The organism is Aeromonas sp. 11P (genome assembly GCF_051920165.1).
Taxonomy (GTDB): Bacteria; Pseudomonadota; Gammaproteobacteria; order Enterobacterales; family Aeromonadaceae; genus Aeromonas; species Aeromonas veronii.
In genome coordinates, this window is the sequence record NZ_JBQBDJ010000004.1 from 4,747,258 (window position 1) to 4,832,097 (window position 84,840).

Genomic DNA, 84,840 nt, shown 5'->3' on the forward strand with positions numbered 1-84,840 from the left:
TCGCCGAAGAGCTGGCCCTGCCACCGGTGAAGATCCACTGCTCCATTCTGGCTGAGGACGCCATCAAGGCCGCCATCGCCGATTACAAGCAGAAGAAAGGTCTCTAAGCGCCGGAGAGCAGTATGGCTATTACCATGACAGATGCCGCCGCGGCACGGGTTTCCTCTTTTCTGGCTAACCGGGGCAAGGGCATTGGCCTGCGCCTCGGCGTCAAAACCACCGGCTGTTCCGGTCTGGCCTACGTGCTTGAGTTCGTTGATGAACTGACCGATGAGGATCAGGTGTTCGAGCAGCAAGGCGTCAAGATCATTGTTGATGCCAAGAGCCTGATCCATCTGGATGGCACCGAGCTGGATTTCGTCAAGGAGGGCCTCAACGAGGGCTTCCAGTTCAACAATCCCAACGCCAAAGGCGAGTGTGGTTGCGGCGAAAGCTTCAGTGTCTGAGTTGTTTGACGTCAATGATCCTTCGTCTGTGGTTGAGCGGGTTGTCCATGACCCATTCAACCACATCTCATTTGCCAGGGGCGAGTGAGGTTGTGGCGAACGTTTCCAAGAGGTTTGCATGAATCATTTCGAGCTGTTTGGGCTGGTTGAAGGCTTCGAGCTCGATACCCGTCAGTTGGCTGATACCTACCGCCAGCTGCAAACCCAATTCCATCCTGATCGTTTTGCCACCGCCCCCGAACGGGAGCAGCTGGCTGCGGTGCAACGTGCCGCCCAGATCAACGAAGCATTCACCACCCTTAAGGCGCCGCTGCGCCGTGCAGAATATCTGCTCTCCCTGCGTGGCACTGATATCCGTGGTGAACAGCAGACTCTGCAAGATACCGCGTTTCTGATGCAGCAGCTGGAGTGGCGCGAGCGTCTGGCCGATCTGAAAGATGACGCCGACCCTGAGCGCGCCATCAAGGATTTTCGCAGCGAGATCAGGCATGATCACCAGATGTTGATGCAGCAGCTGACCGAGTCTCTTGCCGCCGGCAGAGATCTCGTTGCCGCTGATTACGTTCGCAAACTCAAGTTTGTCGACAAGCTCCTCGAAGAGCTGGAACGATTCGAAGACTCGCTTCTCGAGTCTTGATCCTTTAACGCTGGAAGTTTCATTACCCATGGCATTACTGCAAATCGCCGAACCCGGCCAGAGCGCTGTTCCTCATCAGCACAAACGTGCCGTCGGCATCGATCTCGGCACCACCAACTCTCTCGTCGCTGCGGTTCGCAGTGGTCACGCCGATACCCTTTGCGATGAGCAAGGGCGCGACCTGCTTCCGTCAGTGGTGCACTATCAAAGCGACACCATTCGGGTCGGAATTGATGCCAAGCGCGAAGCGGCACTCGATCCTCACAACACCATCGTCTCGGTCAAACGGATGATGGGCAAGGCGCTGGCCGATATCGATACCCGCCAGCAGCCTTACCAGTTTGTTGCCGCCGACAATGGCATGCCGCAACTGCAAACCCGTCAGGGGCTGGTCAATCCGGTGCAGGTATCGGCCGAAATTCTCAAAAAGCTGGCCGAGCGTGGCGCCCAGACACTCGGGGGCGATCTCGATGGCGTGGTTATTACCGTGCCCGCCTATTTCGATGATGCCCAGCGTCAGGGGACCAAGGATGCGGCTCGTCTGGCCGGTCTGCACGTGCTGCGGCTGCTCAACGAGCCGACCGCGGCCGCGATTGCCTATGGCCTTGACTCCGGTCAGGAAGGGGTGATCGCGGTTTACGATCTGGGGGGCGGCACCTTCGATATCTCCATCCTGCGTCTGCATCGCGGTGTGTTTGAAGTGATGGCGACCGGCGGCGATTCCGCCCTCGGCGGTGATGATTTTGATCACCTGCTGGCGGACTGGATCAAGGAGCAAGCGGGCCTCTCCGGCGAGCTGGATGCCCATCTGCAGCGCGAGCTGCTGGATGTGGCCGCTGCCGTCAAACACGGCCTGACCGATGCCGAGCATGTGGCGTGCACCTTTGCTGGCTGGCAGGGTTCAGTGAGCCGTAGCCAGTTTGATGAGCTCATCACCCCGCTGGTGAAACGGACCTTGCTGGCTTGTCGCCGCGCCCTGCGCGATGCCGGTCTCGAGCAGGTGGAAGTGCTGGAAGTGGTGATGGTCGGTGGCTCCACCCGGGTGCCGCTGGTGCGTGAACTGGTGGGTGAGTTCTTCCAGCGTACGCCGCTGACCAGCATCGATCCGGACAAGGTGGTCGCCATTGGCGCCGCCATCCAGGCCGATATTCTGGTGGGCAACAAGCCCGATGCCGAGATGCTGCTGCTGGACGTTATCCCCTTGTCGCTGGGTCTGGAGACCATGGGGGGCCTCGCCGAGAAGGTGATCCCGCGTAATACTACCATCCCGGTTGCCCGCGCCCAGGAGTTCACCACCTTCAAGGATGGTCAGACCGCCATGGCCATTCACGTGGTACAGGGTGAACGCGAGTTGGTGGCCGATTGCCGCTCCCTGGCCCGCTTTACCCTGACCGGTATTCCGCCGATGGCAGCCGGCGCCGCCCATATTCGCGTCACCTTCCAGGTGGATGCGGATGGTCTGCTCTCGGTCAGCGCCATGGAGAAATCCTCCGGCGTGCAGGCCGAGATCCAGGTCAAGCCCTCTTACGGGCTGGCGGAGCAGGATATCCTCAACATGCTGAGTGCCTCCATTGAGAATGCCCAGCAGGATATGGATGCCCGCATGCTGGCCGAGCAGCAGGTTGAAGCCGACCGGGTGGTCGAGAGTCTCAATGCGGCGCTGGCCGCCGATGGCGATGCCCTGCTCAATACTGCCGAGCGTGCCGAGATTGATGCCGCCATCGCCCATCTGCTGACCATGCGCAACAGCGGCGCAACCCATCAAATCAAAGAAGCCATTGAGGTGGCAGATGCTGTCAGTGGCGAGTTTGCAGCCCGCCGGATGGACGCCTCCATCCGCAAGGTGCTGACCGGACAAAACGTCAACAAGGTGTAATATGCCAAAACTGATCATTCTTCCTCATCCCGTACTCTGTCCGGATGGCGCCGCCCTCGAGGGGCAAAGCGGCGAGACCATTCTGGATGTGGCGCTGCGCAACGGTATCGAAATCGAGCACGCCTGCGAGAAATCCTGTGCCTGCACTACCTGCCACTGCGTGGTGCGCGAGGGCTTTGACTCGCTCGAGCCAAGCGATGAGCTGGAAGACGACATGCTGGACAAGGCGTGGGGGCTGGAGCCGGAATCCCGTCTCAGTTGCCAAGCAAAATTGGCGGACGAGGATCTGGTGGTGGAACTGCCCAAGTACACCCTGAACCTTGCCTCTGAACGCCATTAATTACACATGAGTGAATTGCACGTGCAGCATCCTGTGGTGCTTCAGTGATATGGTGGAAGGCCGTGACCCTCGGGGGCACGGCCTTTTTTGTATTCGTTATTCTCTCTTTGCCAATAAGCTCTTTCCTATAAAGAGTGCTTATACATAGTGCCAGTAAAAAGGAAGCAAACACGATGGCTGACATGATGAAGGTAGCGTTATCCACCCAGGCTGCGGCTGCCTATTGGGGCGAGGGCGCCCAGCTCAGTTTCAATGGCGACGAGGCACTGATCCATCTTGGTGCCGCCGGTCAGGAGAAGGATGTTCTGCGCACCGTTCAGCGCGCCGCCCGTCGCCTCGAATCGAGCGGGATCAAGCGGCTGACGCTGGTCGGTGAAGGCTGGGATCTGGAGCGTCGCTACGCGTTCGCCCAGGGGTTCTACGCCGCCAAGGGAGCGCGTGAACTGGATTTTGGCCAGCAGAGCGACGCGGATGCCCGCGAACTGGATGCGCTGCTCAAGGCGGCTCGCTGGGTACGTGACATCACCAATGGCTGTCCGGAAGAGATCTACCCCATGAGTCTGGCGGAATCGGCCCTGTTGCTCATTCGTGGTCTGGCCGGGGATCAGGTTACTGCCCGCATCACCGCCGGTGAAGCGCTGCGCGAGTCCGGCCATATCGGGATCTGGTCGGTTGGCCGTGGCAGCGAGCGCGAGCCTGTGCTGCTGGAGCTCGACTACAACCCGACCGGTGATCGCAATGCACCCGTGGTGGCGGCGCTGGTGGGCAAGGGGATCACTTTTGATTCCGGTGGCTACTCCATGAAGTCCTCTGACAACATGCTGCCGATGAAGTCCGATATGGGCGGCGCGGCCATGGTGACCGGCGCGCTGGCGCTGGCTATCAGCCGCGGTCTGAACCAGCGGGTGAAGCTCATTCTCTGCTGCGCCGAGAACCTGATCTCCGGCCACGCCTTCAAGCTGGGCGACATCCTCACCTACAAGAACGGCATCTCGGTCGAGATCCAGAACACCGATGCGGAAGGGCGTCTGGTGCTGGCCGATGGCCTGATGGCGGCCTCCGACAGCGGTGCGGCTTATATCCTTGACGCAGCCACCCTGACTGGCGCCGCCAAGATGGCGCTGGGGCGCGACTACAATGCGGTGTTTGCCCTCGATGAGACCGAACAGCAGCGCGCGCTGGCCGCCGCCAAGGTGGAAAACGAACAGGCGTGGGCGTTGCCGCTGGAGCCCTGGCATGCCAGCCAGCTCACCTCGGCTTTTGCAGATCTGGGCAACGTTGCCTCAGCCGAAGGCACGGCCGGTGCCACTACGGCTGCTGCGTTCCTTTCCCGCTTCGTACGCGATGAGGGCAAAGGCTGGGTGCACCTGGATCTGGCGGCCTCCTATCAGAAATCGGGCAACGATCTCTGGGCAACTGGCGCCAAGGGCCACGGTCTGCGCACCATCGCACGCTGGCTGCAGGAGGTGACCGCATGAATGTCTGGTTAAGTCGTGAATTTGCACCGGCCGAGTGGGGGGAGGGGGCGCTGCTCTCTCACCGTGCCGACGGCATGGTGATCCATCTGGTGACGGCCAATCCGCTGCTCGATATCCAGCAGGCGGCCCGTCGCCTCTGCCAGCAGGGGATCCAGAAAGTGACCCTGGCTGGTCATTGGGAGCGTGAACAGCAGTGGGCTTTTGCCCAAGGGCTGCAAACCCCCAAGGCGGAGGTGCAACTGCAGTGGGCCATGTCCTCGGAAGAGGACAGAGAGGAGCTGGAAGCGCGTTGGCTCTGTGGCCGCTGGGTGCGCGAGATGACCAATGCTACCCCGGAGCAGTTGGGCCCGCTGGAGCTGGCGGTGGAAGCGGCCTCCTTTATTACCGAGCTGGCACCGGACAAGGTGAGTCATCGCATTTTGAAAGGCGAAGCGCTGCAACAGGCGGGCTGGGTCGGCCTCTATCAGGTAGGCCGCGGCAGCGAGCGCGAACCGGTACTGCTGGAGCTCGACTTCAACCCGGGGCGTGACCCCAAGGCGCCGGTAGCGGCAGCGCTGGTGGGCAAAGGGATCACCTTTGACTCCGGCGGCTACTCCATGAAGAGCTCCGAGGGGATGCTCACCATGAAGTGCGACATGGGGGGCGCGGCGATTGTCACCGGTGCGCTGGCGCTTGCCATGCTGCGCGGGCTCGACAAGCGGGTGAAGCTGATCCTCTGCTGCGCCGAGAACCTGGTCTCCGGCCACGCCTACAAGCTGGGCGACATCCTCACTTACAAGAACGGCACCACGGTCGAGATTGTGAATACCGACGCCGAGGGGCGGCTGGTACTGGCCGACGGTTTGCAACTGGCGAGCGAGTCCGGCGCACCGCTGATCATCGATGCCGCAACTCTGACTGGGGCTGCCGTGATGGCGCTGGGTGGGCGCTACAATGCCCTGTTTGGCCTCGATAAAGGACTGGTAAGCCGGGCCATGACCTATGCCGACGCCGAGCATGAGCCTGCCTGGCCGCTGCCGCTGGAGCCCTGGCACCGCCAGCAGTGTCCCTCCCATTACGCCGACACGGCCAACAGCCGTCCGGTGAAGGGGGGCGGGCCGGGTGGCGCCTCCAACGCGGCGGGTTTTCTCTCCCGTTTCGTTGCCAACGAAGGGATGGGGTGGCTGCATATCGATCTGGCAGCTTGCTTCAGTGACAATGGCGATGCCCTCTGGGCGCCGGGGGCCAATACCCTGGGGATGCGCACCATAGCGCGGGCCTTGCTGGCGGAAGCCAAATAGGCGAGACAAGGCACCTTCGGGTGCCTTTTTCATGCTGTTCGAATTGTGAACAAAAGATGGGGTTTTGGCGGCTTAAGGTAACTATCGTGCGCAAGCGCACATATTTTCCGGCTCTGCTCGGTCAAGATGAGTGTGGATGTTGATTGCAAGGGAGTGATGTTTAATAAAAAGTTGCTTGTTTGTGTGTTTTTCCGGTTTTTGTTTACGTATAATCGCCAGCGAACATGGATTCTAACAATAAAACTCTGTAGTTAAGGAAAGATATCAATGGCCATCGAACGTACCTTCTCTATCGTTAAACCGGATGCTGTCAGCAAGAACCTGATCGGTGCCATCTATAGCCGTTTCGAAAGCGCAGGCTTGAAAGTGGTGGCATCCAAAATGCTGCACATGAGCAGTGAACAGGCTGCCGGTTTCTATGCCGAGCATCAGGGCAAGCCTTTTTATGACAATCTGGTCAGCTTCATGACCTCTGGCCCTGTCATGGTGCAGGTGCTGGAAGGGGAAGACGCCATCCGTCGCAATCGCGAGATCATGGGGGCTACCAACCCGAAAGAGGCGCTGGCTGGTACCTTGCGTGCCTGTTATGCCGAGAGCATCGATCGCAACGCAGTGCATGGCTCCGATGCACCGGCATCCGCTGCCCGCGAAATTGCCTACTTCTTCTCTGACAACGAGATCTGCCCGCGCGGCTGATTTTTGTGGATGATGACCCAAGGGAGCCTCGGCTCCCTTTGTTGTTTTCGCCGTTTACGCAATATCCCTCTATTCTCCAGGTGGAAAGCCAGACCCATTATTTGTACAATGCCGCCCCCTGACGTCGTCAGCCAATAATTGATGAAGTGTTTGAACTGAGGCCATTGATGAGCGAAACAAAAATCAACCTGCTGGATCTTGATCGGGATGCCATGCGTGCCTTTTTCGTCGAACTGGGCGAGAAGCCATTCCGGGCAGATCAGGTCATGAAGTGGATTTATCACTTTGGGTGTGATGATTTCGATCAGATGACCAACGTTAACAAGGTGCTCAAAGAGCGCCTCAAGGCGATCGCCGAGATCAAGGCGCCCGAGATCAGTCGCGAGCAGCGCTCTGCCGATGGCACCATCAAGTGGGCTCTGCAGGTGGGCGATCAGGAGGTAGAGACCGTCTACATCCCGGAAGATGACCGCGCGACCCTCTGCGTCTCCTCTCAAGTTGGCTGTGCGCTGGAGTGCAAGTTCTGCTCCACGGCTCAACAAGGCTTCAACCGCAATCTGAAAGTCTCCGAGATCATCGGTCAGGTGTGGCGTGCTGCCCGTGTGGTCGGTGGCAAGCGTCCCATCACCAACGTGGTGATGATGGGGATGGGCGAGCCGCTGCTCAACCTCGCCAACGTGGTGCCCGCCATGCGTCTGATGATGGATGACTACGGCTTTGGCATCTCCAAGCGCCGGGTGACCATCTCCACCTCTGGCGTGGTACCTGCGCTGGACAAGCTGGGCGACCAGATCGACGTGGCGCTGGCTATCTCCCTGCACGCCCCGAACGACAAGCTGCGTTCAGAGATCATGCCGATCAACGACAAATACAACATCGAGGAGTTCCTCGCCGGTGTCCGTCGTTACCTGGCCAAATCCAATGCCAACGGTGGCCGGGTGACCGTCGAATATGTGCTGCTCGATCATATCAATGACGATATGCAGCATGCGCACGAGCTGGCCAAGGTGCTCAAGGACACGCCGAGCAAGATCAACCTGATCCCGTTCAACCCCTTCCCGGGCAACCCTTACGGCAAGCCGAGCAACAGCCGTATCGATCGCTTCTCCAAGGTGCTGATGGAGTACGGTTTCACCGTGATTGTCCGCAAGACCCGTGGTGATGACATTGATGCCGCCTGTGGTCAGCTGGTGGGTGATGTGATTGACCGTACCAAGCGAACTATCAAAAATCGGATGCAACAGGATGGGATTTCCGTCAAAATGGTTTAAATGCTAAGCCATTGTATAGACAGGGAATGGATACACGTACATTGATCGTAGTGGCAGCGCTCTGCGCGCTGCCAGGCTGTGTGACCGAGACCACTTACGCTGGCCAGAACTCGACCCAGCGTGAAGTGGGTCCTGACCTCAAGGCGGCTGCCCAAACCCGCCTCGACCTGGGTATCCAGTACCTGCGTCAGGGCAACGCCGAGCAGGCCAAGTTCAATCTTGACCGCGCACTCCAGTATGACCCCTCCAACCCCCAGATCCAGATCGGTTTTGCCTACTTTTACCAGAAGGTAGGGGATTTCAAGGCAGCCGAGACCAATTACAAGAACGCCCTTGCCATGGATCCGTCCAATGCTGACGCAATGAACAACTATGGTGCCTTCCTCTGTGATCGCGGCAGGTATGCCGAGGCAGATCAGGCGTTCAACCAGGCGGTTATTCAGCCAGGCTACGTAAAAATTGCCGATACCTATGAAAATGCGGCACTTTGTGCGCTGCAAAATCGCAGAAATGATAAAGCAGGCGAGTACTATCGCCTGGCCTTGGGGTATAATCCCCGCAATCCAGGGTTATTGCTGGACTTGGCCGAGCTTTCCATGAAAGATGGCAAGCTGCCTGATGTGCAGTCCTACCTCGCCCGTTTTGCCGATGTGTCAGACGAGAACGAGGAGAGTCTCTGGTTGAGACTGCGACTGGCACAGGCGATGGACAAGCCGGCATTACTTCACCAATTCGGGACTGAGCTGGTAAGGCAATATCCCACTTCGCAACAAGCCAAGCGTTATTTAGCCAATGACTATTGAACAGCAACACGATTTCCAAGACGACTCCCAGGCAGTAGGCCCAGGCCAATTGCTGCGCAACGCCCGTGAACAGCTAGGCTGGACACGAGAACAGGTTGCGTCCCGCATTCACCTTCGTCTGACCCTGATCGCCGCTATCGAATCGGATACCTACGACAAGCACACGTCCCATACCTTTATTCGGGGCTATTTGCGTACCTATGCCAAGCTGGTCGGGATCCCCGATGAGACCATTCTGGCTGCTTACGACAAGCTGGGTCTGACTCCTCCCGACAATATCGACATGCAGAGCTTCTCCCGTCGCTCCCGCCAGCAAGCCAACGACAGTCGGCTCAAGGTGGTGACCTGGCTGGTGATCCTGGTGTTGATTGCGCTCTCGGTCGCCTGGTGGTGGCAGAGTACTTCACGCCGCTCCGCCGGTGATGAAGCGCTGGCAGCCACCGAGATGAGTGCAACCAGTTCGACCCCGGCTGAACCTGCTATCACGTCGCCCGATGCGATCAACACAGCTCCGGTGGAAGGCGCTGCCATTGCACCGGCCGCCACGGACGTGGCTGTCCCTGCGGTGGTCTCCGATGCGACTGCTACCCTGGCGCCTGCTTCTGCGGCTGTTGCCCCGACCGATGTCAGCGCGGCTGTCGGCACTGCGACCGATGCTGCGGTATCCGGCGCCAATGGCACCGAATCTGAAGAGGCTGTCGTTGATCCGGCGACTGCGCCGCAACTGAAGATGAGCTTCACCGCCGATTGCTGGCTGGATGTGAAGGATGCCAACGGCAAGACCCTGTTCAGTGGTCTGAAGAAGGCCAACGACGAGCTGGTGCTGGAAGGCGCCGAGCCCCTGAAGTTCATCATTGGCGCGCCCATGGCCGTCAAGCTTGACTACAAGGGGCAGTCGTTTGATATGAGCCGTTACAACAACGGTCGTACAGCTCGCTTCTCGCTGCCTCAGGAGTAATCTGTTTCCCATGTCTTCTCACGAATCACCCATCATTCGTCGTAAATCCAGACAGATCATGGTTGGTAATGTACCGGTTGGGGGCGATGCCCCCATTACCGTGCAGACCATGACCAACACCAAGACCACAGATGTCGCCGCCACCATCGAGCAGATCCAGCGGATCGAGCGGGTCGGTGCCGATATCGTCCGTGTCTCCGTGCCCACCATGGAAGCGGCGGAAGCCTTCCGGCTGATCAAACAGCAGACCCGCATTCCCATCGTCGCCGATATCCACTTCGACTATCGCATCGCCCTGAAAGTGGCCGAGTACGGTGCCGACTGCCTGCGTATCAACCCGGGCAACATCGGCAACGAGCAGCGGGTGCGCTCGGTGGTCGATTGCGCGCGCGACCTCAATATCCCGATCCGTATCGGGGTCAATGGCGGGTCGCTGGAGAAAGATATCCAGGAGAAGTACGGCGAGCCGACCCCCGAAGCGCTGGTAGAGTCCGCCATGCGTCACGTGGACTATCTCGATCGCCTCGATTTCCAGGATTTCAAGGTGAGCGTCAAGGCCTCCGATGTGTTCCTGGCGGTCGGTGCCTATCGCCTGCTGGCCAAACAGATTGAGCAGCCGCTCCATCTGGGCATCACCGAAGCGGGCGGTTTCCGTGCCGGCGCGGTGAAGTCTGCCATTGGTCTGGGCATGCTGCTCACCGACGGCATCGGCGATACCCTGCGTATCTCGCTGGCGGCGGATCCGGTGGAGGAGGTAAAGGTCGGTTTCGATATCCTCAAATCCCTGCGCATTCGCTCCCGTGGCATCAACTTTATCGCTTGCCCATCCTGCTCACGGCAGGAGTTCGATGTGATCGCTACCGTCAATGCGCTGGAAGAGCGGCTCGAAGACATCATCACCCCGATGGATGTTTCCATCATCGGCTGTGTGGTGAATGGCCCGGGCGAAGCGCTGGTCTCCGACCTTGGCCTGGCGGGTGCCGCCAACAAGAGTGCCTTCTATGAAGGGGGCCAGCGGGTCGATCGGCTCGACAACAAGGATCTCATTCCAACTCTGGAGCGCCGCATTCGCGCCCGCGCCGCCATGCTGGATCCCGCCAACCGGATCCCGATGGACAAGGAGTGAGCGAAACAGGGCCACATTGGGTGGCCCTTTTTCCAGGTGACTGATTTTAAATCCCGCATCCGGATTCCCTGATTTTACCTTGGGGGGGAAAATCCCTATAATGCGGCCAAATTTTACCTCTTTTTCTCGAGTATCAACGTGGCAAAACAGATCCAAGCTATTCGCGGTATGAATGATTGCCTGCCGGAGCAGAGCCCGGTATGGCAGAAGGTTGAACAGATCCTGCGCCAGGTCGTTGCAAGCTATGGCTACAGCGAAGTGCGCATGCCGATTGTCGAGCAGACTCATCTGTTCAAGCGCGCCATCGGTGAAGTGACCGACGTGGTCGAAAAAGAGATGTACACCTTTGAAGACCGTAACGGCGACAGCCTGAGCCTGCGTCCGGAAGGGACCGCCAGCTGCGTCCGTGCCGGTATCGAACACGGTCTGCTCTACAACCAGGAACGCCGGATGTGGTACATGGGCCCCATGTTCCGTCACGAGCGTCCCCAGAAGGGCCGTTATCGCCAGTTCCACCAATTCGGTGTCGAGTTGTTTGGCATCAACGGGCCGGACATCGACGCTGAGCTGATCATGCTGACCCACCGTCTGTGGCGTCTGTTTGGCATCAGCGAGCATGTCACCCTGCAGCTCAACACCCTGGGTCAGAGCGCCGAGCGTGCCGCTTACCGCGATGCGCTGGTGGCCTATCTGGAGCAGTACAAGGAGCAACTGGACGAAGAGAGCCAGCGCCGCATGTACAGCAACCCGCTGCGGGTGCTTGACTCCAAGGATGAAAAGGTGCAGGCCATTTTGGCGGGTGCCCCGCGTCTGTTCGACCATCTGGGCGAAGAGAGCCTGGCCCACTTCGAGGGGCTCAAGCGCCTGCTCGAGTCTGCCGGTATCAAATACGAAGTGAACGAGCGTCTGGTGCGTGGTCTTGACTACTACAACCTGACCGTGTTCGAGTGGGTCACCAGCAGTCTGGGTGCCCAAGGCACCGTCTGTGCCGGTGGCCGCTACGATGGTCTGGTAGAGCAGCTGGGCGGTCAACCGACCCCGGCCGTGGGCTTTGCCATGGGCATGGAGCGTCTGGTGCTGATGCTGGAGACTCTTGAGCTCAACGCCGATATCCGCCCGGCAGTGGATGTCTATCTGGCGATGGTGGGCGAGGGGACCGAACAGGCTGGCTTCCAGCTGGCCGAGCGTCTGCGCGATGCCCTGCCGGACCTGCGCCTCATGAGCCACTGCGGTGGTGGCAACTTCAAGAAACAACTCAAACGTGCCGACAAGAGCGGCGCGGCAATCGCCCTGATCCTTGGTGAGACCGAGGTGCAAAACGGGGAGATCACTATCAAATATCTGCGTGGTCAGGCCGAGCAACAGACCGTCAAGGTTGACGCCGCCATTGCCCTGCTGGCAGCCAAAGGAGAGTAAGCTGTGGAAGTCTATACCACCGAAGAACAACAGGTTGAGGTTATCAAGGAGTGGTGGAAAGAGAACGGAACCTCGGTGATTGCCGGGACCGTGATCGGTCTGGTCGGTCTGTTCGGCTGGCGCTATTACAACCAGCACCAGCAAGAGACCATGGAGGCCTCCTCCCACTCTTACAACCAGGTGATTGAGCAGCTTGCCAAGGGCGATGCCGCCGGTTTCGAGCAGGCACAGCAGTTTGTTACCGCCAACAAGGGTGACTCCTACGGTGAACTGGCCGCTTTGCAACTGGCTGCCGCTGCCGTCAAGGCGGGCAAGCTGGATCTGGCTGCCGAGCAGCTGGAGCTGGTGGCGACCACGGGTGACGAGAGCATTCGTCCCATCGCGGCGCTGCGTCTGGCCCGTGTGCTGAATGATCAGGGCAAGGCAGATGAAGCGCTGGCCAAGCTGGCGACCATCCAGAATGACGCCTTCAAGGCGCAGGTAGCCGAAGCCCGTGGCGATGTGCTGCAAAAGCAGGGCAAGACCGAAGAGGCTCGTGATGCCTATCAGGCGGCGGCGGATGCCGGCGGCCTGCAGGGTAGCGCCGAGCTCAAGCTGAAAATGGACGATCTGGCCCTGCCGGCCGTTGCGACTGGTGAGGCACCGGATGCGTAATCTATTCAAGATGGTGGCGCTGGGGGCTGCGGTCTCCTTCGCTCTGCAGGGTTGCTCCCTGTTCAGTTCCGAAGAGGATCTCAACCCGATGGCGCCGCTGCCCAAGGTTGAATCTGCCTTCACTGCCGACACCGCATGGTCATCTACTGTGGGTGATGGCATCGGTGACTTCTACTCCCAGCTCAAGCCGGTGGTGGAAGAGGATCGCATCTACGCGGCGGCCCGCGACGGCGATGTCAGCGCTTTTGACCGTGCCAGTGGCGATCGCCTCTGGACCGTCGATCTGGCCGACCTGCCGGTCAACGCCGACAAGCGCAGCGCCCGCCTCTCCGGTGGTCTGGTCTCCCGTTACGGCAAGCTCTTCCTCGGCTCCGAGAACGGGGTGGTCTACGCCCTGAACGAAGAGAACGGTGAAGTGCTCTGGCAGACCAATGTGCCCGGCGAAGTGGTGGCAAGCCCTGCGGTGGAAGATGGCCGCGTGGTGGTGTTGACCACCTCCGGTCGCCTGATCGCCCTCGACACTGATGAAGGCAAGATGCAGTGGTCGCTCTCCGAAGAGCAGCCGCCGCTGACCCTGCGCAGTGCCGGTGCACCGGTGATCACCAACGGCGCCGTGATTTACGGTCGTGCCGATGGCAAGGTGGGCATCGCCCTGCTGAGCAATGGCCAGCCTGTGCGCCAGTCCAAGGTGGCTGATCCGCGCGGTGCCACCGAGCTGGACCGCATGGTTGACGTCGATGCCAGCCCGCTGATTGCCGGTGATGAGCTCTATGCCATCGCCTACAACGGTCAGTTGATGGCGCGCAAACTGATGACCGGCGATGAAGTGTGGAAGCGTAAGTATTCCGGCTATCGCGATCTGGCGATGACCGGTAATGCCATCGTGCTGACCGATAGCCGCAGCCATCTGTTTGCCATCGACCGTCGCAACGGTCTGGAGCTGTGGTCCAACACCCAGCTGGAAAATCGTACCGTCACTGCACCTGTCATCTTCGGTGACTATGTGGTGGTGGGTGATGTGGAAGGATACCTGTATTGGCTTGATCGTACCGACGGTACCATCAAGGCGATGCAGCAGCTCGATAGCAGTGGTCTCTATGCCGCCCCGCTGGTGGATGGCGAGACCCTGTATGTGCAGAGCCGTGACGGCAAGTTGTACGCCCTCAAGCGTCCTTGATCGTCCGATAATGTGAATATCCGGCTCCTGGTCTTCGGACCCGGAGCCTTTGTCGTCTTGAGAATGAGGCTTTTATGACTCCTGTAGTAGCCCTGGTGGGCCGCCCCAACGTGGGGAAATCCACCCTGTTTAACCGCTTGACCCGTACTCGGGATGCCCTGGTTGCCGATTTTCCCGGTCTGACCCGGGACCGTAAATACGGTCAGGCGAAGTTGGGCGAGCTGGAATTTATCGTGGTCGATACCGGTGGTATCGATGGCACCGAAGAGGGGATCGAGCTGAAGATGGCCGAGCAATCCCTGCTGGCCATCGAAGAAGCAGACGTCGTGCTGTTCATGGTGGATGCCCGTGCCGGTCTGACCGCGGCGGATCAAGCCATCGCCGAGCACCTGCGCAAGGCCCACAAGAAGGTATTTCTGGTGGCCAACAAGACCGACGGTATCGACGGTGATTCCGCGGTCTCCGAGTTCTACGGTCTGGCGCTGGGCGAGGTCTACCAGATCGCGGCCGCTCACGGTCGTGGCGTGCTGAGCCTGCTGGAACTGGCCCTGGCTCCCCATCTGGAGACCCTGGTCGACTCCGCTACCGATGAAGATGCGCAGGATGAGGAAGAGGAGGACTTCGACGAAGAAGCCCTGCTGCGCATGGTGGCTGCCGGTGAACTCGATACCAAAGAGGACACCAAGGAGACCCCGTTCGCCGACCTGCCCATCAAGTTCGCCATCGTTGGCCGCCCCAACGTCGGTAAATCTACCCTGACCAACCGTATGCTGGGTGAAGATCGGGTCATCGTCTATGACATGCCCGGCACCACCCGTGACTCCGTTTACATTCCGATGGAGCGTGACGAGCAGAAGTATGTGGTCATCGACACCGCCGGTGTACGTCGTCGTGGCAAGGTGCACGAGACGGTGGAGAAGTTCTCCGTTATCAAGACCTTGAAAGCCATCGAAGATGCCAACGTTTGCCTGCTGGTGATCGACGCCCAGGAGACCATCACCGATCAGGACTTGAGCATCCTTGGCTATGTGCTCCACGCCGGTCGCTCCGTGGTGTTGGTGGTGAACAAGTGGGATGGTCTGGATCAGAAGGTGAAAGAGGATGTGAAGAACGAGCTGGATCGTCGCTTGGGCTTCATCGACTTCGCTCGTGTCCACTTCATCTCCGCCCTGCACGGCAGCGGTGTCGGCCATCTGTTTGAATCCATTCAGGAGGCTTACCAGTCCGCCACCCGTCGTACCAGCACGGCCATGCTGACCCGCATCATGCAGATGGCGCAGGAAGATCACCAGCCGCCGATGGTCAACGGTCGCCGCGTCAAGCTCAAGTATGCTCACGCCGGTGGCTACAACCCGCCGCGCATCGTGATCCACGGCAACCAGCTGAACGACTTGCCGGACTCCTACAAGCGGTATCTGATCAACTATTTCCGCAAGTCCCTCAAGATCATGGGCTCGCCGATCCGGGTCGAGTTCCAGGAGTCGGTCAACCCGTTTGAAGGCAAGAAGAACACCATGACCCTGAGTCAGGAACGTCAGCGCAAACGCCTGCTGAAAATGAAGAAGAAATAAGTCCTTGCGGCTGCCCTCACCGGCAGCCGCTTTGTTATCCTCGCCATGTTAAGGTGAGGAATAAGGGGAGGGGGATCTGCCATGGAACAAGACCATGGCAGATCTACTTTTCGAGGAGTTGATTATGGAAGTCCTGCTTTGTCCATCATGCCAGGCTGAACTGGATACCCGCAGCAAGGAGCAAACCTGTGGCCAGTGCCAGGCCCCTGTTCGCGTCACGGCCATCTGCCCCACCTGCCAGCAGGAGCTGGAACGTCTCAAGGCGTGCGGCGCGGTGGATTACTTCTGCAACCACTGCAACTCGCTGATCTCCAAGCGGTCGGTACAGTTCAAGGCGGCGCTGGTGTAAGACAGTATTCAGGTGAGAAAGCAGATAAAAAACCCGGCGAATGCCGGGTTTATGCTGTGTGCTCTGCAATAAGCAGGGTATAGGATCGATTTCTGCGCCACAGGTTGCGCTTGATGTCATTAAGCTTGAGTTTGCGTCTGGGGCTCCAGCTGCACTTCGCTTTTCTGACCAGACTGATTTTTCTACGTTTTTGCATCTTGGTCTCCTCCCAACTCAGTTGGCCATCCCGGCCTTGGGTCATTGATGGAGCCCATCCGAAATTGCTGTTATTTAATCTCTCAACATAATGAAAACAATGCGATTTCGGATAGGCTCCGATGTGAATCGATGGTAACAGAGAAGTTTGCGTGAAAACAGCCGAATAGTGGCTGGTTAGCGCATGGTGATCTGATTGACCACTTCGGCGATGGCGGTGGGGCGCTCGGCCAGCTCGGGCTCGCTGTCGTTGTCGAGACTCTCCCGCTGATGTGCCTTCTGCTGCTCGTTGTCGAGCCAGAGCAGACTCTGGTAATACTGGCGCACGTTGTTGACATAGTTGCGCGCCTCGCTGCCACGGGCATAGCCGTAACGTACCTTGCGGTGCCAGCGCGCTTGCTGTAGCAGCGGCAGCACCTCTTTCACGTCGCTCCAGGCGTCAGGATTCTTGCCGAGCTCTTTGGTCAGGCGGCGGGCGTCCATCATGTGGCCGTAACCTATGTTGTAGGCGGTGAGGGCAAACCACACCTTCTCGTCATCGGGCACCGAATCCGGCACCTTCTCCATCATCTGTTGCAGATAGAGGGAGCCACCTTTGATGCTCTCTTCCGGATGAAGCCGGTCGTTGACTCCCATCGCCTTGGCGGTGGGCTCGGTCAGCATCATCATGCCGCGCACGCCGGTGTAAGAGCGGGCCTGCGGGTCCCAGTGGGACTCCTGATAGCTGATGGCGGCGAGCAGACGCCAGTCGATATTCTTGGCGTGAGTCTGGAACAGCGGCTGGTACTTGGGCAGCAGGCTCTTGGCGCGCTTGAGGAAGGTACGGGTATCGACAAAGTCGAAGTTCTGCACGTGGCCGAAGTACTTCTCGTCCAGCTTGGCGATAGCACCATCCATAAAGCGCTGACCGAAGAAGTCGATCACGCTGGCATAGAGGCTGTCATCGGGCAGCTTGCTCATGGCCCAGGCAACGGTCTGCTTCTGGGCCAGGGTCAGCCCCTCGGTGAGCTCCGGGTAGTAGCGCTGGGTACGGGCCAGCACGGTATCCTGCACCACCGTGTAGTCAATCTTGCCATCCACCACCTGCTTGAGCAGCTCCTCCACATCGGCGTTGTCGCTAGTGCTCCAGGTTAGTTTCGGATTCTCTTTGCTCATCTCTTTGAGCAGATCTTCACCGGTGGAGCCGGCGGCCACCACCAGCTTGCCCTTGATATCGTTCAATGAGGCCGGCTTGGGTTTGCCGTTGCGGTAGACCAGTTTGGGAGAGACCTGGTAGAAGCCCGGGCCGAAGCGAAACAGCTCGCGCCGTTCGGGGGTGACCATGATGGCGGCAGCCGCCAGATCGAGTTTGCCCTTTTTCAGCAGGGTGACCAGTTGGTCGGTAGTGTCGACCGGGATGATGGTGAGTTTCACCCCCAACCAGTCGGCATAATTTTGCGCCAGCTCGTAATCGAACCCCTGGGCGAGGTCGTCACGTTGGTAATAGGAGGTGGGACCATAGATGGTGCCAACCCGGATCTCGCCTCGCTGGCGGATCTGCTCCAGCTGGCTGGAGGGGCTATAGAAGTCGCAGCCAACCAGCGTCAGCGTCAACAACAGCCCGATAAACAGTCGAAAAATGCAGCGCAAGTAGGTGAGTACCTTTGTTGAAAAAATCGGCATTTGTCAAAAAAGAGGCACCTTTATACCAGAGAGTGTGCGCAGAGTCACACTGCACGAAGTGAGAAAAACGTTTGTCCGCTGTGAGCCAGATCCCTATAATACGCGCGTCTCAATTCCCCCCCACTTTAAAACTTGGTGAGAAAGGTCATATGGATATCTTGCGTGGTGCCCCAGCACTGTCTGATTTTCGTGTCCAAAAACTGCTGCAACGCTTCGCACAGATGAGAAATGAGAGTGGAGTAGAGAGCGGAGTAGAGATAGAGGATGTCTATGCCGAGTATGTGCACTTTGCCGAGCTGACAAGCCCCCTCTCTCCCCCCGAGCGAGCGACCTTGGGCCAGCTCTTGCGCTACGGCCCGAGCATCCCCGAACACACCCCCAGCGGTCAGCTGTTTCTTGTTACCCCCCGCCCCGGCACTATCTCCCCCTGGTCTTCCAAAGCAACCGACATCGCCCACAACTGCGGCCTGAAACAGGTCAAGCGGCTGGAGCGTGGTATTGCCTATTACCTGACCATCAAGGGGCAGGGTGAGCTGAATGCCGCCCAGCGCAGCGCCATTGCCGCCGTGCTCCATGATCGGATGATGGAAGTGGTGTTTGCCGAGATGAGCGAAGCTGCCGCCCTGTTTGCTCACCACGAGCCGCGCCCCTTCACCCAGGTGGATGTGCTGGGCGGTGGTCGCGCAGCCCTGGCCGAAGCCAACGTGGCGCTCGGTCTGGCGCTGGCCGACGACGAAATCGACTATCTGGTGGAGAACTTCACCAAGTTGGGTCGCAACCCCAACGACATCGAGCTCTACATGTTCGCCCAGGCGAACTCCGAGCACTGCCGTCACAAGATCTTCAATGCCGACTGGACCATCGATGGCGAGCAGCAGCCCAAGTCGCTGTTCAAGATGATCAAGAACACCTTCGAGCAGACGCCGGATCATGTCCTCTCTGCCTATAAAGACAACGCCGCCGTGATGGAAGGGAGCCAGGGTGGCCGCTTCTTCCCGAGCCCGGCCAACGGCGAATACCAGTATCACCAGGAACAGGTTGACATCCTGATGAAGGTGGAGACCCACAACCACCCGACCGCGATCTCCCCGTTCCCGGGCGCAGCCACCGGCTCCGGCGGCGAAATCCGCGACGAGGGAGCCACCGGTCGCGGTGCCAAGCCCAAGGCGGGTCTGGTCGGTTTCTCCGTCTCCAACCTGCGCATTCCCGGCTTCGAGCAGCCCTGGGAGCAGGATTTCGGCAAGCCGAGCCGTATCGTCAGCGCCTTCGACATCATGCAGGAGGGGCCGCTCGGCGGTGCCGCGTTTAACAACGAGTTCGGCCGTCCGGCCATTCTCGGCTACTTCCGTACCTTCGAAGAGGAGGTGCCGAGCCACAACGGCGTCGAGGTGCGTGGCTACCACAAACCCATCATGCTGGCTGGCGGCATCGGCAACATCCGCACCGAACATGTCCAGAAAGGGGAGATCCCGGTCGGCGCGGCGCTGATCGTGCTGGGCGGCCCGGCGATGAACATTGGTCTGGGCGGCGGTGCCGCATCCTCCATGGCCTCCGGCCAGTCGGCCGAAGATCTCGACTTTGCCTCGGTGCAGCGTGACAACCCCGAGATGGAGCGCCGTTGCCAGGAGGTGATCGATCGCTGCTGGCAGCTGGGTGACGACAACCCCATCGTCTTTATCCATGACGTGGGGGCGGGCGGTCTCTCCAACGCCATGCCGGAGCTGGTCAACGACGGTGAGCGCGGTGGTCGTTTCGATTTGCGCGCCATCCAGAGCGACGAGCCGGGCATGAGCCCGCTGGAGATCTGGTGCAACGAATCCCAGGAGCGTTACGTACTGGCGGTAGCGCAGGACAAGCTGCCGTTGTTCAAGGCGCTGTGCGAGCGTGAGCGCGCACCCTATGCAGTCATCGGCACCGCGACCGAAGAGAAGCATCTGACCCTCTCTGACAGCCACTTTGACAACCAGCCCATCGATCTGCCGCTGGACGTGCTGCTCGGCAAGGCCCCCAAGATGCACCGCGACGTGGTGACTCTGCCTGCACAAGGCAAAGCGCTCCAGCTCGATGGCATCACTTTGAGTGACGCAGCCGAGCGGGTTCTGCGTCTGCCGACCGTGGCGGAGAAGTCCTTCCTTATCACCATCGGCGATCGCAGCGTGACTGGCTTGGTCAATCGCGATCAGATGGTTGGCCCCTGGCAGATCCCGGTGGCCGATTGCGCCGTCACCGCTGCCACCTACGACAGCTATCACGGCGAAGCCATGTCCATGGGCGAGCGTACCCCGGTGGCGCTGCTCTCCCACGCCGCCTCCGCTCGCATGGCGGTGGCGGAAGCGCTTACCAACCTGGCGCCGGCCCACATCGGGTCGCTGAAGCGGGTCAAGCTCTCCGCCAACTGGATGGCCGCTGCCGGTCACCCGGGGGAAGATGCCGGTCTCTATGAGGCGGTCAAAGCGGTGGGCGAGGAGCTCTGCCCGGCCCTTGGCATCACCATTCCTGTGGGCAAGGACTCCATGTCCATGAAGACCCGCTGGCAGCAGGATGGCAAGGAGCACAGCGTCACCTCGCCGCTCTCCCTGCTCATCTCCGCTTTTGCCCGGGTCGAGGATGTGCGCAACACCGTCACGCCACAGCTGCGTACCGATCTCGGTGAAACCGACCTTATCCTCGTCGACCTTGGCAATGGCAAGCAGCGCCTCGGCGCCTCGGCACTGGCGCAGGTCTATCGCCAGCTGGGTGACAAGGCGCCGGATCTCGACAATCCGGTCCAGCTCAAGGGCTTCTTCAACGCCATTCAGGCGCTGGTGGCCGATCGCAAACTGATCGCCTATCACGACCGCTCTGACGGCGGCCTGTTCGTCACCCTGACCGAGATGGCGTTTGCCGGTCACTGCGGCCTCGACATCCAGCTCGATCGTATCGGCGGCGAGCTGCTGCCGGCGCTGTTCAACGAAGAGCTGGGCGCCGTCATTCAGGTGCGTCGTGAAGATAAAGAGGCGGTGATGACCCTGCTGGCCGGGCACGGTCTTGCAGCCTGCTCCCATGTGCTCGGTACCGTGCGAGAAGGGGATCTCATTACCCTGCAGCGGGGCGGTCAGGAGGTCTATCGTGCCAGCCGTACCGCACTTCGCACCATCTGGGGCGAGACCAGCTGGCAGATGCAGCGCCTGCGCGACAATCCGGCGTGCGCCGACAGTGAGCACGCGGCCCGTCAGGACGCCACCGATCCGGGTCTGCATGCCAAGCTGACTTACAACCCGTCCGAGGATGTGGCGGCACCTTACATTGCCCGCGGGGTCTCCCCCCGTCTGGCGGTGCTGCGCGAGCAGGGAGTCAACTCCCATGTGGAGATGGCGGCGGCGTTCGATCGTGCCGGTTTCGCGGCGGTCGATGTCCATATGAGCGATATTCTCTCCGGTCGCATCAAGCTGGAGGAGTTCCAGACCCTGGTGGCCTGTGGCGGCTTCTCCTACGGTGACGTGTTGGGTGCCGGTGAAGGCTGGGCCAAGTCCATCCTGTTCAATGACAACGCCCGCGAGCAGTTCCAGCGCTTCTTCGAGCGCGGCGATACCCTCTCTCTGGGTGTCTGCAACGGTTGCCAGATGATGTCCAACCTGCGAGACCTCATCCCGGGTGCCGATCTCTGGCCGCGCTTTGTGCGCAACCGCTCCGAGCGCTTCGAGGCCCGCTTCAGTCTGGTGCAGGTACAGGAGTCACCGTCGGCCTTCTTCGCCGGCATGGCAGGCTCCGTGATGCCCATTGCCGTCTCCCACGGGGAAGGGCGTGTCGAGGTGCGCGATGCTGCTCACCTGAGCGCACTGCAGCAGAGCGGTCTGGTAGGGCTGCGCTTTGTCGACAACCGTGGCAGCGTGACCGAGCAGTACCCTGCCAACCCGAATGGCTCGCCGGATGGTATCACTGCCGTGACTACCACCGATGGCCGAGCCACCATCATGATGCCGCACCCGGAGCGGGTGTTCCGCACCGTGGCCAACTCCTGGCACCCCGACAACTGGGGCGAGGACGGCGCCTGGATGCGGATGTTCCGCAACGCCCGGGTTCGTCTGGGTTAATAGAGAGAGCACCAGCGCATAAAAACAGAAACCGGCCAATTGGCCGGTTTTTTTATGGTTCAACTGAGTGAGTCAGACAGGCGAGATGCCCAGTCAACCAATGGCTTCGTCGCCCAGTACGTTGATGAGGGGAGAATCGATTCAAGCCCTGTAAATGGTTTAAGGGGAAGGGCTCGATAAAAAAACCGGCAGCCAAGGCTGCCGGTTTTGCGGGTAATGGTGAGGGGGAACGTCTGTGAAGGTTACTGCAATACCACGTGCTGGAACCCTTGTACCAGGCTGATGACCGGCTGGGGATAGAGCCCCAGCAACACCACTAGGGCGGCAGAGAGCAGCACTACCACGCCACCGGAAGAGAGTGCCCAGTCGGCACTGGCATCCCGCTGCTGCATGCCCGGTTCGCGCAGATAGAGGGTCACCATCACCTTGAGGTAGTAGTAGAGACCCAGAGCGCTGCCGAGCACGATGGCACCGGAGAGCCACCAGAGCTGCGCCTCGACGGTCACACCGATGAGGTAGAACTTGCCGATAAAGCCGAGCGTCATCGGAATACCGGCCAGAGATAGCATCATCACCGTCAGCACGGCTGTCAGGTAAGGGCGCTTCCAGAACAGGCCGCGATAGCTGTGCAGGGAGTCAGCATCTTTGCCGCGATAGGGGCTCGACATCATGCTCACCACGCCAAAGGCACCCAGACTGGTGAAGAGATACATCAGCAGGTAGACCCCGGCTGCTTCCACCGGCATCTGGCCGATGCGGCTCGCCACGATCACCGCCAGCAGGTAACCGAAGTGGGAGATGGAGGAGTAACCCAGCATCCGTTTGACGTTGGTCTGCACCAGTGCCAGCAGGTTGCCGACCAGGATGGAGATGACCGCCATGGCAGCCAGCAGCCAGTGGATCATGGGATCGCTTGCCGCCGGTACCGCCAGATAGAAGCGCAGCAGCACGGCAAAGACCGCCACCTTGCTGACGGTGGCGAGGAAGGTGGCGACCGGTGCCGGGGCACCTTCATAGACATCCGGGGTCCAGAGGTGGAAGGGGGCCAAGGAGAGTTTAAAGGCAAAGCCGACCAGCATTAACCCCAAACCGCCCATCAGCAGTGGGTGGTGAGCCGGGCTCTCGGCCAGGGTCTGCCCCAGGGCGGCAAAGCTCAGGCTGCCTGCCTGGGCATAGAGCAGCGCCATGCCAAACAACAGGAAGGCGGTGGCGGCGGCAGAGAGCACCATGTATTTCACCGCGGCTTCCAGCGAGTGGCGCTCGCGGTAGGCGTAACCCACCAGACCGAACATTGGCAGGGTCAGCATCTCGATCCCGATAAAGAGAGAGGCGAGGTGACGGGAGCAGGCCAGCACCAGACCACCAGCGGTGGCGATCAGCAGCAGCAGGAAGAACTCCTCCCGGTTGTCCGGGTAGGCTTTCAGCCACGACTGGCCGAAGGTGCAGGTGGCTAGGGCGCCTATCACTACCAGTCCCATGTAGAAGACGGCGTAACTGTCCACTTGCAGCAGCGGGGTGACCCCCTGGTCCCCCTGCGCCATCACGATGGGCAGCGAGAAGAGCGCCAGGTTGAGGCCAACAATGGTCACGGTAAAGGCGGTAGTGACACAGCGGCGCCAGGCGATGGCCAGCATCAGGGCCGCCATGGCCCCGGTGGTCAACAGCAGGGGAAGCAGTGCCAGCAGTTGGGAAGCGGAGAAAGTCATTGCAGGGCTCCAGCAGTCGGCAGCAGATACCAGTGCAGCACATTGATGAGGCTGCTGCTGGCGGTATCAATCACGGGTTGGGGATAGAGGCCAAGCAGAACCAGCAAGCACGCGATCACCATCATCATGGTCAGCTCGCGGCGATCCAGTCCCTTGAGCACGCTCTCATCCTTGGTAGGGCCAAAGCAGGCGCGCTGCAACATGATGAGGGAGTAGACCGAGGCCAGTACCAGACCGAAGGTGGCGACCGCCGTGATGACCGGGGCAACCTGGAAGCTGCCGACCAGGATCAGGAACTCGCCGACAAAGTTGCCAGTGCCCGGCATGCCGAGCGACGCCACCGAGAAGAAGAGCATCACGCCGGGCAGATAGCGCAGGCGCCCCCACAGGCCGCCCATCAGGCGCAGATCCCGAGTGTGCAACCGCTCGTAGAGCTGACCGCAGAGGATAAAGAGGCCGGCAGCGGAGAGACCGTGGGCGATCATCTGCACCACGGCGCCCTGCAGGGCCACTTCGCTACCCGAGTAGATGGCGATCATCACAAAGCCCATGTGGGAGATGCTGGTGTAGGCCACCAGCCGTTTGATGTCGGTCTGGGCAAAGGCCACGATGGCACCGTAGACGATCCCGATCAGGCCAAGCACCATGGCGTAGGGAGCAAATTCGGCGGACGCTTCGGGGAAGAGCGGCAAGGCAAAGCGCAGCAGACCGTAGGCGGCGGTTTTGAGCAAAATACCGGCGAGATCCACCGAACCTGCGGTCGGCGCCTGACTGTGGGCATCCGGCAGCCAGCCGTGCAGCGGTACCAGCGGCATCTTGACCGCGAAGGCGATAAAGAATCCCAGCATCAGCAGCCACTGAACGCCCTTGCTCATCGGTGTATTGAGCAGCTCCAGATAGTTGAAGGTGAAGACTCCGGTGGCATGCTGGTGGGTCAGCACCAGCCCGATGATAGCCACCAGCATGATAAGGCCACTCACCTGGGTGTAGATAAAGAACTTGGTCGCGGCGTTGATCCGTGATTTGCCGTCAGTGACCGAGTGGCCCCAGAGCGCAATCAGGAAGTACATGGGAACCAGCATCATCTCCCAGAAGAAGAAGAAGAGGAACAGATCCAGCGCCATAAAGACCCCGAGCACGCCGCCCAGGATCCAGAGCAGGTTGAGGTGGAAGAAGCCGATGCGCTGCACGATCTCTTTCCACGAACAGAGAATGGCCAGCACCCCGATAAAGCAGGTGAGGATCACCATCAAGAGCGACAGGCCATCCACAGCCAGATGCAAAGAGATGCCGAAGCGGGGGATCCACGGCAGGCGCCACTCGGCGGCCCAGGCGGATGCAGCACCGGAGACGCCCGCGCTGTCGAGGCCCGTGGTGGCAAGGGAGAAGTCTCCACTTAGCCAGATGGCACAGGAGAGCAGCAGGCTGGCGCTCATGGAGAGCAGGGCTACCCAGCGGACAAACGGCCCGCCGAGACGCTCCATCTGCCAGCAGAGTAAGCCGCCGATAAAAGGAATTAGCAAGATCCAGAGTAAGGTCACGGTATCAGCTCTCGTTCAAGTTCATATGAGATTGCGCTCCCTGTTCCATCAGGGAAAGCAAACAGCCTGGCTGTATGATTGTCCGGTTGTTCATCGCGTTACCCCAGCAGCAACAGCGCCAGCACCAGCACGGCGCCGATCCCCATGGAGGCGGCATACCAGCGCAACTTGCCGGTCACGGTCCAGGCCAGCAGCTGGTTGCCACGCAGGGCAAGCCAGGCGGGCAGGCCCATCATCCAGTCCAGCGGATCCTGCCCGACCAGACGGGTTGCCAGCAGATAGGGTTTGACCCACAGCTGGTCGTAGAGCCAGTCAAAGCCCCAGGCATTGAACCAGAGGGTGCTGAGCAGGCGACCCGGCGCACTGTTGGCAATGGAGGTGGCCAGACGGCGCTCACCAAGGAACAGAAACGCGGCCAGCGCAATGCCGGCAATGGCGATGATGCCGGAGGCTACCTCCAGCGCATGGCGACCCTCTTCTATATGGTCCCCCGGGCCTGCGGGTAGTACACCTGCCAGTGGCGGGGTGATCAGCGCGCCTATGCCGGTGGAGAGCACCAGCAATACCAGCAGCGGCAGATGGTGAGCCAGACCGTGGCCCGCATGGGCTTTGGTCTGCTCTTTGCCATGGAAGGCGATAAAGATCAGCCGAAAGGTATAAAGCGAGGTGAGGAATGCCCCTACCAGACCTGCCCACAGCAGCGCGCTTTGGCCAGAGGCTTCTACTTGCCACAGGATGGCGTCCTTACTGTAGAAACCGGAAGTGACCAGCGGCAACGCCGCCAGCGCCGAGCCCCCCACCAGGAAGCAGGCATAGACCAGCGGCAAACTCTTGCGCAGGCCACCCATCTTGAAGATGTTCTGCTCATGGTGGCAGGCAACGATAACGGCACCGGCGGAGAGGAACAGCAGCGCCTTGAAGAAGGCGTGGGTCATCAGGTGGAAGATTGCCCCTTCCCATGCGCCGACACCGAGAGCCAGAAACATGTAGCCAATCTGGCTCATGGTGGAGTAGGCGAGGATCCGCTTGATATCGGTCTGAACCAGCGCGGCAAAGCCTGCCAGCACCAGGGTGATGGCGCCAACCAGCCCGACCAGATGGAGGATCTCTGGCGCCAGCAGGAACAGGCCGTGGGTACGGGCAATCAGGTAGACACCGGCGGTCACCATGGTGGCGGCATGGATCAGCGCTGAGACAGGGGTCGGGCCTGCCATCGCATCCGCCAGCCAGGTTTGCAGCGGCAGCTGTGCCGATTTGCCGACCGCGCCGCCCAGGAGCATCAGGCAGGCCAGCGACAGGGCAGGGGAGCCCTCGGCAAACATGATGGGCGCGCGCACCAGCAGCTCGTGGATATTGAGGGTGCCCAGTTCCCGATAGAGGATAAACAGGCCGATGGCGAGGAAGACATCACCCACCCGGGTCACGATAAAGGCCTTGAGGGCCGCCGCGCCGTTGTTGCGATCCTTGTAGTAGAAGCCGATCAGCAGGTAGCTGCACAGCCCCACCCCTTCCCAGCCGAGGTAGACAAACAGCAGGTCATCGGCCAGCACCAGAAATAGCATGCTGGCGATAAAGAGGTTGGTGTAGGTGAAGAAGCGGGAGTAGCCCTCTTCCCCGCGCATATACCAGGAGGCGAACAGGTGGATGAAGAAACCCACCCCGGTCACAACTCCCAGCATGGTCAGCGACAGGCCATCCAGTGCCAGTGAGAAGCTCGGGGTAAAGTTGCCCACCGCCATCCACTGCCACAGGCGCTGGACATAGACGCCCCCCTCGGGCGGGTTGCCCACAAAGTCGATGCCCACCCACAGGGTAGTGAGGGCCGACAGGCCAATGGAACCCACCCCGATCAGCGCCGAGGTACGCTCGCCAAACCGGCCGAGGGAGAAGGCCAGCACCAGCCATCCCAGCAGCGGAAATAGAAAAGTCAGATATAAGAGGCTCATCCGCGCATCTCGCTCACAGTGTCCACGTTCAGGGTGTGGTAACGACGATAGAGCAGCAGTAACAGGGCGAGGCCGATACTGGCCTCCGCTGCCGCCAGAGAAATCACCAGGATATACATGATCTGGCCATCGGCCTGGGCCCAGCGGCTACCTGCCACCACAAACGCCAGTGCCGAGGCATTCATCATGATCTCGATACTCATCAGGATGTAGAGCAGGTTGCGGCGGATCAGCAGACCGCACAAGCCGATGCAGAAGAGCACCGCGGCCAGCAAAAGCCCGTGCTCCATAGGGATTCCATTCATTGCTGACCTCCTTCTTGTGCAGTGCGGGATGCGGAGCGCGGGACGGAGAGCACTTCACCGCTCTTGTCTTCCCGACCCAGGTGATAGGCGGTCACTAGACCCGCCAGCAGCAGGATGGAGGCGAGCTCCACGGCCAGTACATAGGGGCCAAAGAGTTCGATACCGACCTGCTTGGCGGTCACCTCGGTCACTCCGATCAGGCCCCCGGTCACCCCGAGAATGCCGTGGCCCAAAAAGCCCAGCAGGATCAGCGAGAGCAGGGCAGGGCCTACCCAGGTCATGGGGGTGAGCCAGTTCTTCTCCTGCGCCTGCGCTGAACCCAGGTTCAGCATCATCACCACGAACACGAACAGCACCATGATGGCGCCGGCGTAGACGATCACCTGCAGGGCGCCCGCAAAGGCGGCGCCCAGGCAGAAGAAGATCATGGCCACGGCGATGAGGGAGATGATGAGATTGAGCAGCGCATGCATGGGATTGCTGGTGCTGATCACCCGCAGCGTGCTGTAAATGGCCACCAGGGCCGAGGCATAAAATGCCAGTTCCATGATTGACTCCTCAGGGCAGCAGGCTCTTGACATCGATGGGTTTGGCTTCGTTTTCGGCATCCCCTTTCGGTTTGCCGTCGATGGCCATCCCGCTCATGCGATAGAAGTTGTAGTCCGGGTATTTGCCGGGCCCGCTGATCAGCAGATCCTCCTTCTCGTACACCAGATCCTGGCGGCGATACTCACCCATCTCGAAATCCGGCGTCAGCTGGATGGCGGTGGTGGGGCAAGCCTCTTCACACAGGCCGCAGAAGATGCAGCGAGAGAAGTTGATGCGAAAGAATTCCGGATACCAGCGACCATCTTCCCGCTCGGATTTTTGCAGCGAGATGCAGCCGACCGGGCAGGCGACCGCACAGAGGTTGCAGGCCACGCAGCGCTCGTCCCCGTCGGGGTCGCGGGTCAGCACGATGCGACCGCGGTAGCGGGGAGCGGCATAGACTGCCTGTTCCGGATAGTTGAGGGTTTCACGGGGCCGCCAGGCATGGGAGAAGACCATGGCCAGGCTGCGTAACTGGGTGCCGACACCCTGAATAATGCTAACAATTTTCATAATGAGTGCCTCACTGCGTACTTATCAGTACAACTGCCGCGGTGATCAGCATATTGATCAGGGTCAGCGGCAAGCAGACTTTCCAGCCAAACGACATCACCTGGTCAAAGCGCGGGCGAGGCAGGGAGGCCCGCAGCAGGATGAAGAACACCATGAAACAGGCGGTCTTCAGGGCAAACCAGATGAAGGGAGGCAGCCAGGGGCCGTGCCAGCCACCGAAGAAGAGGGTCACGATGAGCGAGGAGATCAGCACGATGCCGATATACTCGCCCACGAAGAAGAGACCCCACTTCATCCCCGCATACTCGATGTGATAGCCGTCGGCGAGCTCCTGCTCGGCTTCCGGCTGGTCAAACGGGTGACGGTGGGTGACGGCGACACCGGCAAACAGGAAGGTGACAAAGCCCAGGATCTGAGGCACCACGTTCCACAAGTCTGCCTGTGCCTCGACGATATCCCGCAGGTTGAAGCTGCCTGTCTGGATCACGATCCCCATCAAGGAGAGCCCGAGAAATACCTCGTAGGAGAGGGTCTGGGCCGAGGCGCGCAAGCTGCCAAGCAGGGAGTATTTGTTGTTGCTCGACCAACCGGCGAATAGCACCGCATAGACCGCCAGCCCCGCGATGGCCAGGATGTAGAGCAGTCCCACATTGAGGTCCGCCACGCCCCAGGTGGGGGTGATGGGCACCACCGCAAACGCCAGAATAAAGGCGGTGAAGGCGATGATTGGGGCCAGGATAAAGATCCGCCGATCGGCGAACGGCGGGATCCAGTCCTCCTTGAAGAACATCTTGATCATGTCGGCGGCCAGCTGGAGCAGACCAAACGGCCCCACCCGGTTGGGGCCGTAGCGATCCTGCCACAGGGCCAGCAGACGGCGCTCGATGAAGCTCATGAAGGCGCCCGCCCCTACGATCCCCACCAGCACGATCAGTGCCTTGCCTACCTCCAGCAACAGATCGATCAGCGACTCGCTCATGCGATCACCTCCTGCAGGTTAGTGATTGAGGCTTGTTGCAGGGCCGTCGGCAGGCCGTTCACCCCAAGGGGGAGCCCCACCAGACCGGTGCTCAGCTGTTCGCTCAGGCGCAGGCGCAGTTGCCAGTGGCTACCGCCCCAGGAGAAGGAGACCTGACTGCCCCCGTGGAGGGCAAGACGCTCTGCATCAAGGGGATTGAGCACCAGCTCGGGTTCGTTCATCCGGGCCTGAATAACCGGGCTGCGAGCGGAGAGCTCCTCGCCGCCAAACAGCTGGGCATAATTGACCACTTGCAGCGTCTCTGTGGCCTTGAAGGGGGCGGGGATGGTGGTGAACCAGCCGAGCGGCTCCTTGCCTTCGGCCTGCGGGTCTGTTACTTCCAGCAGACGGCGACCCGGATCGCCAGCACGCAGTTTGCCACCCACTTCATCCTGGAACTTGTTCCAGGCGGAGGGAGAGTTCCAGCCCGGCGCCCAGGCGAACGGTACTTGCGGCAGCGGCTGACGGGCTCCGGCATACCCTTCCATGGAGAAGTTGAAGGGGGAGTCGGGATCTTGCGCTACCCGTGGCTCGCTGACGTTCTGATCCGCCAGCATGGAGGTGCGGCCGCTGTAGCGGTGCGGCTCACGGGCCAGCCGCATGCCACGGATCCGCAAGCCTGCGTTGGGCGCAGCTTCCAGCATGGTAGCCAGCAGCGGATGGCTGGTGGCGCAGTCATGGTTGACCTGGTCGAAGTTCTGCCAGCGCAGCGGCTTGCGTTCGATCGCCCCCTGCAGCGCCGCCAGCCAGCGCCACCCTTCACGCACCTGAATATCGGCGTTGTAGAAGGCGGGCGCATAGACCTGGAAGAAGCGTTGGGCGCGCCCTTCCATGTTCACCAGGGTGCCATCGGCCTCGGCAAAACTGGCCGCTGGCAGCACCAGATCTGCCTTGTTGGCGGTCGGGGTCGCCTGATGGTCGATGACCAGCAGGTGCTGCAGCCGTGCCAGAGCAGCATCCACCCGGTTGCGCGGCGCGCGGCGGTAGAGATCGTTCTCCAGGGTGACCAGCGCCAACCCCTCTTCTGACTCGATACGCGCAAGGGCGGCTTCGAGTGGCTTGTCTGACAAGGTTTGGGCGCCCAGCATGGCCAGACCCAGCGAGTTGGCCTCCTGGCCAACCAGCGCGATGTTGGCTTCCAGACCTCGGCCTTTCAGGGCGCGGGCAATGTTGCTGGCCGCCTCAAGCAGCGCCACATCGCGGGCAGTGGAGCCTGCAATGATGAGCGGCTTCTTGGCGTTGCCGAGCAGCTCGGCCCAGCGAGTCGCTTGTGCCTGCTGCTCGGGGCCGAGATCGGCCACGGCCGGTGCACTCGGGTCGAGCAGGTGGGCGATGGCAAAGCCAAGGCGCGCCTGATCGGCATAGGGGGCGTGCAGCTTGTCGGCCGCCACATCGTCAAGACGGGTGGTGTCGAGACTGGTGATGAGCAGCGGGTAGCGCTCGTTCTGACCCAGGGTCTGAACGGCGGCGACTTGCCACAGATCGACCTTCATCTTGCGGGCCAGCTCGCGAGCCTTGCCCTTGACCGACTGACGCAGCGCCAGCGCGATACGGGCGGCGCTCATGGTGACATCCTCGCCGAGCAGCAGAATGGCGTCGGCCTCTTCCATGTCCCGCAGGCTCGGGGTCGGCACGCCGCCCTGTTGCAGGATCTGCAGGATCTTCTGCTGGCATTCCCACTCGGCCTGCTCGACGCCAGCGTAGAAGTTGTCTGCCCCCACCAGCTCGCGCAGGGCAAAGTTGCTCTCCAGCGAGGCGCGGGGCGAGCCGATGCCGATGAGGCCACGGGCCGTGCGCAGGGCATCGGCGGCGCGGTTGAGGGCGCCATCGACCGTGATGGTCAGCTGGTCGTTGCCATCTTTGAGCTGCGGTTGGCGCGGGCGGTCCGCCAGATTGACGTAGCCATAGCCAAAGCGGCCACGGTCACAGAGGAAGTAGTGGTTGACGCTGCCGTGGAAGCGGTTTTCGATGCGGCGCAGCTCGCCATAACGCTCGCCCGGACTGATGTTGCAGCCCACGGAGCATTGCTGGCAGATGCTGGGGGCAAATTGCATGTCCCACTTGCGGTTGTAACGTTCGGAGTGGGTCTTGTCGGTGAAGACGCCGGTGGGGCAGACCTCCACCAGGTTGCCGGAAAATTCACTCTCCAGGGTGCCATCCTCGACCCGCCCGAAATAGACGTTGTCGTGGGCACCATAGACCCCGAGATCCTCGCCACCGGCATAATCCTTGTAGTAACGGACGCAGCGGTAGCAGGCGATGCAGCGGTTCATCTCGTGACCGATGAAGGGGCCCAGCTCCTGATTCTGGTGGGTGCGTTTGGTGAAGCGGTAGCGACGGCTGTTGTGGCCGGTCATCACCGTCATGTCCTGCAGGTGGCAGGCGCCGCCCTCTTCACACACCGGGCAGTCGTGAGGGTGGTTGGTCATCAACCACTCCACCACGCTCTTGCGAAATTCTTTAGCCTCTTCATCCTCGATGGCGATGTAGCTGCCATCGGTGGCCGGGGTCATGCAAGACATGACCAGACGACCGCGTTTGTCATCGGCATTCTGATACTGTTTGACCGCACACTGGCGGCAGGCGCCAACGCTACCCAGCGCCGGATGCCAGCAGAAATAGGGGACGTCCAGACCCAGCGACAGACAGGCTTGCAGCAGGTTATCTGCTCCGTCTACCTCGTACTCTTTGCCGTCTACATAAATGGTTGCCATACAACTTCCCTGAAACCTGTTTTGTGAAATCTGTGGTGTCGTTACCAGCGCTCGCCCAGCAGATTGGGCTGGATCCCTTTGACCGGCTTGCGGTTATCACCGCTGCCTTTGATCCCGGCCTCGAATTCGGAGCGGAAATATTTGATGGCGCTGGCGAGCGGCTCGACGGCGCCCGGTGCGTGGGCGCAGAAGGTCTTGCCCGGGCCAAGGAAACCGCAGAGTTGTTCCAGAGTCGCCAGATCGCCGGATTGCCCTTCGCCACGTTCCAGTGCCCGCAGCAGCTTGACGCTCCAGGGCAGGCCATCGCGACAGGGCGTGCACCAGCCACACGACTCGCGGGCGAAGAACTCCTCCATGTTGCGCAGCAGGGAGACCATGCTGATGGAGTCATCCACCGCCATGGCAAGACCAGTCCCCATCCGGGTGCCCACCTTGCCGATACCGGCGGTATACATCTGGGCATCGAGGTGCTCCGGCAGCAAGAAACCGGTTCCCGCGCCGCCCGGTTGCCAGGCTTTCAGGCGATAGCCGCTCTTCATGCCGCCGGCATAGTTTTCAAACAGCTCGCGGGCGGTAATGCCAAACGGCAGCTCCCAGACCCCGGGGTTGTTCACCTTGCCGGAGAAGCCCATCAGCTTGGTGCCGTGATCTTCCGAGCCCGGCAGGGCCAGCCCGTGATACCAGGCCACCCCGTTGCCAATAATGGCGGGGACGTTGCAGAGGGTTTCGACGTTGTTGACGCAGGTGGGTTTGCCCCAGACACCTGAGACTGCGGGGAAGGGGGGTTTGGCACGCGGGTTGGCACGGCGCCCTTCCAGCGAGTTGATAAGGGCCGTCTCTTCGCCACAGATGTAGCGACCGGCGCCAGTGTGAACAAACAGCTCGAAGTCAAAACCCGAGCCCAGAATGTTCTTGCCAAGCAAACCGGCGGCTTTTGCCTCTTCCACCGCACGACGCAGGTGGATGGCGGCATCAACGTATTCGCCGCGCAGGAAGATATAGCCACGATAGGCCTTGAGCGCCCGGGCCGAGATGATCATCCCTTCGATCAGCAGATGGGGCAGTTGCTCCATTAGCAGGCGATCTTTCCAGGTGTTGGGCTCCATCTCGTCGGCGTTGCAGAGCAGGTAGCGGATGTTCATGCTCTCGTCTTTGGGCATCAGCCCCCACTTCACACCTGTGGGGAAGCCCGCGCCGCCACGCCCCTTGAGACCGGCATCCTTGACGGTACTGACAATCTCGTCCGGGCTCATCTGGCCGAGCGCCTTGCGCACCGCTTCATAGCCCTGTTTGGCCTGATACTCCTCCAGCCACACCGGCTGGCCGTCATCCCGCAGCCGCCAGGTAAGCGGGTGGGTCTCGGCCGCACGCGGGGTGCGGTTGGCTGTGCCAAGAGAGGCGAGGATCTTGTTCTGCGGCAGGCTCATGGGTAAGCCTCCAGGGTTTTTAGCAAGGTCACCGGATCGAGGCCGCCATAGGTGTCGTCATCGATCATGATCGCTGGCCCCTTGTCGCAGTTGCCAAGGCAGCAGACCGGCAGCAGGGTGAAGCGGCCATCCGGGGTGGTTTGACCGGGGCCGAGGTTCATCACCTCCTTGAGACCGGCCAGCAGATCTTCATGGCCATTGATGTAGCAGACCATGCTGTCGCAGACGCGGATGATGTGACGCCCCACCGGCTGGCGGAAGATCTGGCTATAGAAGGTGGCGACCCCCTCCACGTCGCTGGCAGGAATGCCGAGCTCGGCCGCGATGGCATGAATGGCGCCGTCGGGGACCCAGCCTCTGGCCTGCTGCACGATCTTGAGCGCTTCGATGCTGGCGGCGCGGGGATCTTCGTAGTGGTGTTTCTCGTGTTCGATGGCATCGCGTTCAGCCTGGCTCAGAACGAAGTCGTCCTGTTTGCTGCTGCATGCCCCTTGCCCCTGTGGGGTCTGATTATTGTGACACTGACATTGCTGGCTCATGACTTGACCTTTGGTGGCTTGTCCTTTTACTGCTCGTCCGGTGATCCGAATTCCCGGCCATGGCCGGGAGGCAGGATCACTTAACGGTCCACATCCGACATAACGAAATCGATACTGCCCAGATAGACGATGAGGTCCGACACCATGCTGCCCTTGATCACCGAGGGGATCTGCTGCAGGTGAGCAAAGCTCGGGGTGCGGATCCGGGTCCGGTAGCTCATGGTGGAGCCGTCGCTGGTCAGGTAGTAACTGTTGATCCCCTTGGTCGCCTCAATCATCTGGAACGACTCGGCAGCGGGCATCACCGGACCCCACGACACTTGCAGGAAGTGGTTGATCAGGGTCTCGATGTGCTGCAGGGTGCGCTCTTTCGGTGGTGGCGTGGTGAGGGGGTGATCCGCCTTGAAGGGGCCCTCCGGCATGTTCTTCATGCACTGCTCGATGATCGACATGCTCTGGCGGATCTCCTCGATCCGCACGGTGGCTCTGTCGTAGGCATCGCCATTGCTGCCGACTGGCACCTCAAAGTCGAACTGGTCATAGCCCGAATAGGGGCGCCACTTGCGCACGTCGAAGTTGAGGCCGGTGGCGCGCAATCCGGCCCCCGTGGTGCCCCAGGACAACGCCTGCTCGGTGGTGTAGGAAGAGACGCCTATGGTGCGACCGCGCAGAATGCTGTTGCGCATCGCCGCTTTTTCGTAATCCATCAAGCGCTTGGGCAACCAGCTCAACAGGTTGTCCTGCACCAGCCGCTGCCATCCCTTCGGCAAGTCGTGGGCCACACCGCCGATACGGAACCAGGCCGGATGCATGCGGGCACCGGTGATCGCTTCGATGATGGTGTAGATCTTCTGCCGGTCGGTGAAGGTGAAGAAGACCGGCGTCATGGCCCCCACGTCCTGAATATAGGTCCCGAGGAACAAGAGGTGACTCTGAATGCGGAACAGCTCCGCCATCATCACCCGGATCATGTCGACCCGCTGCGGCACTTTGATGCCGGCCAGCTTCTCGACCGCCAGCACATAGGGGAGGTTGTTCATCACCCCGCCCAGATACTCGACCCGGTCGGTATAGGGGATGTAGCTGTGCCAGGACTGGCGCTCGCCCATCTTCTCGGCACCACGATGGTGGTAGCCGATGTCGGGCACGCAGTTGCGGATCTCCTCGCCATCGAGCTGCAACACCAACCGGAAGGCGCCGTGAGCAGAGGGGTGGTTGGGGCCGAGGTTCAAGAACATGTAGTCCTCATTCTCGTTGCCGCGGGCCAGCCCCCACTCTTCCGGTTTGAACAGCAGGTTCTCCTGCTCCATGTCCTGTTTGGCGGCATCGAGCATGAAGGGATCGAATTCGGTGGCGCGCGCCGGGTAATCCTTGCGCAGCGGGTGACCCTGCCAACTCTTGGGCATCATGATCCGGGTCAGATGGGGGTGGCCATCGAAGGTGATGCCCATCAGATCCCACACTTCCCGCTCGTACCAGTTGGCATTGGGGAAGTGGTTGGTGATGGTGGGCAGATGCAGGTCACTCTCGGCCAGCGCCACTTTCAACATCACATCGGCGTTACGGTCGATTGAGATGAGGTGATAGAAGACGGTGAAATCGCTCTGGGGCAGACCGTCGCGATGGCTGCGCAGCCGCTCGTCAGTCGCACTCAGATCAAAGAGCATCACGAACGGGGAGGGCACCTTGCGCAAAAAGCCCATCACATCCTGCAGCAGTTCGCGGGGGATCCAGACCACCGGCACGCCGGTGCGCGTGGTCTGCACGGTGAAGTGCTCGGCCCCGAAGTGGGCAAACAGTTCGCCAATGACTTTGGCATCCTTGTGGTCGCTGGGCTGCCACTGGGCCATGGCGTAATTGCTGGGAAAATCACGAGTCAGTTTCATGGTCAGATCTCATCCGGCGTGCGCAGGTTGGTCACATTGATCCGTTCGCCGCGCTTGCGCTCTTTTTCGGCCTGCATCTGGGGACGGTAGATTCCCTGATCGCCCACTACCCAGGAGAGGGGGCGGCGCTCTTTGCCGATGGAGTCCTGCAGCAGCATCAGGGCTTGCAAAAAGGCTTCGGGACGGGGCGGGCAACCCGGAATGTAGACGTCGACCGGCAGGAACTTGTCCACCCCCTGCACCACGGAATAGATGTCATACATGCCCCCGGAGTTGGCACAGGCCCCCATGGAGATCACCCACTTGGGTTCGAGCAACTGTTCATACAGGCGCTGGATGACTGGCGCCATCTTGATGAAGGGTGTCCCTGCAATCACCATGAAATCGGCCTGACGGGGCGAGGCACGGATAACTTCGGCGCCGAAGCGGGCCACATCGTGGGGGGAGGTGAAGGCGGTACACATCTCCACGTAGCAGCAGGAGATGCCGAAGTTGTAAGGCCAGAGGGAGTTTTTGCGGCCCCAGTTGACTGTGTCTTGCAGCACCTCCTCGAGGCGGCCCATCATGATGCCGCGCGTCGCTTCTTGCGCCAGTGGGTCATCGACGGTCTGGCGCTGCTCCTGGGGGTAGCGCTCAACGGGTGCATCCGGGTCAATCCGGGTCAGGGTGTACTTCATGGTGCAACCTCAAGGAAAGGGTCTGTGGTTCAATCACTGTTTTTGTTGTTCAACTGCGGTTTGCGCGGTGACCAGTCCAGTGCGCCGATGCGCCAGAGGTAGATCAGGCCGATAAGCAGCAGTCCGATGAAAATGGTGGCTTCAATAAAGCCGACCCAGCCGCTCTCCCGCACGGAGACAGACCAGGCAAACAGGTAGAGCGCCTCGACGTCGAAGATGACGAAGAACATGGCGACCAGATAGAACTTGGCGGAAAAACGCAGGCGGGCACTGCCGACCGAGTCGACACCGGATTCAAATGGCTTGTTCTTGGTGCGGCCGTAGGCGCGACCTCCCAGCAGGGCGGCGAGACCTATCATCACCAGACAGATGGTGATGGCACCGATGACATAAATGGCAAAAGCCCAATGTTGAGCAGAAATATCAGCAAACATAGAGGTTTTTCCTAACCAAATTAATCAAGCGACTTAACAATAATGTTACGCATTATGACACTTTCGCACTGATTTACATGTCATTTTTACGGGTTAATTATTAATCGGTTAACCGGTAATTAAATTTTGTTAAGAAGCGCACTTTTTTGTTGGTTATGGCGGGCGGCAAAGGCTTGGAAAGCGCAGAACGCTGCTCCTCGCCATCACCTGAAAGGGGTAAATGTCCCGTGCGAAGCCGGATCAGGCCGGTATCGCGGGCAGGGGGCACAGGCGGGAGAAGAGCGTGATGGCGGGTGAGGTAGGGGGGGGCGGCAAGAGCAATAAAAAGAGAGGCTTTCAAGCCTCTCCTGTCATCGCGTTCCGGTTTCGAGCGTGGGGCGGTCAGGGTTTATTGGCGACCAGCAAGACCTGATCCGGGTAGGCGCCAATGGCGCGAAGACCGATATCTCCCGAGGTGATGTCCAGATACGCCCGCTGACCATTGGCGGAGGTTACCGTGCTGCTCATCAGATAGACATAACCCTCATTGACCTCTTTACCGCCCCCCGCCATGGCGCGCGGAAAAATGGCTTCATTGAGAGAGGGCTTGTAGCAGGCATGCTCGACCAGGGTCGCCAGCTCCTTGATGTCGGGCAGACGCCACTGGCTGATACCACCGAAGTGATAGAGAGCATGGCGGCTATCACTGCGGATCCGCTCCGCCACTTGCAGCCCCTGCTGCCAGTAGTAAACGGTCGGTTCCCCCAGGCAACTGCTGCCACTCCATGTCTGTCCCAGTTTGCAGCGCATCCAGGTGAGGCCGGTGTGTTGATCCGTGACGGTGCCGTTGCCATGGTCAAGAAAACGGGCAGAGGGGGCGGTGCGATCCATGGTGTCATCACAAATGGCTGCACCGTGGGCCAGGGGGGCCAGCAGTGCCAGCATGGCGAATGAAAAGCGATAAAGGCTCATGATATTCCTCGGATTATTGGGGAGTGGCGACCAGTCGTACCTGCATCAGCTCGATATAGGTATCTTGCTGCACCCGCGCGGGATAGGTGGTGCCCGCATCTTCTCCCAAGAGCAGGACTGTGCGTTTGCTGATGGGGCCACCGGAGAAGCGCTGGGCGGTGTTGCTGGTGGCGCTCCAGTAGTAGCCATGGTAGGTGTCATCTTCCGAGGAGGCGATATCCGGGAAGTAACGGGTATCCACGATGATGCGCTGACCCAGCGGGTCCTTGGCCAGGCTACCGTAGTGCATCAGTGACATCAGCTCACCCATGGTGGGCAGCCGCCACTGGCTGATGCCGCAGCGCTGCTCGCCATTGAGCCACTGCTGATACGCGCGGGTGGTCAGCATGGTGGTCAGCGCCTGTGCTCGGGCGAGGGCCGCCAGATCTCCTTCGTCGGTGAGCTGTTCGATCCTCTTATGAATATGCTGGTAGGCCTCTTGCTGCTCGCCTGCGGTCGCCTTGAACTGCTCATCCTCATAGGCAAAGGGCCTGCTTTTCCAGGCCGGGCTCAAGGGATCGTCCGATTTGACCTCCCACACCAGACCGGTATTGAGATCCTTGACGCACTGCCAGCTCGGCGCGTTGTCGGGGAGAACCTGACCGCGATCATCGAGTTTACGATAGGCAAGTTGGGGACGAGTGTGATTCCAGCTGGCATCTTGTCCCGGATAGTCGGCGGGTTCCTGTTCCAGCAGCGGGTCATTGCCATCGCTGAAGGTGGTGACGCCGGTGACGGTCAGCAGGTTGCGTGGCTGCTGCTGCACCAGCAGGGTCAGCAGTTCGCTTTGGGTCTCTTCAGCAAACTGGCCGTTGCGCTGCCACTCCTGAGCCAATTGCGCCAGCATCAGGCTGATGGCGCGATAGCTGGTGGTGAGCAACTGGGTCTCCTTGGCGGTGATGAGGCGTGTGCGGGCCTGTTGCTGCAAGCTGATCGCCACCTGTTGCAGCGCCTGATCAAACTGGCCGAGACCTGCGAGGGCCGCGAGATCGCCGCCCGGTTGCAGCGGGGCGAGATCGGCCAGCAACTGTGTCAGTGCGCGATCGGCGGCCACCCCTTCGGCAATGCGGCTCTGCAACAGGGTGCTGAGCAGGGTCGGTTGTAGCCGTTGTGGATCCCCTTTGGCGGCCGGATGTGCCAGCAGCAGGCCTCCGCTTCTCGGTACGAACAGCAGGGGCGAGTTGACGATGTTGGCCGAACGGCTGACCAGGGCCACAACGCCTTCGCCGCTGACGGCAGGATCGGCAGGATCACATTGCCAGTTCTGATCCAGATCGGCGCACAGGGTACCGGCAGTCGGCAGGGCGACATCGACCCGGTAGTCCGGGATCGCCAGTGGTGCGTTATCTTCCCCGCCGCCACAGGCGCTGAGCAGGGCTGAGAGGGTTGCAATAACCAGTACGGATGGTTTCACTTCACATTCCTTGATTCGGTCACAGGTTCACGGGGGCGGTAACCCCCGTGGTGTAGGATTCAACGACGCGGGGTGCTCCGGCGCCAGAGGCGGGGCCACAGGGCCAGCAACAGCAACAGGGGGGAAGTCGTGCCGCCACCCCCTTCATCCTGCTCAAGGGGGATGATGCCGGTGTTGGGCAGGGCTTCATCCTTGTCGCAGCGGGCGCCGACTTGCTGGGCTACGTGCCAGCTGCGCAACTGACCGGTGTCACCGGCGCTGGTGTCGTTGATCTCCAGCAGCCAGCGGCCAGCGAGCGGTTCGCCGTGCAGCTTATCGAGTGATTCGAACGGTACCAGTTCACGGGGGAACTCCCCCTTGAGCCGGGTATGGCTGGCGTAGCCCTTGTTCCACAGACTGATCCGGGTGCCGTAAGGGGAGGTGAGCCAGATCTCCAGCTGCTCCAGTTTGCTGTGTTCCAGATCGAGGGCGACCACGAATCCGCTGTCGATGCGGGCCTTGCTCTCGGGTAGGGTGAGGGTGAAGCGGGACAGGCCGTGCCGCTCATCGCTCACCGCATCCTTGATCTGGCCACCCTGGCCGATGGCCCGTTGCCAGAGCAGTTCACCGATCGGCAGTTGCAGGTCAAGGCGGGTCTGGCGCTCGGTGGGGCTGGGTAGGGTGAGCTGGAACTGCAGCGGCAAGGTGACCGCCTCGCCACAGGTCAGGTTGCTCGCCGCTTCCAGCGGCAGGGTCCAGCGGGCGGTGCCATCGGCGTTGAGCTCTCCCTGCCAGTGACCGTCACCCATGAGCCCCTTGGTCGGGAGCAGGCTGGCGTCAGCCACGGTCAGGGGGCGGCCGCTCTGGTTGGTCAATTCGATGGCGAGGCTCTTTTTCTCCCCGGGCAGCAGGTAGCTGTCATCGGCAAGGCGGGCCGCGATGGGAGTGGGCAGCAGGGCGTGGTGGCGGAAGGCCTGCTCCAGCAGCTTGCCATAGCTGCGGTCCGGGTAGAGGCGGTTGGCGGTATCCACGGTGACGCGCGCCAGCTGTGGCATCCGCACCTGCGGGCCGAGGCCGAAGTGGGATTCGATCAGCAAGGTATCGAACTCGTCACGGGCTACCTCGCCATACTGTTCAACAGCCTGGCGCAGCGCGGTGAAGAGCGGGGTGCCCCACAGTTGGTCGCCGTTGCTGCCGTTGATAGTGAGGTGAGCCGGATAGAGGAAGCCCGGGTGATAGCGCGCCCGCAGATCGTCGAGCTGACGGGGCGTCCGGCCGCTGATCCTGGCATCCCAGTTGAAGACCATGAAAGGCTCGAACTGGCGAGCCTCTGGGCTACGCTGGCGCCAGCTGGCGGCCAGATAGTCGCTAAAGCCCTCGCCGATGGCGCCCCAGTCACCCTCGTCTCCCATGTCGGGCAGGATATGGTGCTGCACCGCATGGCCAAACTCGTGCCAGATCACCATGGGATCTTCCGCATCGGGTACCCCGATCCGGCCAATCTCCAACCGGCGCAGGAAGGGGTCATAGAGAGAGTTGTCCTGCTCCCCGGCATCGGTATCGATGGCCAGGGGGCCGCCCATCAGTGCCGGGTAGCCCAGGGATTCCACATGGCGCTGGGCCAGATCCAGATGGTAGTAGCCATTGATATCGAGGAAGGCGGGTTGCTGGTGATCCAGCTGGAAGCCATCGACATCAGGGCTGCTAAAGGGAACGGTTTCCGGCGCCGTGCCATCAACGACCCGGGCGCGAGGGCCGCTCAGCAGGTAGGTGTCATCCACCTTTTGTACCCTGAGCGGGACGGTGCGATAGGCCCCGTTGTCCAGTACCAGATCATGGCGCCAGAGCAGGTTGCCATCTTGCAGCTGGGTGCGTGGATCGAGGGCAAAGATGCGGGCCTGCACCGTGGCCTCTTCCCCTGCCAGCGGGACCGCTTCGGCACGGGTATTGGCCTCTTGCAGCGTGCGCCCCAGCAGGGCGTTGCCATCGCAGGTGACAAACAGTTGCCAGTGGCTGCTCTTGCTGTTGCCCGGCTGGCTTTCCACCGCCAGCAGACGCCAGGCGGGGGTCAGGGTGTCGCCATCCTGCCAGTACCAGGGCTGGGCCTCGTCACTGCTGGCGAATTGCCACACAGCGCCATCCAGCGTGGCGGTATAGGCATCCACCCCGGCGCGGCTTGCCTCATCACATGGCGTCGCCTGTGCCTGCATCAGTCGGGTATTGTGATAAAGGCGCCACGGACGACCCTGCTCATCGAGACTGACGGCGGCCATCAGGCCGGCGATCGGTGCGCCATTGAGTTGCTGGCGATAGTGCAGATAGTGGCCCAGCTTGCCTTGGCGCTGATAGGCCGGGGCATCACTCAGGGTGACGCCGAGCTGCTGTTCGAGCCAGAGGCGGGGATCGGTCGGGGCGTCCTGTTCGACAAACGCAGTTCGGCGGCCTGAGTGGCAAAGCCAGCCAGCCCCAGCAAGAGGGCGGGCAACAGGGGTTTCATAGTGGTACTCCCAATCAGTGGCAGGGTCATTGATTGATCCCCGCCAGATGCAACAAGAAGGCAAATTCACGAGCCCGATCGCCACCACCGGCGCGGTGGCCTCCCTCCAGTTCGGTCAGCAGCAGGTAGGGGCCGGAGCCCGTACTGTGCTCCCGCAGGCGAGCCAGCCACTTGACCGGCTCCCAGTAGGGCACCTGGCTGTCGTGCAGGGCGGTAGTGACCAGCAGGGGCGGGTAGGGGGCGCGGTGCAGGTTGTCGTAGGGGCTGATGCGGCGCATCGCCTGATACTCTGCAGGCCTGGCCGGGTTGCCCCACTCCTGATACTCCTGACGGGTCAGGGGGAGGGCAGGATCGCTCATGGTGCCGAGCATATCGACGAAGGGGACCTGCAACACGGCGCCGCTAAAGAGTGTCGGTTGCTGGTTGAGGGCCGCAGCAACCAGCGTGCCCCCCGCGCTGCCCCCCATGGCAAACAGGGGCAGGGGAGCGGCGTCGAGCGACCAGTGGCGCAGGGCGTTACCGGCGGCGATAAAGTCGCTGATGCCGTTCTGCTTGTGGATGCCCCGTCCGTCGCGGGTCCACTGCTCCCCCAGCATGCCGCCGCCGCGCACATGGGCGATGGCGTAGACAAAGCCCCGATCCAGCAGGCTCAGCAGCTCTTTCTGGTAGTAGGGACGCATCGGCGTGCCATAGGCGCCATAGCCATAGAGCAGTACGGCGCGGGGGGCCAGATCCTTGCGCCACACCAGCGAGACGGGCACCCGGGCGCCATCGGCAGAAGTGATCCAGCGCCGCTCGCTCTGATAGGGCACTGCTTTATTGCCAGCGGTGTGCTGGTCGTTGATCCACTGGCCGCTGTTTAAATCCAGCCAGCGCTGGCCGGGGGGCTGGCTCAAGCCCTGACTGCGCACCAGAATGCGGTCGCTGGCCGGGTCATGTTCTCCTTGCAGCCAGCCGGTTCCGGCGCCACTGGCCAGCGGCAGGCGCTGGCGTTCATGGCCGTTGCGATCGAGCAAGGCGAGCCAATCCTCCCCCTGTTGGCGAAACTGCACCACCAGATGGCGATCAAACAGTCGCCACTTCTCGGGATCGCCGAGATCTTCCCCGGCGCTGGGCCAGAGGCGCTGCCACTCACCGAGCGGCGTGCTGGCTGAGTAGAGGGCAAACGCCCCCTCCCGGTTGCTCTTGAGCACCCAGCCGGATTGGCTGTCCAGATAGTATTCCACCCCGCGCTGGCGGGGTTTGACCTGCTGCGGCTTGCACGAGTCGAGCAGGTACTGCTCCGAGCTGTCGTGGTTGTTGCCCTGCAACACCAGATGCTGGCCATCCGTGGTGCGATAGAGGCTGAGCAGCCAGGCGGGATCCTGCTCCTCATAGAGAGTCTGCTCCTGGCCATTCTGCCAGCCGCGCAGCTGCCAGGGGCGCAGGGTGTAGCGCTCGTTGGCGATGCTGTAGAGGGTGCGACCATCTTGTGACCAGGCGAGATCAGCGCTGCGCTGCGCCAAACTGGCCAGCGCCTTGCCGCTCTGGAGATCGAGCAGGGTAACCTGATAGTCGAGATCGCCGCGCCTGTCTTCGGCGATGGCCAGCGTGCGGTTATCCGGGCTCAGGGCCCAGCCGCCCGCTTCGTAATAGCCCTCACCCGCTCTGGCGGGAAGCCGCTGCTGCACCTTGCCCCCGTGGCGTTGCCAGAGTGAGCCATCCGGGCGCAGCAGCCATGCCTGATCGCCGCGGACAAGCCAGTTCTCTGGCACAGATTCCCCCGCCGGATGACGGGCAAACTCGGCGCGCAAGGTTGCTTCCAGCGGCTGCTGCGCGGCGAGCTGCTGCTCGCTCCAGCGATTTTGCTGCTTGAGCAGGGCGAGAATGGCCGGGTTGCTGCGGCTCTCGTCCCGCAACCAGAAGTAGGGATCCTGGCGTACGGGATTGCCTGAAATCAGGTGTGGCTGGGACGGGATCGGCGGTGGCAGGGCCTCTTGCGCCCACGCCAATGGGGCGGCCAACAGGGCCGCCATGATTGCATGATGCTTCATCACATCCCCACGAAACGGTAGCTGAGGCTAGCTGACAGGTAGCGGCCGCTCTGGCTGTAGAGGGAGGTGTCGCTGCCCGCCGGGAGTCCGGCGACATCCTGATAGCGGACGTAGCGGGTATCGAGCAGGTTGCCGATGGTGGCATTGACCTTGAGCGCCTCGGTGATCTGCCAGTCGCCGGTGAGATCCAGGCTGAACCAGCCTGCGCTGCTCTGGCAGGCACCGTTGTAGCCAGTCTGCGCATTGGCGCACTGGGGCACCTTGGTCATGGCGGCGGCATAATTGCCACTGAGCTCAACCCCCCAGTCGAGCTGTTGCCAGCGCAGGGTGGTGTTGCCTTCCAGCGGTGTCTGGGTGCGCAGCGGTTCACCGCGGTGATCCTTGCCATCCATCCAGGCCAGATTGGTCGAAAGTTCCCACTCGTCGTTCAGCCAGAGGCTGGCGGCCAGCTCGGCGCCCCAGGTTTCGGCTTTGGCAACGTTGCGATACTGGCGCAGGAAGACACCATCATCGAGGCGGAAACCGGTCTGGCGCCAGTCGATGAAGTTGTAGTAGCGGTTGTAGAAAACGGCCGGTTTGACGCTCCAGTTGTCGCTTTGGCCATTCACTCCCCACTCCAGACTGTGGCTGGTCTCCTCCTTGAGGTTGGGGTTGGCAATGATCTCGAACGGCGGCATGGCAAAGTAGTGGGGAATGTTGCCGTAAACCTGATCGTAAGCGGGGGCGCGGAAGCCGTTGGCATAGCTGAGCCAGCTGCGCCATGTCTCGTTGAAGCGGTAACTGGCCGCCACACTGGGGGAGATGTGGTCGCTGTGGTTCTCGGCCAGATTGCTGTCCGGTGCGCGCAGGCGCTGGCGGTCAAAGCGCAGGGTCGGGGTAAACTGCCAGTTGCCCAGATCGATCACATCGCTCAGCCAGATGCCATCGCGGCGGGTTTCGGCCTTGCTGAAGGGGGCTTTCTGTCCCTGGGTGGTGATGCCATCTTCCAGGGTCAGATTGCTGACCGGTCGCTCGTGGTTGGCCTGCTCCACTTCCACACCGTAGCTGAAGGTGTGCTCCAGCGAGCCGGTGCTCAGCTTGCTCTGCAACTCCAGCTCGCTGCCAAGGCGCAGCTCCTCGAATGTGGAGAGAGTGCGCTGGCTGCGATATCTGGGATAGCCGCTCAGGGCATCGTTGCGCAGCAGCTGGCGCTGGTTGGCTTCGTTGCGTGACTGGTTGCCAAACAGGCTCCAGTTGAGGGTATCAACCATGCCCAGATCGCTGGCCTCCCAGCTGAACTTGCCGCCCTGGGTGTGCTGATCGCCATCTTCCTGAAAACCGACCACGTCCCAGCTGCCATCGGGTTGGGGCACCGCTTTGGGCCCCATCTGGCGTTTGGCGTGATCCTCGTAGTAGTCCAGCTCCAGCCGCAGAGCGTGATGGGCATTGAGGGGGAGGCGGCTGCTGGTGGAGGCGCTCATGCCATCCAGATCCGCCGGAATGCGGTTCTCTTCAAAGTTGGCGGTTTCGTTGCCGCGCCAGCCGGAGAGGCGTAACAGATGTTCGCTCTCCAGTGCCCGTACCGCGCCGGTCATGCTGAGCTTCTTCTTGTTGCTGTCGCCACCGTAGAGAGTCTTGGCCGCCAGATAGCTATCTTGTTGTTGCAGATAATCTTCCGGCTGCTTGGTATTCATCACCACGGTGCCGCCGATGGCATCGGAGCCATGCAGGGAGGAGCCAGCCCCTTTGGCCACCTCAATTTGCTTGATGTCATCGAGATCGAAGTTGAAGCGACCCACCTTGTCATTGATGTTGTCGGCGCCAAAGCCGTCGCTGACGCGCACTCCATCCTTGATCAGCAGGATACGGTTGCCACCGATGCCGCGCACGCTGATGTTTTGCGGTCGCCCGGCAGAGCCGGTGACCGAGACACCGGGGATCTTGCGAAACACATGAGTCAGCTCGCTGGCGACCTGACGGTCCAGCTCTTCCTGGGTGATGACGGTGATGGAGCCGGAGACATCGGAGAGTTTCTGTTGTACCCGTTGCCCGGTGACAATGATGGTGTCGTCGCTGCGAGCCTTCTCCACAGGGGGGAGATCGGCCGCGCCAGCGGAGGCACACAGGAGTGCCGGCCATGCCTGAAGCAGTTTGTTCATAATGATAATTGTTTTTATTTAAGCCTGAGGGGCGGCATTATTGCAGAGGCCTGACCACTTGACAATAAATGGCAATCATTATCATTAAGATCTTATGGTGTTGATATTATTGAGTTATTTGTTTTTAAAAAAGAGGCTCCCGCGCGAAGCGGGAGCGGGGGGATCAAGGCTTGAGCAGTTGCAGTGACTCTTCTGCTGCCTTGCCTTGAGATAGGGTGATATCGACCCGGCGATTCGCCTGGCGATGTTCGGGGGTGTCATTAGCAAAGCGGGGTTGAGTGTCGGCAACCCCCTGAGCGATGACTCGTCTGGCATCCAGTTGGGGGTTGGTCAGCATGGTCTGCACGATGGAAGAGGCCCGCAGCACCGAGAGCTCCCAGTTGTTGCGATAGAGCTCCACCGGTGCCTGGGAGTTGTCGGTATGACCGGTGACCACTACCTGCCCCGGGATATTGGCCAAAATGCCGGCGATCTTGTTGACCAGCGGGATGAATTGGGGCTGCAGGAACGCCGAATCGGCGGGAAACAGCGCCTTCTCGCCGATGCGGATCACCAGCTGACTGCCAAGCTGCTCGACCTCCAGGTCCTTCGATTCGATCTGGGCCTTTAGCTGTTGCTCCAGCTTCTGCTTGGTCACCTGCACCCACTCCTGCTCCTTGGTCTTATGGGGCCAGGCTTCGGTGGCGCTCGGTTTTTCCGAGGCACCTATGGTCTCGTTGAAGGGGTCCGATGCCGCCATGGGGGCATCTTTCTCCAGTACAGTCTCCTCTTTCGGGCTGCTCGGCGTAGTTTTTGATTCCGGCTCGAGAATCCCTGTGCCCCCCTGCATCAAGGGTGAGCCGGCAGGCGGGGAGATGAGGCCGATTTTACCCAGCGACTCGATAAAGCCCTGGATAAGCACCCGGGTTTCGGACTGCTTTGCCATGGCAAAGGAGTAGAGCACAACAAACAAGGCGAACAGCAGGGTCATGAAGTCGGCATAGGAGACCAGCCAGCGTTCATGGTTCTCCGGTGCTTCAGCCTTTTTCTTTTTGGCCACCGTGACCTCCCAGATAAGGTTCGAGGGTAACTTGCAGGCGCGCTTGGGATTCGCCATCCACGATGCAGAGAATGCCGGTCAGGGTCATCTCCTTGTAGTGGCGGATCTGGTGGGCAAACCCTTTGTAGCGGTTGCCGAACGGCAAGAAGATCAGGTTGGCGGCGGATACCCCGTAGATGGTGGCGATAAAGGCCACCGCGATGGCGCCACCCAGCTTGTCGGGGGCATCCAGCAGACCCATGGCGTGGATCAGGCCAAATACTGCCCCGACGATCCCCATGGTCGGGCAGTAGCCGCCCATGGCTTCATAGAATTTGACCGTCTGTTCGAGATCTTCCTGCTCGAACTCGATCTCGTTCTCCAGCACCTCGTGTATCTTGGTTTTTTCGTAGCCATCGACCATCATCTGCACCCCTTTCTTCAGGAAAGGATCCTTGATCTCCTCGATCATCCCTTCCAACGCGAGCATGCCGCTGCGGCGGGCGTTGCCTGCTAGGGTTTCCAGTAACTGGGCCTGTTCATGCATGTCGAGCTTGAGGGGGAGAGCAGCCATTTGAAACGCTTCATGGTGCTGCCGACGACAGAGAAGGGGAACTGGGTCAGCGCAGCACCTATGGTGCCGCCTATGACAATAAGAAATGCGGGCAGATCGAGCAGTGCACTGGGATGACCACCCTCGATCATGTTGCCGCCAAGGATGGCGATCAACGCCAGTACCAAGCCAATCAAGCTCATTTTTTACACATCCCTGCATGTTGATAATCGCTAGTGTAGCTACTTAAGTATCAGTTTTTCAAAATGATATCCAATCGCTGAGCAATTAATAGGCGCTGGATAACGTCCATAAAAGAAGGCGTGTTGCGGTCATGGGATGGTCTTGCAAGCATCTTGTTGCCTGGAAGGATGCTTGTAGGGTTGTGCAATCACAAAAGCAAGGCAGGGGGCGTGAGCTGGCAATACGAAAAGCGTGATGTTCCATCAGGGCTTTGCAAACTGGGGGGAGAGCGTGGATGATCCGTCGCTGCGAGGCTCTGGCTCACTTGTCGGTATAGGTGTTTGCGTTTGCCGGAAAACAAAAAACCGACCCTGAGGTCGGTTTTTTTAAATTTGGCGGTGAGGGAGGGATTCGAACCCTCATTCTCACATGTTGCAGCACAAATATAACCTTCAATTTCAATAACTTACGCAATGTTTTATTGCAATAAAAGCTATGTAGTTGTCTCAGGTAATTGCTATGAGACTTATTGTACTTTTATATAGAAATTTAATTAAATGTCAACCACATAGGTTGTGGCAATTCACTGCGTTGTTGATCACGGACAATTAAGTTGGAAACCGTGATATTGCAGTTGGAAACTCAACGGCCCTGCAACAGCAGGGCCTTTTTATTTTGTGCGGTGATTATCTGTAATTAAATTACAGAAATGATCTCGGTTGGATCTTTCAGGCAGGTCAGGGTCTACCTCTTGTCAATGGCACACATAAAAGCATCATTCCTATTGATGCAAAAATAATGGGCGTTGATATTGACTCAATAGCGTCAGATGCGACACACTGTAACTGCATCATTAACGATGAAGAGATTTTTTGTGAAGCTGAACCAAATTGCCACCATCAGTGCTGGGCACCCCTATCGCGGCAAGATCCCGGAGATCGATTCCGGCAGCATGGCCGTGGTGCAGATGAGAGATGCCTCGCCAGAAGGGGGGGTTGACTGGTCTGCCTGCCTTCGTTCTGAGCCTACCAGCAAGAAGGAGCCTGACTGGCTGCAAACCGGCGATATCTTGGTGGCGGCCCGTGGCAGCACTAACTATGCCGTGCTGGTTGATACCGGGCTTGCACCATTGCCCGCCGTAGCCGCCCCTCACTTCTATGTGGTGCGGTTGCATAGCGAGGCGCTCAGTCCCGAATTTCTGGCCTGGCAGCTCAATCAGTCCCCTTGCCAGCGCTACTTCGAGCTTCACGCCGAAGGCAGCGCTGCCAAAAGTATTCGTCGTCAGGTGTTGGCGGAGACCCCCATCGGCATCCCATCTCTTGCGAGACAAGTAGCCATCATGAAGATGGTCAACATCCTGCGTGAAGAGCGACGTCTGACGCAACAACTGCAACGCAACGGCGAGCAGATGATGCAGGCCATCGCTGCCAGCCTGCTCGAACAATCCGATCAGCAACCGAAATAGTTTCGCTGAGCAGCCCATTTTTCCAAGAAATACCCAAGGAATTGTGACTTATGACTACCTCGATAAACCAGGATGATATCAACAAGGCCCTCTGGTCTGCCTGCGATACCTTCCGGGGCACTGTCAGCCCTGATACCTATAAAGATTTTGTGCTCACCATGCTGTTCCTGAAATACATCTCCGATGTCTGGCAGGATCACTACGATGGCTACAAGGCCGAATATGGCGATGAGCCGGAGCTCATTGAAGAGATGCTCAAAAACGAGCGCTTCGTGTTGCCCAAACAGGCCAGTTTCTACAGCCTGTTCGAGCGTCGTCACGAGCCGGGCAATGGCGAGCGGATCGATCAGGCGCTGCACGCCATCGAAGAGGCCAATGGCACCAAGCTCAAAGACGCGGGCAAGAGCGTGTTTCAGGACATCAGCTTCAACACCGACCGCCTCGGCGAAGAGAAGCAGAAGAACACCATACTGCGTCACCTGATGGAAGACTTTGCCAAGGATGAGCTAAACCTCAAGCCCAGCCGGGTCGGCACCCTGGATGTGATCGGCAACGCCTATGAATATCTCATCAAGAACTTCGCCGCCAGCGGCGGCCAGAAGGCGGGGGAGTTCTATACCCCGCCCGAAGTCTCCGATCTTATCGCCGAGTTGCTGGAGCCGATGCCGGGCGACACCATCTGCGATCCGGCCTGTGGCTCGGGGTCGCTGTTGATGAAGTGCGGCCGCAAGGTGGTGGCAAACCATGGCGAGAAGCACTACGCCCTCTATGGGCAGGAGGCCATCGGCTCTACCTGGTCGCTGGCCAAGATGAACATGTTCCTGCACGGGGAAGACAACCACAAGATCGAGTGGGGCGACACCATCCGCAATCCCAAGCTGCTGGATAAAAACGGCGATCTGATGCGCTTTGATATCGTGACCGCCAACCCGCCCTTTTCGCTGGATAAATGGGGTTATGAGGAGGCGGGGAACGATAAGTTTGGTCGCTTCAAGCGCGGGCTGCCGCCCAAAACCAAGGGGGATTTCGCCTTTATCCTCCATATGATTGAAACCCTTAAGCCCAAGAGCGGGCGCATGGGGGTCGTGGTGCCTCACGGCGTGCTGTTCCGGGGTTCCAGCGAGGGCAAGATCCGTCAGCAGCTGATCGACGAGAACCTGCTCGATGCGGTGATCGGCCTGCCGGAGAAGCTCTTCTATGGCACCGGAATCCCCGCCGCCATTCTGATCTTTAAAAAGCAGAAGGTGGATGACAATGTGCTGTTTATCGACGCCAGCCGCGAGTTCAAGGCGGGTAAAAACCAGAATCTGTTAAGCGCGGACAATATCGCCAAGATTGTCGCTACCTATCGCAACGGCGGCAATGTCGATAAATACGCCTATCTTGCCTCGCTTAAAGAGATTAAAGAGAACGACTACAACCTCAATATCCCCCGCTATGTGGATACCTTCGAGGAGGAAGAGGAGATCGATCTGCTGGCGGTACGTGCCGAGCGGGAGCAACTAAAAGCCCAACTGGCCGAGCTGGAAATCGAGATGGCCAAGTATCTGGAGGAGCTGGGCTATGGTGCCTAAGGGGTGGTCTCAGAAGTTAATTTCTGATGTCGGTGCAGTCGTAACAGGAAATACTCCACCAACCAGCAACCCTGAGTATTACAATGGGAAATATCCTTTTGTATCTCCGGCTGATTTAGGTGCGCATAAATTGATAAACTCTAGTATTAAGAGTTTATCCTCCCAAGGAATGGAAAAAGCAAGAAGTGTAAGAGCAGGTGCTACGCTTTTCACTTGCATTGGCTCAACAATCGGAAAAATAGGGCTTGCGGGATGCACGCTAGCAACAAATCAGCAAATTAATGTTGTGATCCCCAAGCCAGATTACGACGATGATTATGTATATTATCAGTTAGAGTTGAGAGCTGCATATATTGCAAAATTAGCAGGAACCCAAGCAGTTCCAATAATTAACAAAACCACATTTGAATCACAATGTATTTGGGTTCCTGATTCACTGCCAGAACAAAAGAAAATCGCCAAAATCCTTTCTACTTGGGATAGGGTAATCAGCACTACCGAGCAACTGCTGGCCAATAGCCAGCAGCAAAAAAAGGCGCTGATGCAGCAACTGCTCACCGGCAAAAAACGCCTACTGGATAACAATGGAGTGAGATTTAGTGGGGAGTGGAAAGCTCAACGTATTGGTTCTCTTTTAAAAGAGGTTAAGCGGCCAGTTCAATGGGACGATGATAGTGAATATCACCTTTTAAGTGTCAAGCGCCGCTCGGAGGGAGTTGTGCTTCGTGAAATTTTAAAGGGTTCAGATATTTTGACAAAAAAAATGAACACTGCACTTGCCGGTGACTTTTTAATCTCAAAGATGCAGGTTGTTCACGGAGCCACAGGGTTAGTAACAGAAGAGTTTAATAAGTGTCACATATCAGACTCATACATAGCTCTGAGGCCAAAAGATGATGAAAAAATCGATATTGCTTTTTTCTCTTGGTTCAGTAAACAAAAAATAATGTATCACAAGGCATTCCTTTGTAGCTATGGTGTTCATATTGAAAAGATGACCTTCAATTTCAATATGTTTGTAAAGGAAAAGGTTGTTATTCCAGCCACGCTTGAGGAACAACAAAAAATCGCAGCAGTACTTTCCACTGCCGATCAAGAAATCACTACCCTGCAACAAAAGCTCGATGCCTTAAAGCAGGAGAAAAAAGCCCTGATGCAGCAACTGCTGACCGGCAAGTTGCGAGTGAAGGAGCCAAAAGAGGAGGTAGCATGTTAACCGAAATTCATTTGCGTAATTTCAAGAGTTATCGGAAGCAAACGTTACCTCTCGCCCCGTTGACCCTGATGATTGGGGCCAATGCCTCCGGCAAGAGTAACGCTATAGAAGCATTCAGATTGTTGTGCTGGTTGGCACAGGGACAAAAGTTGGATGTACTCAGGCACCAAGTACAGGATTCTGAGAAAATTGTACGGGGAAATATCCGTGACCTGGGCTATCTGGGCGCCAGTCAATTTGGATTGGGTTGTGCGACCGATGATAAAAATTGGGATTGTTTAGAAATCGATCTCTCGCTGCGGGATGGCGAACTGCATATTGTCCAGGAGACCATCACTTCTCCCAATGGCAGTTGGCCTTTATATCGCGTCGAACAGGCATCGGTGGGACTGACCAATAACATACGGGTTGCTTATAACAACTTCGCCAAAGGTGGTAAAAAGCCACAGATAAATTGTACCGATCAGATTGCCATTCTTAATCAATTGGCCAGTTCGGCAATGTTTGAAAGCGGCCACAAAAAGGCTCAAACAGAAATCCCGAAAGTCACCACTCGCTTTAATTCATTGTTGGCCAATACACTTTTCTTGGACCCAGTACCCTCTTTAATGCGAAACGGAAGTTTCCCAGATAAGCGATTGCGAGGAGATTGTTCCAACCTATCAGGGGTATTATATACATTATGTCAATACAGTGGCCCTAAAGCAGAAATTATAGAATTCATTCGCAGCCTGCCAGAGCAGAATGTACAGTCGATTAATTTCCAAGAAGGGTTTCGTGGCACCCGCATGTTGGAGCTGGTTGAAAGTTTCGGCGGTCAAAAAAAATCCTGGACTGCTGATTTACTATCCGATGGTACGCTCCGGGTATTAGCCATCGCCGCAGCATTATTGTCGGCAGACCGTGGTACAACAGTGGTGATTGAAGAGGTCGATAATGGCGTACATCCCTCCCGCGCCCGGCAATTACTTTCCACCATGCGTGCACAAGCCGAGAAACGCGGTGTACGCTTGCTGCTCTCGACCCATAATCCGGCCCTGATGGATGCCTTGCCCGATGAGGCATTAGGCGATGTGATATTTTGCTATCGCGATTCAGCACAGGGTGACAGTAAGCTTATTCGGTTACAGGATTTGCAGGATTACCCAGGTCTTGTGGCACAAGGGCCATTAGGCGAGTTAGTCACTAATGGGATCGTTGATCGCTTCGTTAAGAATCCAGAAACCCCTGAGCAGAAAAAACAGAAAGCCCTCGATTGGTTGGCGAAGATGCGAGGAGAGGACGCATGAGTGCGATATCTATTATCGATACCTCTGTATTCTTGAACTTGCTGGACGTGCCCAATAGAAACGGTGAAAGAGAGCAGGTTTATCAGGCGTTCAGCGAATACGTTGAGCTAGGCGCCACATTTATTCTGCCGATGGCGACGATCATCGAAACGGGGAATCATATTGCCCAGAACGGAGATGGTGGAACCAGACGAGCAACTGCACAACGCTTTTGTGAACAAGTAGGAGCTGCTTTTTGTGGAAATGCTCCCTACCAGATCAGTGAATTTCCTAATTCACAGGAAGTATTAGCGTGGCTGCATTCTTTCCCTGAACAGGCAGGCCAAAACAAAACGCCAGCCAAAACCACCGAAGGCACCAGTTTTGGCGACCTGAGTATTATCGAGGAATACAACAAGTGCCGACGTCGCTTTTCCATGTCCGAGGTCTTTATCTGGTCGTTAGATTCAGATCTGGTGATGTATAGCTACAAGCCGTAACCATGGAGTTCCGTTCGATGACTGCCCATTACCTGCCAAAGTTTCAGGAAGAGTACAGCGCCAAGATCCCGGCTCTGACCCTGCTGACCCAGTTGGGTTGGTCGTTCCTCTCCCCCGAACAGGCGCTGGTGGCGCGGGATGGCAAGGCCGATCAGGTGGTGCTGCGCCAACAACTACGTAGCGTACTGGCCGAGCGCACCTTTGTGTTTGCGGGAAAGACCTATCCACTGTCCCCTAAGTCAGTGGACAATCTTGTGAGCGAGCTGTGCAGCCCGGCCCTGAATGAAGGGTTGCAGGCGGCCAACGAGCGGCTCTATAACCACCTTCTCTATGGCATGTCGGTGACCGAATTTGTCGATGGCAAGAAGGTGAGCCCCACCATCCCCCTCATTGACTGGCACAACCCGCAAAATAACCGCTTTACCTTTACCGAAGAGTTTCGGGTTACCCGCGCAGGGGGCATCGGCTCTTCGTTTCAAGAGCATCGTCGCCCGGATATCGTTTGTTTCGTCAATGGCTTGCCCCTGGTGGTGATCGAGGCCAAGCGCCCGGATGGCAACGCCAAAAAAGGGCCGACCATCAAGGAGGGGATCTCCCAGAGCCTACGCAACCAGCGCCCCGACGAGATCCCGCTGCTGTTTGCCTACAGCCAGTTGTTGCTCTCCATCAATGGCATCGAGGGGCGATATGGCACTTGCGGTACGCCGGAGAAGTTCTGGGCCGCCTGGCGTGAGGAGGACATCGGTGATGGTGAGATGACAGCCATCAAGAATCAGCCGCTCTCATCTGAACAACGCTCTGCCCTGTTTAGCCACCGACCAGCCGCCGATCTGGACTGGTATCAGTCGCTGGTTGCGGCGGGCGAACTGGCCGTCAGCGATCAGGATCGGCTGCTAATCAGCCTGCTTTCCCCGGAGCGGCTGCTGGAGATGACCCGGCTGTTCACCCTGTTTGACAAGAAGGCGGGCAAGATAGTCGCCCGCTACCAGCAGGTGTTTGGCATCAAGCGGTTGATCGAGCGTATCAACCAGAAACGCCCAGATGGCGGGAGAGAAGGTGGGGTGATCTGGCACACCACTGGTTCGGGCAAGTCGTTCACCATGGTGTTCCTCAGCAAGGCACTGATCCTGCACGACAGTTTGAAACAGTGTCGCCTGTTGGTGGTGACCGACCGGGTGGATCTGGAGAGCCAGCTCAGCAAGACCTTTGCCTCCAGCGGTGAACTCGCGGGCAAGAAAGATAAAGAGGCGGCCATGGCCACGTCGGGCAAGCGGTTAGCCGAGCAGATCGGTAAGGGCAGCGAGCGGATCATCTTCTCGCTTATTCAGAAGTTCAATTCAGCCACCAAGTTGCCGGAGTGCATCAACAAGAGCCCGGATCTCATCGTGTTGATCGATGAGGGCCACCGCAGCCAGGGGGGCGAGAACCACATACGCATGAAGCAGGCGCTGCCCAATGCCGCCTTTGTCGCCTTCACCGGCACACCGCTGCTCAAGGATGACAAGACCACCAACAAGTTTGGCCCCATCGTCCATGCCTACACCATGCAACGGGCGGTCGAGGACAAAACGGTGACGCCGCTGCTCTATGAGGAGCGTATCCCCGATCTGGAGGTCAACGAGCGGGCTATCGACAGCTGGTTTGAGCGCATTACCCAGGGGTTAAACGAGCAGCAGCAGGCCGATCTGAAACGCAAATTTGCCCGCAAGGGCGAGATCTACAGCGCGGAAGATCGCATCAAGCTGATTGCGTTCGATATCGCCAGTCACTTTTCAAACCACATTGTCGAGGGGCTCAAGGGCCAGCTGGCCTGCGATAGCAAGGCATCGGCGGTGCTCTATAAAAAGTACCTCGACGAGGCGGGGCTGTTCGAGTCGGCGGTGGTGATGAGCCCGCCCGACAGTCGTGAAGGCAACACCGAGGTCGATGAATCAACCACCCCGCTGGTCACTCAGTGGTGGAAGGAGAATGTCGGCACTCAGGATGAGCAGGTGTATTCCAAGGCGCTTATCGAGCGTTTTGCCGATGAAAATGACCCCCTCAAGTTGCTGGTCGTGGTGGACAAGCTGTTGACCGGCTTCGATGAACCAAAGAACACCGTGCTCTATATCGACAAGCCACTCAAAGAGCACAACCTGATCCAGGCGATTGCGCGGGTCAACCGGCTGCACCCGAAGAAGCAGTTCGGTCTGCTTATCGACTATCGCGGCATCTTATCCGAGCTGGATACCACCATCGGCAAGTATCAGGATCTCGCTTCCCGCACCCAGGGCGGCTATGACGTTGACGACCTCAAAGGCCTCTACAACCAGATGGGCACCGAATATAAGCGGCTGCCTCAGCTCTACCAGACCCTGTGGAACATTTTCGCCGGGGTGAAGAACAAGCAGGATATCGAGCAACTGCGTCAAGTGCTGGTGCCCAAGATGGAGGAACTGGACGGCGAACTGGTGGATGTGAACCTCAAGGTGCGAGAAGACTTCTACGAGGCGCTCACGGCGTTTGCCAGTTGCCTAAAAGTGGCGTTGCAGTCGGCCTCTTTCTTCGAGGACAGTGCCTTTAGCGAGGCGGATCGCCGTCACTACAAGGAGACGGTGAAACAGCTCTCCAGCCTGCGCCAACTGGTGCAGCAGGATGCCGGTGAGAAGGTTGACTACGACGAATATGCCGAGCAGGTGAAGAAGCTGCTGGATAAGCATGTGGTCGGTGTAGAGGTCAAAGAGCCGGGTGGCGTCTACGAGGTCGGCAAGATGGGCCAGCAGCAGCCAGAAGAGTGGAACGAGAACAAGACCCGCAACGAGACCGACATCATCAAAACGCGGGTCAGCCGCATGATTGAGCAGGAGCTACGAGATGACCCTTACGCCCAGGAAGCCTTCTCCAAGCTGCTGCGACAAGCTATCGAGGAGGCAGAGAAGCTGTTCGAGCACCCGCTCAAGCAGTACATGCTGTTTCGGGAGTTCGAAGAGCAGGTGCAGGAGCGCCGCCTGAGTGACATACCTGACGCCTTTGCTGGGCATCGCCACGCTCAGGCCTACTTTGGGGTGTTCAAAAAGGTACTGCCGGAGGTGTTCGCCATTACCGACAGCCAAGTACAGGATAAGTGGATAAAGCTGGCCTTCGAGATCGATACGGTCGTGGATGCGTCTGTGGCCGAGCACTCCATCAACCCGCAGAACATCGAGGCGGGTATTCGCAAGAAACTGTTGCCGCGCATGTTCCAGGAGTGCAAAGCAATCGGCAGTGGTATGGAGCAGGCCAAGAAGATCGTCGAGATGGTGGTGCAGATCACCCGAGTCGGCTTGAGCGGAGTCTGATCAGATGAATGTGCCTATTCGGGCCAAGGGCGATGCTCAGGCTCAGGCTCCAGCTCCATCCTTTAGCTTTCGCTACGGCGATGAGCGGATCGCCTTCGAGCGGGTGCAACGGAGACAGGCTAGCGGCAAGGTGCTTATCAAGGTGCATCCCGATTGCCGCGTCGTGGTCTCGGCCCCGCGTGAGGCGGCTGATGAAGCGGTTCTCGCAGCGGTCAAGCAGCGCGGACGCTGGATCTACGAACAGTTACGCGACTTTCGCCAGCAGTTGGAGCACGTCACCCCACGCCAGTACATCAGTGGGGAAAGTCACTATTACCTCGGCAAGCAGTACCTGCTCAAGGTGATCGAAGCCCCTAATTCGGTGCCGGGGGTCAAAATGCTGCGTGGCAAGCTGGAGGTGTCGGTCAGGAGCCTAGTCACTGATAGCGCAAAGAGAGCCGAGAAAGTCCATGCACTGCTCGCTGACTGGTACAAGGCCCGTGCCAAAGAGGTGTTTGCTAGACGCCTGAATGCCATGCTCGATCAGGCCATCTGGGTCACCGAGCGTCCGCCACTGCGCATCCTGACCATGCAGACCCAGTGGGGCAGTTGTTCCCCCAATGGCCGGATCACGCTTAACCCGCATCTTGTCAAAGCGCCCCGCGAGTGTATCGATTACGTCATCCTGCACGAGCTCTGCCATATTGCCGAGCACAACCACAGCGAGCACTTTTACCGGCTGATGGGTCAGGTGATGCCCGGTTGGGAAAAGACCAAAGCGCGGCTGGATGGGATGGCTAATCGCTTGTTGACGTGAGTTATCCGCTCGTCAGTCACCCACAGCCCGGCAGACCACCCTTGCCGGGCTGAATTTTTTGGTATGGATGGGGCTGAGTCTGCGCACGCTCCAGCGCTGGTTGGCCGGGCCTGAGCTGAGTGCCGATAGGCGACCGGATGCGGTTCGTTCCATACCTGCTCATGCATTGAGCCCAGAGGAGCGGCAGGCCGTGCTGGACGTCTGCAATAGCCAGGAGTTCGCCTCGTTGCCGCCGAGTCAAATTGTGCCACGGCTGGCCGACCAGGGGCGCTACTTGGCCAGTGAGTCGAGCTTCTATCGCATCTTGCGGGCGGCTGACCAGCAGCACAGGCGTGGCCGGAGCCAGCCACCGCGTCATGTGCCGGTACCAACCAGCCATACCGCGACTGGGCCCAATCAAGTGTGGTCCTGGGATATCACCTAGGGAAGGTGCGAATAAGTCATATGGCACGAGAGCATTTACTGGTAACCCATTGATATTAAATGACTAAAATTTTCATTTTTTGTTCGTGGGATACTTGTTCGCACTTTCCTTAGCTCGGCAAGCGAGAAGAAGGTCTGATGGCGTAGGCGAGCCAGGATCCAGCGCTCGACGATCTGCACACCCACCTCGGCCTTGGCTTTGTCCTTAGGCTTGTAAGGGCGAGCTGGCATCACCGCCACCTGATAGTGCTCGGCCAACTGCTGGTAGCTGGGGTTGAGCTCGGGATCGTATCGGCAAGCCTTGCTGACACCGCTCTTGAGGTTGTCGGGGATCAGCAGTACCGGTGTCCCGCCGAAAAACTCAAAGGCACGGACATGGCTTTGCAGCCAGTCCGGCAGTGACTGGGACCAGGTGGCCTCGGCAAAGGTGTAGTTGGACGCACCGAGCACGGCGACAAAGACTTGTGCCTGACGGACCTCACCCGTGGAGGGCGAGGCGATGGGCACCGTGGGCCCGCAGTAGTCGATAAAGAGCTTTTCCCCCGCCTTGTGGATCTGGCGCATGGAGCGCTTTTGCAACTGACACCAGGACTTGTAACGGTCACAGAACTGGGAGTAGCTGTAACAGCTATTGGGATAGCGCTGGGTGTACTCCTCCCAGAGCAGCTGTTTGGAGACCCCCTTGCGCTTGAGCTCCTGATGGACAGAGGGCCAATCCGGCACAACATGGCGGGCCGAGATGGTGGTATCGGCCTGCGGATAGAACAGGGCAGCCAGTCGGCCATCATCAAGCTCGGTAGGTAAGGGCCAGGTAAGGCCGAGCGCCTGGGCACTTTTGAGGAGTTTCTGGATGGAGCCGACACTGACCTTGGTACAGATACTGATTTGGCGAACAGAGAGGTCAGCTTCCAGCCGCAGTCGCAGCACTTCACGAATTTTACGCATTGCAATCCTCTTGGCAGACATAGGCTCTTCCCTGGCAAAAGGGAGACGTATCAAAGGTTTTTAAATCAATGCGTTAAGGATGATTCCGGTGAATGTGAACAGTGATTCCGGGATGTTGAACACTGTTTCCGGAAAGGAGGGGCGAAGTGTTCAGGTTGAACCGGAATGAGCGTTCACATTGGTCCGGAAATGGTGTTCACGTTGAATCGGAATTGGTGTTCATGATCGGCCGGAATATGCAACGAGCTCAGAGTTGACCGTTAATACACTGAGATGAGTTCTTATTGACCGGCCTGCATTGCTAAACTCTGGATCATATATTCACATAGAACGCAGTTCTATGTGGAATTTATGAAAGTAAAGACGGCTTCCGATGAGACGCATTTTTAGAAATGGCGATAAGGAGGAGAGTGCACTGAAAAAGAGGCAGCGTGAAGTTCAATCCCAGCCAGTAAAATAATAAAACCGTTTTTTTGTTTTCATGAAAAAATTCCTTTTTTATTTGAAAACAAACGGGGGGGTTAGATTTTTTTAAAATTAATACTTGATGCTTTCATACCTACTTATTTTCGAGATGTCAACCGATGAGGATAAGAGTAGATTTATCCTCATCGAGCCGGGGGATTGTTAAGGGGGTGCAATATATCACATGCAATACTTATATATATGTAGTTCATTGCACCATTGCATCCAATTAATTGGCGGATGTGGATGAATCTGCTAAATGTGTGATAGCAATGCCATCTGTTAATACATATTCAGTCCGTTCAGATGTCGCCACCCTTGTCACCCAACCATTATCGACACATTTTTTTATGTAATTTTTTGCCTGCCGTTCTTTTACAGAGAAATACTGGCAAAACCTCTCGGTCAATGTGGTGGCAGAAATCACCGCTTGGCCTTCCAGCGCCTCCAGCAGCCCATCCATCAGCTTGTCGCGCTCCTCCCCGATGGCACTGACTAATGTCAGCCCAATACGATTAAGGAGTATTTCGTCAGGTGTTTCAACCGCCCTCGCACTGAACGTCAGGCTGTAGCGAGCCCCTTGCCCCTCTCGCGTCCCCAGTGAGATGACGCCATCGGCCTCACCATGAATCGAAGAAGCTCCTCGCATGCTCATTACGCCAGCGTTAACCCCACCTGCATTAGGAGACACCTTTCTCGCGTGATGGACGATGATATGTGCAGCGGCGCCGCTGATTTTTCGAATGGCTCGCATCACCTGACCCATTTCGCCATTGTTGTTTTCCTCTGCATTATGCATCCGAGCGAGGACATCCCAGATGATCAAATCCGGTTGAATGTCGTTGACAATATCTATTATTGCCTGTGATGCCATAGGATCTAATACATCAGTCGATTTATAATCGCCGCACCGCAAGAATGTTTTAATGTTTTTTGCATCTCCCAAGTTGGTCTGTTCCGACATGGTGTAGTACCGCTGCCAAAACAATCTGTCATTGACCTCAAAATCCATATACAATACGAGCGCTGGCCTTTTAATTTCCCAATTTAAAAATACACTACCGCTGGCTACAGCCAAGCCCAACTGCGTTGCAAGCATCGATTTACCCGTTTTGGGCGAGCCATTAATAATCCACTGTTCGCCTTTTTCAATCAGATTATCCACCACCCAATTAGGGCGTTGCTGGCTGGAAATTAATCCAGCAGCAGGACTGAAATTATAATGTTTTTCATTATTCATAAACATACCTATATTATTGTGGTGACTTAGTACTATGTTGATATGTCTCATCGTTTACATATATGCATAAGCTAATCATGCGTATATGTATAATTAACTACCCCGTGTTGTTGCAGATACAGTGTTTTTATGTCTGATATTGCGCTATCAGTATGAAGGGCATGGATAATCAGGTATAAAAATGCCACCAACAATGGTGGCATTGGTCGTCTGTCCTCGATCAGCAAATGAGCCCGAGCGCCCGAAGGCGTTGGAGCGCCCGATCCTGTGCATCGTTCGAATAATCGGCTTCCAGAGTGATCCGAGCAAGGCGCTCAACCAGCCGCCTGCCACTTTCATCGAGCCTCACAGACACATCGAGCAATGACACTGTGTATTGAGTGTTACATGCCGATGCCAACGCAGCAGCCAGCACCCTGCTAGATCCGGTGCGCGGGTGTTCTGAAATGATTGCCAAAATTTCGTTTAGAATTTTCATCTATTTCCTCTATGTTGTTAAACAATATGGTGCCTTTTCGGCTGTCATAAATTCTGCTGGTTAGATACTGGTTGTGATGTAAACGCCCTCGATTGATCAGCACCAAGCGATGTTATGGCTGCGTTTTGTGTAATAACAAATAATCATCTAAACATTTTTTATGTCTGGTATTTCGCCATCAATATGGATGACCGTCACCGATATATAGGCATCAAGGTAGTTCCTCCTCGTGCCTCGTCAGACTCCACCTTGACCCCTATATTCGGCTCCTTTGTCATGCCATATTAATCGCTTCATACCCTCCATAAAAATGGGTTCTCCACCCCACTCCGGTCGCTGCGCAACCTACGGGGGTTCCGGGTTCGCTACTCTCACCACACCCACATTCTTACGTTCGTAAGAATGTTTTACCCCGCGTTCTTACGCTGTGTTGGCTCTGCGTTCTTACGGTTGCGACGAAGGCGTTCTTACGGTTGCGCCCCAGGGGGATTTGCCATGCAGTGATAGCAGCAAGGCTGTCCCCCTGTAGCCGCTCCCTTATCGGGATAAGTCGTCATCGGCATCGCGATGCCGATTGATGAATGCCGCCATGCCTCTCGGCGTTGTTGGGGCAGTTGAATCTGCGCTCGGCGAAGGCTCAGCCACTGTTGTGGGTGTAGCTACCTGGCGATGAGTTTTGTTATCCACAGAAAGCTCGGCGTGCGTTGTCCTGATATGGCTCAGGTCAGCATCCGCTGGGCAAGTGGGTAACACGTTACCATTAGCGGATTTACGATTGCCGTATTTGTCCACAGAAGACGTTGCCTGATGACCCATGATGTAGGCAATGCGCTGCCGGTCGAGCCCAGACGCTTTGAGCTCAGAGCCCATCTGATGGCGCCAGCTGTAAAAGGTCGGCAGCGATTTTCGCGCCGGCCAGAGGTTTTTGCCCGCCGCACGCAGCCTGTCCTGCAATGAGCCAATTTTTGCTTTCTTTGCCTCGGTCACCATGAGTTGCAATTTCTCTGGCGACAGCGTGTCAAACTGTAAGACCCTATCTGCACCACGTTTGCCATCATGACTTTTTTTGGCTCCGATAACGGTGAGCCGATTACCCTGCGCAGTTATGGTGGCTAGTTCAGCAGGTCTTATCCCCGCGCGCATAAACAACAATATGGCCGCCAACATAGCGCTGTCATTACGCGCCTTAAAATACTGAATCAGTGCAACGAGATCATCATTATCGACCTTTTTAACTCTTTTTTGTTTTGCCTTAACCGGTATATCTGGCCTACTCAGGGCCTGAATTCGCTCGGCCGCGTCGGGAAAATTCAACAATTGTTGATGATATACCAGTGCACAGCGCAGTTTTCGCCAATAGCCAGGACTGCATTTTGAAGCGCGAGCCAACAATTCATCCGCAATGTTTTTTGCTGTGATATTAAGGCCCTTTTCCTTTAGGATTTCATAATGATTTTTTGCCAGTCTTTCATATTCCTTTTCCGTTGCCTGTGTAGCCATTCGGTCATCTCCCAGAGCGCTTGAATAACGCCTTCTTTAGATAGTGGGCAGGATTTCCCCACCCACGACGTGGATCCCTTTATTAAAGGTGCGATTTAGTTTTAAATTAATGCTGAATGCGTGATGTAGACAGTGATTTACTGCGCCACAGAAATTCGCTGCATTAAAACACTCATCAATCTCTGCATGACAGCAGGAGTTGCCAGTAATGCGTCGACATCGAATTCGCTTTCTGTGTTTTTATCTTCAGTTTTTTGATTACAGCTCGGCACAGTAACTTGAGCCTGCTGACCAGCCATACAGGCATTAAATACCGTGTCAGCCCTACCCCTATAATCAGGGGCGTCCTCCATCAACCACTTGCCATAATGGCGTACCACCATTTCTGTACCGGTGTGCCCCATCTGACGGGCTATCCACTCGATGCTGATCCCCGCCGAGAGCAGTTGGCTTGCATAGGTGTGCCGAAATTGAGATGGCCCCCGATAACGCACCCCAGCAGCCTGACAGAACGGCCTGAAAAACCGCTCACGGAACTCATCAACCGAGGCATAACTGCGCCTTTTGGCGCTGTAGTAAGCCAGCAGGGTGCGTTGTTCACTCATCTGAGTGCGATTATCCGACCTCGTGACCGTAATCTTCTTAGCCTTACGATGCTCCGCTAGCCTCATCAGGGTCTTGAGAGATCCAACAGCCTGTTCTGACAGCTCTATCGTGCGAATAGATCCCCTGGTTTTGGGCGTTTTGTACTGCCCATCAACCAACGCAAGGTCAACCAATAAGGTCTTCCTGTCGAGATTGACCGCCTCCGCACTGACCGCCATTAACTCACTGATGCGCAGACCCGTAGAGATACCGAGTTGGATGAGTGACACCTCCAGCAAATGGGTGCTTTTCAGGGCGAGAAATGCCTTAATTTCGTATTGATAAAATGGATCGGGTTCGTCCACCTCAAATTTGCATTTTTTAATGCCATCCATTGGACTGATATGAATAACACCATCGCTGACAGCTCGGGCAAACACTTGTCTCAATATATCCAAATATTGGTTAATGGTATTTCCTTTATATTTTTTGTTGCAAAATTTCACTACGAGCAGTTCAATGTCACTCGCACGATATGACGTCAGCGGTTTATCACCAATCCATTTTATCAACTGTTCTGCTTTACGCTTAGAAATGTCATAGGTTGTCTGCGCATACTGGTATTTTTTGATTTCCAGGTGCTGACGAATGGCTGACGCCAGTGAATGCTCATCAACAATGACTGAACGCACAGTGTTGTGTTTAGTTTTTTGTTTTTGAACGGTCCTTTTATTGGTTTGTTTGTTCATAATTACCCTCATTACAGTTATAAATACTCCTTCAATTACAAAAACAGCAATAGCAAAACGTGATGCTCACGCATCGATACCGAGAGGGTAATAGTGCACCTAAAAACAGCGATATAAATTACTCTGTGACGCTATAAACAGATAAGTTTCACCTCAAAATCCTGTTAATTTGTCAAATGCCAAGTATACATTAGCGATAGCTGATGTCATTTAATCGATATAATCAAATGTTCCCGTCAGATTTTTACTCAACATTGCATCAAGCAAATACCATGTGTTATTCACTTCACCCGAATTTGGGTAATAACAACCCGTTCAGCGTATCGAAGATAGCTGTGATATTGGCGGTATTTTTTAAATCTGAAGGGGTGATAACCCTTGTTTGAACGAGATAAACGTGTCGGTGTGTTCTACGCCATATTCATTTCGTTTCGATCCTTCGTGTTTACTGTCGTTGTTATGTCCTTGTTAGCAGCTTTATCAGCATACTACAACGATTGAGGACCACTCGTCAATGAAAATAACCCACAAAGAAAAAGAAATGTCAACATATTTTTATTAGGTTTTTTAAATATTTTCCAATGTGCTTAAAATCATTATAAATCATGAAGATAGGGCCATGCCCGCCCCATTAAACCGCCGAGAAATGCTCTCATATTGGTTTTTTCATGGGGGGGAGACAGCCCTGTTACCCAAAAAATATGCGTCATCTTTACGGTGATTTTCCCCCTGACAGCAGGTGGTGGGGTATCAGGTCGGTAGGAAGGGATTGGATTTTCTCATTCAGCAGCCTAATGTTCACACGTTTGCCATAGCGGCCAAACGTCAGGCCGTTTTTACTGTGTCCCGCAAGTTCGGCTACAACATGCTCAGCGACATCCGCCTGCTGTAACTCATCGATGAAGGTATGCCGCAGCCCGTAAAGCGTGGGACGGCCCTGACCTACGATGCCAGCCTCATTGAGGTGGCGTTGGAAGCGACAGGTGATGTTATGCGCCCAGTCGTCGTCTTTGCCTGATGGTTGGTCATCGAACAAAAATACCTGCCCCTGACCGCGACGACTCTCCACATAGTCCAGGAATTGATGTCCGATCAACGCACTATGTAGCGGCACGGTACGGTACGCATTGGCACTCTTGAGCTGCTGATCCACCTCTCCCGCATCAACCATCAGACACCAAATCCCCTCGACCTGTTTGACGTTCAGAGTTTTGAGCTGACAGGCCTCAGAGGGACGCAGCCCTGCGTACAGGCACAAGAGCGGTACCCACCAGTCCTGGATTTTCAACTTTCTGCCTTTCTGGGATTGTTTGCTGCGCAGGCTGGCAAACAGTTGGGCCAGTTGAGGGCGATGCCAGCGCACTCGCTCTTCATCCGCCCGTTTGTTCGGTCTTTTACCTGCCGTCAGCCCATCGAAAGGGTTACGACTGCAATAGTCCAGTGCCACGCACCAACGGAAGAACTGTTTCAGGGCTGCCAGATAATCGGTCTTAGTTTTGAAACTGATGTCGCTCTTGCGCAGCAAGATGTTGCGGTACTCCTGCGCCAAGGTTGGGGTCACCTGATCGGCTTTGACCCCTTTGGCCCAGGTGACGAAGGCGTTGATCCGAAGTTGGAGCTGGCCCACGGATTTATGTTGGATCCCCTCACTCGATTTGGCGTCGAGAAACTGTGTCAACGCCTGGGTAAGGGCAATCCCCTTGGCGGGGCAAGTCGAGGACTCGATGGGGGAAGCAATGGATTGGGAGGGCGTAAGAGATGCAGCAAATCCCGCAGCTTTGAAAGCGTCTAGATCGGCGCGGATCCAGCGATAGAAACTGCGGGGTGTAGTATCGGCAGGGGTAGCCGCGATAAGTGCGCGAGTACGAGCTGCCACAGCCAGGTTTCGGTCTACTGCGAGCTGACGATCTTTGGTACACAGGGAGGTGCGAATGGCAAATGGAAGGCCTCTGTCACGCAAAACCTTGGGGAGTGGGAGGCGGGTGTAGTAGGTGCCGGAGGCATTTTTACTCAGATACATGATTGTTCCACCTAGTTGATCCAGGAAAAAAATCACGTAAGTCTAGAAATGAAAAAACCCGTTGAAATTCAACGGGTTATATTTGGCGGTGAGGGAGGGATTCGAACCCTCGATACGTTGCCGTATACACACTTTCCAGGCGTGCTCCTTCAGCCACTCGGACACCTCACCAAATTTTCGTTCGCTGCGCTGTTGCGCTGGAACGGGGCGTAATTTAGGGGAAAGGGCTGTGTGGGTCAACCTCTTTTCCCCTTATTTTTCATAATCTTTTCCGAATGCCTAACCCTTGTGCAGAATGCCGGTTTTTTAAACCGGATCAGGGCTTGTCGAGGATGATCAGACTGTCCGGCAGCTCGTTTTGATCCCGGGTGGCCGGGAAGGCATCGGTCAGAATGGCACTAACGCGCTCCACGCACTCCAGAAAACCCTGTTCGATCTCCTTGTTGCGCACTCGCGCCACGAAGTCGTCGATGATCTCCTGCCACTGGCCATTGTCGATATGCTGGGCGATGCCGTCATCCACCAGTATTTCTACATAGTGCTCGGCGGCTGAGACGAAGATCAGCACCCCGAGCCGGTCGCGGGTGCGGTGCAGCCCCTGCTCGACAAATTGCAGGCGAGCCATCAGGGCAGCCCGGTGCTGGCGAACCTTCTTCGGGATGAGACGCATCTTGATGGGGGTCCAGTGGAACAGCAGGCTCAGCAGCAGCCAGACCGCCCACTGCACCAGCAGGATTTCGTACCAGCCGAGCCAGAAGCCGAGCTGGAACACCAGCAGCGGTGTGAGCATCGCCAGCAGCGCCGCCCAGAGGGTGGGAATGTAGCGATAGCCATCGCTGGCCGGGGCCAGCACGGTGACCAGTTCAGCATCAGTCTCTAGCTCCGCTTCGCGCACCTTGGCCTGAAGCGTGTGGAAGAACTGTTTAGAAATCATGATTTGTCTCTTTACTCCTGTTACCAGCCACCGGAGGCTCCGCCGCCGCCAAAACTGCCGCCGCCACCGCTGAATCCGCCGCCGGAGCGACCACCAAAGGAGCCGGCACCCAATCCACCGGCCATGTAGGCCGACCGACGTCGTCCTCCCGGCCCACCGCCACCACCGCCGCGCAGGTTGTGGAGCACGATCATCGCAATCACCACCAGAATAAACAGCCAGGGACCGCCACCGTTGTCACTCTTTGGCTGCTCGACCGGCTGATACTCTCCGGCGAGTGCCTTCATGATGCTCTGGCTGCCCGCCATGATCCCGGCCACCATATCGCCGCGCTTGAAGGCGGGCAGGATGCGGCCATGGATGATGTTGGCGGCGATGGCGTCGGGCAGGGCGCCTTCCAATCCATAGCCTACCTCGATCCGCACCTTGCGCTCATCTTGGGCGATCAGCAACAGCACGCCATTGTTTTTGCCTTTCTGGCCGATCCCCCAGTGGCGACCGAGCTGGTAGCCGTACTCCTCGATAGTCTCCCCATCGAGGCTGTCGACGGAGACCACCACCAGCTGGATACCGCTGCGCTTTTCAAAAGCGGCCAGCTGTTGGGTCAGTTGATGGGCCTGTTTGCGGGACATCAGACTGGCTTCATCCACTACCCGTCCGCTCAGCGTCGGGAAGTCCGGTGCCGCTTGCAGGGCACTGGCCCAGAGCAGCAGACAGGGAAGAAACCAGCGCAGCATCATCTTCATTGGAAGCTGACCTTGGGCGCCTCATCGGCACCGGGTTTGGCACTGAAACTGGGTTTGGCCTCCAGATCCGAGTAGAGCAGCTTGGACCAGATAACGCCGGGGAAGGTGCGGATCTCGGTATTGAACTGGCGCACCGCCTCGATATAGTCGCGGCGAGCCACCGAGATGCGGTTCTCGGTCCCTTCCAGCTGGGCTTGCAGGGTCAGGAACTGCTGATCCGCTTTCAGCTCGGGGTAGCGTTCTACCACTACCATCAGACGGGAGAGGGCGCTGGAGAGCTGGTTCTGCGCCGCTTCAAACTCCTTGAGCTGGGCAGGGTCGCTCACCTGCACGCTGCCTACTCGGGCTCGGGCATCGGTGACCGCCTTTAGGGTCTCCTGCTCATGGCTGGCGTAGCCCTTGACGGTGGCGACCAGATTGGGGATGAGATCGGCGCGGCGCTGATACTGGTTCTCAACCTGCCCCCAGCTCGCCTTGACCTGCTCATCCAGGGTCGGAATATTGTTCATGCCGCAGCCGGTCAGGCCGAGCAGCAGGGTCAGGGTCAACAGGCTCTGCGTGGTTTTGCGCCAGAGTGATGTGGCCATCTTGTTGTTCTCCTTTGGTATTTCGAGTCGATAGTGCGCCATGGATGGTGTACGACCAAGAGTGCACCACCATACCAGCTTGGGGTCAGTTGCCACAACGCGCAGGTAGCTCGGGTCGCTTGTTGATGCTGGAGACCTTGGGCAGCTGGGGCTTGTCCTTGAGCCAGGAGGCCAGCTCTTCCCCGCAGCCGTTGCCGGGCGGAATGGGGGCCTGAGATTCGCAATCTGGGCTGCCCACCGGGCAGCGCAGCCGCACATGGAAGTGGCTGAAATGGCCCACCCAAGGGCGCAGTTTGGCGACCCAGGGTTCGTTACCTGTCTGTTGGCAGACTGCGGATTTGATCACCGGATTGACGAAGATGCGGGCGACTTCGGGTTTGCTGGCCGCCAGCTGCAGCAGGGTGAGCTGCTGGGGGCCAAAGCGACCCGGCAACATCTTGTAGCTGGGTTCGTCGATCAGCGCCCACTCCTTGGGGGCATCCTGCTCCCATTTGCTGATGGGACGGTTGGCCATGCGAAACCAGATATCGGCATCAAGTCCGGTCTGATGGCTGCGATGGCCGGAGGTAAAGGGGCCGCCCCGGGCCATCGCCAGATCAGCGATGTAGAGATCCGGCAGCCCGGCCATGCGGGTCTGGTTGGCCAGCGTCTGCAGATAGTGGATAAGGTCGGGGTGGCCGTAGTAGCGCAGCCGCTTGGTGCGGATCACTTGATACCCCGGCCCTTCGAGGGGCAGGGATACGCCGTTTTTCAGGCAACCGGCGGCATAACCGCCGATGGCTTCCGCTTGCAATACGGTCGCCAGCAACAGGGACGTCAGCATGTGCGTGCTCCTTGTCTTGCTTCGAGTCGGCTCAGCAGCACGAACAGACTCAAACATATAAATAAATAGGCTGCGGCCACCAGCAGCCAGATCTCGTAGACCAGCCCGCTGGAGTTGGCCATCTCGGTGCCGACGAAGGTAAGCTCCTGCACCGAGATAAGGGAAACGATGGCGGTATCCTTCACCAGCGCGATGAGCTGACCGGTGAGGGGGGGCAACATCAGCAGCATGGCCTGCGGCAGGATCACATGGCGCAGCCGCACCCAGGGGGAGAGTCCGAGGCTCTGCGCCGCCTCCCACTGGCCGCGGGGGATGGCGGCCAGCCCGGCACGGACGATCTCGGCGACGAAGGCTGCGCTGATCATGCCAACGCAGAGGGTGCCTGAGATGAGGTTTTCCCAGCGGGCAGGCGGGCCAAACAGCGCCTCTTGCCACGGGGAGAGCGATACGGTGCCGAGCCAGCGGGAGAGGCCGCTCGCAGGCAGCAGCTGGTTGGCGATAAAGAAGTAGAAGATGAAGATAAAGACCAGCGGCGGCAGATTGCGGATCAGCTGGATAAACAGGGTCGCGGGCATCACCAGCCAGGGGCGGCGGCTGAAGGCGGTTACCCCCAGCGCAGTGCCGAGCAGCAGCGCCAGCACCATGCCGAGCAGGGCGATGCGCAAGGTGGTGAGCAGACCGCTGAAAAAGTAGGGCAACTCGCCGTGAGGGCCAGGGGTGAACAGCAGATCGAAGGCCTCATGCCAGCGCCACTGATAGGCCACCCCGATGTGCAAGCGGCTGGCCAGCCAGAGGCCAGCCAGCAGCAGGATCAGGGCGATCGCCCCATCCAGCCAGTTGATGTTCCGACATGGCTTCCGGACGATGCGCCGGATGGTCTCTTTGAGGGGCATCAGCATCAGGGATTGGCGACCTGCGCTTCCCACGCCAGCGACTTGAACCAGTAGTCATGGCGCGCCTTGAGCCAGCCATCGGCCTGACGGGCGGCGATCCACTCGTTGAACTGCTCAGCCAGGGCATCATCCCCCTTGCGCAGGGCAAAGCCTTCATCGCCTTGTGCCAACGGTTCGGCAAACGGCATAAAGAGGGCATCGGGGTGGCGCAGCGCCTCTTGCTCGGGTTTCGGGGAAGAGGAGAGGGCGCCGTGAGCGCGGCCGTTCAGCACCTCCTGAAATACCTGTGACTCGTCATCAAACTGGCGCAGGGTGGCCTTGGGGAAGTGTTCTTTTGCCACCTGTACCGGTGAGGCGCCACGACGTACCGCCAGGATCACCCCGCGCTGGTTGAAGTGCGCCACGGTTTTCTTCTCTTTGGCCATGGTGCTGGAGGCGGCCAGCTGCACCCCCGAATGGGAGTAGGCCTGGGTGAAGCGCACGCTCTTCTCCCGCTCGGGGGTGATGGTGAGGCCGCCGATGATGACGTCATATTTTTTCGCCAACAGGGAGGGGATGATGCCATCCCAGGCGGTAGGCACGAACTCTACCTGCCAGCCGTTATCTGTGGCGAGGCGACGGGCCACGTCAATCTCGAAACCGATCAGGGCCCCCTGCTTGTCGCGCATCGCCCAGGGGGCGAAGGTGGACATGCCGACCCGCAGGGTACCGCTCTGCTCGATCTGTGCCTGGGTGTCGGAGGGGGCAGTTTGTGCCAATGCCGGAGTGAGCAGGCTTGCCAGCAGCAGGGCAGCGCCCGACAGGGTGGTCTTGAATGACAGATTCATGGTTAGCGTCCTTGTTGATCCGGATTCAGGTGACGGGCCAGCGCCCGCGAACAGGCTGACAGCGTCAGGGTTAACAGCAAATAGAGGGCGGCCACGGTAAACCACACCTCAAAGGTCAGAAACGTATCGGCAACCAGAGTACGCCCTTCGTTGGTCAGATCGAAGATGGCGATCACACTCACCAGCGCCGAATGCTTGATAAGGGAGACCAGCTCGTTGGTGAGCGGCGGCAAGGTGATGCGCACCAGCTGGGGCAGGATCACCTTGCGCAGGGTGATGGCCCGTGACAAGCCAAGCGACTGGGCTGCCTCCCACTGTCCTTTGGGAATAGCCTGTACGCCTGCACGCAAGACCTCGGCGGTGAAGGCCCCCTGATAGAGGGAGAGGCTCAACACGGCGCAGGCAAGGGGAGCCAATCCCAGCATGGGGCCCAGCAAGAAATAGAGAATATAGAGCTGCACCAGCTGGGGCGTGGTGCGCACCAGCGCCAGATAGGCGATGGCGAGCCAAGGGCCGAGCCGGGAGGGGAGCAGCCGCAGGCTGACCACGCACACACCGACCGCCATCGTGCCCAACAGGCTGAGAAGTGCCACCTGCAGGGTGACCAGCAAGCCGTTTAGCAGGGGGCCCGCATAAAAGGTCCCCTCATCCCACTCGCCGAGAAAGGGCAACACCCGCGGCCACTGCCACTCATAACCCATCTGGCGAGCGCCGCTATAGAGCGCCCAGCCCAGTAGCGCACAGAGCATCACAGTGCCTGACAGCCAGCCGAGCAGGCGGGGGCGATTTAGCCTAGCCATGATAGCTGAGCACCTGTTCGAGGAAGGCTTGGGTGCGTGGGTGCTGCGGAGCGCTGAACAGCTGGGCGGGCGGGGCCGATTCGATGATCTTCCCCTCGTCCATAAAGAGCACCCGATCCGCCACCTGACGGGCAAAGCCCATCTCGTGAGTGACGCAGATCAGGGTCATCCCCTCGTCAGCCAGCTCGCGGATCACATCGAGCACTTCGCGGATCATCTCGGGGTCGAGGGCGGAGGTGGGCTCGTCAAACAGCATCAGCTCGGGTTGCATGCAGAGGGAGCGGGCGATGGCGACCCGCTGCTGCTGGCCACCGGAGAGCTGGTGTGGGTACTTGTCAGCCTGTGCCTGAATGCGCACCCGCTCGAGCAGCCCGAGTGCCCGGGCTTTGGCCTCCTGGGGACGCAACCCCAGGGTATGCACCGGCGCCACCATCAGGTTCTCCAGCACCGTCATATGGGGGAAGAGGTTGAACTGCTGAAACACCATGCCGACCCGACCTTGCAGGCGGCGCAGGTAGGCGGGGGTCACCGGCTCGCCAAACAGGAACAGCTGGCCGCCGTCGATCCCCTCCAGCCCGTTGATGGTGCGGATCAGGGTCGATTTTCCCGAGCCTGACGGGCCACAGATAACCCACTTCTCTCCCCGTTCAATGGTGAGATCGATGTGATGAAGAGCCTGAAAGTCGCCATAGAATTTGTCGACGCCACAAAAGCGCACACAGGGTTGCGAGCTGGTCAAGAAGCGGGTTCCACTGAGAATCATTTACGCCATGGTATTGATTTTATAGGGGGATGACAAAGAAAACCCCCTTGTCAGCATCCTGATGGCTATTCACAATGGCGCCATTTCGTGATGACAGGAGCTTTTCATGCGTATTACATCCTTGCTTGCCGGTTCGCAGGTGCAGCTGTTGATGCCGCCAGCGGTGCGCTATCGCTGCGTCATTTTTCTGCTGTTGCTGGTGAGTTGGGGCGTGGTGGCGGCCTCCTTGTGGGATGGCTGGGGCGCCATGGCGCTGCTCAACTGGGTGGGCGTGGTCTTTGGTGGCATCACCGGGATCATGGTGTCGCTGCCCCGCAGCTGGCAGCCCTGGCGCCTGGCGGAGCTAGGGTGGGACGAACAGCATATCTATCTGCTCAATGGCAACAAGGATGAGGCGCTGGCGCTGCCCCGCAACCAGCTGGTGGCGCTTGAACGGGAGCGGCGAGTGGGTCACGACGGCCAGTGGCTCGACTTCAGCCTCGATCTGCAACTGAGTGAAGAGGAGCTGGCGGCGGCCATGGCCTTGCTGGATCTCAAGGCGGGGGAGCTCCATCTGGTGAGCCCGTCGGTCTATCGCTTCGGCTTTAAACGGGCCTGGCACGGTCGCCGGATGCTGGCGCAACGGTTGTCAGATCTGCAATCGGCCTGAGTCGACTATTTTCTCGACAATTCCCGGCAAAGCTCAGATACTGCCAGTGACTCGAATTGATCTTGTCTGCACTGTTAACCCAAGAGATCAATCACTTGACGACAGTGTGGAGAAGGCCACGGCATGAAGCCATGGCAGGTCCGGCATAGGGGTTGTGCCCTTACCGTTATGCTGGGAATTGCATAGAGAAGGCACCTTGAATCGAGAGTGGATGGCATGAAGATTTACGTAGGAAATCTGTCGTACCGGATGACGGCCGACGAACTGAAAACCCTGTTCAGCCAGTTTGGACAGGTCGACAAGGTTGATATCATCATCGACCGCGATACCGGCCAGTCAAAGGGGTTTGGTTTTATTGAAATGCCGGTCAATGGTGATGCCGAGAAGGCCATCGCTGGTCTGCATGGCACTGAAGTCGGTGGCCGTACCATCACCGTCAACCAGGCCAAACCGAAGACAGATGCTCCCCGTGGTCGCCCGCAACAGCGCCACCGCTAAGGTGCCTCGGCAATAAAAAAACGGCATGGGTTTCCCCCATGCCGTTTTTGTTTCTGGACGTTTTGCAGTTATCAGGGAACGTCGTAACCGAGCGCCGCCTTGCGGATGCGGAACCACTGCTGGCGGTTCAGCCCGATGGATTCGGCGGCCACGGCGGCGGCAATCCGCTCCCGCTTGCCGGAGCCAATCAATGGCAGTGGCTGGCTTGGCAGCATCATTACCCAGGCGTAGACCACCTGCTCGATAGTCTGGGCGCCCACTTCCTGACGGATCTGCTCCAGTTCGGCACGCAGCGGGGCATAGGTGTCATCGCTGAACAGTCGGCCGCCGCCGAGACATGACCAGGCCATCGGCTTGATGCCAAGCTGCTGGCACTGATCCAGGGTGCCATCGAGGGTCCCTTCCTGATGAAGCGGCGAGATCTCCAGCTGGTTGGTGACCAGCGGGAAGGGGAGGCGCGATTGCAGCAGCTCGAACTGTCGGGCGGTGAAGTTGGATACCCCAGCGTGCTTGATCTTGCCCGACTGTTTCAGGGTGATAAAGGCGTCGGCCACTTCATCGGCGTTCATCAGAGGATCCGGGCGGTGGATCAGCAGCAGGTCCAGATGGTCGGTGCCGAGCTTGCGCAGCGAGGCCTCTGCGCTGGCGACGATATGGCTCTTGCCGGTGTTGTAGTGGTTGAGGGCATGCTCCGGTTTGGCGGTGAGGGCGATACCGCACTTGCTGACGATCTCCATCCGGCTGCGCAGGGAAGGCTCGAGGCGCAGGGCGTGACCAAAGGCCTCTTCGCACTGATAGCCGCCATAGATATCGGCGTGATCGATGGTGGTGACCCCCAGATCCAGATGATATTTCATCAGGTCAAGCAGAGCGGCCGGAGAGAGTTGCCACTCCATCAGGCGCCAGTAACCCATGATGAGGCGAGAGAAGGTGGGGCCTTGCGGATGCAGGGCGACACGGGATACAGACATGGTTGACTCCTTGAAAAACGCGATGCGAAAACGATGTGCAACATAGATGACTGCGGGCATCTTGGCCTCATGTGGCTGGCAAAGCAATAATGGGCAGTGGCATGATTCGAACTTTGGTTCTGATCGCAGAGTAGGGGAGAGAGTTGGATGGAAGGATTTGCCGAGCGCTTGCAGAGCCTGATCGGGGAGATGAGCGTGAGTGCCTTTGCCCGCAAGGTGGGGCTCAGTGAAGCGCTGATCCGCAAATATTTGAAGGGAGCCGAGCCTGGCCTGGCGCGGGCCAACCAGATCGCCATGGGGGCCAACTGTTCGCTGGAGTGGCTGGCAACTGGCTGCGGTTATCTCTACCGTCAGGCGGAAGTGGTAGACAGGGATGCGCTGGCAGCGGCGCAGCAACTGCTGGGCGATCAGCAACCCGGGGTGGGGTTGCCCGATGAGGAGGCGCTGGTCACCCTGCTCGCCTATTACCAGTTTTTGCGTACCCACAAGAAAGCGGACGGTTTCCTCGATCTGGCGCTGGCGCGGGAGTTTGGTCGCCATCTGGGGGAAGCGTGATGAGGGGCATATTACCCTTTGGTCGTGTCACGGCCGGTTGAGTATTCTGATACGCTCTAAGCAAGATAACTCTCCATGGAATGGGCGATGAGCTACTTGATCCTCGGAAGCGGTGCGCTGGGCTCGGCGCTGGCAAGAGAGCTGATGGCAAGGGGGGAGTCCTTCCTGCTGGCCGGGCGTACCTATCCAAAAGGGATCGAGATGGGGGCCTTCTTCCCGCTGCAAGAGGTGGACGCCATCTCGTTCGATACCCTGTTTACCCTCTACGACACCGATCCGCTCCCCACTGTGGTGATCAACACCATCGGCGTGTTGCACGATGTCAGCTTTATGCCAGAGCGGCGGGTCGAAGAGGTGCACCCCAAGTGGCTGTGCGACAGCCTGCTGGCCAATGCCTGGCCAACGCTGGCGCTGGCTGCCCGTTTCAGTCGGTTGATGGGCAATGACCATCCGCTGTGGCTCTGTGCCATCTCTGATCTGGCGGGCTCCATCACCTCCAATCTGGAGGGGGGGCGTTACAGCTACCGGATGAGCAAGGCGGCCCTCGACATGGGGGTGAAAACTCTGGCCCTCGAGTGGGCGCAACGTTTCCCGCAAGCGGGGGTGGTGGCAGTAGCGCCCGGCTTGATGGACTCCCCGATGAACGCTCCCTTTCTGAGCGAGTTGCCTTTGGAACAATTACAGGATCCTGCCGAGGTGGCGGTGAAACTGCTCAATCTCATCAAGGGGTTATCGTTGACCCAATCGGGCCAGCTACTGGATCTCAACGGTCAGCCGCTGCCCTGGTAAATCCCGCCTGCGGGTTCTATGGACGTCTATTGGCTTCACATTCTGCTCATGCGCCCCTTGCCAAGCGAGGGGCGCATGGCTAACGTCACTCTCCTGTTTCAGGAGGGATCTCATGCGCTATATCGATTTACGAAGTGACACCGTCACCCAGCCTACTGACGCCATGCGTCAAGCCATGCTCCACGCCGAAGTCGGTGACGATGTCTATGGTGAAGATCCGGGCGTCAACGCGCTGGAGGCCTATGGGGCCAGATTGCTGGGCAAACAGGCGGCGCTGTTTGTGCCGTCCGGCACCATGTCCAATCTGTTGGCGGTGATGAGCCACTGTCAGCGCGGTGAGGGGGCCATCCTCGGCAACGCCGCTCACATCTATCGCTATGAAGCGCAGGGGAGTGCCGTGCTGGGCTCCGTAGCCTTGCAACCCTTGCCGATGCAGCGCGATGGCACGCTGGCATTCGATGATATCAAGGCTGCGCTGGCCCCTGATGATGCCCACTTCGTCCAGACTCGCCTGATCTGCCTTGAGAACACCCACAACGGCAAGGTGCTGCCGCTCTCCTATCTGCAGGAGATGGGGGCATTCGTTGCCGAGCGCGGCTTGAAGCTTCATCTCGATGGCGCCCGGCTCTTTAACGCCGCCGTGGCCAGCGAGACCCCGGTCGAGGTGATCGCTGCACCGTTTGACAGCATCTCGATTTGTCTCTCCAAGGGGTTGGGGGCACCGGTGGGCTCGCTGCTGGTGGGCAGCCACGATTTCATCGCCCGTGCGCGCCGCCTACGCAAGATGCTGGGGGGCGGCATGCGTCAGGCGGGCATTCTGGCGCAAGCCGGTCTGTTTGCCCTCGAGCAGCATGTGACCCGTCTGGCCGATGATCACCGCCGTGCCAAACGGTTGGCCGAAGGGTTGGCTGCACTGCCGGGCATCGAGCTCGACCTCTCGCTGGTGCAGAGCAACATGGTGTTCCTGCGGCTGCATGAGGGGGAATCGGCCCCTCTGCTCGCTTTTATGAAGGAGCGGGGGATCCTCTTCTCCGGTTACGGCGAGCTGCGGCTGGTGACCCATCTGCAAATCAACGATGACGATATTGAAGAGGTGATCGACGCCTTCACCGAGTATCTCGGAGCGCGTTGAGACGGCTGGTGAGGTAGAGGTTATACCGATACCTGTTTATACCGAAATAACAGAGGGCGCCGCGGCGCCCTCTGTTATTTGCAGCAAGCTCAAGCCTGCCGCTGGCCGCTCATCAGCATGGCCTCATCGGTGGCGTCGTAGATCATCACCGCGATGTGGGTCACCTGACCGCCGAAATCGGCCAGTGGCACCAGGGTCAGGTTCTGGAACATATGGGGGGCCGAGCCGGTAATGGGGCGGTAGTTGGAGAAACGCAGCAGATAGGGCTTCTGCTCCCAGGTGCTGAAGGCGCGGTTGTTGAGTTTGAAGACCATGTTGGCCTTGCGTTCGAACCAGGCTCTGTCCACATCGGGGAAGAGCTTGAACAGTACGCCATCGCGCACGTCACTGGCCAGTCGGCCGCTGTGGCTCTCCATAAAGCCGTTCCACACCTGAACCTTGTACTCCTTGTCGAGCACCACCAAGCCTACGTCCAGGTTCTGGACTATGTTCATCAACCAATGAAATTCACGGATTTCCATAGTCACTCCTAGAGCATGTGCATGATTTTGTTGTTCATGGTGGCGATGGAATCTTCGGTAAACAGCAGCAGCAGATCACACTGCACCGCATAATCCTGGATCCGGTAGTTGATCTCGATGGCGAGCGTGCGGCGCCAGCGACTCTTGTTGGTGTTGATCAGCTCGTTGATGGGTCTGTGTTGGCCGAGCACCACCGGGTGGCCCTGACTGAAGGGGGTGTCGAGCTGGTTGGCGTAGCCGCGCAGGAAGGCGCCGATCAGCACGTTGGCGGTATCCATCAGCAGCTCCAGTTCGGCGGTGCGATCCAGCGTCCCCTGATGGTTCATCAGCTTGGCCAAATCTTTGAAGCTGGAGTCATGGAACAGGATCAGCGCTTCACCGGCGATCCCAGCTCCGATAAACCCCTGACAGACGGCGGAGAGGGTATCTGAATCCGCAGCGGCCGAGAGGGCCATATGCAACTCTGATACTTCCAGCACGTTGACGTTGGGGATAGGCAGTACCACGAAGGCGTTGAGCAGACGAGCCAGCAAGTCGGCGGCCTGACCCATGGAGACGTTGGCCAGCTCCTGATAGACATCGCGGATTTCGGGGGGGATCTTGACGCCTGCATCGGCTACAACGCCGTTTGGCTGCTGCTCGGGGGCGCTTGGTTGACCGCTCGGGGCGGTACTCCAGAAATCATGCTTTTTGAGCAGGGCGAGCAGGGTTTCTGGGGCGGCGGGTTTCTTGATGAAATCGAGCGCCCCCAGCCCCATGACCCGTTGATAGGCCTCTGGCTGGATATCCCCGGAGACCACGATCACCTTGTTGCGCAGCCCCTCCCGTTGGAGGGTCTCCAGCACGCCGTAACCGTCCATTTCCGGCATGGTCAGATCGAGGAAGATGAGATCGCCATGACCCATCAGCACCTGTTCGATCCCTTCGAGACCATTGGCTGCGTAGTGCAAATCGACTTTCCAGTCGGCCGGGAGCGCCCGCGCCAGCTGTTTGCGGGCGAACCCGGAGTCATCACATATCAATACATTCATGGCGTTAGGCAGGCTCTGTTGGCAAGGGATGCTATAAGTGTGGCCCGCTAACGGTCAGATGCAATGGGTGAGGCTATCACCTTGTGAAAATTGGTTGTCCCACTGCCGATTGCGATAGCGTGCTGAGTATTTTTCAACAAATTCAACGAACATCTTAACACGCAACGGAGCGAACTGGTGCTGGCAACACAACATGTAGAAGGGGCGATTGCCGGTTTGCCAGTCGGTCAGTACCGGCACCAGCTGCTCGTCATGGAGGAAGCTGCTCAGATAGTGCAGCGGGGCATTGACGATCCCCAGATGACGCCGGGCTGCGCGTACCGCGGCCTGGGTCTGGTTGACGGTCAGTTTGGCGCTGCGTTTGATGCAGACGCTCTGGCCATCCTTGTCGGTCAGCTGCCAGTGCTGGTGAGGCCAGCAGTAGATGAGATCGTGCTCTTCCAGCTGGTTGGGATGGGAGGGGGTGCCCTTTTTGGTCAAATAGAGTGGTGAGGCAAACAGACCGTACTCGATATGGCCGAGACAGATCGCATTGGGCAGCGACTGGGGCAGCTCACCGTTGAAGAACACCAGATCCCGATCATTGTCGAACAGGTGCTGATGATCATTGGTCTGGGTGATATCGAACTGTACCTCGGGATAGTGCAGTCCGAATTCGGCCAGCATATCGATGAGGATGGTGTTGGAGAGCGCGATCGGCGCAGCTACCCGGATAAGCCCGGTGATGTCGGCCTCTTGACCCTGGATCTCGCTGGTGGCCTGCTCGATTTGTGCGAGTGGCGTGCAGAGACGTTCGTAGTATCTGAGGCCATCATCGGTAAGGCGGAGCTTGCGGGTAGAGCGATGTAGCAGGGAGCAACCCAGTTGCTCTTCCAGCTGGGAAATGCGTCGACTGATGGTGCCTGTTGGCATGCCCAGTGCGGCTGCAGCGTGGGAGAATCCTCCCTCTTGCACCACCTTGACGAACAGGTAGAACTCTTCGATGTGCTTCATAAACGCTGTTCTGGGTGTAACAAGGGAGCAACCATAAAAAGAGCGTTCCGGGTTGGCAAGGGTAATTCAGCGTTTAATTGATCTGGATTCGATTTCTGTTGATACCAGTTATCCACCCGCCCGTCATCTCAGTTTCCCCAGGCTGGTGATTATTTCGGCATGATGCCAAATGGTACTACGGCAGTGATGTTTGCCATATTCCCTGATTGATTCCGCTATAACCGCGAGCGAAGGCCGATATTGCAACCTGATGGAAGGGCGCCGGGTTGCTCTGCGTGCTCAGTTGGGGTGGTTTGCCATCCACAGCCAATGTGATGCAGATCATATATTCGGTTTTTGCTCATTGCCTATTGAAAAATGAATTTGGGGTATATCAATTCCGCCTTAGTGAACTATTTTTGTCCGTTTTGGCGTTTTTTTGGCTGTTTATCCATCCGCTTGGTTAATTAATGGAAGCTTTGTGACAGAGAGTGATGACTATTTCCACCATTGACTTAAATGTTAATAACAAATTTATCGCAGCAAATATGCAATTGCTCTTTCAAGGTCTCGAGTGGATAGCTCTTAGTGCTTGTTTTTACTGGGGAAAAAAGTTAAAAATCGACTATATGATTTGCTTGGATTAACAGGGTCCTTGGCTGAGTCCTTTGTAGTTTTGCCGTACAGGCTGCCCTGTTGTTGATATCTGAAATAGTTTTGTCCGCTCTTGGCTATGTGAAAAGGGATAATGGCCGAGAGGTATTTGCACCTTGCATTCTGCAGCTAGCGGTTTGCCAGATCTGTTTTCCGGTTAACCAGTGACCATCCAGCATGAATGACCTTGACCAGATGAATACGCTTGACGAACGGTTACTGAAGACGATGGATGTTCTGCATACCCCGATCTGGGTTTATGACATCGAGCATCACCATATTTTCTGGGCAAACAGCGCCGCGCTCTCCGTGTGGGAGGCGACGTCTCTCGACGAACTCTGCTCCCGCGACTTCTCTGCCGATATGGCAACCGCCATCGATCTGCTGCTGCAGCGCTATCTGGGTGATTTTCAGCAGGGGCGCAGTTACAACGAGTGGTGGACCCTCTCCCCAAAGGGTGTCAAGAAGCAGATCTATCTGCGCCTCTCCGGTATTCAACTGGCTGGCCGGCTGATGATGATGACCGAAGCGGTGCTCGACTCCGATACCCTCTATCAGGAGTCCTCGCTGGCAACCGGCGATACCCTTGCCTGCCTGTTCGATAGCCACGGTGTGTTCGAGAGTGGCAACTATCATTTCGAAATGTGTTTCGGCCACCAGATCGCCAAGCTCTCCCAGGTTTTCTCCGGCAATGATGACAGCTTCTACCAGAAGCTCTCCCGTCTCGATGAAGTGGTGACCGAGGGGGAGTGCCGTACCCTCAAGGGGATGCGCTGGTTCCAGTATCAGTTCCGCTATATCCAGCAGGGGGCCCGCATTCTGCTCACCATGCGGGATATTACCGATCGCAAACTCGAAGAGCTGGAGCATCGCCACCTCGCCTGGCACGACTCCCTGACCGGCCTGCTCAATCGGTATGGCTTGATGAAATCCCTTGAGGCCTATTGCGGGCTGGGGGAGCGTTTCGCGCTGGTGTTCATGGATCTGGACAACTTCAAGCTGGTCAACGACAACTACGGCCACAAGGCGGGAGATCGCCTGCTGGAGCGGGTCGCCGGTCGCCTCAAACAGATTTGCCCGCGGGATGTGGAGCTGGCTCGCCTCGGTGGCGATGAATTCACAGCACTGGTGCCGCTGGGCAATCAGGGGGATCGGGCGCAAGAGGTGGCCGATCAGATGCTCTCCCAGATGACCAAGCCGCTGCAACTGAGCGGGCTGCCGGAGGTGACCATCGGTGGCAGTATCGGTATCGCCATCTATCCAGATGATGCGGATGACGGGGACAACCTTATCACCCGTGCCGACATGGCCATGTATCAGGCAAAGCAGATGGGGCGGCTGCGCTGGCAGCGTTTCACCCCCAGCATGCAGCAGACCCTGCAGCGCAAGCTCAATCTCAAACAGTTTCTGGCCAAGGCCATCGGCCGTCAGGAGCTGAGCCTCTGTTACCAGCCGCAGGTCGATGCCGCCAAACGGCGTCTGATCGGTTACGAGGCACTGCTGCGCTGGTACAACCCGGTGCTCGGCCATGTGTCGCCGGTGGAATTTATCCCGCTGGCCGAAGAGATGGGGCTGATCCGCGAGATCGGCAGCTGGGTGCTCTCCACCGCGCTGGCACAGGTCGCCAGCTGGCAGAAGCGCTTCCATCAGCGGGTGCCGGTCTCCGTCAACCTCTCCGGTTTCCAGCTCTCGTCGGCGCTGCCCGGGCAAGTTCGCCAGCAGCTGGAGCTGCACGGGGTGGATGCCTCCCTGTTGACGCTGGAGCTGACCGAAACCGTGCTGATGCTCGATATGAAGGGGTGCCTCGGCATTCTCGACGATTTGAGCGAGCAGGGGATCAAGATTGCCATCGACGATTTCGGTACCGGCTACTCCTCGCTGGCCTATCTCAACCGGTTGCCGATCAATAACATCAAGCTGGATCGCTCCTTCGTGGTCGGTCTCAACTTGCCGGTGATCCGGGCGACTGCGGCCATGGCTACCAATCTGGGGTTGGGGATCATGGCGGAAGGGGTGGAGGAGCCTCACGAGCTGGCCGCACTGCAGACCCAGGGGTGCCATGTGTTCCAGGGATATCTGTTCAGCAAGCCGCTGACTGTGGCGCAAGTCGAGGCGAGCGGTTTTGTGGTGGAGTGCCAGGTCGGGCGTTATCCACTGCTAGATGCCGTGATGGCAGAGTAACAAGTGTGCGTTAGGCCACAACTTGGAATTTTATTCCGCAATATTTAATCAAAATTAATCATTCTTTTGCGATCGGTCATGAGACGGATTGGCTGGAATTGCTAGCATGCGACCTCGTTTCTAGGGAAAGGAGTATCGCAATAATGAGTCATGCTGCTGTCAATGACCGTCCGGCCAGCCCTCCCAAAGGTTGGCTGAACCGTTTCCTCAATGGCGTCGAGAAAGCCGGGAACAAATTACCCGACCCCGCCATGCTGTTCCTCTACGCCTTGTTGATCGTCTGGGTCGGCTCCTGGGTGTTGTCACAATTCCAGTTTGATCTGGTCAATCCCCGTACCGGGGAGGCGGTAGTGGTCAACAACCTGCTGACCGGTGCCGGTCTGGCCGAGTTTCTCTCCACCATGGTGACCACCTTTACCGGCTTTGCCCCGCTGGGGATCGTGCTGGTGGCCATGCTCGGGGTCGGGGTGGCCGAGCAGTCCGGTTTTATCAATACCGGTCTGAAAAAGTTGCTGAAAGTGACGCCTGCCCGTTTTCTCACTCCCATGCTGATCCTGGTGGCGATCGTCAGCCACACCGCCGCAGATGCGGGTTATGTGCTGGTGATCCCCATCGGTGGCATCATCTTCCACGCTGCCGGACGCCATCCGCTGGCGGGGATCGCCGCTGCCTTTGCCGGCGTTTCCGGCGGTTTTGCCGCCAACTTCCTGCCCTCCGGCGGGGATGCGCTGCTGCAGGGTTTTACCCAGTCCGCCGCTCAGTTGCTCGATCCTGACTACATGGTCAACACCCTGTGCAACATCATCTTTACCGGTGCCTCTTCGTTGCTGATCATCTGCGTCGGCTGGTTCGTCACCGAAAAGGTGGTGGAGCCGCGCCTCAAGCACGTGGCGCTCAACGAGGATCTGGAGAGTGCCGACGAGATGGGGCGCTACAGCGCGCAAGAGAGCCGGGCCTTCAACTGGGCCGGGTTTGCCATGCTGGCGGCTATCGTGCTGCTGGCGCTGGCGCTCTCCCCGAGCGATTCACCGCTGCGTGCTGCCGATGGCTCCCTGACCACCTTCGCCGCGCCGGTGATGAAGTCCATTGTGCCGCTCATCTTCTTGCTCTTTATCCTGCCCGGGATTGTCTACGGCTTTGTCGCAGGCAGCTTCAAGAGTGGCAAGGATGTGATCGATGCCATGTCGGCCACCATGAACAAGATGGGCTCCTACATGGTGATGGCCTTCTTCTGCGCGCTCTTTATCAAGGCGTTTGGCGACTCCAACCTGGGCACCCTGCTGGCCCTCTCCGGTGCCGAAGTGCTTCATGCGCTGGCGCTGCCCGGTGAAGTGACCATCGTCGGGATGATCCTGCTCACCGCCAGCGTCAATCTGGTGGTGGGGTCGGCTTCGGCCAAGTGGGCGCTGATCAGTCCGATCCTGGTACCCATGCTGATGGCGGTGGGGATCTCCCCCGAGCTGACCCAGGCGGCCTATCGGGTAGGGGATTCTGCCTCCAACATCATCACCCCGCTGATGGTCTTCTTCCCGCTGGTGGTGGTCTATTGCCAGCAGTATGTGAAGAGCACCGGGATCGGTACTCTGGTCTCCATGATGCTGCCCTACTCGCTGGCCTTCCTGGTGAGCTGGACGATTTTCCTGCTGCTCTACTGGGCGCTCGGCTTCCCGCTCGGGTTGCAAGCCCCTTACGTCTATCCGGCCCCTTAAGCCGGGTGTGCGAGGGAGCCTTGGGCTCCCTCGTTTTTTTCGCTATGGTGTTACCTCATTTTGGAGGTGCCATGAATCAGACCATCGATCTTATCCTTTCCCATCGCTCCATTCGTCAGTTCACTGCCGAGCCGATCGCCCCGCAGCAGCTGGATGC

The 84,840-nt window shown here is 58.4% G+C and carries 70 protein-coding genes, 1 tRNA gene and 4 pseudogenes (1 of these 75 only partly in view); 34 read left to right on the plus strand and 41 right to left on the minus strand.

The window, feature by feature from the left end; genetic code table 11:
- The 17 genes from iscU to ACTG1P_RS22015 all read left to right on the plus strand — a co-directional run.
- Positions 1-107: the 3' end of a Fe-S cluster assembly scaffold IscU gene (iscU, locus tag ACTG1P_RS21935; protein ID WP_005333813.1), read on the plus strand. 277 nt of this gene lie to the left of the window's left edge; the window shows 107 of its 384 coding nt (coding positions 278-384); its start codon lies beyond the left edge, outside the window; it ends in the stop codon at positions 105-107.
- A gap of 15 nt (positions 108-122) precedes the next feature.
- A complete protein-coding gene (gene iscA / locus ACTG1P_RS21940) occupies positions 123-446 on the plus strand; it encodes an iron-sulfur cluster assembly protein IscA (RefSeq protein WP_005333812.1) in 324 nt (107 codons plus the stop codon).
- A gap of 118 nt (positions 447-564) precedes the next feature.
- The gene (gene hscB, locus ACTG1P_RS21945; protein WP_440002258.1) at positions 565-1,083 is read left to right on the plus strand and encodes a co-chaperone HscB; all 519 of its coding nucleotides are present in this window, start codon (positions 565-567) and stop codon (positions 1,081-1,083) included.
- 28 nt (positions 1,084-1,111) lie between these two features.
- On the plus strand, positions 1,112-2,959 hold the full coding sequence (gene hscA, locus ACTG1P_RS21950) for a Fe-S protein assembly chaperone HscA (protein WP_440002259.1): 1,848 nt from the start codon (positions 1,112-1,114) through the stop codon (positions 2,957-2,959).
- A 1-nt stretch (position 2,960) separates the two neighbouring features.
- Positions 2,961-3,299 (plus strand): ISC system 2Fe-2S type ferredoxin, encoded by a 339-nt coding sequence (gene fdx, locus ACTG1P_RS21955; RefSeq protein ID WP_005333808.1) that lies wholly within the window; start codon positions 2,961-2,963, stop codon positions 3,297-3,299.
- A 173-nt stretch (positions 3,300-3,472) separates the two neighbouring features.
- Complete coding sequence (gene pepB, locus ACTG1P_RS21960) at positions 3,473-4,777, plus strand: aminopeptidase PepB (RefSeq protein WP_440000149.1); 1,305 nt, start codon at positions 3,473-3,475, stop codon at positions 4,775-4,777.
- On the plus strand, positions 4,774-6,057 hold the full coding sequence (pepB, locus tag ACTG1P_RS21965; protein ID WP_005344853.1) for an aminopeptidase PepB: 1,284 nt from the start codon (positions 4,774-4,776) through the stop codon (positions 6,055-6,057). The genes pepB (ACTG1P_RS21960) and pepB (ACTG1P_RS21965) overlap by 4 nt, the downstream gene beginning before the upstream one ends.
- 267 nt (positions 6,058-6,324) lie before the next feature.
- Entirely contained in the window at positions 6,325-6,753 is a 429-nt protein-coding gene (gene ndk / locus ACTG1P_RS21970) for a nucleoside-diphosphate kinase (protein ID WP_005333805.1), read from the plus strand.
- Positions 6,754-6,920: 167 nt separating this feature from the next.
- Positions 6,921-8,024 (plus strand): bifunctional tRNA (adenosine(37)-C2)-methyltransferase TrmG/ribosomal RNA large subunit methyltransferase RlmN, encoded by a 1,104-nt coding sequence (locus ACTG1P_RS21975; RefSeq protein WP_005344856.1) that lies wholly within the window; start codon positions 6,921-6,923, stop codon positions 8,022-8,024.
- Positions 8,025-8,035: 11 nt separating this feature from the next.
- Positions 8,036-8,827: a PilW family type IVa pilus biogenesis/stability lipoprotein TapF gene (gene tapF / locus ACTG1P_RS21980; protein WP_440000150.1), complete on the plus strand. Its 792-nt coding sequence runs from the start codon at positions 8,036-8,038 to the stop codon at positions 8,825-8,827.
- The gene (rodZ, locus tag ACTG1P_RS21985) at positions 8,817-9,785 is read left to right on the plus strand and encodes a cytoskeleton protein RodZ (protein WP_440000151.1); all 969 of its coding nucleotides are present in this window, start codon (positions 8,817-8,819) and stop codon (positions 9,783-9,785) included. Before tapF ends, rodZ begins: the two co-directional genes overlap by 11 nt.
- Positions 9,786-9,795: 10 nt before the next feature.
- Complete coding sequence (ispG, locus tag ACTG1P_RS21990; RefSeq protein ID WP_005333801.1) at positions 9,796-10,911, plus strand: flavodoxin-dependent (E)-4-hydroxy-3-methylbut-2-enyl-diphosphate synthase; 1,116 nt, start codon at positions 9,796-9,798, stop codon at positions 10,909-10,911.
- Between the two features lie 138 nt (positions 10,912-11,049).
- On the plus strand, positions 11,050-12,327 hold the full coding sequence (hisS, locus tag ACTG1P_RS21995) for a histidine--tRNA ligase (protein ID WP_005351051.1): 1,278 nt from the start codon (positions 11,050-11,052) through the stop codon (positions 12,325-12,327).
- Between the two features lie 3 nt (positions 12,328-12,330).
- On the plus strand, positions 12,331-12,981 hold the full coding sequence (locus ACTG1P_RS22000) for a YfgM family protein (protein ID WP_236341807.1): 651 nt from the start codon (positions 12,331-12,333) through the stop codon (positions 12,979-12,981).
- Positions 12,974-14,158, plus strand: a complete 1,185-nt coding sequence (gene bamB / locus ACTG1P_RS22005) for an outer membrane protein assembly factor BamB (RefSeq protein ID WP_005333796.1) — start codon at positions 12,974-12,976, stop codon at positions 14,156-14,158. Before ACTG1P_RS22000 ends, bamB begins: the two co-directional genes overlap by 8 nt.
- 74 nt (positions 14,159-14,232) lie before the next feature.
- Positions 14,233-15,729 (plus strand): ribosome biogenesis GTPase Der, encoded by a 1,497-nt coding sequence (gene der / locus ACTG1P_RS22010; protein ID WP_005333794.1) that lies wholly within the window; start codon positions 14,233-14,235, stop codon positions 15,727-15,729.
- A 124-nt stretch (positions 15,730-15,853) separates the two neighbouring features.
- Positions 15,854-16,078: a zinc ribbon domain-containing protein gene (locus tag ACTG1P_RS22015; protein ID WP_031227524.1), complete on the plus strand. Its 225-nt coding sequence runs from the start codon at positions 15,854-15,856 to the stop codon at positions 16,076-16,078.
- 372 nt (positions 16,079-16,450) lie between these two features.
- On the opposite strand, the gene mltF is transcribed toward ACTG1P_RS22015, so the two are convergent.
- Complete coding sequence (gene mltF / locus ACTG1P_RS22020) at positions 16,451-17,935, minus strand: membrane-bound lytic murein transglycosylase MltF (RefSeq protein ID WP_421289913.1); 1,485 nt, start codon at positions 17,933-17,935, stop codon at positions 16,451-16,453.
- Positions 17,936-18,084: 149 nt separating this feature from the next.
- On the opposite strand from mltF, the gene purL reads away from it, so the two are divergent.
- On the plus strand, positions 18,085-22,008 hold the full coding sequence (purL, locus tag ACTG1P_RS22025; RefSeq protein ID WP_440000152.1) for a phosphoribosylformylglycinamidine synthase: 3,924 nt from the start codon (positions 18,085-18,087) through the stop codon (positions 22,006-22,008).
- A gap of 242 nt (positions 22,009-22,250) precedes the next feature.
- On the opposite strand, the gene nuoN is transcribed toward purL, so the two are convergent.
- The 21 genes and pseudogenes from nuoN to ACTG1P_RS22130 form a co-directional block, all read right to left on the minus strand.
- Entirely contained in the window at positions 22,251-23,714 is a 1,464-nt protein-coding gene (nuoN, locus tag ACTG1P_RS22030) for an NADH-quinone oxidoreductase subunit NuoN (protein WP_440000153.1), read from the minus strand.
- Positions 23,711-25,255 (minus strand): NADH-quinone oxidoreductase subunit M, encoded by a 1,545-nt coding sequence (gene nuoM, locus ACTG1P_RS22035; protein ID WP_440000154.1) that lies wholly within the window; start codon positions 25,253-25,255, stop codon positions 23,711-23,713. The genes nuoN and nuoM overlap by 4 nt, the downstream gene beginning before the upstream one ends.
- Before the next feature lie 98 nt (positions 25,256-25,353).
- On the minus strand, positions 25,354-27,201 hold the full coding sequence (nuoL, locus tag ACTG1P_RS22040; protein ID WP_440000155.1) for an NADH-quinone oxidoreductase subunit L: 1,848 nt from the start codon (positions 27,199-27,201) through the stop codon (positions 25,354-25,356).
- A complete protein-coding gene (gene nuoK / locus ACTG1P_RS22045) occupies positions 27,198-27,506 on the minus strand; it encodes an NADH-quinone oxidoreductase subunit NuoK (RefSeq protein ID WP_005337247.1) in 309 nt (102 codons plus the stop codon). Before nuoK ends, nuoL begins: the two co-directional genes overlap by 4 nt.
- Positions 27,503-28,054 (minus strand): NADH-quinone oxidoreductase subunit J, encoded by a 552-nt coding sequence (gene nuoJ, locus ACTG1P_RS22050; RefSeq protein ID WP_440000156.1) that lies wholly within the window; start codon positions 28,052-28,054, stop codon positions 27,503-27,505. Before nuoJ ends, nuoK begins: the two co-directional genes overlap by 4 nt.
- Positions 28,055-28,064: 10 nt before the next feature.
- On the minus strand, positions 28,065-28,607 hold the full coding sequence (nuoI, locus tag ACTG1P_RS22055) for an NADH-quinone oxidoreductase subunit NuoI (protein WP_005337245.1): 543 nt from the start codon (positions 28,605-28,607) through the stop codon (positions 28,065-28,067).
- A gap of 10 nt (positions 28,608-28,617) precedes the next feature.
- Positions 28,618-29,586, minus strand: coding sequence for an NADH-quinone oxidoreductase subunit NuoH (gene nuoH / locus ACTG1P_RS22060; RefSeq protein WP_042019045.1), 969 nt, complete (start codon positions 29,584-29,586; stop codon positions 28,618-28,620).
- Positions 29,583-32,339 carry an NADH-quinone oxidoreductase subunit NuoG gene (gene nuoG / locus ACTG1P_RS22065; protein ID WP_440000157.1) on the minus strand — a complete coding sequence of 919 codons (2,757 nt, stop codon included), beginning with the start codon at positions 32,337-32,339 and terminating at the stop codon, positions 29,583-29,585. Before nuoG ends, nuoH begins: the two co-directional genes overlap by 4 nt.
- A 41-nt stretch (positions 32,340-32,380) precedes the next feature.
- Positions 32,381-33,766, minus strand: coding sequence for an NADH-quinone oxidoreductase subunit NuoF (gene nuoF / locus ACTG1P_RS22070; protein ID WP_236292646.1), 1,386 nt, complete (start codon positions 33,764-33,766; stop codon positions 32,381-32,383).
- Positions 33,763-34,305 (minus strand): NADH-quinone oxidoreductase subunit NuoE, encoded by a 543-nt coding sequence (gene nuoE, locus ACTG1P_RS22075; protein ID WP_005337236.1) that lies wholly within the window; start codon positions 34,303-34,305, stop codon positions 33,763-33,765. The genes nuoF and nuoE overlap by 4 nt, the downstream gene beginning before the upstream one ends.
- A gap of 80 nt (positions 34,306-34,385) precedes the next feature.
- A complete protein-coding gene (gene nuoC, locus ACTG1P_RS22080) occupies positions 34,386-36,191 on the minus strand; it encodes an NADH-quinone oxidoreductase subunit C/D (protein WP_440000158.1) in 1,806 nt (601 codons plus the stop codon).
- A 2-nt stretch (positions 36,192-36,193) separates the two neighbouring features.
- The gene (locus tag ACTG1P_RS22085) at positions 36,194-36,868 is read right to left on the minus strand and encodes a NuoB/complex I 20 kDa subunit family protein (protein WP_005344917.1); all 675 of its coding nucleotides are present in this window, start codon (positions 36,866-36,868) and stop codon (positions 36,194-36,196) included.
- A 29-nt stretch (positions 36,869-36,897) separates the two neighbouring features.
- A complete protein-coding gene (locus ACTG1P_RS22090) occupies positions 36,898-37,302 on the minus strand; it encodes an NADH-quinone oxidoreductase subunit A (RefSeq protein ID WP_005344919.1) in 405 nt (134 codons plus the stop codon).
- A gap of 100 nt (positions 37,303-37,402) precedes the next feature.
- Positions 37,403-37,642: a hypothetical protein gene (locus ACTG1P_RS22095; protein ID WP_440000169.1), complete on the minus strand. Its 240-nt coding sequence runs from the start codon at positions 37,640-37,642 to the stop codon at positions 37,403-37,405.
- A 41-nt stretch (positions 37,643-37,683) separates the two neighbouring features.
- Positions 37,684-38,253 (minus strand): DUF1566 domain-containing protein, encoded by a 570-nt coding sequence (locus ACTG1P_RS22100; protein WP_167558476.1) that lies wholly within the window; start codon positions 38,251-38,253, stop codon positions 37,684-37,686.
- Between the two features lie 13 nt (positions 38,254-38,266).
- Positions 38,267-39,706: a DUF1566 domain-containing protein gene (locus tag ACTG1P_RS22105; protein ID WP_440000160.1), complete on the minus strand. Its 1,440-nt coding sequence runs from the start codon at positions 39,704-39,706 to the stop codon at positions 38,267-38,269.
- 59 nt (positions 39,707-39,765) lie between these two features.
- Positions 39,766-42,252, minus strand: a complete 2,487-nt coding sequence (locus tag ACTG1P_RS22110) for a proprotein convertase P-domain-containing protein (RefSeq protein WP_440002260.1) — start codon at positions 42,250-42,252, stop codon at positions 39,766-39,768.
- Positions 42,209-44,215: a prolyl oligopeptidase family serine peptidase gene (locus ACTG1P_RS22115; protein WP_440000162.1), complete on the minus strand. Its 2,007-nt coding sequence runs from the start codon at positions 44,213-44,215 to the stop codon at positions 42,209-42,211. Before ACTG1P_RS22115 ends, ACTG1P_RS22110 begins: the two co-directional genes overlap by 44 nt.
- Positions 44,215-46,353 (minus strand): TonB-dependent hemoglobin/transferrin/lactoferrin family receptor, encoded by a 2,139-nt coding sequence (locus ACTG1P_RS22120; protein ID WP_440000163.1) that lies wholly within the window; start codon positions 46,351-46,353, stop codon positions 44,215-44,217. Before ACTG1P_RS22120 ends, ACTG1P_RS22115 begins: the two co-directional genes overlap by 1 nt.
- 163 nt (positions 46,354-46,516) lie before the next feature.
- Entirely contained in the window at positions 46,517-47,392 is an 876-nt protein-coding gene (locus tag ACTG1P_RS22125; protein WP_101529948.1) for a flagellar motor protein MotB, read from the minus strand.
- Positions 47,370-48,127, minus strand: a pseudogene (locus ACTG1P_RS22130) (flagellar motor protein). The gene ACTG1P_RS22125 and the pseudogene ACTG1P_RS22130 overlap by 23 nt, the downstream one beginning before the upstream one ends.
- 854 nt (positions 48,128-48,981) lie before the next feature.
- On the opposite strand from ACTG1P_RS22130, the gene ACTG1P_RS22135 reads away from it, so the two are divergent.
- The 8 genes and pseudogenes from ACTG1P_RS22135 to ACTG1P_RS22170 all read left to right on the plus strand — a co-directional run.
- A complete protein-coding gene (locus ACTG1P_RS22135) occupies positions 48,982-49,572 on the plus strand; it encodes a restriction endonuclease subunit S (RefSeq protein ID WP_231554860.1) in 591 nt (196 codons plus the stop codon).
- Between the two features lie 50 nt (positions 49,573-49,622).
- The gene (locus tag ACTG1P_RS22140; RefSeq protein ID WP_440002261.1) at positions 49,623-51,146 is read left to right on the plus strand and encodes a type I restriction-modification system subunit M; all 1,524 of its coding nucleotides are present in this window, start codon (positions 49,623-49,625) and stop codon (positions 51,144-51,146) included.
- Complete coding sequence (locus tag ACTG1P_RS22145; protein WP_440002262.1) at positions 51,136-52,362, plus strand: restriction endonuclease subunit S; 1,227 nt, start codon at positions 51,136-51,138, stop codon at positions 52,360-52,362. The genes ACTG1P_RS22140 and ACTG1P_RS22145 overlap by 11 nt, the downstream gene beginning before the upstream one ends.
- The gene (locus ACTG1P_RS22150; protein WP_408865633.1) at positions 52,356-53,651 is read left to right on the plus strand and encodes an AAA family ATPase; all 1,296 of its coding nucleotides are present in this window, start codon (positions 52,356-52,358) and stop codon (positions 53,649-53,651) included. The genes ACTG1P_RS22145 and ACTG1P_RS22150 overlap by 7 nt, the downstream gene beginning before the upstream one ends.
- Complete coding sequence (locus ACTG1P_RS22155) at positions 53,648-54,130, plus strand: hypothetical protein (RefSeq protein ID WP_324034732.1); 483 nt, start codon at positions 53,648-53,650, stop codon at positions 54,128-54,130. The genes ACTG1P_RS22150 and ACTG1P_RS22155 overlap by 4 nt, the downstream gene beginning before the upstream one ends.
- 17 nt (positions 54,131-54,147) lie before the next feature.
- A complete protein-coding gene (locus tag ACTG1P_RS22160; RefSeq protein ID WP_440002263.1) occupies positions 54,148-57,447 on the plus strand; it encodes a type I restriction endonuclease subunit R in 3,300 nt (1,099 codons plus the stop codon).
- Positions 57,448-57,451: 4 nt separating this feature from the next.
- On the plus strand, positions 57,452-58,243 hold the full coding sequence (locus tag ACTG1P_RS22165) for a M48 family metallopeptidase (RefSeq protein WP_005344801.1): 792 nt from the start codon (positions 57,452-57,454) through the stop codon (positions 58,241-58,243).
- A gap of 67 nt (positions 58,244-58,310) precedes the next feature.
- A pseudogene (locus tag ACTG1P_RS22170) lies at positions 58,311-58,664 on the plus strand (IS3 family transposase); the annotation flags it as partial.
- 74 nt (positions 58,665-58,738) lie between these two features.
- Here ACTG1P_RS22170 and istA read toward each other — a convergent pair.
- The 15 genes and pseudogenes from istA to ACTG1P_RS22245 form a co-directional block, all read right to left on the minus strand.
- Positions 58,739-59,632: pseudogene (gene istA / locus ACTG1P_RS22175) on the minus strand (IS21 family transposase); the annotation flags it as partial.
- Between the two features lie 673 nt (positions 59,633-60,305).
- Positions 60,306-61,316 (minus strand): AAA family ATPase, encoded by a 1,011-nt coding sequence (locus tag ACTG1P_RS22180; RefSeq protein WP_226008633.1) that lies wholly within the window; start codon positions 61,314-61,316, stop codon positions 60,306-60,308.
- A 220-nt stretch (positions 61,317-61,536) separates the two neighbouring features.
- Positions 61,537-61,794 carry a hypothetical protein gene (locus ACTG1P_RS22185; RefSeq protein WP_016351021.1) on the minus strand — a complete coding sequence of 86 codons (258 nt, stop codon included), beginning with the start codon at positions 61,792-61,794 and terminating at the stop codon, positions 61,537-61,539.
- Positions 61,795-62,331: 537 nt separating this feature from the next.
- Entirely contained in the window at positions 62,332-63,294 is a 963-nt protein-coding gene (locus tag ACTG1P_RS22190; protein ID WP_106844505.1) for a site-specific integrase, read from the minus strand.
- Positions 63,295-63,431: 137 nt separating this feature from the next.
- Positions 63,432-64,628, minus strand: coding sequence for a tyrosine-type recombinase/integrase (locus ACTG1P_RS22195; protein ID WP_226008635.1), 1,197 nt, complete (start codon positions 64,626-64,628; stop codon positions 63,432-63,434).
- A gap of 712 nt (positions 64,629-65,340) precedes the next feature.
- Positions 65,341-66,648, minus strand: coding sequence for a site-specific integrase (locus ACTG1P_RS22200; protein WP_236396470.1), 1,308 nt, complete (start codon positions 66,646-66,648; stop codon positions 65,341-65,343).
- Positions 66,649-66,731: 83 nt separating this feature from the next.
- Positions 66,732-66,819 (minus strand) — tRNA-Ser (locus ACTG1P_RS22205).
- 145 nt (positions 66,820-66,964) lie between these two features.
- Positions 66,965-67,582: a TPM domain-containing protein gene (locus ACTG1P_RS22210; protein WP_440000170.1), complete on the minus strand. Its 618-nt coding sequence runs from the start codon at positions 67,580-67,582 to the stop codon at positions 66,965-66,967.
- Between the two features lie 20 nt (positions 67,583-67,602).
- Positions 67,603-68,328 carry a TPM domain-containing protein gene (locus ACTG1P_RS22215; protein ID WP_005346567.1) on the minus strand — a complete coding sequence of 242 codons (726 nt, stop codon included), beginning with the start codon at positions 68,326-68,328 and terminating at the stop codon, positions 67,603-67,605.
- Positions 68,325-68,915: a LemA family protein gene (locus tag ACTG1P_RS22220; RefSeq protein ID WP_440000171.1), complete on the minus strand. Its 591-nt coding sequence runs from the start codon at positions 68,913-68,915 to the stop codon at positions 68,325-68,327. The genes ACTG1P_RS22215 and ACTG1P_RS22220 overlap by 4 nt, the downstream gene beginning before the upstream one ends.
- 85 nt (positions 68,916-69,000) lie before the next feature.
- Positions 69,001-69,738, minus strand: a complete 738-nt coding sequence (gene mepA, locus ACTG1P_RS22225) for a penicillin-insensitive murein endopeptidase (RefSeq protein ID WP_440000164.1) — start codon at positions 69,736-69,738, stop codon at positions 69,001-69,003.
- Complete coding sequence (locus ACTG1P_RS22230) at positions 69,732-70,637, minus strand: amino acid ABC transporter permease (RefSeq protein WP_440000168.1); 906 nt, start codon at positions 70,635-70,637, stop codon at positions 69,732-69,734. The genes mepA and ACTG1P_RS22230 overlap by 7 nt, the downstream gene beginning before the upstream one ends.
- Entirely contained in the window at positions 70,637-71,458 is an 822-nt protein-coding gene (locus ACTG1P_RS22235; protein ID WP_440000165.1) for a transporter substrate-binding domain-containing protein, read from the minus strand. Before ACTG1P_RS22235 ends, ACTG1P_RS22230 begins: the two co-directional genes overlap by 1 nt.
- 2 nt (positions 71,459-71,460) lie before the next feature.
- Complete coding sequence (locus tag ACTG1P_RS22240; protein ID WP_201957482.1) at positions 71,461-72,258, minus strand: amino acid ABC transporter permease; 798 nt, start codon at positions 72,256-72,258, stop codon at positions 71,461-71,463.
- On the minus strand, positions 72,251-73,021 hold the full coding sequence (locus tag ACTG1P_RS22245; protein WP_287976932.1) for an amino acid ABC transporter ATP-binding protein: 771 nt from the start codon (positions 73,019-73,021) through the stop codon (positions 72,251-72,253). The genes ACTG1P_RS22240 and ACTG1P_RS22245 overlap by 8 nt, the downstream gene beginning before the upstream one ends.
- A 106-nt stretch (positions 73,022-73,127) precedes the next feature.
- On the opposite strand from ACTG1P_RS22245, the gene ACTG1P_RS22250 reads away from it, so the two are divergent.
- Together ACTG1P_RS22250 and ACTG1P_RS22255 are read left to right on the plus strand one after the other, a co-directional pair.
- Positions 73,128-73,670 (plus strand): hypothetical protein, encoded by a 543-nt coding sequence (locus ACTG1P_RS22250; protein ID WP_058057416.1) that lies wholly within the window; start codon positions 73,128-73,130, stop codon positions 73,668-73,670.
- A 216-nt stretch (positions 73,671-73,886) separates the two neighbouring features.
- Positions 73,887-74,168 carry an RNA recognition motif domain-containing protein gene (locus tag ACTG1P_RS22255; RefSeq protein ID WP_005337180.1) on the plus strand — a complete coding sequence of 94 codons (282 nt, stop codon included), beginning with the start codon at positions 73,887-73,889 and terminating at the stop codon, positions 74,166-74,168.
- Between the two features lie 71 nt (positions 74,169-74,239).
- Here the strand turns inward: ACTG1P_RS22255 and ACTG1P_RS22260 are convergent, their stop codons facing one another.
- Complete coding sequence (locus ACTG1P_RS22260; protein ID WP_440000166.1) at positions 74,240-75,139, minus strand: aldo/keto reductase; 900 nt, start codon at positions 75,137-75,139, stop codon at positions 74,240-74,242.
- A 147-nt stretch (positions 75,140-75,286) separates the two neighbouring features.
- Here ACTG1P_RS22260 and ACTG1P_RS22265 point away from each other — a divergent pair, with 147 nt between their 5' ends.
- The 3 genes from ACTG1P_RS22265 (at position 75,287) to ltaE (ending at position 77,615) form a co-directional block, all read left to right on the plus strand.
- Positions 75,287-75,694: a helix-turn-helix domain-containing protein gene (locus ACTG1P_RS22265; protein WP_440000167.1), complete on the plus strand. Its 408-nt coding sequence runs from the start codon at positions 75,287-75,289 to the stop codon at positions 75,692-75,694.
- Positions 75,695-75,781: 87 nt separating this feature from the next.
- Positions 75,782-76,483 (plus strand): short-chain dehydrogenase, encoded by a 702-nt coding sequence (locus ACTG1P_RS22270; protein WP_440000172.1) that lies wholly within the window; start codon positions 75,782-75,784, stop codon positions 76,481-76,483.
- A gap of 112 nt (positions 76,484-76,595) precedes the next feature.
- Positions 76,596-77,615 carry a low-specificity L-threonine aldolase gene (ltaE, locus tag ACTG1P_RS22275; RefSeq protein WP_139442037.1) on the plus strand — a complete coding sequence of 340 codons (1,020 nt, stop codon included), beginning with the start codon at positions 76,596-76,598 and terminating at the stop codon, positions 77,613-77,615.
- A gap of 89 nt (positions 77,616-77,704) precedes the next feature.
- Here ltaE and ACTG1P_RS22280 read toward each other — a convergent pair whose 3' ends face one another.
- The 3 genes from ACTG1P_RS22280 to ACTG1P_RS22290 are packed head-to-tail and all read right to left on the minus strand — an operon-like array spanning position 77,705 to position 80,160.
- Positions 77,705-78,136, minus strand: coding sequence for a hypothetical protein (locus ACTG1P_RS22280; protein WP_440000173.1), 432 nt, complete (start codon positions 78,134-78,136; stop codon positions 77,705-77,707).
- Positions 78,137-78,144: 8 nt separating this feature from the next.
- Positions 78,145-79,167, minus strand: coding sequence for a response regulator (locus tag ACTG1P_RS22285; RefSeq protein ID WP_440002264.1), 1,023 nt, complete (start codon positions 79,165-79,167; stop codon positions 78,145-78,147).
- Positions 79,168-79,221: 54 nt separating this feature from the next.
- On the minus strand, positions 79,222-80,160 hold the full coding sequence (locus ACTG1P_RS22290; protein ID WP_047438361.1) for a LysR family transcriptional regulator: 939 nt from the start codon (positions 80,158-80,160) through the stop codon (positions 79,222-79,224).
- An 861-nt stretch (positions 80,161-81,021) separates the two neighbouring features.
- Here ACTG1P_RS22290 and ACTG1P_RS22295 point away from each other — a divergent pair.
- The 3 genes and pseudogenes from ACTG1P_RS22295 to ACTG1P_RS22305 all read left to right on the plus strand — a co-directional run.
- Complete coding sequence (locus ACTG1P_RS22295) at positions 81,022-82,974, plus strand: putative bifunctional diguanylate cyclase/phosphodiesterase (RefSeq protein ID WP_013723827.1); 1,953 nt, start codon at positions 81,022-81,024, stop codon at positions 82,972-82,974.
- 143 nt (positions 82,975-83,117) lie between these two features.
- Positions 83,118-84,683 carry an AbgT family transporter gene (locus tag ACTG1P_RS22300; RefSeq protein ID WP_042055621.1) on the plus strand — a complete coding sequence of 522 codons (1,566 nt, stop codon included), beginning with the start codon at positions 83,118-83,120 and terminating at the stop codon, positions 84,681-84,683.
- A 71-nt stretch (positions 84,684-84,754) separates the two neighbouring features.
- A pseudogene (locus ACTG1P_RS22305) lies at positions 84,755-84,840 on the plus strand (oxygen-insensitive NADPH nitroreductase); the annotation flags it as partial.

Excerpts from the sequence above, each read along its gene's own strand:
- ACTG1P_RS22085 (WP_005344917.1), bottom strand. The coding sequence starts at position 36,868 with ATGAAGTACACCCTGACCCGGATTGACCCGGATGCACCCGTTGAGCGC.
- ACTG1P_RS22155 (WP_324034732.1), top strand. The coding sequence starts at position 53,648 with ATGAGTGCGATATCTATTATCGATACCTCTGTATTCTTGAACTTGCTG.
- nuoJ (WP_440000156.1), bottom strand. The coding sequence starts at position 28,054 with ATGGAACTGGCATTTTATGCCTCGGCCCTGGTGGCCATTTACAGCACG.
- bamB (WP_005333796.1), top strand. The coding sequence starts at position 12,974 with ATGCGTAATCTATTCAAGATGGTGGCGCTGGGGGCTGCGGTCTCCTTC.
- ACTG1P_RS22250 (WP_058057416.1), top strand. The coding sequence starts at position 73,128 with ATGCGTATTACATCCTTGCTTGCCGGTTCGCAGGTGCAGCTGTTGATG.
- nuoH (WP_042019045.1), bottom strand. The coding sequence starts at position 29,586 with ATGAGCGAGTCGCTGATCGATCTGTTGCTGGAGGTAGGCAAGGCACTG.
- fdx (WP_005333808.1), top strand. The coding sequence starts at position 2,961 with ATGCCAAAACTGATCATTCTTCCTCATCCCGTACTCTGTCCGGATGGC.
- ACTG1P_RS22200 (WP_236396470.1), bottom strand. The coding sequence starts at position 66,648 with ATGTATCTGAGTAAAAATGCCTCCGGCACCTACTACACCCGCCTCCCA.
- ACTG1P_RS22180 (WP_226008633.1), bottom strand. The coding sequence starts at position 61,316 with ATGAATAATGAAAAACATTATAATTTCAGTCCTGCTGCTGGATTAATT.
- ACTG1P_RS22230 (WP_440000168.1), bottom strand. The coding sequence starts at position 70,637 with ATGCTGATGCCCCTCAAAGAGACCATCCGGCGCATCGTCCGGAAGCCA.
- ACTG1P_RS22140 (WP_440002261.1), top strand. The coding sequence starts at position 49,623 with ATGACTACCTCGATAAACCAGGATGATATCAACAAGGCCCTCTGGTCT.
- nuoK (WP_005337247.1), bottom strand. The coding sequence starts at position 27,506 with ATGAATGGAATCCCTATGGAGCACGGGCTTTTGCTGGCCGCGGTGCTC.
- ACTG1P_RS22285 (WP_440002264.1), bottom strand. The coding sequence starts at position 79,167 with ATGAATGTATTGATATGTGATGACTCCGGGTTCGCCCGCAAACAGCTG.
- ACTG1P_RS22220 (WP_440000171.1), bottom strand. The coding sequence starts at position 68,915 with ATGGCCACATCACTCTGGCGCAAAACCACGCAGAGCCTGTTGACCCTG.
- purL (WP_440000152.1), top strand. The coding sequence starts at position 18,085 with ATGGATATCTTGCGTGGTGCCCCAGCACTGTCTGATTTTCGTGTCCAA.
- nuoC (WP_440000158.1), bottom strand. The coding sequence starts at position 36,191 with ATGAAACTGACTCGTGATTTTCCCAGCAATTACGCCATGGCCCAGTGG.
- ACTG1P_RS22295 (WP_013723827.1), top strand. The coding sequence starts at position 81,022 with ATGGATGTTCTGCATACCCCGATCTGGGTTTATGACATCGAGCATCAC.
- ACTG1P_RS22240 (WP_201957482.1), bottom strand. The coding sequence starts at position 72,258 with ATGGCTAGGCTAAATCGCCCCCGCCTGCTCGGCTGGCTGTCAGGCACT.
- ACTG1P_RS22120 (WP_440000163.1), bottom strand. The coding sequence starts at position 46,353 with ATGAACAAACTGCTTCAGGCATGGCCGGCACTCCTGTGTGCCTCCGCT.
- ACTG1P_RS22265 (WP_440000167.1), top strand. The coding sequence starts at position 75,287 with ATGGAAGGATTTGCCGAGCGCTTGCAGAGCCTGATCGGGGAGATGAGC.
- ACTG1P_RS22100 (WP_167558476.1), bottom strand. The coding sequence starts at position 38,253 with ATGAGCCTTTATCGCTTTTCATTCGCCATGCTGGCACTGCTGGCCCCC.
- hscA (WP_440002259.1), top strand. The coding sequence starts at position 1,112 with ATGGCATTACTGCAAATCGCCGAACCCGGCCAGAGCGCTGTTCCTCAT.
- ACTG1P_RS22015 (WP_031227524.1), top strand. The coding sequence starts at position 15,854 with ATGGAAGTCCTGCTTTGTCCATCATGCCAGGCTGAACTGGATACCCGC.
- ACTG1P_RS22260 (WP_440000166.1), bottom strand. The coding sequence starts at position 75,139 with ATGTCTGTATCCCGTGTCGCCCTGCATCCGCAAGGCCCCACCTTCTCT.
- ACTG1P_RS22235 (WP_440000165.1), bottom strand. The coding sequence starts at position 71,458 with ATGAATCTGTCATTCAAGACCACCCTGTCGGGCGCTGCCCTGCTGCTG.
- nuoE (WP_005337236.1), bottom strand. The coding sequence starts at position 34,305 with ATGAGCCAGCAATGTCAGTGTCACAATAATCAGACCCCACAGGGGCAA.
- ispG (WP_005333801.1), top strand. The coding sequence starts at position 9,796 with ATGTCTTCTCACGAATCACCCATCATTCGTCGTAAATCCAGACAGATC.
- ACTG1P_RS22150 (WP_408865633.1), top strand. The coding sequence starts at position 52,356 with ATGTTAACCGAAATTCATTTGCGTAATTTCAAGAGTTATCGGAAGCAA.
- nuoG (WP_440000157.1), bottom strand. The coding sequence starts at position 32,339 with ATGGCAACCATTTATGTAGACGGCAAAGAGTACGAGGTAGACGGAGCA.
- ACTG1P_RS22160 (WP_440002263.1), top strand. The coding sequence starts at position 54,148 with ATGACTGCCCATTACCTGCCAAAGTTTCAGGAAGAGTACAGCGCCAAG.
- pepB (WP_005344853.1), top strand. The coding sequence starts at position 4,774 with ATGAATGTCTGGTTAAGTCGTGAATTTGCACCGGCCGAGTGGGGGGAG.
- pepB (WP_440000149.1), top strand. The coding sequence starts at position 3,473 with ATGGCTGACATGATGAAGGTAGCGTTATCCACCCAGGCTGCGGCTGCC.
- ACTG1P_RS22090 (WP_005344919.1), bottom strand. The coding sequence starts at position 37,302 with ATGTTTGCTGATATTTCTGCTCAACATTGGGCTTTTGCCATTTATGTC.
- ACTG1P_RS22185 (WP_016351021.1), bottom strand. The coding sequence starts at position 61,794 with ATGAAAATTCTAAACGAAATTTTGGCAATCATTTCAGAACACCCGCGC.
- ACTG1P_RS22290 (WP_047438361.1), bottom strand. The coding sequence starts at position 80,160 with ATGAAGCACATCGAAGAGTTCTACCTGTTCGTCAAGGTGGTGCAAGAG.
- ACTG1P_RS22270 (WP_440000172.1), top strand. The coding sequence starts at position 75,782 with ATGAGCTACTTGATCCTCGGAAGCGGTGCGCTGGGCTCGGCGCTGGCA.
- ACTG1P_RS22280 (WP_440000173.1), bottom strand. The coding sequence starts at position 78,136 with ATGGAAATCCGTGAATTTCATTGGTTGATGAACATAGTCCAGAACCTG.
- ACTG1P_RS22255 (WP_005337180.1), top strand. The coding sequence starts at position 73,887 with ATGAAGATTTACGTAGGAAATCTGTCGTACCGGATGACGGCCGACGAA.
- ACTG1P_RS22145 (WP_440002262.1), top strand. The coding sequence starts at position 51,136 with ATGGTGCCTAAGGGGTGGTCTCAGAAGTTAATTTCTGATGTCGGTGCA.
- ACTG1P_RS22210 (WP_440000170.1), bottom strand. The coding sequence starts at position 67,582 with ATGATTTCTAAACAGTTCTTCCACACGCTTCAGGCCAAGGTGCGCGAA.
- nuoN (WP_440000153.1), bottom strand. The coding sequence starts at position 23,714 with ATGACTTTCTCCGCTTCCCAACTGCTGGCACTGCTTCCCCTGCTGTTG.
- der (WP_005333794.1), top strand. The coding sequence starts at position 14,233 with ATGACTCCTGTAGTAGCCCTGGTGGGCCGCCCCAACGTGGGGAAATCC.
- ACTG1P_RS22165 (WP_005344801.1), top strand. The coding sequence starts at position 57,452 with ATGAATGTGCCTATTCGGGCCAAGGGCGATGCTCAGGCTCAGGCTCCA.
- nuoI (WP_005337245.1), bottom strand. The coding sequence starts at position 28,607 with ATGAAAATTGTTAGCATTATTCAGGGTGTCGGCACCCAGTTACGCAGC.
- nuoL (WP_440000155.1), bottom strand. The coding sequence starts at position 27,201 with ATGAGCCTCTTATATCTGACTTTTCTATTTCCGCTGCTGGGATGGCTG.
- ACTG1P_RS22245 (WP_287976932.1), bottom strand. The coding sequence starts at position 73,021 with ATGATTCTCAGTGGAACCCGCTTCTTGACCAGCTCGCAACCCTGTGTG.
- iscA (WP_005333812.1), top strand. The coding sequence starts at position 123 with ATGGCTATTACCATGACAGATGCCGCCGCGGCACGGGTTTCCTCTTTT.
- ACTG1P_RS22190 (WP_106844505.1), bottom strand. The coding sequence starts at position 63,294 with ATGGCTACACAGGCAACGGAAAAGGAATATGAAAGACTGGCAAAAAAT.
- ACTG1P_RS22195 (WP_226008635.1), bottom strand. The coding sequence starts at position 64,628 with ATGAACAAACAAACCAATAAAAGGACCGTTCAAAAACAAAAAACTAAA.
- rodZ (WP_440000151.1), top strand. The coding sequence starts at position 8,817 with ATGACTATTGAACAGCAACACGATTTCCAAGACGACTCCCAGGCAGTA.
- ACTG1P_RS22115 (WP_440000162.1), bottom strand. The coding sequence starts at position 44,215 with ATGAAGCATCATGCAATCATGGCGGCCCTGTTGGCCGCCCCATTGGCG.
- ndk (WP_005333805.1), top strand. The coding sequence starts at position 6,325 with ATGGCCATCGAACGTACCTTCTCTATCGTTAAACCGGATGCTGTCAGC.
- hscB (WP_440002258.1), top strand. The coding sequence starts at position 565 with ATGAATCATTTCGAGCTGTTTGGGCTGGTTGAAGGCTTCGAGCTCGAT.
- ACTG1P_RS21975 (WP_005344856.1), top strand. The coding sequence starts at position 6,921 with ATGAGCGAAACAAAAATCAACCTGCTGGATCTTGATCGGGATGCCATG.
- mepA (WP_440000164.1), bottom strand. The coding sequence starts at position 69,738 with ATGCTGACGTCCCTGTTGCTGGCGACCGTATTGCAAGCGGAAGCCATC.
- mltF (WP_421289913.1), bottom strand. The coding sequence starts at position 17,935 with ATGCCGATTTTTTCAACAAAGGTACTCACCTACTTGCGCTGCATTTTT.
- nuoF (WP_236292646.1), bottom strand. The coding sequence starts at position 33,766 with ATGAGCCTGCCGCAGAACAAGATCCTCGCCTCTCTTGGCACAGCCAAC.
- ltaE (WP_139442037.1), top strand. The coding sequence starts at position 76,596 with ATGCGCTATATCGATTTACGAAGTGACACCGTCACCCAGCCTACTGAC.
- ACTG1P_RS22300 (WP_042055621.1), top strand. The coding sequence starts at position 83,118 with ATGAGTCATGCTGCTGTCAATGACCGTCCGGCCAGCCCTCCCAAAGGT.
- ACTG1P_RS22215 (WP_005346567.1), bottom strand. The coding sequence starts at position 68,328 with ATGAAGATGATGCTGCGCTGGTTTCTTCCCTGTCTGCTGCTCTGGGCC.